This window comes from Rhabdaerophilum sp. SD176, assembly GCF_030143245.1.
Classification (GTDB): Bacteria; Pseudomonadota; Alphaproteobacteria; order Rhizobiales; family Beijerinckiaceae; genus Rhabdaerophilum.
The window spans coordinates 1-112,545 of the sequence record NZ_JARJNS010000004.1 but is presented as its reverse complement, the minus strand read 5'-3'; the positions used below and the strand labels follow the sequence as shown (position 1 = coordinate 112,545).

The following is a 112,545-nucleotide window of genomic DNA, read 5'->3' as shown; positions in this document are numbered from 1 at the left end:
GCCGGCCGAGGGAATGGCGCCGATGGTGCGGATGAGATCGTTGATCCGGATCCCCTCGAGCGCGAGATCGGCCCGCTGGCGGAGGCGGGCATCGACGGGAATGAGCAGGTTCTCGCCATCATCCTGGAAGCCGATACCGGAAACATAGACCGCGATCAGCGCATCCGGGCCTGCCGCCTGAGCCTTCTCGGTGAAGTCCCGGAATGTCGCACGGAATTCGGTCTGGTTGAGGTTGGCGGATTCGGTCAGCTCGAATCCGGCCTGCAGCAGGCTCTGCGCGACCAGCCCGGCATCCTGCAGGGCAGTCGGATGCTTGACCTCGCCGTAATCGGCGAGGCCGATGACGAGGCCGAGCCGCTTGCCCTGCGCCATCGCGCCTGCGGGAAGCACGAAGAGGGCGATGGTCAGGATGATCCTGATCCAGCCGCGATCCCGGGGGGGACGATCATTCATCGCGATCTCCTTTTGCGGTGGCAGAGTCCCAGACGGCGCCTAAACCTGCGCTGAATGCAGCATGGCTAAAGAAAGGCAGGCCTTGCGGTCAGCGACCGATCCGCGCGAGCACCCGCAGCCGATCCGAAGGGCGCGCGGCCAGCAGGTCATCACAGGACCAGCGCCGCCCGCCATCGCCATGATCCTTGGGATTGCCCTTCTCGACCTTCGCCAGGGCGTTGAGCCGGCCGGTATCCGCCACTTTCAGGGCGAGATTGTCGCCATTCCGCTCGACCGTGAAGCAATAGGTCCGCCGGTCCTTGGCCGGACCATAATGGTAGCAGACCTTGTCGCCGTCGGTGTTCCAGCAGGCATCGACATTCAGCGTCAGCCCGTTATCGCCCAGAGCCCGGCCATCCGGCGCATGATATTCGCTGAACGGGCCGCCGGTCACATAATGCCCGGCCACGGTGTTGCCGGTGAAGAGATCGCGGATCTGGGCGCCGGTCAGCATTTCGGCCCGGGCCGGGAGAACCAGCACGAGCACCAGCGCCAGGGCAAGGAAGGGCCGCATCATCAGGCCTGAGCGGAGGGGCGCGCCGAACATTCGGCGTGCCAGCGGGCGAGATGGACCAGATCGGCCGGAACGGCGATGCGGGCAGGTTTGAGGAAATCGATCGTCACGAGTGCTGTGATATCCGCGATGGAGTAATGATCGCCCGCAAAGTAGCGATGACCGGCGAGGTGGTCATTGAGCAGGCGCAAGGTACCGAGCGCCCGGCCCCGGTTCACCTCGGCCCATTGCGCGATCTGCGGCACTTCATGGTTCGCCATGCCTGGGTGGCCGTGCCGGAAGGCAGCCTGTCCCTGGCTGTAGAGTTCCAGCTCGATCCGGCGGTTCCACATCTCGACGCGGGCACGCCCCAGCGCGCCGGTGCCGAAAAGCGGCGGCTCCGGCTGGATTTCCTCGAAATAGCGGCAGATTGCGACCGATTCGGTCAGGATCGTGCCATCATCGAGTTCGAGGACCGGCACACGCTGGAACGGATTGCGTTCGGTGAAATCGGCGGATTTGTGCTCCATTTTCCCAAGATCGACCGGTACGAGCGGCACGGAAATGCCCTTCTCGGCCAGAAATACCCGCACGCGCCGCGCATTCGGCACGCGACCGCCATCGAACAAGCGCATCGATCCCTCCCTCCCGGGCTTCAAACGGAAGGCACCGGACACGAGGATCGCGGCAGGGTCAAGGCCGGGGCGGCATTTCGGCGCGATGCCGGCGCCGCCAGTCCTCCGGGCGCTCGAACTCACCGGCCCAGACGCCGCGCCCATCGCCCCGGGCAAAGGCCTCCTCGCGCGGATAGGCACCGGTATCGACCGCGTGGCCGTTGCGGACGAGATCGGCCCCGACATCCTGCCCGGCCACCCGGCAGGCAACGAGAAGCCGGCCATAGCGGTCCGTTTCGTGACCGATACAGGTGACCGGCCCGCGCTGCAGCCAGCGACGCAGGGCGAAACTCGCCTCGCGGCCACAAGGCATGTCCTTGCCGGCAACGCGGCAGGTCTGCCGCGATTCAGGGGCGTCGAGACCCTTCAGGCGCATCTCGCGGCCGTTCACCACCAGCGAATCCCCGTCGATGACATGGGCCGTGCCGGTGACGCTCTCCTCCCGTACGCGGCCGACCAGAGCCAGCACCACGAGGGCAAGGGCGAGAAACGCGACAGCAGGAACGATACGGCGGGAAGGCATGCCTTTCTCTAGCTGATTCCCGCTCCGTGGGGCGGGCCGGATTGCCGCAAGCGATCGGGCCCGATCGGGCAAGTTCGAGTCACGCTGTCAGCCTTCGCTTAACCAATCGTCAGGCATATTCGGCCGCTGGAAACCAGATCCGAACCCATGACCGCGCATATCCCCACCGCTGCCGAGATCGAGCGGAAACAGGCGAATGCCGAACGCGCATCCCGCAACAAGCAGGGCATGCAGCGGGCGGTCAAGGACGTGCGCGAGAAAATCACCTCCGCATCCGGCCTCAGCCGCGCGTTCGAGCTCGAACTGGCCCGGGAATTCGCGCAGAACCATGTCAGCGCCAGCCTCGCGCTGATGCCCTATGCGCTGGTGATTGCCGGGACCACGCTTTCGTGGTCATCCCCCGCCAAGGGCATGCTCTGGCTCCTGCTGGTCCTCGGCGTCCTGCTCTACCAGACGATGCTGTGCCGGCGGTTCCTGGCGGCCAGCACCCCGGCCATGGACATCAAGCCCTGGATCAAGCGGCTGATCGTCGGCGAGATCGCTTTCGTGACCAGCTGGGCCTTGCTGCCGACCGTGGTCGGCATTCCGGATACCGATGTACTCCGGGTCTTCCTGCTGGTGGCCGTGCTGATGATCGGCGCGGTCAGCACCGTGCTCTCGCATACGCTGCCAACGGCTGTCTATGGCGCGGCGCTGCCGCTCGCCTCGGTCATCGTGCAGCTGGTGCTGGACAGCCAGCCGACCGAGCGCTGGATGATTGCCGGCCTGTGCCTCACGGCCTTGCTGCTCTTCGTGGGGCTCGCCAACCGCCTCTATGCCTCGACGCTGGACAATCTCCATGCCCGCGCGGAGAAGGACGAGCTCTTCACCGAAGTCGAGCAGGCGAATCTGCGCCTGCGCGAGGCGACACGGCAGGCGGAGGAGGCCAGCGCGGCCAAGTCGCGCTTTCTCGCCACGATGAGCCATGAGCTGCGCACGCCGCTCAACGCTATTCTCGGCTTTTCCGAGGTGATGAAGGATGAGCTGTTCGGGCCGCTGGGGAACGAGCAATACAAGAGCTACGTCAAGGATATCCACCAATCCGGCGAGCATCTGCTGCAACTGATCAACGAGGTGCTGGACCTTTCGCGCATCGAGGCCGGCAAGCACGAACTGGTCGAGGAGGCGATCGACCTGGTCGGCGTCGTGCAGGCCTGCTGCCGCATGCTGGAATTGCGGGCGACCGGGCGCGGACTGATGCTGAAAACCGCGTTCACCGAGGGGATGCCGCGCCTCTGGGCCGATGAGCGCGCCCTCCGCCAGATCACGCTCAACCTGCTCTCGAACGCGATCAAGTTCACGCCGCAGGGTGCCGAGATCCTCGTCAAGGTGGGCTGGACTGCCAGCGGCGGGCAATATCTTTCGGTGCGCGACAACGGCACCGGAATTCCGGAGGAGGAGATCGAGATCGTCCTCGCCACGTTCGGGCGGGGCTCGCAGGCGATCAAGAATGCCGATCAGGGCTCGGGCCTCGGCCTGCCGATCGTCAAGAGCCTTGTCGAACTCCATGGCGGCGCCTTCCGGCTCCGCTCGAAGCTGCGCGAGGGCACCGAGGCAACCGCGCTCTTCCCGCCCGACCGCGTGATGGCCGCCATGCCGGCCGTGCACGAAAGGCCGGGCCTGATCATCTCGCGTGTTGTGCGGGACGAACGGGCCGCCTGAGCGGTTCAGGCCCGGTCCGGCACCGCCGCTTCGGCGAAGGTTGCCATGCCGGTATGGCAGGCCAGAGCCACCTTGACGATTCCCGCTGCAAGCGCCGCGCCGGAGCCTTCTCCCAGCCGCAGGCCGAGATCAAGAATGGGTTCCAGCCCCAGCCTGTCGAGTACGGCGCGATGCGCGCCTTCCGCCGAGACATGGCCGGCGAGGCAATGGTCAATCGCATCGGGGCGCAGCGCATGCAGAATGGCGGCCGCAGCCGTCGCGACATAGCCGTCGAGGATCACCGGCACTTTCTCGACGCGGGCAGCAAGGATCGCCCCGGCCATGGCCGCGATCTCGCGGCCGCCGAGCCGGCGGAGGATCTCGAGCGGGTCGTCGAGATGGCCGGCATGGGTGGCGAGCGCGGCCTCGACGGCCGCGACCTTGCGGGCATGGCCGGCTTCGTCAACCCCTGTGCCACGTCCGACCCAGCCCGCGACCGGCCCGCCATAGAGCGCGGCATAGATGGCGGCGGAGGGTGTGGTGTTGCCGATGCCCATCTCGCCAAGGCAGAGCAGGTCTGTTCCGTTGGCGATCGCCTCCATGCCGAAACCGATCGTCGCGGCGCAGGCGGCCTCCTCCATCGCAGCGGTTTCGGTGATGTCGCCGGTCGGCAGGTCGATCGCGAGGTCGAAGACCTTCAGCCCGAGATCCTGCGCCTTGCAGATCTGGTTGATGGCGGCGATCCCGGCGGAGAAGCTGGCCAGCATCGCGCGGTTCACCTCGGAGGGATAGGCCGAGACGCCGCGTGCCGCGACACCATGCGATCCCGCGAAAATGGCAACGACCGGGCGGTTGACCGCCGGCCGCGCCTTGCCCTGCCAGGCCGCGATATGAGCGGAGATTGTTTCCAGCCGGCCGAGCGCACCGCGCGGCTTGATCAGCTCGTTCTCGCGGGTCATCACCGCAGCCCGGGCAGCTTCATCCGGGCCGGGCAGCGTCGCCACCAGCGCGCGGATATCGTCAAAAGGCAGGCCGGTGGCAGACATGGCGGGCTCGCTGGCTGGAATGTCGATGCGGGAAACCGGCCGAGTCAGGGCTGGCCGGACATGGATGCCGGGGCTATCATGGCGACGCTTCCTCTCGCAACCGCGAAAGACTGACCATGCCCGGCCTGAACGTCCTCGCGGGCGACCTGCTCAACGTGATGCGCTTTTATACCCGCCTGCCGCTGCCGGTCTTCCGGTTCGAGCGGGAAGCCCATGCCCTGCCCGATTTCCGGCGTGCGGCCTGGGCGATCCCCGTCACCGGCGCGGTGGTCGGCGCCTGCGGCGCGCTGGCGGGCGGCCTCGCCTACCTGGCCGGCCTCTCGCCCCTGATTGCCGCAGCCCTGGCCCTTGCCATGCAGGTGGCGATCACCGGGGCTTTCCACGAGGACGGCCTCGCCGATTCCTGCGACGGGCTGTTCGGCGGCGCCTCGCGGGAGCGGCGGCTCGAGATCATGAAGGACAGCCGGATCGGCACCTTCGGCGGGGCCGGCCTGTTCTTCGCCCTCCTGCTGCGGGTGCTGGCGCTGGCCGAGTTGTTCCGCCTGATGGGCCCGGCCGCCCTCGTCCTGCTGCCTGGCATCGCCGCCCTGTCCCGCGCGGTGGCGCTGATGCCTGTCCTGCTGCTGCCCCCGGCCGGCAGCCAGGGCCTTGCTGCCAGCGTGCCCCTGCCGGGCCTGCCCGCCTGGCTGCTGGCAACCGGCATTGGCGCCATCATCCATGCCGTTGCCTGCCTATGGCTCGACCTGCCCCTGGGCGGGCTGGTCTCGGGCGGGCTCGCGCTGATGCTGATGCCGGCGCTTGCGGCGCTCGCCCGTCGCAAGATCGGCGGGCATAATGGCGATATTCTCGGCGGCTGCCAGCAGGTGGCCGAGATCGCGCTGCTGCTGGCCCTTTCCTCTGCCGCCAACTGGCGCGGGCCGCTCTGACCGGGGTCTTGAAAAGCCGGCTCCGGCGGGCCACCCTTTCTGCAGTTGCTACCGGAAGGAGCCCCGCATGAATTCGCCTCGCATCGCCATTGCCCTGCTGGTCGGGCTCGCCATCGTGCTGGTCTTTGCCGTGCTCGGCGTGCCGAAACTTGGCGGCAGCGAGATCGCCGGGCTGGCGGCGGGAGGCCTGCTGCTGACCATGTGGGCCTCGTGGTTCATGGCCGAGATGCGCGGCAATATGGGCGAGACGATCCGCAACCTGCTGATCTGGGGCGGCATCGTGACGGTGGTGGCGATCGCCTACAGCTACAAGACGCAATTCGGGTTCTGAGGCCGGCAACGAGGCGATCAGGATTTCAGCCCGGTCTCGCCGTCGATCACCATCATGGTGGCGAGCATCACCGCCACCTGCTTGCGGTTCTCGCCCTGGATGGCCCAGGCCTCGCCCTGCACGACATGGACGCGCCGGCCAGCGCGGAGCACGGTGCCAATCGCCTCGAAATGCGTGCCGAGCGCCGGGGCGAGCAGGTTGATCTTGAATTCGCTCGTCAGCACGGCCTTGTCCTCGGGCATCAGCGTCAGCGCGGCATAGCCGCAGGCGCTGTCGACAATCGTGGCGATCGATCCGGCATGGGCGAAACCATGCTGCTGCGAGATGGCCGGGGAGAACGGCATGCGGATCATCACGTTGCCAGGTGTGACGCGGTCCAGCGTCGCGCCGAGCGTTGTCATCAAGCCCTGCTTGCCGAAGCTCGCTGCGATGCGCTGGAACAGGAGGTCTTCGCTCATGCTGCCCTCACGCTGCTTCACGCCGGGGCTGCCGGATCAGGGCAAGGGCCTCAACGAGGATTCCGGCCCCGGCGCCGGGCTTCACCGCCTCGGTCGAAAGGTGCCGGCGGAAGGCGCGCGCGCCGGGCTGGCTCTGGAACAGGCCGAGCACATGCCGTGTCACGGCATGGGGCGAGGTTCCGGCGGCGACCACCGATTCGAGATAGGGGATCAGCGCCTCGAGCGCCTCGGCCGGCGCGGAAACAGGCGCAGCCTCGCCGAAAAGCAGCGGGTCGACGCCGAGCAGGAGCGACGGGTTCTGGTAGGCCGCGCGGCCGAGCATCACGCCATCGAGGCCGGGTCCCTCATCCGAGGCGGCGAGCAGGGCCTGCGCAAGATCGAGGCTGGCAATACCGCCATTGATCGCGATCGGCACAGAGGGGAATTCGGCCTTGAGCCGGCGGACAATGGCATAGTCGAGCGGAGGAATGTCGCGGTTCTCGCGCGGGGAGAGCCCCTTCAACCAGGCCTTGCGGGCATGGACGATGAGCGCATCGGCCCCGGCCGCAACGACCTGCCGGGCGAGCGCGAAGAGCGCCTCCTCCGGGTCCTGGTCATCCACGCCGATCCGGCATTTCACGGTGACCGGAACCGCGACAGCCGCCTTCATCGCGGCGACGCCTTCGGCTACGAGGGCCGGCTCGCGCATCAGGCAGGCGCCGAAGCGGCCGTTCTGCACTCTGTCCGACGGGCAGCCGCAATTGAGGTTGATCTCGTCATAGCCGAATTCAACGCCGATCCGCGCCGAGGCCGCGAGATCCGCCGGTTCCGAACCGCCGAGCTGGAGCGCGACCGGATGCTCCATGGCCGAGAAGCCGAGCAGACGCTGGCGATCGCCATGCAGCACGGCGCCGGTCGTCACCATCTCTGTGTAGAGCAGCGCGCGACGCGACAACAGGCGATGGAAGACGCGGCAATGCCGGTCGGTCCAGTCCATCATCGGGGCAACGCTGAAGCGCCAGGGTGAAGCAGGGATATCCATCGGGAGGCTCGTCATTTTCGCGGGCATCCATATCCGAACTGCCGCGAAAAAACGACCCCTGCCTAGACCACGAGATCCGGTAGTGGCTTCACGAGGCCGGAACCGGGGAAGATCGTCTCGCCCAGCACCGCCGGCGACAGGCCAAGATGGCCGGCCAGAACGCCCTTCATCACCGCGCGGAGATCGGTGGTCGCCCTGAGGTCGCGGCCTTCATGGAGGTGCGGACCCTTGAGGCCGGGCCAGTCGGCGAGAATGCGCCCACCGCGCACCGCCCCGCCGACAAGGAAAGCCACGGTCGCCGTACCATGGTCGGAGCCTTCGGTACCGTTGATCCGGGCGGTGCGGCCGAATTCGGTGATGACAAGGATGGCCGTTTCCTTCCAGGCCTCCCCAAATTCACGCTCGACAGCAGCAAAGGCGCCGTCAAGCCCGCCGAGCAGGTCAGCCAGCCGGCCGCGCACCCCGCCCTGATTGGCATGGGTATCCCAGCCATCGAAGGAGAGCACGGCGACGCGCGGCCCCTCCTCTTTCATCATCAGCCGGGCGGCTCCGGTGGCGGCGCGTGCCATCATGGCGGGATTCCCGCCGCCGGGGGCCATGGCTGCACCGCCGCGGGCAAGATCATCGGCGGTCAGCCCGGCCTTCAGGGCGCGGGCGAGAGCCGGATCGCGATGGGTGTAGAGATCGAGCACCCGTCGGGCGAGATCGTCATTGGTCTCGGCAAGGCGCTGCGGCGCCCAGCCCATGACGGGCGCGCTCCCGCGAAGCACCAGCGGCGTCGAGATGCCGACGCCGAGCGCACCGAGTTGCGGCAGCCGCTCGCCCTTGGGCAAAGCCAGCAAAGCGCGGTTGAGCCAGCCGGTCTCGACCTTGCCGACACCGGGCAGACCGGTTTCCAGCACGTCCTGCCCGTCGAAATGCGAGCGCTCGCGATAGGGTGTTGCGGCGGCATGGATGACGAGGCCTTTCTTTTCGGCATAGAGCCGCGCGAAAGTCTTCATCGAGGGGTGCAGCACGAAGAAGCCATCGAGCGGCAGGCCGGCGCTCTCGCCCTCGCGGGTCAGGGCCATGCCCTCGCGCAGGGCGGCGTAATCGGGGTCGGCAACCGGCGCGACGGCGGACAGCCCGTCCATCGCGCCGCGCAGGATGATGGTCAGGAATCGCGGATCGCGCCTGCCCGCCGCCGAGGCGATTTTCGGCATATGCGCCCAGGCGAAGAAGGACAGCCCGGCCCCGAGAAGGCCCCGGCGGGAGAGCGGCATGGCTTCGCAATATCGAGCATCCATCGGGAAGCCTCCTCGTCAGCGGCGCTGGAATTCAGGTGCCATGAGCAGCAAAGCGAGGCCCTGCGGCCGGGTCTCGGCCCGGGCAATGGCCTGCCGCGTCTCCGTGGACAGCGCCTCGCCGAAAAGAGCCTCGGCGAGGTCGCGCGGGTCGATCCGCCCGCCCAGCGGCCGGGCAAATTGCAGGGCGAATTCGAGCCGCGTCTTGATCGCCTTCGGCGCGACGAGCGAGGCCTCGTCATCCGGAAAGCCATTCGGCCCGGGCGGGTTCCAGAGCGGCTGGCCCATCAGGTTCAGCGCATTGGCGAGGGCCGGAATCCGGTCCGCCGGCGCTCCGGTGGCGCGCAGGCTGGCGAGTAGGAATTCATACGGTGTGCGGATCTTCGCTGGCGATGGCTGGAGGCTCGCGGGATGCGTCACCAGCACCCGCGCCAAAGCCGCGAGATCGCCGTCGGTCTTGCGGAACTCCGCTTCGAGTGCAGCAACAAGGGCCGGCGGCGGGCTGTCCGCCACGAAATGCCGGGCGATCTTCGTCGCGAGGAAACGGGCGGTGGAGGGGTGACGCGCCAGGTCGCGCAGGATGGCGAGGCCCTTTTCCTTGCCCTCCTGGCCGTAGCTGCGGCCAAGGACCTGCTGCGGGCCCGGCTCGTGGCGGTTGGGCGCGAAAACGAAGGCACCATAGCCGTCGATATTCTCCTCGAAGCCGGTGATCGACCAGCCGGTCAGGGCGCGGGCAAAGGCGGTGACATCGGCCTGATTGTAGCCGCCACCGACGCCAAGCGTGTGAAGCTCCAGAATCTCCCGCGCGAGATTCTCGTTGAGCCCCCGCCGCCGGCGCTGCCCGGCGGGCGAGTTCGGCCCGATCGACTGGCGCTGATCAAGGTAATGCAGCATCGCCGGATGCGTCTCGACTGCCACAAGCAGATCGGCGAACCGGCCGAAGACATGCGGGCGGATGGCCTCGCGCTCGTAGGGGCCGGCGATGCCCTGCATGATTTGCCCGCGGCGCAGGGCGATGCAGAAATGGTTCGACCAGAACAGTACCCAGCGCTCGGCGAAGCCAGCGGGCGCAGCGAGGCCATGGTCGATCCGGGCCTTGACGTCGATATGGAGAATATCCCGCAGGCGGATGGCTTCGGGATCGGGCATGGCGGCTGGCGGATTGGCAGGCATACCTGCAGAAGCCATCGCGCCCGGGGCCACCTCCCCCATGGCGGGTGCGGACGGGGCCTGCTGCGCCACTTGCCGGCGGGCCGCGCGCTCCATCCGGCGCCTGTCCTCGATCTGCGTGACGATCTGGATGCCGCGTGCCGTCGTCGGCAGGCCCTCGCCCTGGATCAGGGCGCGTTCAGCGCGGATCTCGTCCAGCAGGGCGGCGCGGATATCCGGGCCAAGCCTGTCGCGGCTCGCCGGCCCGGCACCAAGGCCGAAACGCTGGATGCCGATCTGGAACGGCCTTTCCGGACGCGCCATCGCCTTGCCCTTCCATGAGAAACCGCAAATGCGGCGCCGCTACTTTAGCAGGCTCTCATGAAATCTGTTGCGGAAGCATGACCAAAACATGACCGATGATTCATCGAGGCTGCGGATTCCGGTGCCGGAGTTCGCTCAATCCGGTTGACCGCGCGGACGGCTTGTCCTACATCTGTCCTATCCGGGGAGTGCCCGCCGCAGCGGGCCGAGATCGGGCTCTGTCGCCCGGAATCCTTTGAACCTGATCCGGATCATGCCGGCGGAGGAACAGGATGAACCATGACCTGACTGATCCCGATTGCCTAAACCTCTTCCCTGTTTTCATTCCTGTTTTTCAATCTGAACCCGGCGGCAGCCGGCCCGCCGCCAGCCTGGGCCCTCCGGATTTCCAGCCACCGGGCCCCGTGCCTTGAGCCACGCGCTTCCCCCAGGCGCCTTATCCTGGAGGCGCTGACCCGAATCTGCGCCCGTCCGGATCCGAACCCGATCTGTTCGGATCCCGGGGTGCGCCCCTCCCCCAGCCCCATGCCCGGCCTGCCGGGTGCAGCCCAAGGGAAAGTCCATGCAGATCTACATCAATGGCCGCCCCTGCCGGCCAGCCGGAGAAACCCTCGCCGAGATTGTCGAGCATTTCCTGATCGACAGGGGCGATCTTGACCCGCGCTCCCGGATGACCATCGGCACGGCCCATAACGGTGTCTTCGTGCCGCGGGAGCAGCGCCGCCGGTGCCGGGTCGCTCCCGGTGACAGGATCGAGATCCTCGCACCGATGCAGGGAGGCTGAGATGCTGACCCTGCTGGGCGAAACCCTCGCGTCACGGCTCTTCCTCGGGACCGCACGCTTTCCCTCGATCGACCTGCTGTCCAAGACCCTGATCACCGCGCGTCCGGGGATGATCACCGTCGCGGTCCGGCGGCCGACCCCAGGCCCCATCCCGGTGCGCGGCTTCGCCGATATGCTGGAGGTGCTGGCGATCCCGCTCCTGCCGAACACCGCCGGCTGCCATACGGTGCAGGAGGCGATCACGACTGCCCGGCTGGCCCGCGAGATGTTCGGCACCTCCCGGATCAAGCTGGAGGTGATCGGCTCGCGCCGCTGGCTGGACCCGGATGGCGTCGGGCTGGTCGAGGCGGCGGAAATCCTCGTCCGGGAAGGGTTCGAGGTGTTTCCCTACATGACCGAGGATCTGGCGATCGCCGAAAGGCTGCTCCGGGCGGGCTGCCGGGTGCTGATGCCCTGGGCCGCACCGATCGGCAGTGGTCGCGGGCTCGAGAACCGGACGGGGCTGGTGCGGCTGCGCGAGGCCTTCCCGGCGGTGCCGATGATCCTCGATGCCGGGCTCGGGCGGCCCTCCCATGCGGCGGAGGCGATGGAACTTGGCTTCGACGCGGTACTGCTCAATACGGCCGTGGCGGAATCCGGTGATCCGCTGCGCATGGCGCTCGCCTTTGCCTCGGCGGTCGAGGCAGGGCGGCTTGCTTTCGAGGCCGGTCTCGTGGCACCCCGGCATGCCGCGCGGGCCTCGACGCCCGAAGAAGGAAAGGCTGCTTTCGGATGATGATCGATCCGCTCTACCCCATCATCGACCATCCGGACTGGATCGGCCGGCTTGGCCGCGCCGGTACCCGCCTGATCCAGCTCCGCATGAAGGACCGACCCGAGGCCGAGCTGCGCGTGGCAATCCGGGCGGCTGTGGCCATGGCAAAGCAGGCGGGAGTCACGCTGGTCATCAATGATCACTGGCAACTGGCACTCGACGAAGACGCCCGCTGGGTGCATCTCGGCCAGGAGGATCTGGATGGCGCGGATCTCGCCGCCCTCCGGGCCCGCGGCATCCGGCTCGGTGTCTCCACCCATGACGGGCAGGAACTGGCCCGGGCGCTTTCCGTACAGCCGGATTACATCGCCCTCGGGCCGATCTTCCCGACCACGGTGAAGGCCTTGCGCTTCGCCCCGCAGGGCGTGGCCCGGATCGGTGAATGGAAAGCAGCCATCGCCGCCGCCCTGCCGGAAGGCCAGAGACCGCCGCCGCTGGTGGCGATCGGCGGCATCACGCTGGAAACGGCACGGGCCTGCCTCGATGCCGGGGCCGACAGCATCGCCATCATCTCGGATATCGTGAAAGCGCGCGATCCGGATGCACGGTGCCGGGCGCTGGTCGCGGTCACACGGCGGAGGGCTCCGGCGGCGACCGCCTGAGCACCCCCGCCGGATGGCGTCGCTACGGTTCCCGCCTCACATCCCCTTGCGGGTCGCGAAGGGATTCTCGGCGATGATCGTGTCGTTCATGTCATGCCGGATGTTGCGGATATCGCGATGGCCGCACAGGGCCATGGTGATATCGAGTTCCTTCCGGATGACCTCGAGCGCCTTGGTTACCCCGGCCTCGCCGCCGGCCCCAAGCCCGTAAAGGAAGGCGCGGCCGATATAGGTGCCCTTCGCGCCGAGCGCGATCGATTTCAGCACATCCTGGCCGGAGCGGATCCCGCCATCGATATGGACCTCGACCTGGTCACCCACCGCATCGACGATCCGCGGCAGCATGGCGATCGAGGAGAGCGCGCCGTCGAGCTGCCGGCCGCCATGGTTCGAAACGATGATCGCATCGGCGCCGGTCTTTGCGGCCATCTTGGCATCCTCGGCATCGAGAATGCCCTTGAGGATCAGCTTGCCGCCCCACCGTTCCTTGATCCACGCCACATCGTCCCAGCTCAGGGCCGGGTCGAACTGTTCGTTCGTCCAGGAGGCGAGCTGGCTCATATCGGAAACGCCCTTGGCATGGCCGACAATATTGCCGAAGGTCCGGCGCTTGGTGCCCAGCATGCCGAGACACCAGCCGGGCTTGGTGGCCATGTTGATAATGTTCGGCAGGGTCAGGCGCGGCGGCGCCGAGAGGCCATTGCGCACATCCTTGTGGCGCTGGCCGAGGATCTGCAGGTCGAGCGTCAGCACGAGGGCCGAGCAGCCCGCCGCCTTGGCCCGGTCGATCAGCCGGCCGGCAAAGTCGCGGTCGCGCATCACATAGAGCTGGAACCAGAACGGCGCCGGCGAATTGGCGGCCACATCCTCGATCGAGCAGATGCTCATCGTGGAAAGCGTGAACGGCACACCGAACTTGGCGGCGGCGCGGGCGGCGAGGATCTCGCCATCGGCATGCTGCATCCCGGTCAGGCCGGTCGGGGCGAGCGCCACCGGCATCGCGACCTTCTGGCCGACCATCTCGGATTCGAGCGTGCGGTTCCGCATGTCGACCGCGACGCGCTGGCGCAGCTTGATCCGGTGGAAATCGCTCTCGTTCGCCCGGTAGGTGCCTTCGGTCCAGGCACCGGAATCCGCGTAATCATAAAACATGCGGGGCACGCGGCGCTGCGCGAGGCGCTTCAAGTCATCGATACAGGTGATCGTGTTTCTCATTGGTCTTTCCCCGGCCGTTCAGGCCTTGTCCTTGCGCCGGGTCAGGACCGGCCAACCCATTCCTGCGGCAGGCTAAGGACTGGCCTTTGTCTAATCAAATGGATTCGCGCGGGAAATCCCCCGGAGCCTGCAATCGGCGTAAGGGGGGCATGCGCGGAAGGGCCATGCTTCTTTCGTCGGGGTCAGCCCTGCGGCGCGATTTTCTCGAGCCGGACCACCACATCGACGCCGACAATCCGATAGCCCTCGGGCGCCTGCGGGCGGACGGCCAGCGACACGGCATCATCCGGCAGGTCCATGATCGTGCCGTCGCTCTCGACGAGATAGTGGTGATGATCGCCGGTATTGGTGTCGTAAACGGCCCGCGTGCCACCGGTCGGCACCTGCCGGATGAGGCCGGAATCCCGGAACTGGTTGAGCGTGTTGTAGACCGTGGCCAGCGACAGATGGCCGCGCACGCGGTTGACCTCGCCGAACAGCGTCTCGGCCGTGATGTGGCGGTCACCGCCTGCAAAAAGCAGCCAACCGAGAATCATCCGCTGGCGCGTGGGGCGGAGGCCAGCTGCCTTCAGCCGTTCCCGGATCGCCGCGACGGGGCAGCCCTTCTGCCCGGCAAGCACCTGCATGGGCTGCGGCATTTGCGTCGCTTCAATCTCACGGGAAAGCGACTTCGGAACGGAAAGGGGCGTCACCATGAGACTCGCGCTCTTTAGAACGTTTCAAAACTGTATTTCTTTCATAGACTTAGGATAATCTGATCGGCGGAGTCAAATTAAATCCTGCCCGATGACGGAGCTACGAGCCTGCCCCTTCTTATTGCAAATAGTTTGCAGAAGCGATTGACAGATGCATTTCATTCGCAATAGCGTCGGATCAGAAGATCTGAAACCTGACAGAGGTTTACCCGATGCCTGATTTCGCTTCCCTTCCCTCGCGCCGCCTGATGCTGGCTGTCGGCCTTGGCCTGGCCCTTCCCATCCCCGCGCTCCGCGCGCAGGCCGCCCGGCCCGCCGGAAAGCCGCTCCGCGTGGTCACGACCTTCACCATCATCCAGGACATGGCGCAGAATGTCGCGGGAACGGCCGCGATCGTCGAATCCGTGACGCGCCCGGGGGCCGAGATCCATGATTACCAGCCGACGCCGCTCGATGTGGTGAAGGCGCAATCGGCCGACCTGGTGCTGTGGAACGGCATGAATCTCGAGCGCTGGTTCGAGAAGTTCTTCGTCAATGTGAAGGAGGTTCCCAGCGCCGTGGTGACGGAGGGGATCACGCCCCTGCCAATCCGCGAGGGCCCCTATTCCGACAGGCCCAATCCGCATGCCTGGATGTCGCCTTCCTCCGGGCTGGCCTATGTCGAGAACATCCGCAAGGCGCTCGCCAAGGCCGATCCGGCCAATGCCGAGACCTATGCCCGCAACGCGGAGGCCTATTCGGCCCAGATCCGCGCGATCGAGGCGCCGTTGCGGGCCCGCCTCGGCAGGGTGCCCGAAGCGCAGCGCTGGCTGGTGACGAGCGAAGGCGCCTTCAGCTATCTCACGCGGGATTTCGGCTTCCGCGAGGCCTATCTCTGGCCGATCAATGCCGACGAGCAGGGCACGCCACAGCAGGTCAGGCGGCTGATCGACCTTGTCCGCAAGAACAAGGTGCCGGTCGTTTTCTCGGAAAGCACGGTGTCCGACAAGCCGGCCCGCCAGGTCGCCCGCGAGACCGGTGCCCGATACGGCGGCGTGCTCTATGTTGATTCGCTCAGCGATGCCCGCGGCCCGGTGCCGACCTATCTGAAGCTGCTCGAGACCACGGTGGAAACCATCGCGAAGGGATTTGGCACATGAGACACCGCGCTGCCCCGCGCCCGGAACGCGCATGAACCCGAGCCGCCTTCCCGGTGACAGGCCGGCCATCATGGTGGATGGCGTTTCGGTGCGCTATGCCAATGGTGTCACCGCCATCGATGATGCCAGTTTCCGGCTTTTTCCGGCCTCGATCTGCGCGCTGGTGGGGGTGAATGGCTCGGGAAAGTCGACCCTGTTCAAGACGCTGATGGGCTTTCTGGCCCCCGCCAAGGGCGCGGTCTCGATTGCCGGACAGAAAGTGGCGGATGCGCTCAAGCAGGGCCTCGTCGCCTATGTGCCGCAGAGCGAGGATGTCGACTGGAACTTCCCCGTCCTTGTCGAGGATGTGGTGATGATGGGGCGCTATGGCCATATGGGCCTGCTGCGCCTCGCCTCGAAGGCCGATCGTGCGGCGGTTGATGCCGCGCTCGAGCGCGTCGGCATGTCGGCGCTGCGGCACCGGCAGATCGGGGAACTCTCGGGCGGGCAGAAAAAGCGCGTCTTCCTCGCCCGGGCGCTGGCGCAAGGCGGGCAGATCATCCTGCTCGACGAGCCGTTTACCGGTGTCGATGCCCGAACCGAGACGGCGATCATCGACCTGCTGCGCGCCATGCGCGACGAGGGCAGGCTCATTCTCGTCTCGACGCATAATCTCGGCTCCATCCCGGATTTCTGCGACCACGTGATCCTGTTCAACCGAACGGTCATCGCTGCCGGGCCGATCGAGACGACCTTCACCGAGGCCAACCTCATCCGGGCCTTCGGCGGCGTGCTGCGGCATGTGCGGATCGACGGCTCGGATCTGCATGACGATGCCGATGCACGCCGCGTCACCGTGCTGACCGATGACGAGCGGCCGCTGGTTCTCTATGGCGAGCGCGACCGCGAGAAGCTGGTGGCGCCGGATCGGCCCAAGGCATGATCGACTGGCTGCTCGAACCGTTCGGCTATCAATACATGGTGCGCGCCATCTGGGTCAGCGCGCTGGTCGGGGCGGTCTGCGCCTTCCTGTCCTGCTACCTGATCCTGAAAGGCTGGGCGCTGATGGGCGATGCGCTGGCCCATGCCGTGGTGCCCGGTGTGGCCGTGGCCTATCTCGCCGGCCTGCCCTATGCGGCCGGGGCCTTCACCTCCGGGCTGCTGGCCGCCCTCGCCATCGCACTGGTGAAGAAGATCACCTTCCTGCGCGAGGATACGGTGATCGGGCTGATCTTCACCAGTTTCTTCGCGGCCGGGCTGCTGATCGTCTCGATCAACCCGACGGCGGTGAATGTGCAATCGATCATTCTCGGCAACATCCTCGCCATTGCCGACGAGGATGTCTGGCAGGTCGTGGCGATTGCAGGCGTCTCGCTCGCGGTGCTCGCGGCGCGCTGGAAGGACCTGCTGCTCGCCTTTTTCGACGAGAGCCATGCCCGGTCGATCGGGCTCAATCCGGAGCGACTCAAGCTGCTCTTCTTCGTGCTGCTCAGCGCCTGCACCGTCGCCGCCCTGCAGACGGTGGGCGCGATCCTCGTCATCGCCATGGTGGTGACGCCGGGCGCAACAGCCTATCTCCTGACAGACCGGTTCGGCCGGATGATCGGCATCGCCATGGTGCTCGGCGCCGGCACCGGCGCGGGCGGCGCCTATCTCAGCTATTTCCTCGACGGGGCCACCGGCGGGCTGATCGTGCTGCTGCAAACCCTGCTTTTCCTGCTGGCCTTCGTCTTCGCGCCTAAGCATGGCCGGCTTGCTGCGCGCCGGGCTGCCCGTGCGCAGGAGGCGGCCCTGTGAACGCCGTGCTGGGTTTCATCACGCAGCCGCTGGCGCATGATTTCATGCAGCGCGGCCTCGTCGTGGCTTTGCTGGTCGGCATGATCTGCGCGATGCTCTCCTGCTATCTCGTGCTGAAGGGCTGGTCGCTCATGGGCGATGCCGTGTCCCATGCCGTGCTGCCGGGCATCGTGCTCGCCTTCGTGGCCGGGCTGCCGCTGGCGCTCGGCGCCTTCGCGGCCGGGCTCGGCTGTGCCCTGGCGACCGGCTATCTGCAGGCGCATAGCCGGGTCCGGGAGGATGCCGTGATGGGCATTGTCTTTTCCGGCCTGTTCGCGCTGGGGCTGGTGCTGTTCGTCAAGGTGGAGACGGACCAGCATCTCAATCATATCCTGTTCGGCAACATGCTCGGCGTGCAGCTCCGCGACGTGGCCGAGACGGCGCTGATCGCGCTGCCGGCCATCGCCTTCCTGCTCGTCCGCCGGCGCGACCTGATGCTCTATTGCTTCGACCCCGCCCATGCCCGGGCGATCGGCCTCCAGGTCGGTTTCCTGCATTACGGGCTGCTGGTGCTGCTGGCGCTGACGATCGTCGCGTCGCTCAAGGCCGTGGGGATCATCCTTGTCATCGCCATGCTGATCGCCCCCGGCGCGATCGGGCTGATCGTCACCCGCCGCTTCGGCCCGATGATGGTGGTGGCTGTGCTGGCGGCGACAGGATCCTCCCTCATCGGCACGCTGCTCTCTTTCCATCTCGATGCGGCGACCGGGCCGATGATCGTGGTGGTACAATCGCTGCTCTTCGCGCTGCTGGTGGTCATCCGTCAGGTCCGGCTCGCCCTCGCCCCGCATTGAGGGCGATGTCCGGCTCCCGAAGCTGCGCGGGCGAGCCGCCAACAGACGCATTTTGCTCTTGCTCGCCCGGATTGGGTCGAGCCCCTGCCGGATCGCCTTCCGCATCGGGCAGAAGCGGCATAGCCGCCATCAGCGCGCGGGTATACTCCGCCTGCGGGGCCGCAAAAAGTCGGGCGGTCGTTGCCTGCTCGACGACACGGCCGCCCTCCATCACGATGACCATGTCGCAGAGATAACGGATGACCGCGAGGTCATGGCTGATCACCACCATGGACAGGCCGAATTCCAGCTTGAGGTCGAAGAGCAGGTTCAGGATCTGCGCCTGCACCGAGACATCGAGCGCGGAAACCGGCTCGTCCGCCACCAGCAGGGCCGGCCTTGTGATGAGGGCCCGTGCGATGGCGATGCGCTGGCGTTGCCCGCCCGAGAACTGGTGCGGATAGCGCGCGACCATATCCGGCTGCAGGCCGACCCTTTCGAGCATGGCGGCCACTCGCCCGGCGCGTTCCCCGGCGTCGAGCCAGGGCTCGGCAACGCCCAGCGGTTCGGCGATGCTCTCGCCGATGCGCATCCGCGGATCGAGCGAGCCGAACGGATCCTGGAAGATCATCTGCATCAGCGGGCGGACCGGGCGGATGCTCCTTTCGGGCAGACCGGAGATCTGCTCGCCACGGAACAGCACTTCGCCGGAGCGCGGCTTTTCAAGTGCCACGAGCAGCCGCGCGAGGGTGGACTTGCCGGAGCCGGATTCCCCGACAATGCCCAATGTCTGCCCCTCCTCCACCCGGAACGAGACATCGCGCACGGCATGGATCCGCTTCCGGCGTTCGAACAGCCCTTGCCGTGGCAGCGGGTAGGCCTGATGGAGATGGACAGCCTCGAGAACCGGGGTCATGCGGGGGCTAGCTCCGCGTGGTGGCAATGGAGCGCGGTCAGCCCCGTGCGCAGCGGCGGCAGCGTTTCGGCGCAGCGCGCATCGCCGAGATCGCATCGCCCGGCAAAGGGGCAGCCCGGTGGCAGGCGGGAAAGATCGGGCACCTGCCCGGGGATCGGCCGGAGGCGCTCGGTATGGGCGCTTCCACGCGGGATCGCGGCGATGAGGCCCTGGGTATAGGGATGGGAGGGTCGGCCGATCACATGGCGGGTCGGGCCGGTTTCCATGGCGAGCCCGCCATAGAGCACAAGGGCGCGGTCAGCCATGGCATGGATGACCGAGAGATCATGGCTGATGAAGATCATCGCCATGCCGGTCTCGTCCCGGATCTCGCGCAGCAGAGCGAGGATCTCGACCTGCAGCGAGACATCGAGCGCCGAGGTCGGCTCATCGGCGATCAGGAGGGCCGGGCGGCAGGCAATTGCCATGGCGATCATTGCCCGCTGGCGCTGCCCGCCGGAGAGTTCATGCGGGTAGGAGCGCGCCCTTCGCGCCGGATCCGGCAGGCCAACCCGCTCCATCAGCCGGATGGCTTCCTCGCGCGCGGCGCGCGGCGCCATCAGGCCATGCAGGACAAGCCCCTCCGCGATCTGCGCCCCGACGCTGAGGACCGGGTTCAGCGCGGTCATCGGCTCCTGGAAGATCATCGCCATCGCGCGGCCGCGCAGGCGGCACAGATCGGCATCGGCAAGGCCGAGCAATTCGTTACCGTCAAGGCGGATGCTGCCCGAAGCGACAAAGCCCGGCGGAAGCAGGCCCATCAGGGCGAGCGCGGTCATGGACTTGCCCGAACCGGATTCCCCGACAAGGCCCAACGTCTCCCCGGGGGCGAGATCGAGCGAGAGGTTCCGGAGAACAGGCCGGCCGCGGAAGCTGACGGAGAGATCGCGCAGGCTCAGCATCTCAGCGTTCCTTCATGCGCGGATCAAGGAGATCGCGCAGCCCATCGCCGAGCAGGTTGAAGGCCAGGACGGTGATGGCGATGGCGATGCCGGGCACGATCGCCAGATGCGGTGCCGTGCCGAGATAGGTCTGGGCGTCGTTGAGCATCCGGCCCCAGGACGGGTTCGGCGGCTGGGTGCCGATCCCGAGATAGGACAGCGAAGCCTCGGCCAGGATGGCGAAGGCGAATTGCGTCGAGCCCTGGACGATCATCAGGCCGGTGATGTTCGGCAGGATATGGCGCAGCATCACGGCCATGCGGCTCAGCCCGGCCAGACGGGCAGCGCGGATGTAATCCTGTGCGAGAACCTGAAGTGTGGCACCGCGTGCCTGCCGCGCGAAGACGGGAATGTTGAAGATGCCGATCGCGATGACGGCATTGACCAGGCCCGGCCCGAACCAGGTCAGGATAAGGATCGCCGTCAACACCGCCGGGAAGGCGAAAACGAAATCGAGGCCCCGCATCACCGCCTCGTCGAGCAGCCGGCCGCGATAAAGCGCGGCCAGCATCCCGAGCGCGACGCCGAAGACAAGCCCGATCCCCACGGCAACGAGCCCGACCAGCAGCGCATTGCGGGCGCCGACCAGCACCATCGAGGCGATGTCGCGGCCGAACTGGTCCGTGCCCAGCCAATGTTCGGCGGAGGGAGGTCTCAGCCGCGCCATGATCCGCATCACCGTCGGGTCATGCGGGGTCCAGACCAGCGAGAGAAGGGCCGCGCCGACGACAAGGGCCATCAGCACCGCGCCGACACCGAAAGAGGGATGCCGCCAGGCCGGGTTCATGCGCGGCCCACCCGCAACCGCGGATCTGCAAGGCCATAAGCAAGATCGACTGCGCCATTCACCAGAATAGCGGTAGCGACATAGAACAGGACGAGGCTCTTGATCAGGATCAGGTCATGCCCGCCGATCGCCTGGATCAGCAGGCGGCCCAGGCCCGGCAGGGCGAACACGTTTTCCACAACGATGGTTCCGGCGAGCAGGAAGGAAAACTGCAGGCCGAGGATCGTCAGCACCGGAATGAGTGCGTTGCGCAGGGCATGGCGGCGGATCGTCTGGCTGCGCGACAGGCCCTTGGCGCGGGCGGTGCGGATATAATCCTCCGACAGCGTTTCCAGCATGGTCGAGCGGGTGATCCGCGCCAGACTCGCCGCCTGTGGCAGGGCCAGCGCGATGGCCGGCAGGAGCAGCGCGCGGGAGGCGAGCATCGGGTCGGCCGCCCAGCCCGGGAAGCCGCCGGCCGGGAGCCAGCCCAACCCGATGGCGAAGACAAGGACGAGCAGGATGCCGAACCAGAAATTCGGAATGGCGAGGCCGAGCTGCGTCATCCCCATGATGATCAGGTCCGCTCGGCGATGGGCATGCGCCGCCGCGAGCGTCCCCAGCGTGACACCGAAGGCGACGGCAAGACCGAGCGCCAGCAGCGAGAGGGGCACGGTGACGGCGAGCCGCTCGGCGATCAGGCCGGCCACCGGCACGCGATAGGTGTAGGACAGGCCGAGTTGGCCGGTGAAGAAGCCACCCAGCCATTCGAGGAAGCGCGCTGCCGCCGGCCGGTCAAGACCGAGCTCAGCCCGCAGCGCAGCGACAGATTCGGGCGTGGCGCTGACGCCCATCATCATGGCGGCCGGATCCCCCGGCAGGATTTCCAGCACGAGGAAGATCACCAGAGCAGCAAAAAGCAGCGTCAGGACAAGCCCGACGAGCCGCTTGATCAGGAACAAAACCATGCCGCCGGGCCCTGTTGCAGAGCTATTCCCAGCGGAGTTCAGCCAGCGGATTGGCGGGAACCGGCCAGTTCGGCCAGAGGCCGGTCAGGCCCTTCCGCGCCACAGTGATCTTCGGCAGCATGAAGAGGAACAGGTTGACCTGATCCTCGGTGATCTGCCGCTGGATCGCCCGGAAAGCCTCGAGCCGCTCCGGCTCGGTGCGCGCGGTCTTGGTGCGGGCATAAGCCTCCTTCACCGCTGGCGACTGGTAGCCAAAGTAATAGGTGTCCCGCGCGTAGATATTCACGTCCAGCGGCTCGACATGCGCGACGATCGTCATGTCGAAATCCTTGTTACGGAAGACACGCTCGAGCCATTGCGGCCATTCCAGCGGCTCGATCGTGGCGCGGATGCCGATCTGCCCCAGCATCGCCGCGATGATCTCGCCGCTCCGCCGGGCATAGGCCGGCGGCGGCAGGCGGAGCGTGGCGGCGAAACCGTTGGGATAGCCGGCAGCGGCCAGCAGGGCCTTCGCCTTGGCGAGATCGACCGGACGCTCGGCCGTGAGGTCGAGATAGGCCGGATGATTGGGCGAGAAATGGCTGCCGATCGGCGTGCCGAGCCCGGATACCGCGCCCTCGTTGACGAGGCGGCGATCCACCGCCATCGCCATGGCCTGCCGGACGCGAACATCCGAGAAGGGCGCCTTGGCATTGTTGATCGCGACGATGGTCTCGCCTTCGGTCCGGCCGATTGTAACGGCGAGGCGCGGATCCGCGCGGAGCTGGGCGACAGCCTCATGTGCGCCGAGATTGGTATGGGCGTCGCAATCGCCGGCGAGCAGGGCCGAAACCTGCGCCTGCGGATCAGAAATAAAGCGGAAGGTCGCGGATTTCAGTGCCGGCTTCGGCCCCCACCAGTTGTCATTGCGCTCCAGCAGCAGCCGGTCGCCGCGCTGCCAGCGCACGAAGCGGTAAGGGCCGGTGCCGACCGGTTCGGTGGCGGCCTTGCCAACCGAGGCTGCCGAAAAGATCGTCGCATCGCCCATGGCGAGACCGTCGAGGAAATCAGCCGTGAAGCTCTTCAATGTGATCTCGACGAGATCGGGCGCCGGCGTCGCGATGGCGGCAATCGGCTCGAAGATCCATTTCTGGGCATTCTTCGAATCCGGCGCAACGGCACGTTCGAAGGAGAATTTCACATCGGCCGCGGTCACGGCGCTGCCATCATGGAACCGTGCCGGGCGCAGGCGGAACTGCCAGACGAGGCCGTCGACGCTGGTGGACCATTCCCGCGCGAGCGCCGGCACCACTTTGCCGTTGCGGTCATAGGCGACGAGCCCCTCGAAGATATTGCCGTAGGTGACCTCGCGGATGGCCGCAGCGGCACCGCCCGAGGGATCAAGGATCGGCGGCTCGAGCGTCTGGCACAGGGTCAGCGCATCGCGCGGCTGGGCTGCGGCCGGAAGGGCCAAATGGGCAAGCCCGAGGGCGAGGATTGCGGGTCCGGCCAGCCGGCGAATGGGTTTCATCATCGTCACTCCCCTGCCCTTTCGGGTGCTCTTTCGGGAATCTAGGCCGGATTCCCCCGGTTGTGCAACAAACACAGGGTGGTCGCCGCCATCACCTTGGCGGAGATGACCATATCGTCGATACCCACCCATTCATCCGGCTGGTGGGCCAGATCGAGAATGCCCGGCCCATAGGCGACGCAATCGCGCACCGAGCCGAAGCGCGTGATATGCTTCTGGTCATAGGTGCCGGGGGAGGCCACATGTTCCGCCGGGCGGCCGAACAGGACCTCGATCCAGTGATCGAGTTCGCGCACCAGCGGCGCATCCGGCTCGGTCATCGTCGGGGCGAAGGTCATGATCTCGCGGATCGAATAATCCAACCCGGCCTCTCGGGCGCGGGCACGGTCGAGCAATCCGACAATCTCGGCACGGACCTGGTCGAGATCCTCCTCGATCAGGTAGCGCCGGTCGATCACGAGGCGGCAGCGATCCGCCACGACCGGCGCCGGCAGGCCGTGGAAGGGTTCGGGCTGGCCGCCATGGATCGAATTGAGGTTCAGCGTTGCCTGCCGCGCCCCTTTCGGCACGCAGGGCATCCGGGTGACGCGGGTGCCAAGGGCGGGCAGCAATTCCTCCTCCAGCAGGCGCAGGAAATGGCCCATGCCGCGAATGGCGGAGACACCGAGAAAGGGCATCGCGCCATGACCGATCTGGCCGCGCATCTCGATCTCGGCCCACCAGACGCCACGATGGCCGAGGCAGACGCGATCCGGGTTCAGCGGTTCGGGGATGATGACATGGTCGACGCGGCTGCGGTCGAACAGGCCACGCCGGGCGAGAATGCCGACGCCGCCGAAGCCACCGGATTCCTCGTCGACCGTGCCGGAAAACTCGATCGCGCCGCAGGTAAGCGCGCCTTCGGCGAGGATCGCCTCGATGGCGATCATGGCCGCCGCGATGCCGCCCTTCATGTCGCAGGCGCCGCGGCCATAGACGCGGCCATCGCGCACCAACCCTTCGAAAGGCGGCACGGTCCAGCCGAGGCCGGGCTCGACCACATCGATATGGCCATTGAAATGGATGCAGGGCCCCGGCTCGGTTGCCTCAAGGCGTCCGATCACGTTGATGCGGGGATGGAGGTCGGTATCGTCGGGCTCGCCCTCGCCGCGGAGATAGGAAACCGCCGCGCCCCGGGCCGAGAGCCAGGCGCCGATATCCCGCGCGCAGGCCTCATAGGCATCGCCGGGCGGGTTAATGGTGGGGAAGCGGATCAACCGCTGCGTGAGGGCGACGAGATCGTCGCGCAGGGCATCGATCCGCTGGAAAATTCGGGCGATCTGTTCCGGCGGCACAGGTCCGCGCGGGCTTTCCGGCATGCGACGACACTCCCTCGCTTCCTGCAGGATACTGCCCGCCGGGCGAAGCTCAACCCCCCATCGGCGGGCAGCGCCTCAGGCGACCAGGCCGTAAAGGAAGCGGAGGCTCACCAGAAGGAGGAACACGCCGAAGGCGATCTCCAGCCGGCGCTTCGGCATGGAATGGGCGAGCCGGGCGCCATAGGGCGCGACGAAGGTGGAGGTCGGCGCAATCAGGGCAAAACCGAGGATCGAGACGAAGCCCAGCGAAAGCGGCGGCAATTCGGCGAGATGCGGCCAGCCCGCCCAGATATAGGCCAGCGCGCCGGGGATGGAGATCAGCACGCCGAGGCCGGATGACGTGGCCACCGCATTGTGGATGGCCTTGCCGTGCAAGGCGAGGATCATGTTGGAAATGGCGCCGCCGCCGATCCCCATCAACGAGGAGGCCAGTCCGATCAGCACACCATAGGCCCGCATGCCGACCGGACCGGGCAGATCCGGCGCGATGCGCCAGTCATCGCGGCCCGACAGCAGCTTGATCGCGTTCGAGCCGGCCACCGCCACGAAGACCAGCTTCAGCACGAGGGCCGGCGCATAGGCCGCGATGACGCCGCCGGCCATGACCGAGAGCACGACCGGCACCGCCCAGAGGCGCAGCACATCCATCAGCACCTTGCCCTTTCCGTAATGCGTCCGGAAGGACTGGATGGAGGTGGGGATGATGATGGCGAGCGAGGTGCCGACGCAGAGATGCATCCGCACCGATTCCGGCACGTTGAGCAGCCCGAAGATCTGGTAAAGCACCGGCACGATGACGGCGCCGCCGCCAACGCCGAACATGCCGGCAAGCAGGCCGGTCAACAGGCCGGCCGCGAGAAGGGCGACGACCAGCGGCAACAGATCCGAGACGGGAATGCCAAACATCGCCCTGCTTTCCTTGAACACCTTCTCTCGGCCTACCGGAACCGGCCCGGTGTGGCAATTCGGATGCGGCTTTATTCATTCCGTTTAGAGCAAAGGACTTTTGCTGCGCTGCAAAATAAAGGAATAGCGCGTCGAGGATCGGAAAACGGCAATTTTGTGGCAAATGATGGCATTGCCACGGCATCGCATTGCGCGGCACATTCTCTGCGAGTTCATCCCTTTCTTCGGGGTCTTGTATAAATCTCAATACGAAAACATTACACAGGATTTTTGCTCTCTTTTCAGGTCTATATGGCCTATTCATTGTTGAATACAAAATTATCTTGGTCATATATTAACGCTTTACATGGCCAACGAAAGTCATTAGCAGCGCATTTGCATCTGGCCCTGCTTGTTGCAAAACTCGCGCAAGAGCCGGACGAATTCGGGGGGAAATCAATGAGTCAGGAAGCTCGCCGCCAGCAGGCGGCCCGCTCGCCACAGGACATACTCGGAGGGATCGCGATGATCCTGATCGGGGTGCTCGCGTTGTATCTGGTCAAGGACCTGCCGGCGGCGGGGCGTGTCGGCTTCGCCTCGGGCACGGCACCGCGGATCTTCGCCTATTGCCTGATCGGCCTCGGCCTTGCCGTGACGATCATCGGCTGGATGAAGGAAGGCCCGCACCTTGAGAAGCTCTCCATCCGGGGGCCGGTTGCCATTCTGGGTTCGGTGCTGTTCTTTGCCTTCTCGATCCGCACCTTCGGCCTCGCGATGACGGGTATCCCGATGGTGCTCATCTCCACGGCAGCGGCTCGGGAGAGCTACCGCTGGAAGGAAGCCCTGATCTTCGCCATCGGCATCACCGGCTTCTGTGCCATGCTGTTCCCGATCGCCCTGGGGCAACCGATCCCGCTCTGGCCGACTTTCCTGAGGTAATGCGTCCATGGATCTTCTCAGCAACCTCGCTTACGGCTTCTCGATTGCCGCGACGCCGACCAACCTGATGCTCTGCCTGATCGGTGCCCTTGTCGGCACCCTGATCGGGGTTCTGCCAGGAATCGGCCCCATCGCCACGATCGCGATGCTGCTGCCGATCACCTACAAGCTCGATCCGACCGGCGCGCTCATCATGCTGGCCGGCATTTATTACGGCGCGCAATATGGCGGTTCGACCACGGCGATCCTCGTCAACCTGCCCGGGGAATCCTCCTCGGTCGTGACCGCGCTCGACGGACACCAGATGGCCAAGAAAGGCCGCGCCGGCGCGGCTTTGGCCATTGCTGCGCTCGGCTCCTTCGTTGCGGGCACGTTCGGCACTCTTCTCGTCGCCGCGCTGGGCAAGCCGCTGACGCAGGTGGCGCAGGCCTTCGGACCGGCAGATTACTGCGCACTGATGGTGCTGGGCCTTGTCTGCGCGGTGGTGCTGGCTTCCGGCTCCGTGCTGAAGGCGATCACGATGATCTTCCTCGGCCTTTTGCTGTCAACGATCGGCACAGACCTGGAAACCGGCGAGCAGCGGATGACATTCGGCCTCCTGCCCCTGGCGGACGGGATCGAGTTCGTCACGCTGGCCATGGGCGTGTTCGGCTTCGCGGAAATCCTGCGCAACCTCGAGCAGAAACAGAGCCGTGATGTCGTCGAACAGAAGATCACCAACCTCATGCCGACACGGGCAGACCTGAAGGAAGCAGCGCCGGCCGTGGCGCGCGGCACCCTCCTCGGTTCGGTCCTTGGCATCCTGCCCGGAGGCGGCGCGGTGCTGGCGGCGTTCGGCGCCTACACGCTCGAAAAGAAGATCTCGAAGAATCCGCAGGAATTCGGCAAGGGCGCGATCTGCGGCGTTGCCGGCCCCGAAAGCGCCAACAATGCTGCGGCCCAGACCTCGTTCATCCCGCTCCTGACGCTCGGCATCCCGCCGAATGCGGTCATGGCCATCATGGTCGGGGCGATGACGATCCACGGCATCGTGCCGGGCCCGCAGATCATGACCAAGCAGCCGGACCTGTTCTGGGGCATGATTGCCTCGATGTGGCTGGGCAACCTGATGCTCGTCATCATCAACCTGCCCATGGTCGGCCTCTGGGTGCGTCTGCTCCGCGTGCCCTACCGGATGCTGTTTCCGGCCATCCTGATCTTCTGCGCCATCGGGGTCTATTCCATCAACAACCAGCCCTTCGATGTGGTGCTGACCGCCTTCTTCGGGCTTGTCGGCTATCTTCTGCTCAAGCTGGGCTTCGAACCGGCGCCGATGCTCGTCGCCTTCGTGCTCGGCAAGATCATGGAAGAGAAGCTCCGGCAGGCGATGCTGCTGTCGCGCGGGGATGCGATGACCTTCTTCGATTTCGACAAGCACCCGATTTCGGCGACTCTGATGATCGTGTCGATCATCCTGCTGATCGTGGCCCTGCTGCCATCGATCCGCCGCAAGCGCGACGAAGTGTTCGTCGAGTGACAGAGACCGGTGCGGCAGCCGGAAATGGTTGCGGCAACGGGCATGCTGGACAAACCGGCCCCCTGCACCAGCTTGAGGGGCCGGATGTCAAGACCAAGACTGGAACCAAGGGAGAGTGACCAGATGACTATGACCAAACGCCAAGGCCTGACCGCAGCAGCGGCTATCGGGGCGATCCTCGCGCTCGGAGCCGGCTCGGCGCAGGCGCAATATCCAACCAAGCCGATCACCATGATCGTTCCGTTCGCGGCCGGCGGCCCGACGGATGTGGTGGCCCGCATTGTCGGCGAGAACATGTCCAAGACGCTCGGCCAGCCGGTGATCATCGAGAATGTCGCCGGTGCCGGCGGCACCACCGGCATCACGCGCGCGGCCAAGTCGGCTCCGGATGGCTACACGATCGCCATGGGCCATATGGGCACGCATGGTGCGGCGCCGGGCCTCTATCCGAATATCGCCTACAATCCTCAGACGGATTTCGCGCCGATCGGCCTCGCTGCCGGCACGCCGATCGTGATCGTCGCGCGCAAGGACCTGCCGTTCAAGACCCTGCAGGAATTCATCGCCTACGCCCAGAAGAACGAGAAGACCATCAACAACGCGAATGCGGGCTCGGGCTCGGTTTCGCATATCACCTGCGTGCTGCTGCACGAGATGATGAAGATCAACCCGAACACGATTCCCTATCGCGGCACCGGCCCGGCTTTGACCGATCTGATCTCGGGCAAGGTTGATTACATGTGCGACCAGATCGTCTCGGTCAGCAGCCAGGTCAAGGGTGGCACCATCAAGGCTCTGGCGATCGCCACGCAGGCGCGCTCGCCCTCGCTGCCGGATGTTCCGACCACCAAGGAAGCCGGGCTGCCGGCCTTCGAGGTTTCGGCCTGGAACGCCGTGTTCGCGCCGAAGGGCACGCCGGCCGATGTCGTCGCCAAGCTCAGCGATGCGCTGACCAAGGCCGTTACCGATCCGGCCACGAAGAAGAAGCTCGAGGATCTCGGCGGCGTGGTGCCGGATGCGAAGGGCGCCTCGCCGGCCGCCCTTGCCGCTTTGGTCAAGTCGGAGAATGACCGCTGGATCCCGCTGCTGAAGGCGAAGGTCAAGCAATAAGAAATATTGATCGATCCATCTCAGGATCAGTCTTGAATGCCGCCGGTTTCCGGCGGCATTCTCTATTCAACGCGACTCATCCTGGGTCGCCCTTTCTTCAGGCCTTCCCGCGTGCCCTCTTCTCCGCCGATGCCGCCGGCCGTGCGGCGGACCATCCTTGGCCTTGGGGTCAGCCAGATCATCGGCTGGGGAACGACCTATTATCTCCTGTCGTTGCTGAGCGGCGAGATCGGCGCCTCGCTCGGCATGTCCACCGCTTGGGTTCTGGGCGGGACATCACTTACCCTGGGCGCTGCGGCCCTGATAGGCCCCCGCATCGGCCGGTGGCAGGACAAGGCCGGCTCGCGGATCGTCATGGCGACCGGCACGGTGATCATGGCGACAGGTCTTGTGGTGCTGGCCTACTCAAAGGGGCTGCTCAGCTATTATCTCGGCTGGGCGATCATCGGGATCGGCTCGCCGATGACGCTCTACTCCGCCGCCTTCACGGCCCTGACACAGATGTCCGGAACGCAGGCGCGGCGCGCCATTTCCTACCTCACCTTCATGGGCGGGCTGGCCTCGACCTTGTTCTGGCCCTTCACGGCCTGGCTGATGTCGTTCCTCGACTGGCGGACGATCATCCTGTTCTTCGCCGGGCTGAACCTCGCGATCTGCCTGCCGATCCACCTCACCCTCCTTCCCGGAAGGGCCGGCAAAACCGCCCATGTGCCAGCCGCCGACCCGGTGGAAGCCGGAATCCCCGCCGCGGCCTTTCCGCTCGCTTTCGTACTTTTCGCCGCGATGCTGGCGATGAATGGCCTGATCTTCAATTCGTGGTCCCTTCTGGTCTTTCCCCTGCTGGAGGGCCTGGGCTTCGCCGCCACGGCGGCGGTGCTCGTTGGCAGCATGGTCGGCGTGTTCCAGGTCGCGGGCCGGATGGGCGAGGCGCTGCTGGCGCCGCGCTTCAGCATCATGTGGACAGCCTTTGTCTCTGCCGCGTTCCTGCCGGTCTCGTTCCTCTTCCTCATCCAGGCCCAGGGGAGCATCCCCATTGGCCTCGCCTTCGCCGTCTTCTACGGCATCTCGAACGGGCTGTTGACAATCGCGCGGGGGGGCCTGACGCTGGCGATCTTCGGGTCACGGGGCTATGGCGAGCGCCTGAACCGGATCACCGTCTCGCAGAACGCGGCCGGGGCCGTGGCGCCAATTCTCGGAGGCTTCCTGCTCGACAGGCTGGGCGCTGCGATGCTCGTCGACCTGATGCTGGCGACGGCCGGGCTGGCCCTCGTGACGATGCTCGCCCTGCGACACCATTGCGCTAGACACGGGCTCAACTGAGCCTAGCCTGCGACACCCTGTCCTGTCGTTCTTCCCGGAATGGCGGGCCGCTTTTTCTTGCAGACGTGCCGGGGGTCCCATGCGTACCGAAACGCCACCCATCATCCGCCTCACCGATTACCGCGTGCCGGATTTCCTGATCGACCATGTCGATCTCGATTTCAGGCTCCAGCCGGAGCGGACGATGGTAACCTCCCGCCTCGCGATGCGCCGGAACCCGGCCGGGCGCCCCGATGCCAGCCTGGTTCTCGACGGCGATGACCTGACATTGACCGGCCTCGCAGTGGATGGCGCGCCGGTGCCCGCACAGGCCTACAATGCCACGCGGGACAGCCTGAGCATCGACGGGCTCGGCGACCGGTTCACCCTGACGGTCGAGACCGAGATCAACCCGGCCGCCAATACCAAACTCATGGGGCTCTACCGCTCCAACGGCGTCTATTGCACGCAATGCGAGGCGGATGGCTTCCGCCGGATCTCGTATTTCCTTGACCGGCCGGACGTGATGTCGACCTGGCGCGTGCGGATGGAGGCCGAAAAGGCCGAGGCGCCGCTGCTGCTCTCGAACGGCAATCCGGTCGAATCCGGTGAGATCACCGGGACCGGCCGGCATTACGCCGTCTGGGACGACCCCCACAAGAAGCCCTGCTACCTTTTCGCGCTGGTCGCGGGTGATCTCGATGCCTTTACGGGGAGCCATCTCACCCCTTCCGGCCGCAAGGTCACGCTCAACGTCTATGTCGAGAAGGGCAAGGCCGAGCGCGCGGCCTATGCGATGGATGCGCTGATCCGCTCCATGCGATGGGACGAGCAGGCCTTCGGTCGGGAATATGATCTCGACCTGTTCAACATTGTCGCCGTGTCCGATTTCAACATGGGCGCGATGGAGAACAAGGGCCTCAACATCTTCAATGACCGCTACATCCTGGCCTCTCCGGAAACGGCGACGGATCAGGATTACCACAATATCGAAGCGATCGTTGCCCATGAGTATTTCCATAACTGGACAGGCAACCGGATCACCTGCCGGGACTGGTTCCAGCTCTGCCTGAAAGAAGGGCTCACCGTTTTCCGGGATCAGGAATTCTCCTCGGATGAACGCTCGCGGCCGGTGGAGCGGATCGCCAATGTCCAGACGCTCCGCGCTGCGCAGTTCGTCGAGGATGCCGGGCCGCTGGCCCACCCTGTCCGCCCGCAGACCTACAAGGAAATCAACAACTTCTACACAGCGACGGTCTATAACAAGGGTTCCGAGCTGATCCAGATGATCCGCCTGCTGATCGGGCCGGAAGCCTTCCGGGCCGGGATGGATCTCTATTTCGAGCGCCATGACGGCGAGGCGGCGGTTGTCGAGCAGTTCATCCAGTGCTTCGCCGATGTCTCCGGCCGGGATTTTGCGCCCTTCATGCGCTGGTATGATCAGGCGGGCACGCCCGTCGTCACCGTGACCAGCAACCACAATCCGGAGACCGGCCGCTACACGCTGCATTTCCGGCAGGAAACGCGGCCGACCCCGGGCCAGCCCGAAAAACATCCGCAGGTCATTCCGATCCGGCTCGGGCTGATCGGCGAGGATGGCACCGAGCTGGCGCCGGACGAATTGTTCGTGCTCGAAGGCGAGACCGGAAGCCGCAGCTTCACCGGACTGACCCAGAGGCCGATTCCCTCGCTGTTCCGGGGCTTTTCGGCGCCGGTCAAGGTCGTCATCGACCGCAAGGAGGGCGATCTTCTCACCCTGGCCCGGCATGATGTCGATCCATTCAACCGCTGGCAGGCCCTGCAGGATGCGGCGACCGATCTCCTCACGCGGTCCGTCCGGGCCATTGGCGAGGGCAAGGCTCCGCTCGACAGCACCCGGCTGGCCGAGGCGGTGGCGAGCCTGATCGCCGGCAGCCAGCAGGATCCGGCCTTCGCCGCCCTTGCCATCGGCCTGCCGACGGAAGGCGACCTGGCGCGCGAGATCGCGACCGAGATCGACCCGGAGGCGATCGGGTTGGCCATCGACCATCTCCGACGCGCCATGGGCCGGCTGGTGCGCGAGCCAGCCTCGCGGGCCTATGACACGCTGTCGCAACCGGTGCCGTTCAGCCCGGACGGGACAAGTGCCGGCCGGCGGGCGCTGCGGGCGCAACTCCTGCGTTATATCGTGGCGGCCGATCCGGAGGGTGGCGCCCGGGTCGCCCTCGGCCAGTACGAGCAGGCCAACAACATGACGGACCGCGTCGCTGCGCTGACAGCCTTGCTGCCTTGCGAGGGGCCGGAACGCGAAGCGGCTCTGGCTGCGTTCGAGAAGGCCTATGGCGCGGATGCCCTTATTCTCGACATGTGGTTCGCCCTGCAGGCCCGCGTGCCAGGGTCGGGCTCCGTGGCGCGCGTCCGCGCGCTGACGGCCCATCCGAAATTCACGCTTGCCAACCCGAACCGGGCACGGTCGCTGATTGCGACCTTTGCCAACGGCAACCTGCGCGGCTTCCATGCGGCCGATGGCAGCGGCTACCAGCTGGTGGCTGAAATCATCGACGCGCTGGATGCGCGGAACCCGCAGATCGCGGCGCGCATGGCGACCGCGTTCCGCACCTGGCGCAATCTCGAGAGCGGCCGGCGGGAAAAGGCCGGCTCGGTGCTGCGGACGCTCGCCGGCAAGGCCAACCTTTCCCGCGATCTGGGTGACATTCTCGAACGCACACTCTCATGACGTGCATTCCTCGTGTCCGACACGTCGAGGCTGCGGACCCCGACGGTCGCGCCTCTGCTTCAGTCAAGTCTGATATAAACAAATAAACAAGAACAGAAGTGAACATAAGAAGAATATTTTAAAAACATCTTCGCATATGCTGCCTTTGATCCGGTCAGCACGGGCCCGCAAGCCCCAAATGGTAAACAAATTCTTAGAATGGCGCTTGCCAGCGCGATTCTCCGCGATTCTACTAGGGGTGATTCGGGGCGATGCGGCACATTCCCCGGCTCATCTGGGGGATGTTTCGAGGGGGCAAGCATGGTGCGATCATTCGCGGCCAGCGCTATTCGTTTGCGCGAAAAACAGGGACAGGTCGCCGGAAAATCCGGTCTGTCACCGGCGATTTCGGGGCCAACCCGGCTCGATCGCGCGGTGCCGATCCTGGTTCTGATCTTTCTCTCCGTTGCCGCAATCAGCATCACGCTTCAGTTCACTTCCAGCCGGAATGCGCAGCTCCGTTCGAGCGAGGATGCGCTGGCGGTAGCGGCCCATTTCCTGGCGGCGGAAATGTCCCGCCAGAGCCGCGAGACCGGCGAGACGACCTTCTCCCTGCCTGTCCTTCCGACCGAGATCCATGAACCCGGCCGCCGCTTCGTCCTGCTCGACATGCTCGGCGTGATCCGCGGCGGCCACGCCGCCCCCGGCGAGATCGCCCTTCCGGTCGATGCACTGTTCCACGAGCCCGGCCTGTTCGCCGGGCAGCTCCGCCATGGCGGCGCCTTCCGCGTGGCGCTGCATACGGGGGATCTCGCCAGCGTCTACCTGCGCCAGCCGGCAGGGTTCGGCGGCTACGTGCTGGCGTTGCAGCCGGTGGATGACGAGCTCCGCACGTGGCGCCACCATGCCGGCGTGCTGGGCGGGATCCTGCTCAGCTTCGGCGCGGTGACGATTGCCTTCACGCTCGTCTTCTACGCCCAGCGCGAGCATACCGACACGGCCCGGGCGCGGGCGCGGCAACTCCGGCTGCAATTCGAGAACGCGCTGGAACATGGCCATTGCGGCCTCTGGGACTGGCGGCTGGGCGACGACACGCCGACGCTGTCGAATTCGATGTACCGGATGCTGGGCCTGACGAACCGTGACCTGCTCGACCGGGCCGGGATCGAGGCGCGGCTCCATCCGGAGGACCATGATCTCTTCCAGCGGATCGAGGACAGCGCGCGGGCCGGCCACAGCGAGTTCGACTATCTCTTCCGGATGCGCCACGAGAGCCAGGGCTGGGTGGCCCTGCGGATGCGGGCGGTGATCGACCCTGCTCCGGCAGGCCAGAGCGCCCGGCTGCTCGGCATCGTCATGGATGTCACGCAGGAGCGCGTCGCCGAGGAGGAGAGCCATCGGGCCGATGCCCGGCTGCGCGATGCGATCGAATCCATCTCCGAGGCCTTCGTGCTCTGGGACGAGAACAACCGTCTCGTCATGTGCAACTCGAAATACCAGTCCTTCCATGGCCTCGCGCCGGAACTGGTCCAGCGCGGTGCCGGGTACAAGACGCTGATGGCCGCCGCATCCGAGCCGAGGGTCCTGATCGAGATCGATCGCGGCACCGAGCCGGAAACTGGCACCCGCGCCTACGAGGCCCAGTTCCAGGATGGCCGCTGGCTGCTGATCAGTGAACGGCACACACGGGATGGCGGCTATGTTTCCGTCGGGACCGACATCACCGCGCGCAAGCTCCAGGAGGAACGGCTGATGGAAAACGAGCGCCAGCTCCGCATCACCGTGACCGATCTTGGCAATTCCCGCGAGGCGTTCCGCAAACAGGCGGCGCAGCTGGCGGAACTGGCCGACCGCTATCTCGAGCAGAAGGCCGAGGCGATCAGCGCCAACCGGATCAAGGCCGAGTTCCTGGCCAACATGAACCACGAGATCCGCACCCCGCTGAACCACATTATCGGCTTTGCCGAGATGATCGAGGGCGAGGTGTTCGGCCCCTGCGGCTCCGACCGCTATCTCGAATATGCCCGCGACATCCGGCTGAGCGGCATCACCCTGCTCTCGCTGATCTCCGATATTCTCGACATGGCCCGGATCGAGGCCGGACGCGTGGCGCTGGACCGGTCTGCCACGCCGCTGGGCGCCCTGCTGGCCCGGGCGGCGGATGATGTCCGCGATGCGGCCGAGGCCAAGAACATCACGATCGAGATCGAACCGGAACTCGAGGACAAGGCCGGCCAGCGGCTGATCCATGTCGATGCGACCGCCATCTCGCAGGCCCTTGCCCATCTGCTGCGGAACGGCATCCGGCTGTCGCCGATCGGCGGCCGCGTATCCGTCCGGGCGCGCATGGCGGGCGACCATATCAACCTGTTCGTCGCCGATTCGGGCGGCGGGCTCTCTGCCGGCGATCTCGGGACGATGGGCGACCCGTTCGGCCATATCGACGGCATGCTCCATGATGGCTGCAAGGGTTCCGGCCTCGGCGTGGCGATTGCCCGCTCGCTGGTGGAACTGCATGGCGGGACGATGCGCCTGCGCTCGGCGCCGCAGATCGGCTCGCTGGTGCTGATCCACCTGCCGGTCTCGCTCGAACCGGTGCAGCTCTCGCTGCCGATGAGTGCCGCCGGCGCCTGAGCCTTTCAACCGCCCGGCTTCACCTTGCCGATGAGGCGCTCGAAGATCTGACGGGTCTGCTTCTGGAGATCGACCAGTTCCGCCACGAGATAGGCGAAATCCGGCTTGTCCAGCAACGCGGCAAGCCGCCGCTTGAAGACCGGGCTGGCCTCGGCCTCGTCGAATGGGCCGGAAATGCAGAGCCGGGTCGCCTGGGTGACGGCCGATTGCAGCCGCCAGGACGCAACCAGCGCCTCGGCATCGGCAGCCGCGAGCAGGCCCGCCTCGGCCGCCGACTGAAGCGCGCCGAGCGTGCCCCCTTCCAGCAGCGCGGGATGCCGCGCGGCATGGACCAGAACCATCGCCTGGGCGATGAATTCGCAATCGACCAGCCCGCCCGGCCAATCCTTCACGTCGAACCGGTTGCGCCCCGGCTTTTCCTGCGCCATCAGCCCACGCATCGCGGCAACCTCGGCCAGCACTGATTTTGCCTCCCGCGGAGTGGCAAGGATGGCCTGCGCCTCCTCGCGCCAGCGCCGGCCCAGGGCGGAATCCCCGGCCATCGGCCGGGCGCGGGAGAGCGCCATGCGCTCCCAGGTCTCGGCTTCGCTCACCTGGTATTCACGGAAGCCGTTGAGCGAGGTTGCAACCGTGCCCTTGCGGCCGGAGGGGCGGAGGCGGAGATCGATCTCGTACAGAGTGCCCGTCCGCATCTGGGCCGACAGCGCCGAGACGAGCCTTTGCGTCAGCCGGGCGAAGTATTCCGACGGCATCAGCGAGCGGGCCCCGTCCGATACAGCATCCGGGGGTGCCTCGTAGATGACCACGAGGTCGAGATCGGAATTGGCGGTCATCTCGCGCGAGCCGGCCTTGCCATAGGCGACGAGGATCATCTCGGCGCCGGGAATCACGCCATGCGTCTTCGCGAATTCCGACCGGACGCGCTTCAGCACGACATCCACGAAGATCTCGGCGATCGCCGTATGGGCCAGGCCGGCCTCGGCCAGCGGCAGCACGCGCGAAAAGACCCGCGTGCCCAGCAGGAAACGCTCGGCGCGGGCCAGTTCGCGCGCCCGCTCGAGGAAAAGCTCCATGTCGGTCTCGCGGTCGAGCCGCGGCGCGATGCGGGCCCGGGTTGCCTCGATGGTCAGACCGTGCAGGAATTCCGGATCAACCAGCACGTCGAGCACATGCGGTGATTGCGCGACGATCTCCGACAGGCGCGGCGCCGAGCCGAGGATCTCGGCGAAGAGCCGGCGCAGATCGGCGTTGTTCTTGAGGATCGAGAACAGTTCCACCACCGCCGGCATGCGCTGGAGTGCGTTGTCGAAGGCGAGCAGCGCGCCATCCGGGTCCGAGGACTTGCCGAAAGCCTCGAGCAGGCCGGGCACCAGTTCCGTCACGATTTCGCGGGCCCTTGGCGTGGTGATGGCCGGGCGACGGCCGAAATGCCAGCCGCGAACGGTCTCGGCCACCATATCCGGCCGCTGGAAGCCGAGGCGGCGCAGGGTGTTCAGCGTTTCCGGGTCATCCTCGACCCCGGTAAAGACGAGACTGCCCGCCTCGGAGGCGAGGCCCGGCACCGCCTCGAAAAGGCGGGCGTAATGGCGTTCGACGATGCGCATCTGGCGGATCAGCGCCTTGTCGAGCTCGCCGCGCGTGAACCCGGCGAGGCGCGCAAGGCTGGCGAGTTCCTCATCGCCGCGCGGCAGTTTCTGCGTCTGCTCGTCATTGACCATCTGCACCCGATGCTCGAGATCGCGCAGGAAGCGATAGGCGGTAGCCAGCTCGCTGGCCGCTTCCGGCGTGACCCAGCCCTCGCGGGCCAGTTCGTCCAGCATGTCGAGCGTGCGGGCTCCGCGCAGGGAGGGCCGCCGGCCGCCATAGACGAGCTGCTGTGTCTGGACGAAAAACTCGATCTCGCGGATGCCGCCGCGCCCGACCTTGAGATCGTGGCCCGGCACGGTGATCTGGTCATGGCCGCGGACGGCGTAAATCTGCCGCTTCATCGCGTGGATATCGGCGATGGCGGCATAGTCGAAATATTTCCGCCAGATGAAGGGCTCGAGCTCCTTCAGGAAAGCACCGCCGGCCTCGATATCGCCGGCAATCGGGCGGGCCTTGATGTTGGCCGCGCGCTCCCAGTTCTGCCCGACGCTCTCGTAATAGCCGAGCGCGGCATGGACCGGCATGGCGATGGGTGTCAGGCCGGGATCGGGCCGGAGCCGGAGATCGACGCGCTGGACATAGCCATCGGCCGTCCGCTCGTTGAGCAGCCGGACGATGCCCTTGACCAGCTGGATGGCCAAGGCCTGCGGATCGGCAGCGGAGGCAATGCCCGGCGCCTCGGGCTCGTAGAAGATCGTGAGATCGATATCCGAGGAATAATTCAGCTCCCGCGCACCATGCTTGCCGAGGGCCAGCACAAACAGGCCGAAACCGCGTTCCGGCGCGGCCGGATCCACCGGCGTGAAGCGGCGCATTGCCATCGCCTCGCGCAGGCCGAAGCGCAGGGCCGCCTGCACGCTGGCATCGGCGAAATCGGACAGGGCCTCCGTTACGCGCACCGTGTCGATCACACTGCCGAGATCGGCCATCGCGATCAGCAGTGCCGCCCGGGCCTTGGCCTGCCGCAGCCGGCGCATCGACGCGGACGCTTCGCCCTCCTCGCCTGCGGCAAGGGTTTCGGCGAGAATGGCGGCCAGCGATTCCGCGAAAGACTTCTCCAGCAGCGGCGGCACCCATTCCGGCCAGCGCCGCACCAGCCGCCAGAGATAGGGCGAGCCCTCGGCGAGGCCGGCCAGAAGGCTCGCGGCAACCGGGTGGGCCTGGGTCAGAGGCACAAGGCCGGCAGCGTCTTCCTCGGCGAGCAGATCGGCCAGCTTCTGTCGGCCGGCCTTGCCGGATTTCGGCACCTGGACAAAGGACTCTGCGAGGGAAGCCGAGGGCGTTGCCGCTTTTTTCATCAGGCCGGATTGTGGGCATCCGGTGCCGCCGGTGCAACCCCGGCCGGCAGCGAGATCACAGCCTTCAACCCCGGCGCGTTATCTTCCAGCCGCAGGACACCGCCATGCAGGCGGGCAATCGCATTGACCAGCGACAGGCCGAGGCCGAAGCCCGGCTTGGCGCGGCTGCGATCGAGCCGGACGAAGCGCTCGGTCACGCGCTCGCGATCGGCCTCGGGAATGCCGGCGCCGCGATCCGCCACGATAATCTCGATCGCCTCGCCAGCCCGGCGGGCCACAAGGCGGATCTCCGGCGGCGGGCCTATCCCCGCCTCGACCGGCTGGCCATATTTCAGCGCATTGTCGAGCAGGTTGGCCACGGCCCGCCCGAGCAATTCACGGTTGGCGCGCAGGGTCAGCCCCGGTTCGATCGAAACCCGGAGCGGCAGGCCCGCTTCCTCGGCCAACGGCTCGTAGAGTTCCGCGAGGCCGGACAGGGCATCATCCAGCCGGAGATCCTGCAGGCTGGTGGCGAGATTGCCGGTCTCGGCGCGGGCAATCATCAGCAGGGCATCAAAGATCCGGATGAGATGGTCGGATTCCTCGATGGCGCGCAGCAGGCCCTCGCGGCTTTCCTCCAGCGTGCCGGCCTTGCGCAAAGCCTCCTCGGCCCCGTTCCGCAGCCGCGTCAGCGGGGTGCGGAGATCATGGGCGACATTGTCCGAAAGCTCGCGCAGACCGGCCATCAACTCGCCAATCCGGTCGAGCATCTGGTTGAGATGCGTGGCCAGCCGGTCGAATTCGTCATCGACATTCGTAACGGGCAGGCGTTCGGACAGGTTGCCATCCATGATGCGGGCGCTGGAAGCGGCGATGGCATCGACGCGCGCGAGAACCCGGCGGGTCACGAACCAGGCGCCGAAACCGCCCAGAACCAGGACCAGCAGGACAGTCCAGCGCCGGGCGCGGCGGATGACTTCCTGCAACCGCGCGCGGTCCTCAAGATCGCGGCCGACAAACAGGCGGAACCCGCTGGGCAACAGGAAGACCCGCAGCTTGGCGAGGCGATTGACCTCGACCGGCTCGTCCGGCGCGCCGAAATTCACCTCGATCCAGCCGGGGCTCTGGTCGAGGGCGGGCACGCGCAGCAGGGCATTGCCGGTCACGGAATCGCCCCGCCGGTCAACCAGCAGGTAGATGAAGCTGCCGCTCTGTCGGCTGCGCCGCTCGATGGCGGTGATGAGCCGCCTCTCGCCACCCTGGCGATATTGCTCGGCCAGCGCGTTGATCTCGGTCTCGATCGTAGCGGTGATCTGGTCATCCAGCAGCCGCCGGCTGGTCCAGGAGAGATAGCCGAGAACGAAGACCGCGAAAATGATGAAGATCAGCAGATACGCTGCGGACAGCTTGAACGCGCTGGTGCGGATGACCTGCCCGAAAGCCTGCCGGAACGCCCCGAACCTACCGGGCATTGTCGCGGATCATGTAGCCCGCGCCCCGGACCGTGTGAAGCAGCGTGCCGCCCTGCCCGCGATCGATCTTGCCGCGGAGGCGGGAAATATGGACGTCGATCACGTTGGTCTGGGGGTCGAAATGGTAGTCCCAGACATTCTCGAGCAGCATGGTCCGTGTCACGACCTGCCCGGCATGGCGCATCAGATATTCGAGCAGGCGGAATTCGCGTGGCTGGAGCAGGATTTCCTCGCCGCCGCGGGTGACGCGATGGGCGAGCCGGTCGAGTTCGAGATCGCCGACGCGATAGGTGAGCTGCGCGCTCTGCGGGTTCTGGCGGCGCGCAAGCGCTTCCACCCGGGCGAGGCATTCGGTGAAGGCATAGGGCTTGGTCAGATAATCGTCACCGCCAGCCCGGAGGCCAAGCACGCGGTCATCGACCTGGCCAAGCGCGGAAAGGATGAGAACGGGCGTCGTACGCTTCTCTGCCCGCAGGGCCATAACGAGCGAGAGCCCGTCGCGCTTCGGGAGCATGCGATCGACGATCAGGACATCGTAGCTGCCAGCCATGGCCATCTCGAGGCCGGCCTCGCCATCCATCGCGAGATCGGCCACATGGCCGGATTCCCCGAGGGCGCGGGTGAGATAGCGGCCGGCTTCAGCATCGTCCTCGACCACCAGGATTTTCATCGGGAGAACTCGATCGGAAGCGGCATTGACGGGGTACACATCGCCATTTCGGGCCGGCCACGTCAAGCCGGGAGAAGGGGCGGTCCCGCGGTGGAATTCCGGAGCGGGGGGCGACGGGGGTTGACCGAAACACCGCACCGCGAGACACGCTTATGGTTTAGCGCCCGCTGATTTAACCAAAGCTGTCGGGCGCATTAAATGACGGTAATGTTCAGGCGGCCGGACCGCTGCGTCCCGGCTTGTCCAGCAGGGCCTGCAATTCCGCCTGCTCCTCCGGGCTGAGCATTTCGGCCGGCCCCTCGCCGGCCTCGCCCGGACGGCGGCGGAACAGGCGCCAGGCAGCCAGCCCGCCCAGCGCAAGGGCAAGGCCGGGCAGGCTCCAGAGCAGGATTGTCTGGGCCGAGACCGGCGGCCTCAGCAAAACGAAGGCGCCATAGCGCGCCACGAGGAAATCGCGGATCGCAGCATCGCTGTCGCCAGCGCTGATCCGCTCGCGCACGATGCGGCGGAGATCGACCGCCAGCGGGGCATCGGAATCATCGATCGACTGGTTCTGGCAGACGAGGCAGCGCAACTCGGCCGAGAGCTTGCGGGCCCGGCTCTCCTGCGCGGCATCGGGCAATTGCTCGCCCGGGCGCACGGCGAGAGCCGGCGTGGCGAACAGGGCTGCAGCGAGGAGGAGGCCGAGCGGGTATCGCATGGGACTCACTCCGCCGGTTCGGGCCGCAGGCGGGCGCGCCGGGCGGGCACGCCGATCCTGAGCCGGCGGTCGAGCAGCGAGAGGATGCCGCCGATCGACATCAGAAGCGGCCCCAGCCAGATCAGCAGCACGAAGGGCTTGTGATAGGCGCGCAGGTCGACATGCTGGCCATCCGAGGTCTCGCCGATGGCGAGGTAGATCTCGCTCAAGCCATGGCGATAGCGGCCGACCTCGGAAGTCGGCATCTGCCGGCCGATATAGACGCGCTTGGCCGGCCGCAGCCGCGCCAGTTCGGTGCCGGCGGGATCACGCAGCGAGAATTCCGCCGCGATGGCGTTGTAATTCGGGCCGGTCACGGGGCCGATGCCCTCGAGGCGGAGCGTGTAGCCATCGAGCGCGAGGGTTTCGCCCGGCTTCATGGCGGCGATCTTCTCGGTCTCGAAGGCGGTGGCGCTGATGCCGATCACCATCAGGCCAGCCCCGGCATGGGCCAGGGCCATGGCGGTGATCGATTGCGGGATGGCCCGAAGCCTGGCGCCGATCATGCCGATGCCGCCCCGCAGGCCCCGGTCGAGCAGGTCATCCAGCGCGCCGAGTACGAGGAAAATGCCAAGCCCGATCCCGGCCAGCGCGAGAACAGGGCCGCCGCCGGCCGCATAGGCGGAGATCGCCGCGCCGACAACACCCAGAGCCATGCAGATCCAGAGCCGCTGGCTGGCGCCGAGCAGGTCGCCGCGTTTCCAGGCGAGCTTCTGGCCAAAGGGAATGGCGAGGAAGAGCGGCACCATCAGCGGGACGGCGGTGAGGTTGAAGAAAGGTGGGCCGACGGAGATCTTCGCGCCGGTCAGGGCTTCGAGCAGCAGCGGGTACAGCGTGCCGACGAAGACCGCCAGCGAGGCCACCGACAGGAAGAGGTTGTTGAAGACCAGCGCCCCCTCGCGGCTGATCGGCGCGAACAGGCCGCCGCCTTGCAGCGCCGAGGCGCGCGCCGCGAAAAGCGCGAAGCTGCCGCCGATGAAGGCGATCAGGATGAGGAGGATGAAGAGGCCGCGCTCCGGATCGACCGCAAAGGCATGGACGGAGGTCAGCACACCGGACCGGACGAGGAAGGTGCCGAGCAGCGAGAGCGAGAAGGTGACGACGGCGAGCAGGATGGTCCACGTCTTCAGCGCTTCGCGTTTTTCCAGCACGATGGCGGAATGCAGCAAGGCTGTGCCCGTCAGCCAGGGCATGAGCGAGGCATTTTCCACCGGATCCCAGAACCAGTAGCCGCCCCAGCCGAGTTCATAATAGGCCCAGTAGGACCCCATCGCGATGCCCAGCGTCAGCGTGATCCAGGCGGCCAACGTCCAGGGGCGGATCATCCGCGCGAAGGCGGCATCGACCCGGCCGAGCACGAGGGCGGCCGCGGCGAAGGAGAAGACGATCGAGAAGCCGACATAGCCGAGATAGAGAAGCGGCGGGTGGATCGCGAGGCCGGGATCCTGCAGGACAGGGTTGAGGTCGCGCCCCTCGATCGGTGGGTTCGGCATGCGCAGGAACGGGTTCGAGGCGAAGATCAGGAAGGCGCAGAAGGCGCTGGCGATCAGGCCCTGAACGCCGAGGGTCGCGCCGAGCATGTCATCGGGCAGGCGCTTCGAAAACACGGCCACGCCCGCGCCGAACAGGGCGAGGATCAGCACCCAGAGCAGCATCGAGCCCTCGTGGTTGCCCCAGACGCCGCTCCATTTGTAGATCAGCGGCTTCAGCGAATGCGAGTTCTGGAAGACGTTGAGCACCGAGAAATCCGAGACGAGATAGGCATGGGTCAGCGCGGCAAAGGCGAGCGCAAGCAGCGCGAAATGGACGAGCGCGGCCTGCGCCCCGAGCCGGGCGAGAACAGCATCGCCACGGATGGCACCCCAGAGCGGAACGGTCGCCTGGAACAGGGCCACGGCGAAACCGAGGATCAGGGCGAAATGCCCGAGTTCGACAATCACGGCTTCGCTCCCTTGCTCTCGCCCTTGCCGTCTTTCCAGACGCCCTGCTGCTTCAGGCTGTCGGCCACCTCGCGCGGCATGTAGTTCTCGTCATGGCGGGCGAGCACGGTGCTGGCATTGAACACGCCGCCCGGTTCAAGCTTGCCCTCGGTCACGACGCCCTGCCCCTCGCGGAAAAGATCCGGCAGGATGCCCTGATGGGTCACGCGGACGGTATTGGCGCCGTCGGTCACCACGAAGCGGACAATCTGGTTCGGCTCCTTGACGAGGCTGCCGGTCTCGACCAGCCCACCGAGGCGGAAGGCCTCGCCCGGCTTGACCTTGCCCTGCACCACTTCGGTCGGCGACCGGAAAAACATGATCTGGTCCTGCAGGGCCACGAGGATCAACCCCGTGGCGACTGCGAGGACGAGGCCGATTGCCCCGATCATGGCCAGCCGTTTCTGCTTGCGCGTCATGCCCCTGCCCCGCCCTTACGGCGCCTTGCCGGGAATCTCCCCGGCGAGTTCGTCCAGAACCTTGAGCGAATCGGGCTCGCCGGCAAGGGCGGCCCGGGCGCGACCGAGGGCCTCGCGCGCCTTGTCCGGCTCGTTCAGCACGAGGCGGGCGCGGATCAGCCGCTGCCATTCGCCGAGTGTGCCGCTGCCGCCGGCGAGACGGGTATCCAGTTGATCGACCATCGAGCGGATGGCAGCCTGGCGTTCAGCCTCCGGCAAAGCGGCGATGCTCTGGCCGGCCTCGCTTGCAGGCCCGCCGGTTTCTGTCCGCATGCGGGCGATCTCGGCCTCGACGCGCATCCGCCCCGGGCCGGTGCCGAGCTCGGCGGCGAGCGCCGTCAGCTTCTCGACAGCGCCGGCGCGGTTGCCATCCTGCTCGAGGAGAACCGCCAGATAGAACCGTGCCTTGGCATAACCGGGCTCAAGCGCCACGGCCTTTTCGAAAGCGTCGCGTGCCTCGGCGGTAATGATGCCGTCCTTCTCCGCCACCAAAGCCTCGCCGAGATCGGCATGGCGGGTTGCGCTGGGCCCGAGCAGGGCGATGACGCGGCGATAGGCAAAGGCCGCATCCGCGAAACGGCCGGCGCGGAGATAGACCGGCGCGACCACCTCGTAGCCGCGCCCGTCATCCGGGTTCCGGGCGAGATGCTGTTCGATCCGCTGCAAAGCGGAGGCAACATCCATGTTTTGCGGCGTAACGGCGCGGCTGGCGAGCGGCAGGTCCGGCAAACCGGGCTGACCGATCCGGAGATAGACGCCCAGCGTGATGCCGGGAACCAGCACCAGCATGGCCAGCGCCGCGATCTTGCGCCGTTGGCGGGCACCGATATCGCCGGAAACCTGGCCGCGCCCGCGGCCGAGCGAGAGCAGATGCCGGCCCTGCTCGGCCATCGCCGCTTCGAAATCGGCATCGCCGATCTGGCCGGCAGCATGCTGACGCTCCAGCTCCACCTTGCGGGCCTGGTAGAAGGCCACAGCCTGATCCATCGGATCAACCGGCCCGCGGCCGCGCAGCAGCGGCCAGAGCGCGAGCAGGATCGCGACAAGGATCAGGACGAGGACGGGTAGCCAGAACATCATCGGGCTCGCATAGCAGGAACATCTTTCCGTTCCAACGGAATCCCGACGACACTAAGGCAGCGGACCGCGACCGGCAGTCGCGTCAGAGGGCCGGCAGGACCAGACGGGCGCGCAGGCCGCCGAGCGGTGAATCCTCCAGCAGGAAGGCGCCGCCATAGAGCACGGCGAGATCGACCACGATCGACAGGCCGAGGCCGGAACCGGGCTTGGTCTCGTCCAGCCGTCGGCCGCGCTTGGTGGCTTCCTTGCGGGCCTCTTCCGGCAGGCCGGGGCCATCATCATCGACGATGATGCTGATCATCGGCATGGCCGCCACCGGCTCGTCGCGGATCACCGAGATCAGCACCTGCGTGCTCGCCCATTTGCCGGCATTGTCGACGAGGTTGCCGATCATCTCCTCGAGATCCTGCTTCTCGCCCCGGAAACGGAGCGAGGTCGAGATCTCGGCGCGGAAGGTCAGGTTGCGCTCGAAATAGATTTTCTCGAAAGCCCGGATGAACGAGGCGATGACCGGCTCGATCTCGGTGATGTTGCCGATCGTGGCGGCGCGGGCAGCCGCGCGGGCACGGTCGAGATAATATTGAACCTGGTCGCGCATGATCGCGCTCTGCTCGCGCACTTTTCCGGCCAGCGGGCCGGGATCGCTGCCCGCCTCGTTGATGAGCACGCTCAGCGGCGTCTTCAGCGCATGGGCGAGGTTGCCAACCTGCCCGCGGGCGCGGGCCACGATCTCGCGGTTGACGTCGAGCACCTGATTCAGTTCCTGCGCAAGCGGTGCCACCTCGACCGGGAACGTGCCCTCGACATGGTCGCGTGCCCCGGCCCGGACCTGCCCGAGCGCCTCGGAGAGGCGGCGCAGAGGCACAAGGCCGTAATGCACCTGGACAAGAGCCGATACCCCGAGTGCGATGGCGAGAATGCCCAGAACCACCACGAGGGTAATGTCGAACCGCCTTGTCTCCTCGGCGATTTCCTTCGCATTGCCGCCGACGGAGATGATGAAGCGGTTCTGCTCGCCGAGATCGATTTCCTGTTCGACCAGCCGCAGGCGCTGGTTCTCCGGCCCGGTCCGGTAGCCGTCGCGGAAATCCCCGCGCGGCGAGGGCAGGCCCGGCTCGACAAGCGCGGGCAGGCGGTTCGAGAAGAGCGAGCGCGAACTGCGCAGCGTGTTGCTGGCCCCGCTCTCGCGGTCCACCCGAACGATCTGCCAGTACCAGCCGGAGAGCGGGATCTGGAATTGCGGTTCGCCGAGATTGCCGGGCTCGACATTGCCACCATCGGTCAGCGAGGCGACGTCGGCAACCAGCACCTTGAGATAGAGCTTGAGCCGCTCGTCGAAAGCGGCCTCGACCGTGCGCCGGTTGAAGGCGGAGAGAATGCCGCCCGCCGTCACGAGAACGAGCACGGAGAGCACGATGGCCGAGGCAACGAGGCGGCCGGCCAGCGAGGCCGGCTGGAACGCGTTGAACGAGAGCCGGCGCCAGATCATCCGCGCCCGATCAGCCGCGCTTGGCCGGCGCCTCGGGCGGCGCGGCGATGTAGCCGAGGCCGCGCACGGTCTGGATGATCTCGACGCCGAGCTTCTTGCGCAGGCGGCCGACGAACACTTCGATCGTGTTGGAATCGCGGTCGAAATCCTGGTCATAGAGATGCTCGACCAGCTCGGTGCGCGAGACAACGCGGCCCTGGTGATGCATCAGATAGGCGAGCAGGCGGTATTCATGCGAGGTCAGCCGGACGGCCGAGCCATCGACCACGACACGGCTCGAGCGCGTATCCAGCAGGACCGGCCCGCAGCTGATTTCGCTTGTGGCATGGCCGGCCGCGCGGCGCAGCAGGGCGCGGAGCCGGGCCAGCACCTCCTCCATATGGAAGGGCTTGGTGACGTAGTCGTCAGCGCCGGCATCAAATCCCTGCACCTTTTCGCTCCAGCGATCCCGTGCGGTGAGAATCAGCACCGGCATGGTGCGGCCCTCGCGGCGCCATTTCTCCAGCACCCGGATGCCATCCATGCGCGGCAGGCCCATATCGAGGATCACGCCGTCATAGGGCTCGGTATCGCCCAGAAAATGGCCTTCCTCGCCATCGAAAGCCTTGTCGACGGCGTAGCCTGCATCTTCCAGCGCCGTGGCGAGCTGGCGGTTGAGATCGCGATCGTCCTCGACGACGAGCAAGCGCATGGGGCACTCCGGGCAGCAAAGCGTCGGCCCCGGGGCCGACGCGGATCGTGCTTGTCATATATCAGGTCGACAGAATTGCGACAGGGCCGAGATCAGGGCATCAACCGCCGCGTTGCGATGAGCCGGAACAGGGTCGAGGCGACGAAGCCGAGCCCCGCCACGGCACGGCCCGGCCCCGGGAGGGCCGCGATCCTTCGCGCTTGCGCGAGGGCGCGGGCGATGCAATGGTCCGCGGCGTGAAAAAGCCGTTCCGCTCCTCCCCGCGCGCTTCTGTCGCCTTCTGCGCTGCCCTTGTTCCGGGATTGGCCTGCTTTGTGCCGGGCGCTGCCCTGGCATTGGGCGGTCAGGCCGCCAGCCCGGATGGCGGGCTGACGACGCATCTCGTCATGGTTCTTTCGAAGCAAGGCAACAAGCACGGCGCCTGCACGGGCACGATCCTCACACCCGACATCATCCTGACCGCCGCGCATTGCGTGGCCGGCAACCGGCAGGTTGCCGTGGCCTACAAGGAAGACGGTTCGCATGTGCTGCAGCGGGTGATGGCCCGGGCGATCAATCCCGGCTTCTCGCCGAAGGCACGGGTCTCGATCGACCTCGCGCTGATCCGGCTGGACAGCCCCCTGCCCGCGCGGTTCCGGCCGATGGTGCTCGAATCGGATGATTCAGGGCATCAGGTCGGTGTGCGCCGCACGATTGCCGGGTTCGGCCTGGCCGCCGACCGGGATGAGGCCAGCGCCGGGGTTTTGCGCAGCGCCACGGTGACGGTGCTGCCGCGGCTCTATCCGCGTTTCCTGCGGCTCGGGTACAGCCTCGATGCCGATCTCGGGGATTTCGCCGTCTGCACGGGCGATTCCGGCGGGCCGGTGCTCAATGGCAGCACCGTGGTCGGCGTCGTCTATGGCCGCGAGAAATTCGGCAACGCCCAGAGCTGCGGCACGACGGCGCAGGCCGTGCGGATCGCGCCGCAGCGCGCCTGGATCAACCAGGTGGTGCGCGGCTGGGGCGGCCGCAACCTGGCCGGCGGGCGCCCCTTGCGTCTCTCGGATTAAGACTTCTGCCTATTCGGCCGCCGGCGCGGCCAACGGCCGGGCCAGGCCCGGATTCGCTCGACCAGTTCGGGCAGCGAGAGTTCATCCTCGCGCGCATGGACCCTGCCGGCCACGCTGGCGCCAGCCTCCCGCGCGCTCTCGGCACGGCCGCTGACCAGCGGGTGCCAGTCCGGCAGGGATTTCCCTTCCGCCAGAAGGCGATAGGCGCAGCTCGGCGGCATCCATCCGAAGCTGCCGGCATTGTCCGGCGTCAGGCGCACGCAATCGGGCACCTCGCGGTCACGGTTGGCGTAATCCCGGCAGCGGCAGCTGGCCTCGTCGAAGAGGCGGCAGGCCACGTCGGTGAAATAATACCGGCCGGTATCCTCATCCTCCATCTTGATGAGGCAGCAGCGGCCACAGCCGTCGCACAGGCTTTCCCACTCGGCCGCATCCATCTCGGCGAGCGTCTTGGATTTCCAGAAAGGCGGCGGCTCGGTCATTCGTTCTTGTGTGCAAGCCGGGCCGGGGCCGTCAAGGGTGCGCCTCGTTTTGGACGCGCTTGCGACGCTGTGTTATGGGAACATTCGAATATTGACGATACCCTGTCCCTACCGGGTGCCGCAGCCCGGATGCCTGGCCCCTGACGTCTGACGCATGACCGAGTTCCGCACTCTCTCCACCTGGGAAAAGCTGGCGCGCCGCCTGCGCGATGCCGATGCCTGGCTGGAAGATGCCCTGCACCGGCTCGGCGAGCGTGTGAAGGAGGGGCTGTGGCGCATCCGGCATGCGTCAGACCGGCTGGAACCCTCACCCGGCGGGCGGGTGGCGGTGACGGTGGCCTGCGAAGCCCTGACCTATTGCCTCATCGGCGGCATCTTCATGACAGCGCTGGCAAAACCCGCATTCAGGGCTGTGAACGAGGATGACTGGCTGAAGCAGCAGGACCTCGCAGTCACCTTCGTCGACCAGACCGGCGCGGTGATCGGCAAGCGCGGCATCCTGCACAGCGAGGCAATCGCGATCGAGGATTTGCCGGAACATCTCGTCAAGGCGGCGCTCGCCACCGAGGATCGCCGCTTCTACGAGCATTGGGGCATTGATCCGCAGGGGCTTTTCCGCGCGGTCGTGGCAAATGCACGGGCCAACGGCGTGGTGCAGGGCGGCTCGACCATCACCCAGCAGCTGGCCAAGAACCTGTTCCTGAACAACGAGCGCTCGCTCGAGCGCAAGATCAAGGAAGCCTTCCTCGCGCTCTGGCTGGAATCACGCCTTTCCAAGCGCGAGATCCTGAAGCTCTATCTGGACCGGGCCTATCTCGGGAATGGCGTGTTCGGCGTGCAATCCGCCGCCGAGCATTATTTCGGCAAAGATGTCCGGGACCTGACCCTCGCCGAGGCGGCGATGATTGCCGGGCTGTTCAAGGCGCCGTCGAAATTCTCGCCGAATGTGAACCTGCCGGCAGCGCGCGCCCGGGCGGCGGATGTGCTCTCGAATATGGTCGAGGCCGGCTTCCTGACGCAGGGCCAGGTTTCCACCGCTTTGCGCAACCCGGCAACGCCGGTGGAAAGGGCGAACCAGAATATCGCGGATTATGCGCTCGATTTCGGCTTCGAGGAAATCAAGCAGCTCGCAGCCGCGGGCAAGCTCGGCAATCACCGGACGCTGATCGTCCGGGCGACGATCGACCCCGGCCTGCAGAAGCATGTCGAGCGGGCGTCGGAATCGATCCTGCGCCAACACGGGCCGAATTACCAGGTCAAGCAGGCGGCGCTCGTCATGCTCGACCATACCGGCGGGCTGCGCGCCATGGTGGGCGGGCGGGATTACGGGCAGAGCCAGTTCAACCGGGCCGTGCAGGCGATGCGGCAGCCGGGCTCGTCCTTCAAGCCCTTTGTCTATGCAGCAGCACTGCATGACGGCGTGATCAAGCCGGACAGCATCGTTGTCGACCGGCCGACCTGCGTGAATATCGGCCGGCCCTGGTGCCCGCAGAATTACGGCCGCTCCTATGCCGGCTCGATGCCGGCCATCGTGGCGCTGGCCAAGTCGATCAACACGATCCCGATCCAGCTGAACGAGAAGCTCGGCAAGGGCAACCACAAGGCCGGGCGCGCGCGTGTCCATGATGTGCTGCGCAAGGTGGGCTTTTCCAACGAGGTGCGCGACATTCCCGGCATGCCGCTGGGCGTCAGCGAGGTGACGGTGGTGGACATGGCGACCGGGTTCAACGCCTTCGCCAATGGTGGCCGGCTGGCAAAACCCTATGTCGCCCGCGAGATCGCCACCCCCGCCGGCGAGGTGATCTACCGCGCCGAGCAGGACCTGGAGAAAAGGCCGCAGGTGATCCCCGCCTATGTCGCGCTCGACATGAACCGCATGCTGCGCCAGGTCGTCACGGCCGGGACGGGAAGGCGCGCGACTTTGCCCGGCGTTCCCACCGCCGGCAAGACCGGCACGACCGATGAATACCGCAATGCCTGGTTCGTCGGGTATTCGGGCAATTTCACCACCGCCGTCTGGTTCGGCAATGACGATTATACCGCCACCAACAACATGACCGGCGGCTCGCTGCCGGCCATGCTGTTCCAGCAGGCCATGGCCTTCGCCCATCTCGATATCGACGCGCAGAACATTGTCGGCCTCGGCGACGAGGACAAGCCGGTGCGCGATCCGAAGCTCGCGGAACTGGCCGGCGCGCTGGAAGCAAACCTGCCGCAGGCCGGGCGGCTCTACCGGCTCTCGCCGCGCGGCAAGTCCGTCCTGCGGGAGATCGAGGCGGCCGGTGAGGACAAGCCGGCCGGGCCGGTTTCCGGCCTCGGCACCATGCCCGCCCCGCGTTCATGAGGGCCGCCCCCGGATCATGCGCCTGCTGCTTCTCCTGATCGTGGCCCTGGCGGGGCTGGCCAGCGGCGGAGCCCTGACCTTCCTCGCCGTGGCCGGACCGACAGCCTTCCCGCATGCGCTGACCGGCGGCTGGCTGTTCCTGCCCCGTCAGGGCGCGCCGGAGATCGACCCCTACGCGCGGGCGCGGATGTTCTACGAGGGCGAATTGCCGCTTGCCGCCGGCGAAGGCTTTGCCCTCCGGGCCCGGGCGGACAGCGACGGCAAGACCCTGTCCTCGCGCTGCGAATACCGGCTCTGGGCGCCTTTCCCGACTGCGCGCTACTGGACTGTGACGCTGGTCGACGGGGCCGGCCGGCTGGTGCCGAACCTGGCTGAACGACATGGCTTCACCTCGGCCGAGATCATCCGGCCTGCCGAAGGTCCGTTCACGATCGAGATCGGGCCGGAGCCGCTGCCGGGCAACTGGCTGCCGACCGGCCGGCCGGAGCAGGATATCCAGATCATCATCCGGCTTTACGAGACGCCCCTCGCCGCGACGGCGACGCAGCTTGATCCGCGCACAATCCCCCGGCTCAGCCGGATCCGGTGCCCGTGATGCCGGTCTCGCTGCTGGCCCTGGTCTTCGTGCTGATGGCGACGCTGGCGCATATCATCAGCCTGTTCATCCTGCCATTCGGCACGAAGGACGATGTGTTCTCGCGGCTCGAGCGCGGCGCCGCCACGAACATGATCGCGCTGATCGAGGCGGAGGATCTGAAGGGCCTGCCCTTTGTCGACCCGGCCGTGGCGATGGCGGTCTGTCATTACGACCTCTCCGCCGGCCCCGTGCGGCTGCGCGTACCACTCTCCGAGACGTTCCTCTCGATCAGCCTCGCCGAGCGGCATCGCGGCATCTACGCTTCCGTCTCCGACCGGGCGGCCACCGGCGGCAGCCTCGACCTTGTGGTGGCGACACAGGCCCAACTCGACCGGATCACTCTGCTCGATGACGAGGAACAGGCGATCGAGGAAATCCGCATGCCCGCCCGCCATCTCACGGGCCTGGCCATCCTGAAGGTCTTCGTCGACCGGCCGAGCAGCCGCGCGCGAGCGCAGGAGGTGCTGCGTGCCGCCCGTTGCGAAAGCGAGAGGCTGCCGGATTAGCCGTCAGCCCTTGCGGACGAGCGGCCTTGGCGTCAGCACCGGCGGCATCTCGACCTCGCGCAGGCAATGGCCTGGGATCTGCATCGCGCTCTTCGTCAGGCGACCGATATCGGCCTCGAAGGCCATCAGCGTGCGTTCGGAGGGGATGGCCTCGCGTTCCGGCCCCTCGACGAGGAGATGTTCGAGCGAATAGCGGTATTGCGCGGCGCGGTCATAGAAGGACCAGTTCACCCGGGCGATGATCAGCGCGTTCTCGCAGATGCGCTCCAGCGCCTCGTTGCGCTGCTCCTCCGTCAGATGGCCGACATGGCCGAGGCTGCGCGCCCGGACATGGTCGGCCTGGATGACCTGCGAGGCGACGAGCCGGAAATGCGGCACCAGCGCGTGATCGGCGGCGATCGTGTCTTTCACACGGTTGTAGCGCGAGACGAGTGATGAGAAGGCATGGCCTGGATTGCTGATGCGGCGCAGGATCGGCGAATCGTTCCGGGCACCGAATTGCGGGCCGCCCATGATCGTCCGGTGGAACAGGGTCACATCATGCTCGCGCGGCGGGATGACGCGGTGGAAGGCGAGGTTGCGTTCCTGCCAGGTGCCGCGCGGGGCATCGGTCTCCGGCATCAGGAAATTCCAGGCGCGGTTGCGGAGTTCCTTCTCGTCCTCGGTATAGGCATAGAAGGACGAGGGCTCGCCCCGCATCCGCGCCGAGACCGTGCCGGTGAAGGGCAGCAGCACGTCATTGGTGAAGCCCTGCTGCGGCCGCCCGAAATCGCCCGTGGTCGGCATGCAGGCAAGAAGCGGCAGCGCGAGCGTCACGGCAAGGCCGGACGTGCGGACAAGGCGGAAGATCGGGGCGGAAACAGGCTGCATCGGGCCTCCTCGCCAGCAGGCCGCGCCGGGCCGGGCGTGCGGCAGCACGCGCGAGGGCGGGCCCACCGCGCGCATGCGGTTGGGCTTTCCCTGTCGCGCCGGCAAGCGGGCTCAGGGCGGGAACGGGGTACGCAGGGTTACGCGCGCTTGCGCCGGCCGGAGCGGGGGCTCTGGTTTTTGGGGGCGTGAGCAGGGGGGTCGTCGTGACGTTCGTAGCGAACGCCGGTAAACAGCAGGATGGTCGCGCCGGTGCCGTCGTTGCGCAGCGGTTCACCCGCCGGCAGCATGCCCGGTTTGGCCCCATGACGAGGCCGGAAGCGGATCAGTTCGCCCATGGCCAGAACTCCTTCGGAAGGGAAGCCGCACGCCGGCTGGCGGCGTCGAATCAACCCTTCCCAGAGGAAATTGCGGGCAATGTCTTAAGAGGTGATTAAGGGGCGTGCCGAAACGGGCCGCTCCAGCGGGGATCAGCCTCCGGGCTCGATCACCGGATCGAGGAAGTGCCGGCCCTGCCGGTCTTCGATCTCGACGATCCAGCAATCCGGATCGAAGCGGATTTCCTTCTCCAGCCTGGCCTCGACGGCCGGCCGCTCCAGGACGGGCGCGGCATGGAGCCGGGTGAAAACCCTGTCCTCGGGCTTGCCGGCATAGCTCGACATCGGGGCCGGGCCGTACAGCGCTGCCGTGCCGTCGAGATGGTCGACCACCACGAAAACCGTACCGGCCTCTGCCCCGCCCCGGCGGCGCAGCGCGCCGAACGCCCCCTCGATCGCGGTGCGGCGGAGATAGGCGGAGACGAAGAATTCGCTCGTCAGCCGCATCTTACGGGCTGATGGGGATGCCGGTGGTCGAGGCAAGCAGCTTGAGAACCGGGCCTTTCGGCTCGCCCCGGGGTGGCAGCTTGCGATCGGCCTCGAATTTGGCCAGGGCGTTGCGGGTGGAAGGGCCCATCTGGCCATCCTCGGTCAGCGGGCCATAGCCGGCCTTGTTCAGCGCGCGCTGGACGTCGAACACAGTCCGGCTGGGCCTGTCCTCGGCGGCGGCGGGGCGCTCGGTGCCGTTGCGCTTCAGAAGGTCGGACAATTCGTCGCGCATGGCTGCGCGCGAGGCGGATTGCAGGTCCTTCAGCAGGGCCTCGCTCGGGCGGCCATCGACCGGAACGCGCTGGGAGAACTGGTAATCGCGGATCGCCTGTGTCGTCGCCGTGCCCGGGCGGCCATGCGCCTCGCCCTTGTAGAATCCACGACGGGCGAGTTCACGCTGGATATCCGCGAGCAGGGGATCGGAGGGGGTGGCGGCGGGCGGCACTTCGGGGGGCTTCGCGGCAACAGGCGCCGCCGGAGCCGGGGCCGGGCGCGCAAGCGGGGCGGCCGGCTGGGTGTGGGCTGCCTGCCGGGGCGCCGGTTCCGGCCGAAGGGGCGGCGCGGGGAAGGATTCGGCCTCGCGGATGGCGTTGCGGAACAAGGGCGTCGGGTGCTTCTCGCTCTGCATCATCACCGCATTCACGATGATTGTACCGCCGAACAGGCAAGCCAGGGCCGCCACGACACGGCCGCCCGTGACAAGGCGACGGCGCGCGCGGCGCGGCCGATCCTCGTCTTCCGGCATCCGGCGTTCCTGGGCCCGGTTCCGTTGCTTCATGGTCACCACCCCCGTCGATCCCGTTCATCCCGCGATGCGGATCGGCTCTTTCCCAATGGTCTCGTGGCCGGTCGCCACCGGCAGTCGCCCGGCATAGGCGCCGGCGAAGCGCAAGGTCAGGTCCCGCCCGCCTGAAGCCGAGAACCCGATGCCGCTTTCGCCGGCCAGGGCCTCACACAGGGCCGCCTCGAACGGATCCACCATCGGGGCTTCATCCGTCGGCGGGGCGTGGCAGGTGACCAGCAGGTCGGCGCCGTCCCGCAGCCATTCGAGGCGCGCGCCTTCACGGCCCATGGCACGGCGCAGCATGATTTCCACCGCGAAGCGCGCAGCCGGCAGCGGCAGCCGCGCGGCAGGCAGGCCCGCCGGCGCCGTCACGGCGAGCAGGCCGCGATCCTGCGCTTCCCGCAGGTTGAGCACCCGGATCGCATCGGAGAGCAGGCGGTGCGGCAGGATATCGGCCTGTTCGTCCGGCCCATCCTGAAGGGCGCGCAGCCAGCGGCCCATCAGATGCGTGTTGCGATGGGCCTCGCCGATCGCCTTGTGGGCCTCGGCGGCGAAATCCCGGGAGGTGGCGGGGTCACGCGGGGCAAGGCGTGGGTCGGCGAGCATCTCGAGGAAACCGAGGCCGGCATTGAACGGGGCCACGCTGTCATGCAGTGCGCGTGACAGCAGGGCCGGATCGCCCCTGCGGGCGGGCGAAGGCTCGGCCGCAACACTCTCCGCCGGCTCGTAAAGGAAGACCGCGAGGCCCGGCTCGCCGGGCAGCGGCGCCACCATGCAGGAATAGCGATCATAACGCGGCGGCAGCGGGAAGCCTGCACCGGCCGGGTCACGGCGGAGTCGCAAGACAAGGCCTTCCGTCGTCCGGTCCTCGTGGATCGCGCGGGACAGGGCCTGAAGCAGCGGCACGCGATCGGCGATCAGCGTCGCTGCGACAACCGAGCGTTCGGGGAATTGCGTTTCCAGCAGATGCCGGCGGAACGGCGCCTCGCCCTCGGCATCCAGCGCGCCCACCTGATCCACCACGAGGATCTGCCGGGCGCCGCCGCGGAGAAGCAGGCCATTGAGGGCCTCGAGGCGGCCAAGCCGGCGGCGCGGGTCCGGCTCGGCGGCGGCAGGCTCTGCAGCCGGCTGCCGGAAGGCTCCCAGAGCAAGCGGTACTGTCATCGCGATGGCCGGGGCCACGGCGGCAAGATCAAGCGGGCCCTGCAGGAAGCAGGCAATGGTCGCGAGCACCGCAATGCCGGCAATGGCGCGCGCCGGCACCGGGCGGTTCCGGAGCGCGAGCCAGTCGGCCAGCCCGAGGGCGGCAGCCAGCAGCGAGAGCAGCGCGAGGATCGGCAGCCCGGCCCCGGCAAAGGCAGCGAAAGGCAGGACGAGCAACCCGCTGAACAGGCCGGCCAGCCGGGCCAATGGACGCTCGCGCGAAAGGAGCACGAATCCGCAAACTGAGGCCGCGAGGACACCGCTGAGGCCGATCCATTCCGGCAGGACGGCGCCGAGGCCGCGGAAGGGCAAGGTGGCGAGCGAGAGACCCATGGCCAGCGATCCGGCGAGAACCCCCAGAAGGCGCCGCCCGGCCAGAGCCGCAGCCATGCCCGACCGGCCATGGCTGGCAAGGGCGGAGGCGCCCATCAAGGTCTGGGTCCAGTCGATCGTCATCGGCCCGTCACGTCCCGTTCTGTTTGGTCCTTTTCCCCAACCCCAACCATGCGTCGGGCGGTCTTAAACGGGTGCTAAGATGCAGCGTGCTGCAGCCCCGGTTTCGGGCCCGGAGACGCCGGGGCTCCGGCCTTTCCGCGACTATGGTGAACAAGCTCTCTCCAGATCCGCGCTGCCAGGCTCAAAAGCGTTGCGGCTCCGCGCAGAACGCCGGATCGATAAAATTCGACGAAAATTGCCAACAGAATTGCGAGGTCCCTGCCTTATGCCAGAAGCGGGATTGGGAGATGCACCATGTTCTGGCGTGCCACCTTGGCGATTGCGGCGCTCTATTATGTGACGGTTCCGGCGGAGGACCGCCGGCAGGCGGGCTCGGAGCTGCGCGCGGCTGCCGGGCAATTGCCTGGCCAGGCCATTGCCCTGTGCCAGGACAAGCCACTGCTCTGCACCGAGCTCGCCCGGCAGGCCGGCACGGCGCTCGCGCCCGCTGCGGCTGTCTCCGTGCCTTCCCTGCCTGCTACGCCCCCCGCCGGCCCCGAGCCCCCGGCGAAAACTGCGCCCGAGCGCCGGATCGTCGAAGGGATTCCGCTGCCGCCGCGCCGGCCGGGGCCGCATCCGGCGCGAAAAGGGGCTTGACCTTCCCGCCACCACGCGACACCTGACCAGCATGGATACCCCGCCCGCGCTCCAGACCATCCGCGACGATCTCGCCTTTCTTGATGATTGGGATGATCGCTACCGCTACCTGATTGATCTCGGCAAATCCCTGCCCGCCCTGCCGGCGGAAGCCTATTCCGACGCCTTCAAGGTGCCCGGCTGCGCGAGCCAGGTCTGGCTGATGATGGACCGTGACGCTGCAACCGGGCGCCTCGCCATCCGGGGCGACAGCGATGCGCTGATCGTGAAGGGGCTGGTCGCGCTTGTGATTGCGATGTTCTCGAACCGGCTGCCGAACGAAATCGCGGCGACCGATGCGCAGGCCTTCTTCGCCGAGATCGGGCTGCGCGAGCACCTGACCTCGCAGCGTGCCAACGGCCTCGCCTCGATGGTGGCGCGGATCAAGGCCGAAGCCGGCCGCGCCACCTGAGCGGCGAGTTACCCGCCGAGGGTCACCGCCTGGATGCGGCCGGCCCGGAGGCCCGTTGCCAGGTTTTCGAGCCCGTAATGCCGGGCGAGAACACGGAGCGCGAAGGCCAGCGCGATCTTGCCGGAGCGGACCGGCAGCGCCTGTTCCCGTTCCAGCGTTTCCATGCCTTTGCCGAAGCCGCAGATCTCGACGAGGATGCCCGAGAAATCCGGCCCCACCGCCCTGAGGGCGCGGTCGACGCGTTGCCGCGCCGCCACCACGCGATCGGCCTCGGCCAGCCCCTCCCCGCCCGAGCCATCGACGGCCGGACGCGTCCAGTCCATCGTGACGGCGGGGATGGTGCCGGCGAGGCGCAGATCCGACCGCAGGCGGAGCCCGGCCTCGATTTCCGCAGGGCCGACGAGATGGGCGACCTGGCGCTGCCGCCGGAGCATCTGCAGCGGATCCTCCCGCAGGTTGACGGCGACGATCTGCCCCGCAAGGGCGGGTTCAGGCCGGAACATGATCTCCCGGTGCTGGGCCGCCACATCACCGGCCGCCTCGCGTTTCAGCCGCGCGCGCCCTTCCGGCGTGATGACATGGCCTCCTCCGGGCAGGGCGCGGATCGCGCCGGCTCCAAGCAGGGGCGCGAGCAGGCTGGCCGGAAAGCGGCTGGCCAGCGAGACGCGACGGCGCTCGTCGCGGAAGACGAGCCGGCCGCGTTGCGCCTCGACGCACATGCCGGGCTCGGCCAGCCGCTCAAGGAGGCGGGCCGTTTCGCGCGGGTCCGGCTCCGGCGCGGGCCGGATCCGGGGCATGGCGGGGCGGCCGGGTTTGTTGCGGGCTGGCGGTTCACCGAGCCGGGTCATGAGGCGTCTCCCGTGCCGAAGGTGCGGAACCAGATGCCGATGGCCGCCTCGAGGGCATCGAGTGCCCGGTCGACCCGGGGATGCTCGCGCCGCTCCTTGATCCTGAGGCATGCATGGCGCGCCGACGTGCGGTCGCGGCCGACCATGGCGCCCGCGCGGGTCAACGAGCAGCCGAAAACGACATGGGCGAGATAGATCGCCGTGTGCCGCGCCTGCACGATGGCGGCCGCGTTGCGCTCCGGCCGCAGGAGCGCCGAAGCGGGAACCCCCCTCCATGCTGCGGCCGAGGCACGGCAGATCTGCTGCTGCATCTGGCGCTGCAGGGCCCCGACACAGCGCCCGGAAGGATCATCCGCGAGGGGAACGGGCCGGCGACGGCTCGGCGGTTCCATTAAGTTAAAGTTTCCGAATATTATGGAAATACTGGATAATTGCTCCATTATGCTTGCTCCGCAACCAATCTCCCCGCGCGAAGGCTAGGGCCCGGCCGGGGCGAAGCTCAATGCTGAAACGGGCCCGGCATCCGGACCGAAAAAAAGAATTCCCCGCTTTCGTTTGCCTTGTGGACAGTGCCTGCCAGGACACAGAACAGGCCGGAACATGCGGAGAAGAAACCGGCAAGCAATCGGGCGCATGACAAGGCACAAAAAAGGCGCCCCGCAGGGCGCCTTTCCGGCTTCTGGACCATGTCCCTCGCAAGCGCGGCAGCCGCGCGAAACCTCAGCGCGCGCGGCGACGCTGCTGGCCGAGGCCCATTTCCTTCGCCAGCCGCGACCGGGCTGCCGCGTAGTTCGGCGCCACCATCGGATAGTCGGCCGGGAGGCCCCACTTCTCGCGATACTGCTCGGGCGACATGTTGTACTGCGTGCGGAGATGGCGCTTCAGCGACTTGAACTTCTTCCCGTCTTCCAGGCAGATGATGTAGTCGTTGTTCACCGACTTCTTGACAGAAACGGCAGGCTTAAGCGGCTCGGCCGCAACCTCGATGATCGGCGTGCCCACCCGCGTCAGCGCAGTGTAAACCTCGTTGATCAGGCTCGGAAGATCCGAAGCGGGCACGGAATTGTTGCTGACATAGGCAGATACGATTTCTGCCGCCAATTCGATCAGATCACCCTGTTCGATTGTATTCGCCATGAGCATATTTCCTTCTCTTATGGCCGGGCAGATCGTACCACCCTATTCCTTGTTTTTCTTCGGGCCAACGGTTGAAAATGGTGATACCTTAGTCGTAAAGCAAGATATCTTGCGAACACTCGATTCGAGGATTCCAGCCGTTCAATTTTCTTTCAGCAATATTTTCGGATAGTTGCAAGCGGTTTGTGATAAATATCACATAATTTTCACCCGGGCATCATGGTTTCCCAGAGAAGGTGAAGCCGGTTCACAGTTCACATTGTCGTTTGTACACTTGCTGTCTCAAGTTGCGTGGCCCATTTTGGCCTTACGTAAGCACGGAGCGGTGGGATGAAAGCAATTCAGAAGGTGATCAAGTCCGAAGCGGAGTGGCGTGCGCTGCTGACACCCGAGCAATACCGCGTCCTGCGCGAGCATGGCACCGAATGCGCGTTCACCGGACCTTTCCTCGAAGAAAAGCGCACCGGAACCTTCCATTGTGCGGGTTGCGACACCGCCCTGTTCCGCACTGACAGCAAGTATGAATCCGGAACCGGCTGGCCGAGCTTCTTCGAGCCGGTCGAGGAGGGTGTGGTGAGCTATCATGAGGACCGGTCCTACGGGATGCGGCGGATCGAGATCCGCTGCGCGGTCTGCGATGGCCATCTCGGCCATGTCTTTCCGGATGGCCCGAAGCCGAGCGGGCGGCGCTATTGCACCAACGGCGCGGCCTTCACCTTCCGCGCCGATCCGGCGGAGTAAGGCCTCCTCACCTGTCCCTCCCCCGTATCGCCCGGTCCGGGAATCCGGCTAGATGCGCGCGGATTGATGAGGATTCGCCGATGTCTCGCCTGCCGCCTTTCGCCCATCTCACCCGCCAGCCGCCGATGGCTGCCCGCAAGCCGGTGAAACGCGTGGTGCATGGCGTGACGCTGGTGGATCACTATGCCTGGCTCCGCGCCCGGAACTGGCAGGCGGTGATCGAGGACCCCAAGCGCGTTCCGCCGGCGATCGGCACCTATCTCCGGCGCGAGAATGCCTTCGCCCGCGAGGCCTTCAAACCGCTGGCCGGGCTGCAGAAGGACCTGATGGCGGAAATGCGCGGCCGGATGCGCGAGGATGAGGCCGAGCCGCCGATGAAGGATGGCGAGTGGCTTTATTACGAGCGCTTCCGGAAGCGTCAGCAATATCCGGTCTTCTGCCGGCGGAAGATCGGGTCCCGCCGCGAGCAGATCCTGCTCGACGGGTCGAAGGAGGCGCGCGATGTCGATTACTTCGATATCGGCGCCACCCAGCCCTCGCCCGATCACGGGCTGATGGTCTGGGCGGCGGACATAACCGGCTCTGAAAGCTACGTCCTTCGCGTGCGGGACCTCGCCACCGGCAACGACCGCGACCGCATCTCGCGGACCAATGGCGAGGTGGTCTGGGGCCGCGACGGCCGTTTCTTCTATTATATCGAGCTGGATTCCTCGCAGCGGCCCTACCGCGTGATGCGGCATCGCCTCGGCGAGAAGCAGCGCGACGATGTCGAGATCTACCGCGAGGCGGATTCGGGCTGGTTCGTCGGTCTCGATGTCACGCAGGATGACCGTTACGGCTTCATCTCGATCCATGACCACGAGACGAGCGAGGTGCTGCTGCTCGATCTTGACGATGCGGGCGAAGTTCCGGTGCCGGTTTTTCCGCGCGTGCAGGGCGTGGAATACGAGATCGACCACCATGCCGGCGATCTGATCATCCGCACCAACCATGGCGGGGCGGCGGATTTCAGGATCGTCGCGCTGCCGGTCGGCGAGACCGATCTCGAGCGGGCGCGCGTGCTGGTGCCCGAAACGCCAGGCCGGATGCTGCTTTCCGTGCATGTGCTGAAGGACTGGCTGATCTGGTCGAGCCTCGGCGAGGAGGGGCCGCGCATCCATATCCGCCACTGGGAGACCGGTGCCGAACGTGTGCTGGCGCCCCGGGCGGCGATCGGCGATATCGCTGCGACGGTGGGCCTCGAATACGAGAGCAACATCCTGCGGCTGGCCTATTCCTCGCCGGTCGACCCGGAAGTGACGCTCGATCTCGATCTCGCCACCGGGGCCGAGACGGTGCTGAAGGTGCAGGATGTGCCCTCCGGCCATGACCCCGCCGTCTATGTGACCGAGCGGGTTTTCGCCCCCGCGCCGGATGGCGAGACCGTGCCCGTCACCATCCTCCGGCGGAAGGACACGCCGGTTGACGGCACGGCCCCGGCCCTGCTCTACGGTTATGGCGCCTATGGCTATGCGATGGATGCCGATTTCGAGACCGAGCGGCTGAGCCTCGTCGATCGCGGCTTCATATATGCGATCGCCCATATCCGGGGCGGCACGGAGAAGGGCTTCCGCTGGTACCGCGAGGGGAAGCGCGAGAAAAAGATCAACAGCTTCACCGATTTCATCGCGGTCGCGGAATTCCTCGTCGCGGAAGGCTATGCCGCGCCGAAGCGGATCGTGGCGCAAGGGGTCTCGGCAGGCGGGATGCTGATGGGTGGCGTCGCCAATCTCGCGGGCGAGAAATTCGCCGGGATCATCGCCGATGTTCCCTTCGTCGACAGCCTCAACACGATCCTCGACCCGAGCCTGCCGCTGACGCCGCCGGAATGGGTGGAATGGGGCAACCCGATCACCGACGAGGCTGCCTTCCACGCGATGCGGGCCTATTCGCCCTATGACAACATCGCCGCGAAGGACTATCCGCCCATGCTGGTGATCGGCGGCCTGACCGATCCACGTGTCACCTATTGGGAACCGGCGAAATTCGTCGCCCGCCTGCGCGCGACGATGACCGGCGGCGGGCCGGTGCTGCTCTACACGCAGATGGGCGCCGGCCATGGCGGCTCATCGGGGCGGTTCGAACAGCTCGACGATATCGCGCGGGTTTTCGCCTTTGCGCTGGAAGTGACGGGGCTGGCAGCGGGGTCGGGCTAAGCCCCCTCACCCGCCGGCGAGAGGTTGGCACCAAGCGCCTCGTGAGGGGCAGCTCAGCCTGCGAGCTGGTCGAGATGGCGGCGCAGATCCTGCAACGTTGGATAGCGGGTCTCGCCCTCGGGGCCCGCCGCCACAACCGAGCCATCCGAATACATCGTGAAGCGCGTGCCGCCCGAATCGTAGGCGCCGACGACTTCCAGCGTCTCAAGCGGCGCGAGGGGAGGCCGGCCGTCCTCGAGGGCGGCGAGATCGGCATCGGCGATAAGGCCGGGGGCCGGCGCGGCTTCCGGTTCAGCCGGCGATTCAGGCATCGGGGCCGGCCCGGGTTCCGGGGTCGGGGCCCGGCCAAGCTGGGCGCGGATCTCCTGCTCGATCGAGAGGACCGGCGGTTCGGGAATGGCCTGCAGCATCAGGTCAGGCGGCGCGGGAATGGGCGCCAGGCCCGGCAGAACCGACGGCGTCACCGGCTCCGGCCCTGCGATGGGCTCGGCCGGCAGCAACTCGGCCAGAGGAATGTCGATGGCCAACGGCATGTCGGCAGGTTGAGGTTCGGGCAAAGGCTCGACAGGCCTGTCTTCCTGCGGCGCGGCCGGGGCGCCGGGATCCTGCCCCTCCGGCAGGGCAACCGGCGGCAGGTCGAATGCGGGATCGACAAGGATTTCACCCGGTGCCGGCGGCAGCGGTTCCGGCCCGGACGGGGCGGCAAAAGCGGCGCCGGCCGCGGCCCCGGTTGCCAGCATGCCGGCGGCGATGGCCGGCTCATGCCCGCCAAGCGGTGGCGGTTCGATCGCAGGCTCCGGCATGCGGGGCCGTTCATCCAGCGACGCGGCGAGGGCATGCGGGGTCGCGACCCGTCGCAGGGCTGCCAGAAGCGCACGGGTGGAGAAGCCGATCGCCAATGTCACCATGCCGGCGACCAGCGCAATTGTCCCCGCCTGGAATTGTACGAGGCCGAGATCGGTCGGGATCAGATTGAGGGCGCTGACGAGGCCCAGGACGCCGCCGAGGACAAGAAGGGCAGCGACCAGGAAAATCGCGAAAATCATCGGCTCGCCTTTATGTACCGGCCTGAATTCCATCCAGAACGACAGGCCAAGGTAAACATTCCGCGAAGAAGGAGCAAATATCAACCGGTTGGACAGCCACTTCGCGGCTATCCACTGTTCGTCTGGCCCGATTTCCCCGCAACGGAGCGATTGCCCTTCTGCTACGGTCGACTTACATGAGGGCAGCGCGGCCGATCGCGGCCGGCTTGACCGGATTCAGATGTTCGAGGAACCCACCCATGTCCTTCACGCTTCCCGACCTCCCCTACGCCTATGACGCGCTGCAGCCGTATATGTCGAAGGAGACGCTGGAATACCATCACGACAAGCATCACCTGGCTTACGTGAACAACGGCAATAACCTGCTGAAGGGCTCGGAATTCGAGGGCAAGAGCCTCGAGGAGATCGTGAAGGGCTCGTTCGGCAAGAATGCCGGCCTCTTCAACAATGCGGGCCAGCATTACAACCACATCCATTTCTGGAACTGGATGAAGCCGAATGGCGGCGGCGCCATTCCGGGTGCACTGGAGAAGAAGATCATCGAGGATCTCGGTTCTGTCGAGAAGATGAAGGAAGACTTCATCCAGGCCGGCATCACCCAGTTCGGCTCGGGCTGGAACTGGCTTGCCGTCAAGGACGGCAAGATCGTCGTCATGAAGACCGCGAATGGCGAGAGCCCGCTGGTGCAGGGCGCCACGCCGATCCTCGGCTGCGACGTGTGGGAGCATTCCTACTATATCGATTACCGCAACCGCCGGCCGGACTACCTCAAGGCCTTCGTCGAGCATCTGGTGAACTGGGAATACGTGGCCGAAATGTACGCCAAGGCGACGGCCTGAGCATTTTCGCTCTTTCCCGTCATGGAAAAGGGGCCGCAAGGCCCCTTTTTGCTGTCCGTCAGGAATTCGCGGCATTGCGCCATGATCAGCACCTGGCGTTCGGCCCGACGGAGCCAGGCCTCAATCGTGGCCGTGCGCGTCCTCGTTGATCGTGATGGTGCGCATCTGCGAGAAATCCACCGCAACCGGGGCTTTCGCCTTCATCATCTGGACCTGATAGGTCTTGATGACATGCTCGAGGCGGCGATAGACCTCCTGGTAGGTCGCGTCTTCCTTCGGCAGGTTCAGCGGCTTAAGGCAATAGTCGATGATTTCCTTGGGCCGGTCGAAAATCTGGCTCATGATGCGTCTCCTCACCGCGTGCCGAACGATTCCGGCGATGGCTTCCCTTAACAGCCCTGAAGGGCGGGCCGCAATCCTCCCCTTGGCGGAGAAGGGTGCGCTGTGCGCTATTTTGCCTGGAATACGAACCAGGCGCCGGCGCAGATCAGCGCGAAGCCGATCCCGTGGTTCAGCGTCAGCTTCTCGCCGAGAAAGAAGACGGAAAATCCAGCGAAGACGATCAGCGTGATCACTTCCTGGATCGTCTTCAGTTCCGCCGCCGAATAGACCGCATGGCCCATCCGGTTGGCTGGCACGGCGAGGCAATATTCGATGAAGGCGATGCCCCAGCTGGCAAGGATCACGACCGGCAGGGCTGTCGTCTTGAATTTCAGATGGCCATACCAGGCGAGGGTCATGAAGACATTCGAGGCCAGCAGCAGAAGGATCGGCCAGAGATAGGCGGGATTGATTGTGACGGGCATGGGGTTTCCGGAGGCGAGGGAATCACCCGGAGAGCGTGGCGGGTTTGCCCCTCCTTGTCATGGGGCGCGGGCGAGGCCCCTACCCTGCCATCCGCGAGGGCTGCATCCCGGCAACGGCGCAGATCTCGCTGAAGCGGTCCGAACGGAAGAAGGCGAGTTCGGTCAGCCGGCTGTCGGTGGCCGGGTCGAGGGCGCGCAGGGCGTCATCCACCTCGCCGGGATGGCACATGACGAGATGCGCCGGGCCGGGCGCGACGAGATAGCTCGCGAAGTCAGCGCCATAATCGGCCGCGGGATCAAAGGCGGAATAGCCGGCGAAGCCCCGGTTGAGGCGGAAGCCCACCTCGGCCATCCGGCGGCCGAATGGACCGGCGAGCAAGGCCAGCAGCCGCGCCTTGCGGGCAAAACGGCCGCGGGCGCGGATGGCGCCCGGGCTGTCGCCGGGATCGCGGATCCACGGTTCGTGGCCTGGATAGCGCCGCGCCAGCACGGCCAGAAGCGCACGGCGGATGCCCGGCAGCGCATGGACATGCTGGTGGCCGTCGATGAAATCCGGGCGCATGCCCATGGCCTGTTCGAAAGCGTCGAGCTGGGCCTCGATCTCGCGCATGATCGCGTCGAGCGGGAGTGTGCCGGAAAGCCCCCGGGCCAGCAGGGCGGGGAGTTTCGGCTGGGCGCGGTTGGCGGCCCAGCCCGCGCCGTCGGTCAGGGTCTCGCCGCAGGTCAGCGAGAGATGGACGCCGAGATCGGCCGTGCCGGCAAGGGCACGAAGATCATGCGCAGCCTCGGGCCAGGAGGGGCGGTTGGTCATGGCGCCGGTGGCGGTGATCCGCCCGGTTTCCAGCAGCGCGAGGATGCCCCGGCTGACGGCGGGCGTCATCGCATAATCATCGGCGCAGAGAACAAGCGGCACCATCAAGCTTCCATTCATGCGGCCCATGCGAGTAACAGGGGAATGCCGGCCGGCATCAGGGGCTTACCCTGCCTGCGCGCCGGCGGAAAGCCGTCCTGTCGTCAACCTGAGTCCGAGCATGCCGCATCGCGTCCATCCCGAATTGTCGGTTGTGGTTCCCGTCTTCAACGAGGGCGAGAATATCGAGGCCCTGGTCGGCGCGCTGGTGCCGGTGCTGGAAGGCTGTGTCGCGAGTTTCGAGATCATCTTCGTCGATGACGGCTCGCAGGATGACACACTGGCCCGGATCCGCCGTGCCGCCGAAACGGACAGCCGCCTGCGGGCTGTCTCCTTCAGCCGGAATTTCGGCAAAGAAATCGCGCTTGCCGCGGGGCTTGACCATGCTCATGGCCGGGCGGTGGTGATGATCGATGCCGATCTCCAGCATCCGCCGGAGACAATCGCGACCTTCGTGGCGAAATGGCGCGAGGGCTATGACATGGTCTATGGCCAGCGCGTCGACCGGTCGACCGACGGGCCGATCCGCCGCTGGATGACCGAGAAATTCTACACGCTCTTCTCGCGATTCGGCGAGACTCCGCTGCCGCCGGGCGCAGGCGATTACCGCCTGATGGACCGCAAGGTGGTGGAGGCCCTGCGCCGGCTCGGCGAGCGGGCGCGGTTCTCGAAGGGACTCTATGCCTGGGTGGGGTTCAAATCCATCGGCGTGCCCTTCGAAGTCCAGGAGCGGCTGCACGGCACCTCGAAATGGGGCTACCGCCAGCTGACGCGCTTTGCCTTTGACGGGCTCTCCTCCTTCTCCACCCTGCCGCTTAAGCTCGCCACCTATATCGGCCTCGGCATCTCGATCTTCGCCTTCACCTACGCGATCACCATGTTGCTGCGCACGATGGTGCTGGGCGTGGATGTGCCCGGCTTCCCCAGCCTGATCGTCTCGGTGATGTTCTTTTCCGGCATTCAACTCGTGTTTCTCGGCGTGATCGGCGAATATGTCGGCCGAATCTTCGCCGAAGTGAAACGGCGGCCACTCTATATCGTGGCGGAGGAGGTCGGAGGGCGGCATGGATCGAGGGAGGCCGGCGCATCGCGGGCACAGGCCACAGGCAGCCAGCCTGAAGCAGGGCCTCCGGCCGGCTAAGCCGCCGGGAGCGCGGCGCCGATGATCCGCGCCTTCCTTTCCGTCGGGGCCTGGACCCTGCTCTCGCGGGTCACCGGCTTCCTCCGGGATATCCTGCTCGCGCGGGTGCTCGGGGCGGGCCTGCTGATGGATGCTTTTGCCGTCGCGTTCCGGCTGCCGAACCATTTCCGGGCGATCTTCGCCGAGGGCGCCTTCTCCACGGCCTTCATCCCCGCCTATACCCGCATCCGCACGCAGGCCGGCGAGGCGGCCGCAGCCCTGTTCCAGGGGCGGATCCTCAGCCTCGTTCTGGTCACGCAGCTCCTGCTGCTCGGTCTGGTCCTTGCCTTCACGCCGGGCTTTGTCGGGCTGCTGGCGCCGGGCTTTGCCGGTCGGCCCGGCGCGATGACGCTGGCGACCGAGTTGACGCAGATCACCTTCCCCTATCTCGCGCTGATCACGCTGGTCGTGCTCTGGACCGGCGTGCTGAATGCCGAGAAGCGTTTCGTTGCCGGAGCGGCGGCGCCGGTCCTGCTGAACCTCGCGATGATCTCGACCCTGCTCGCCGGGGCGGCCTTCACCACCCTCGCCCATGCCGCTGCCTGGGGCGTGCTGCTCGCCGGCATCCTCGAGACGATGCTGCTCGGTTTCGCCGCCTGGCGGGCCGGGCTGATCGCCTGGCCGGCGCGACCGAGACTCGACGCGGATGTGCGCGGTTTCTTCCGCGCCTTCGGCCCGGCGGTGATCGGGGCGGCAGGCGTGCAGATCGCGATGTTCGCCGATACGATCCTCGTTACCTTCCTGCCGCAGGGCGGAGCCTCGGCGCTCTATTACGCCGACCGACTCTACCAGCTGCCGATCGGGGTGATCGGCATCGCCGCCGGCACCGTGCTGCTGCCGGAGATGAGCCGCCTGATTGCTGAAGGGCGGACCGACGAGGCCCATGCCCAACAGAACCGCGCGCTGGTGCTGAGCTGGCTGCTGGCCGCGCCGTTCTTCGCGGGGTTCCTCGCGATCCCCGAGGTGATCGTGGCGGCCCTGTTCGAGCGCGGCGCCTTCGATGCAAGCGCCAGCGCAGCCACGGCGGCGGTGCTGGCGGCCTATGCGGTCGGGCTGCCGGCGATTGTGGGCATCCGCTCGATGGTGGCGAGCTTCCATGCACGCGGCGACACGAAAACGCCGCTCTATGCCTCGCTGACGGCGATTGGCCTCAACCTTCTCATCAAGCTGGTGCTGTGGAACCGGCTCGGTGCGGCCGGCCTCGCTTTGGCCACAGCCATCGGCGCCATCGTCAATTTCGGCATCCTGTTCGTGCTGGCGAAAAGGCAGGGCAAGGCCGCACCGGACCGGAGGGTCGGCCGCGCCGCGCTGGCGCTTGCGGTCTGCGCCGTGTTGCTGGCGGGGATGCTTGTTGCGGCAGACAGGGCCTATGCCAGCTTCACACCGCTGGCACGGCTGCCGGTGATCGCCGTGATCGGGGCGATCTTCTATGCGAGTGCAGTGGCGCTCGCCTTTGTCGTGGCGAAGGTACCGCTCCGGCTCCGGTAGGGCCGATCAGCGCAGGACCACTCAGCGAAGGACAACGCGGGTGCAGGTGGCGAAGCCCGGCTGCAGCGGGAAATGCCGGGCCTTGCCGGCCAGCCAGCGCTCGCAGGCATCGGCGCTCCGGAAGCAGCCCTGGAAGCTCTTGCGATCGACCATGCCGTGGCGGAGCGCCCGCCCGCCGAGATAGTTCCCGGCAATGGCCGCCCGCTCGGGGCCGCCGCCGCGCGTGCCGGAACAGGCGGTGCCGACCGAGGGCGGAGACCAGGCTGCAGCCGGAATGGCAAACCCGGCAAAAGCCAGCGCGAGCGCAATGGAACGAAATGTCGTCATGTCATCCATCCTGTTCGATTGCCGGCATCATAGCCGAACATCACCCGATCCGGGCCGGATTGCTGCTCTCTCCTGCCGGATTCTCGAAACAGGGTGAAGAGGCATGGCGCCCGAAACTTGCAGTCCGCCCGCTCCTCCCCCATCTTTATGGGATGCTGTTGCGCATTCGCCCCCTGATGCTGATCCTGCTGGTGCTGGCGCTCGCGCTGCCGATGCGGCTGCACGGGCTGATGATAGCCGGGCCTGTTCATGCCGCATCCAGCCTCAACGAGCCGGCGCCGCCCTGCCATGACGCGGAGAGCCATGCGCCCGGCCATGCGCTCCCGGCCGCAGAGGGGCCGCATCACCACCCACCGGCTGACCCTGCACCGGACTCCGACCTGCCGGAACCTCCGGCTCCGGCAAGCAAGCCGGGCCATGCCAGCCTGCACTGCGCGACTGCCGGCATGGTGGTTCCCGTCCGGCCTGTAGATGTTCCGGCGCCGCACAGCCTCGCCATCGAGGCGCTCCGCCCGGCGGAAATGCCCCCGGGCGAGGGGCTCGCGCCGCCCCGGCAGGAACGCCCGCCCCGCTTCCGAGCCTGATCCCGCCGCCCTTGCGCGGCTGCTTCCCTTATCGATCAGGAGATTTTCATGAAAACGACACTTCTTGCCGGCTGCGTGCTGGCCCTCTTCACCCTGTCCGCTTCCGCCCAGCCGCATGGCGGCCATCACGGCGGGCATCACGGCCCCGGACCGGGCGCCATGCCCGGCGGCGGGCACGGCCAGCACGGTCAACATGGCCAGCAGGGCCGCCCTGCCGGGAACGAGCCGGCCTCGACCAAGGCCTTCCGTGAAGCCAATGACCGCATGCACAAGGACATGGATATCCGCTTCTCCGGCGATGCGGATATCGACTTCATCAAGGGGATGATCCCGCATCACCAGGGCGCGATCGACATGGCGCGCGTGGTGCTGGCCCATGGCAAGGACCCGGAGACGCGCAAGCTCGCCGAGGAGATCATCGCCGCGCAGGAGAAGGAAATTGCCTTCATGCGCGACTGGCTGAAGAAGAAGGGGCAGTAAGCCCCGCTCCGGAACGAGAAAGGCCGCGACCCGGGAAGGTCGCGGCCAATCGTCAAAGGGTCTCGAACCTTTGGTGGCACCGGGAATTCGTTTGGGGGGCGTGAGCCCCGAAGCCACGAGACCCGTCTTAGCAGGCCCGCTTTAAGGAGCCGTAAGGTGCCGCGCCGGGCCGTGGTTCAGTTTGGCACAATCCCGGCCCGTCATTCCCGGGTTGCGGCGAGGCTGCGCATCCGCTCGCGATAACGCACCCGCTCGCGATGGACGGTATAGACGCCGCTGGCGACGATGAGTGCCGAGCCGGCGGCGATCCATCGATCCGGCAGCGTGCCAAAGACGAGATAGCCAAGAAGGGTGGCCCAGATCAGCTGGATATAGGCGAAGGGCGCGAGGAAGGATGCCGTGGCGCGCTCATAGGCGAAGACCAGCATCGAATGACCGACCACGGAAATCAGGCCGATCAGCACCATGAACAGCCACTCCCTCGGCGTCGGATTGGTCCAGTAGAAGGGGATGATCAGGCAGGCCCCGGCCAGCATGGTCAGGCTGGTCCAGACGAGGGTGGTCTCGGCCCGGTCCTTCGAGGAGACGGAACGGGTAACGACGGCCGCCATCGACCAGGCGATCGCCGCGCCGATCGGCAGCAGGGCGGCTATCTGGAAAGCGCTGGTGCCCGGCCGGATGATCAGCAGCATTCCGGCAAAGCCAACCAGCGTGGCAGACCAGCGGCGCAGGCCGACCTGCTCCTTCAGGATGATCACCGAGAACACGGTGATCAGCACCGGCCAGATGAAGTTGATCGCACTTGTATCCGCCAGCGGCAGGTAGGAGAGGCCGCTGACGAAAAGCAGCGAGGACGCGAGGATCGCCACCCCCCGGAAGATCTGCGCCTTCGGATGGGCGCTGTGGAAAGCCTCGGGTCCGAGCCGCCACCAGACATAGGGAACAGTCAGCCCCGCAACGATCACGCAGCGAACGAAGAGGATCTGCGCCGGCGGCACGGTGGTGACCGCCAGCTTGGCGATCGTATCGCCCACGGCGAAGAGAACCGTCGTGATGACCAGCAGCGCAAGCGCCAGTGGCTTGCTCTGCTGTGGCGGTTCATACGGGTCGGCCATCCTTCAGGCCTCAGCCGCCATGCGCGTAGGCCCAGTAGGCCTCGCGGGCCTTGGCGAAAAAGGGGCCGGGCTGGAGATCGCGGCTGTCGATCCGTGTGATGGGCAGGACCTTGGCGTAATTGCCGGACTGGAAGATCTCGTCCGCTGCCTCGAAATCGGCATAGGTCAGCGATTTCTCGACCACCGTCACGCCGCTGTCGCGCAGGAGCTGGATCACGCGCTGGCGCGTGATGCCGTTGAGGAAGGAGGAATTCGCCTCCGGCGTGTAGACCACGCCATCCTTGGCCATGAAGACATTTGCGGTGGTGAGTTCGGCGACATTGCCGAGGAAATCACGCACCAGCGCATTGTCGAAGCCACGCGATTTGGCCTCACGCAGGGCGCGGGCATTGTTTGGATAGAGGCAGCCGGCCTTCGAATCGGTCGGCATGCATTCGATGGTCGGGCGGCGGAAGGGCGACAGCGTGATCGAGCCGCCCTTCGGCTCCGGCATCGGCGCGGCGAAAAGGCAGAGCAGGAAGCGCGAATCATCCGGATCGGGCAGGATGGCGGAGCCCTTGTCGCCCTCGCCCCAGATCATCGGCTTAACATAAAGCGCGGTGCCCGGCGCGAATTTCTTCACCCCGTCATGGGCGAGGCCGATGATCGTATCCGGATCGACCGGCGCGTTGAGTCCGATGCCGGCGGCAGAGCGGATTACCCGTTTCGCGTGCAGCTCGATATCGGGCATCCGACCCTCGAAGACCCGGCCGCCATCAAAGACCGAGGAAGCCAGCCAGAAGCCGTGGCTGCGCGGGCCGAGGATGGGCGGGTTGCCCTCGTGCCAGTCGCCGTTGAAAAAGGTCCAGGTTTCCGACCAGGCCATGCTGCACTCCGGAAGAGAGGAATTGGATTTAAGCCGGCATTCGATAGTCTCCCCCCGGACCGGTCAATCCGCGCAGGGGGGCTTGGCAGAATTTTTTTCTCCTGCCGTTCAAGCGCGAAACAAAAGATCACGAGGAAACGATGTCCCGCATTTTCATGTTCGATGCCTATGGAACCCTGTTCGATGTCCACAGCGCCGTGGCAAGAGCCGGCAGCACGCTCGGTCCGAAGGCCGAGCCCGTCAGCCAGATGTGGCGGGCGAAGCAGCTCGAATATACCTGGACGCTCAGCCTGATGGGCAAGGCCGGCGGCGCAGCGGCGGATTTCGCCGCCCTGACCGCCGCCGCGCTCGATTTCGCACTGGCCCGGCATGGCATTGCCGATCCGGCGCTGCGTGAAAGCCTGCTGGCGGCCTATCAACGGCTCGATGCCTACCCGGACGTAACCCCGCTGCTGCAGGCGCTGCAAGCGGGCGGGCATCGCGCCTTCATCTTCACCAACGGCACGCGCGGGATGATCGATGCGGCGGTGGCGGCAGCGGGGATCGGGCCTCTGCTCGCAGGGGTCGTGACGGTGGAGCCGGTCGGCTGCTTCAAGCCGCATCCCGATGTTTACGCCCATGCGGCGCGGGAGGCCGGCGCCGGCGCGCCGGGGGAGATCACCTTCGCCTCGTCGAACCGCTGGGATGTGGCCGGCGCCAGCGCCTGCGGCTGGCGCGCCTTCTGGATCAACCGGACCGGGCAGCCGGAGGAATATCCCGCCTTCCCGCCGGTCGCGGTGCGGCAGGGGCTCGCCGGGCTGGAGGCGGCGTAGGCCCTCACGCCCCCAACGCGGCGATGATCCGTGCCCAGCTGCGCTGGCCCTTGTGGAAGCTCGAGAGATCGTATTTCTCGTTCGGCGAATGGATGCGGTCATCATCCAGCCCGAAGCCGATCAGCAGCGCATCGAGGCCGAGCACGCGCTTGAAATCCCCGACAATCGGGATCGAGCCGCCCGCGCCGAGCACCACCGGCTCGGTGCCCCATTCGGCGCGCAGGGCATCGGTGGCCTTTTTCAGCTCGGGGCTTTCCTCGCGCACCTGGGTGGCGCGGCTGCCCTTGTAGCCGATGAATTCCACCGAGCAATCCGGCGGAACCTGGCTCGCCACATAGGCGCGGAAACTGTTCTGGATCGCCACGGGGTCCTGGTCATGGACGAGGCGGAAGGAGATTTTCGCCCGTGCCTCGCTGGCAATGACCGTCTTGGTGCCCTCGCCGGTATAGCCGCCCCAGATGCCGTTGACATCGCAGGTCGGGCGCGACTGCATCTTCTCGATCAGGGTACGGTCCTTCTCGCCGGACGCATATTTCAGCCCGATCTGGCCGAGGAACTCGCTTTCGGTCAGGCCGAGCGCTTCCCATTGCGCCAGCCGGTTGGCGCCGGTGTCATGCACGCCGACATAGAAATCCGGCACCTGGATCCGGCCCTGGGCATCATGCATCGAGGCGATGATGCGCGAGAGGATATGGATCGGGTTCTGCGCCGTGCCGCCGAAATGGCCGGAATGGAGGTCACGGTCGGCCGCCTTGATGATGATCTCCTCATAGAGCATCCCGCGCAGCGAGGAGGTGATCTGCGGCGTGTTGCGGTCCCACTGGCCGGTATCGCAGACGATGCAGATATCGGCCTTGAACTCGTCCTTGTTGGCCGCGAGGAAGGGCGGCAGGTTGACCGAGCCGCTCTCCTCCTCGCCCTCGATCATCACCGAGAGCGAGATCGGCAGGTCGCCGGTTTCCGCGATGATGGCCCGGCAGGCCTCGAGGAAGGTCATGACCTGGCCCTTGTCGTCGCAAGCGCCGCGCCCGGTGATCACCTTGCGGCCCGGCTCGAGCTCCTTGACCTTCGGGGCGAAGGGCGGATCCTCCCAGAGCTCGATCGGATCGACCGGCTGGACATCGTAATGGCCGTAGAACAGTACATGCGGCTTGCCGGGCCGGCGGCGATGGCCGACCACTACCGGATGGCCGGGGGTCGGCCGGGCGGAAGCCTCGAAGCCGAGGGATTGCAGGTCCTTCACCAGATGGTCGGCGCAGGCGCGGGTCTGGGCATCATAGGCCGAATCCGCGCCGACGGATTCGAAGCGCAGCAGCGTGAAGAGGCGCTCGAGGCTGGTGTCGAGGTCGCGGTCCAGCCGAGCCAGGATGGCATCGAGCGGAAGGGCATGGGCATTCATGAGGGGTCTCGTTCTGAGGAGGGGGTGCGCCTCCGGGGCGCGAAGGTTCAGCGCGAGAATAGCCAGAGCGCCAGCTTCCCCGCAATCGAAACCATGACCAAGGCGATCAATGCATCAAGGATGCGCCAGGCGACCGGTTTGCGGAAAACCGGCGTCAGCACGCGGGCCCCATAGCCGAGGCTGAAAAACCAGGCGAAGGATGCCGACATGGCTCCGAGTGCATAGGCGAGGCGCGGCAGGCCGGAATAAGGAGCAGCCAGCGCACCGACGAGAATCACCGTGTCGAGATAGACATGCGGGTTGAGGAAGGTCAGCGCGAGGCAGGTGCGGATGGCCGCGCCGAGCGGGACAGGGCCGCCCTCGCCCACTTCCATCGCCTGCGGCGCGAGGGCCCGGCGGGCCGCCTTCCAGCCATACCAGAGCAGGAAGGCAATGCCGAACACGGTCACGCCGACCAGCAGCGCGGGGACAAGCTGGATCAGCGCACCGAGCCCGGCGACGCCGAGCGCGATCAGCAGCGCATCGGAGAGCGAGCAGATCAGCGCCAGCGGGAAGACATGCTCGCGCCGGATGCCCTGCCGGAGGATGAAGGCGTTCTGTGCGCCGATCGCGATGATCAACCCGCCGCCGATGAGAAAGCCGGAGAGGAAAGGAGAGAGCATGCCGGCCTGCTACACGCCCGGGGCGGAAAAGACCAGACCGGATATGCCCGGCGCCGGCTTTCCCCGATTCGAGGCGGCGGAACGCTTGACTTGCCCCGCGCCCTGCCAAATCCTGAGGTCTCGTCGGGGGGCGGATCACAATGCGCGGCTGGTTTCTGGTTCAAGGGATGCTGTGGCTTGCGGGGATCGGCCTCGCCATGGCGGAGGAGCCGAGGAAGCTCTCGCTCAATGCCGTGGGCGACCAGGAGATCCAGGTCACAAACGGAATCAGCCTCGCCCGGGATTGCCTGCCCCGCTCCGGGCCGCGGGTCGGGATCATCGAAGCACCGCGACATGGCAAGCTGACCGAACGGCCGGTCGATATTTTCACGTCCTACAAGGCGGATAATCCGCGCGCGCCATGCAACGAACGCCGCTCGCGGGGGATCGGCGCCTATTACAAGGCCAAGTCCGGCTTCAAGGGCGTTGACCGGTTCCGGTTCCTGCTCGTCTATTACGACGGCACGGCCGAGACCTACCAGGTCGAGATCAAGGTCTGGTAGGTGCCTCGTGGCGGACAAGGCGGCCGAGATCCTGTCGAACCTGCTGCTCTCTCTGGGCTCGAGCCTGGGCCTGATCGAGGAGAGGACGCTCGCGCTGCATGCCGTGGCCGGGCAGGAGATCCGGGTGCAGAATGTCTGGCATCTCAACGATGACTGCACCCAGACCGCGCCGATCCGCATGGTCGTGACCCTGTCGGCCGCGATGGGCGAGGTCGATGCCATGCCGGTCGAGGATTTCATCGACGCCGACGATGAAGGCATGATGCGGAAATGCGGCAGCCGCCGCGTGCCCTCGCTCGATATTCGTTATGCCAGCCGGGCCGGCCAGAACGGGCAGGACCGGTTCGGCTTCGCCGTGATCTTCAAGGACGGGACGGTGTGGAACCACAAGGTCACGATCCGGATTCTCCGGCCGGCGCCGCAATTGCCGGAGGATGCCCCGTGAGGGCCCGGCGCCTGCTGGCCCTCATACTGCCGGCCCTGCTGCTTGCCCTGCCCGGCCAGTCCGCCGAGCCGGAGAAAGTGGTGCGCTCGGTGCTGCCCGGCGAGACGGTGCGGGTCTATGTCGCCTATCACGTGTTGCGGGATTGCTCGCCGATCGGCGAGATAAGACTGACCGTAATCGAGCCGCCGGCGCAGGGGCAGATCTCCCTGCAGGGCACGACCATCCGGGGCGGGTTCAGCTACAATAATCCGCGATACCATTGCAACCAGAGGCAGATCGCGGCATCGGAAGTGCTCTATGAAGCGCCCGGCAAGGGCGAGGGACTGATGCGCACGCGTTTCGGCATCGTCTTCGCCGATGGCGAGATCAAGCTGATCGATGCCGAGATCACTGTCTGGGCGCCTTCGTCCGCGCCGAAGTCGGAGTGAGCCCGCGGGCGGGGGTGCACCCTCACCCGCCGATGCGACGCATCGTCGGCCTCTTCCCGGGGGAAGAGGCCTATCGCCGCCCGCCCAGCAAACTCCCGAGCACGCCGCGCACGATGGCGGTGCCGATCTGCCGGCCGACCGAGGTGGCGACAGAGCGCGCGGCCGAGGTAACGACCTTTTCCGCCATGGATTGCGGCGGCCGGCCCCTCGACTTGCCGGTGGTGGTGGCGCCGCCTCCCCCCAGAATGCCGCCGAGCATGTTGTCGAGGAAGCCGCCGCTGCCCTTTTCAGCCTCCTCGGCGGCCTTGGCCGAAGCCTCGGCCTTGCTGGCCAGCATCTCGAAGGCGCTCTCGCGATCAACCGTCTCGGTATATTTGTTGCGGAACGGGCTCTCGCGCATCAAGGCCTTGCGTTCTTCCGGCGTGATCGGACCGACGCGGCCGCCGGGCGGGGCGACCAGGGTGCGCTCGACGATGGAGGGCGCGCCCTTGCCCTCGAGCACCGAGACCAGCGCCTCGCCCACGCCGAGATTGGTGATGACATCCGCCGTGCGGAATTTCGGATTGGCACGGAAGGTTTCCGCCGCCGCCTTCACCGCCTTCTGCTCGCGCGGGGTGAAGGCGCGGAGGGCGTGCTGCACGCGGTTGCCGAGCTGCGCGCCGACCTTGTCCGGCACGTCGAGCGGGTTCTGCGTCACGAAATAGACGCCCACGCCTTTCGAGCGGATGAGCCGGACAACCTGCTCGATCGAATCGAGCAAGGCCGGCGGCGCGTTCTCGAAGAGCAGATGGGCCTCGTCGAAGAAGAAGACGAGCTTGGGCTTCTCCGGATCGCCGATTTCCGGCAATTGCTCGAAGAGTTCCGAGAGCATCCAGAGCAGGAAGGTGGCATAAAGCCGCGGCGACTTCATCAGCTTGTCGGCGGCGAGCACGTTGATATGGCCGCGGCCATCCTCATCGACGCGCATGAAGTCGGCGATCTCCAAGGCCGGCTCGCCGAAGAAGTTCTGGCCGCCCTGGTTTTCCAGCACGAGCAACTGGCGCTGGATCGCGCCGACCGAGGCCGGCGACACATTGCCATAGGCCGCCTGGAGCTTGGCCTGCAATTCCTTGTTGCTGCCGAGTTCGGCCAGCATGGCCCTGAGGTCCTTCAGGTCGAGCAGGAGCAGGCCCTGCTCGTCGGCATAGCGGAACAGGATGTTCAGCACGCCTTCCTGGACGTCGTTGAGTTCGAGCAGGCGCGCCAGCAGCAGCGGGCCCATCTCGGCCACGGTGGCGCGGATCGGGTGGCCCTGCTCGCCGAAGAGATCCCAGAAGACCACCGGGAATTGCTCGGCCTTGTATTCGACGCCGATTTCCTTGGCGCGGTTGACGAAAGGCGGCAGGGCATTGCCCATCGCCGCCACGCCGGCCAGATCGCCCTTGATATCGGCGGTGAAGACCGGCACGCCGGCAGCCGAGAAGCCTTCCGCCATCTTCTGGAGCGTCACGGTCTTGCCGGTGCCGGTCGCGCCGGTAACGAGCCCGTGCCGGTTGGAGAGCTTCAGCACGAGTTGCTCGAACTTGGTTTCGCTCTTGCCGATGAGGATGGTGCCAGAAGGTGCCGCCACGGCGCGTTCTCCAAAAAGGATCGTTAACCCTCATCGCTATAACCGGAACTCGCGGCCGGCGAAAAGGCCTCGGGGATGCAATTCCTTTCCGGATTGTCATCTCCTCTCCATCCAGCCGCTCGGATTGCGCAGGCAAGGTTCGTGCGGGGATCAGGGAATGTCCAGCAGCGAGACCGGAATGACACGTAACACCCGCCAAGCCGCCCTTTTCGCGATCTTTCTTGCCACCATCACCGGCGCAGCCCAGGCTGAGCCGCAAAGCGCCTATCTCCGTGCCGATGGCGCCCGGATCGAGGCCCGCGTGCTCGATGCCCCGGGCTGTGCGCCGCTGGCCATCGTCTCACACGGGTTCGGCGGCAATGCCAAGGGCAACCCGCAACTGGCCGAGGCGCTCAACCGCGCCGGGTACCGCGTGATCGTGCCGAGCCATGCCGAATCGGGCCCGAGAGCGCTGGTCAGCTCGATCGGCTCCGGGCGCCCGCGCGAGCGGATCCTCGATCTCGCCGCCAACCCGGCCCTGCTCGGCGCGCGGGAGGCGGATGTGACCGCCATCCTCGCAACGGAGACCCAGCGATGCGCCGTGCCGTTCAAGGTGCTGGCGGGGCATTCGATGGGCGCCCGAACCGTCCTGCTCGAAGCCGGCGCCAACAACCGGAACGGCACCAAGGGGGCTGACCGGTTCGATGCCTATATTGCCGTATCGCCGGCAGGAGAAAACTCGATGCTCTTTCCGAAAGGCGCCATGGCCGGCATCCGCAAGCCCGTGCTGATGATCACCGGCACGCGGGATGATGGCGAAGGCGGCGGCTACGAGAACCGGCTCAGCACCTTCGAAGGCCTGCCGCCCGGCCGCAAGCGGCTCGCCGTGATCACGGATGCCACGCATTTCGATCTCGGCGGGCGACGCAACCCGGCCGTCGGCCGGCTTATCGGCGAGGTGACGGCGGAATTCCTCGCCATGGTCCGCAGCGGCAGACAAGCCAGGGCGACACCGCGGCCGAATGTTTTCTTTTCCGACAAATAGGGGCCAGCCGCCGGAGAATGGTTCACGGCTAAACTAAATCCGCTTGCCAGCCAACCTGCTCTGTCGTAATCCCGCGGGAGCGAATCCGGCAAGGGCCGGTGACAGGGAGAGAGACCATGGACGAGCTCATCAACCGTGTGGCCACCAATGTCGGACTGGAACCGGCGATGGCGCAGCAGGCTGTCGGCATGATCCTGAGCTTCCTGCAGAAGAACGGCCCGGCCGAGGAAATCAGCCAGATGATGGCCGCCATGCCGGGCGCAGCCGAACTGGCTGCCGCGAATTCCGGCGAAAGCGGCGGCCTGATGGGCGGGCTGATGAACATGATGGGCCAGGGCGGCGGCGTGATGGCGCTCGGCCAGCAGCTCATGAGCGCCGGCATCGGCATGGGCCAGATCACCGCCCTCTCGAAGGAAGTGTTCGCCTATGGCCAGGAAAAGGCCGGCGAGGACACGATGGGCGCCATCGTCGGCGCGATCCCGGGGCTCAGCCAGTTCGTCTGACGGCTCGAGGGCGCCGGCACCCATCGCCGTTATGTGACGCGGCTTGCCTCCGGCAACCGCTATGGCGGGCGCCATTGTCGGCGCGATCCCGGGGCTCAGCCAGTTCGTCTGACGGCTCGAGGGCGCCGGCACCCATCGCCGTTATGTGACGCGGCTTGCCTCCGGCAACCGCTATGGCGGGCGCCATTGTCGGCGCGATCCCGGGGCTCAGCCAGTTCGTCTGACGGCTCGAGGGCGCCGGCACCCATCGCCGTTATGTGACGTGGCTTGCCTCCGGCAACCGCTATGGCGGGCGCCATCGTCGGCGCGATCCCGGGGCTCAGCCAGTTCGTCTGACGGCTCGGGGGCGCCCTCGACCGTTCGCCAGCGGACTCCTCAAGACCAGCGGATCGAGTAGCTGACATTGTAGGTGGCGCAATCGGTCTTCTCGTTGATGAGGGCCCGCCAGAAGGCCGTGTAGGGTTCGCGGCAGTCGCGGCGATAGCCGCCCGTTTCACGAATGGTGGGCCAGAACAGGTAATAGCCTGTTCTCGCCGCCGTGAACCGGGTGGATCCGCTCTGCGTGGCCGAAACGGAGAGCGCCGGATCGTCGGGATCCGCCGTCAGCACGTCCAGGAGGTTGCGGCCGAACCGGCTGGTCACAATGATATGCCCGGAGCGGATCGTCGCAGAATATTCGAAACGCAGGGTTTCGCCCGCCTTCAGATAGACCGGCCGGATCAAGGGCAGACGCAGGGGGCCGATCATCGCGGCCGTCCCGAATTCATGACCGATAACCGTTCCCTTGGTCATGCCCGGTGCCAGCGACAACACGAAAAAGAGCAGCAGAAGCGCCGGAACCGACAATCCCAGCGATCGTCCGGCTGTGCTGTTCCGTGTCAGGGCTTCCCGGTCGAGGTAGTACATTGCGCCGATTGCTCAAGTTAGACATGCATTTGTCTAAATTTGTAAGCGAGATAGCTTGTGGGATCGCTAATGTATTGCCGGACAAAGGGTAAAAGTCTGTTAACCCTGTCCGGCGGTCAGGCGCGCTCGATGGCGCGGCGGATCGCCGCCCTGACATCGGCATTGGCCACGAACACATCGTGGCGGATCAACCCCGAGGCGAAATCGGTCGCGTCGATCACCCGGACGCCGGTATCGGCCAGGGCCGCGCGCGGCAGCGCACCGACCCGGTCATTGCCGGCCAGGCGGCGCGAGAGATCCAGCGCACGGTCGTTCGTGGCGGTAATGATGGTCATCCGGTCACGCCAGGGGCCCAGCCGCTGCAACCCCGCCTTGAACACATCGACATCAACATCCGGCGCGGCAAGCACGATCGCGCCGACGCGGTCGAGGCCCTTGTCGCCAAAGCGGTCGCGATAGATGCGCAGCGCTTCAAGCGTGACGAGCGTGCCCATGGAATGCGCGACCAGATGCAGCCGGGCACCGAACTCGTCCTGCAGCAGGGTGGCAAGAATCTCGGCCATCGGGTCGCGCGCGAGCAGGGCCGATTCCCGGTCATAGCCGTAATCGAGCAGGCCCCCGCGTGAGGGCCACGAGAACAGGGCCGTATTGCCACGGAAGCCGATTCCCTGAGAGAGCTGGGCGATATCGCGGCCTGCGGTCTCGAAGGTCTGGTTGTAGCCATGGACGAAAAGCAGCGTGTCGCGGCCGCGCAAGGCCTCGGCGAAGGTGGCCGCGGCCGCTCCGCCCTGCGGCTCCACGCGGCGGACGGCGAATTCATGGCTGACCAGTGCATTGAGCTGGCCGAACACGGAGCCATCGGGCGCCGAGAGGCTGGCACGGGCATAGGAAAGGCCGGCACGGGTGGCATCGAAGAACGGAGATTTCTCGCCGCCCTTCACCAGCCTGCGGGTGGTGACAACATGGAGCACCGGATCCGCCGAGAGGGTTTCCGCACCGGCGCGCGCCTCCATCGGCGTGCCGCGCCCGAAGCAGCCGGCCAAAGGCAGGCCCAGCAGGCCGGCCAGCACAACGCGCCGGCGCGAGGGGCCGGATGAGGCGCGGCTGATGGCGATGGCGGGCGGGCGCATCCTTGGTTCCCTGTGCTTTCGTGCCGGAGCGGGGTCACTCCTGCCGGTTGTGCTGCGGCTTGGCCTCGTGCAGACTGCGCCAGATGATGCCTTTGGCATCAAGCCTATGATTTTACGATCGTTTTCAGAGGCTCGCGATCAGCTGGCCCGAGAAGGAACTAGGAGGGCAAAGGTTGAGGATTGGTAAATACGTGCCGCAGCTTCACCCCCGGTGCCGCTGGTGCCGGCAAAATCCGGCCAAAACAAGGAGAGGCCCGTGAAGAAGGCGAGACCGCTGCGTGCACTGGTTACCGGGTTCGGGCCATTCCCGGGTGTGCCACACAACCCGAGCGGGGTGATTGCCGAGGCGGTCACCCGTTCAGGGCGCTGGGCGCGGCTGGGATGGCAGGTGGAGGGCGTGCCCTTTCCCACGGATTACCGGGTTGTTCTCGGATGGATCAAGGCCTTTGCCTCTGCACCGCCGGCCTTTGTCATCATGCTCGGCGTAGCGGCGCGCTCACAGCGGCTGCGGGTCGAGATGGTGGCGCGCAACCGCGTTTCCGCAACGGCGCGGGATGTATCCGGACGGAAAGTCAACCGGCGGCTCCTGGAGCCGGGCGCGGAGACGATCCGCCCGGGCCGCCATGCCGGGGCCGCCCTGGTGCGGGATCTCCGCCGGGCCGGCGTTCCGGCCCGGACCTCGCTCGATGCCGGGCGCTATGTCTGCAACGCCGCCTATTGGTGGATGCTCGGCGCCATGCCGAGGGAAACGCGCGTGGTCTTTGTGCATATCCCCCTGCCCGGCAAGGCAGGTCAGCGCCGGCACGAGCCTCGGCCAACCCTGCCGGCGATGATCCGCGCGATCACGGCTCTGGTCGGGGCCGAGATCGGGCGGGCGCGACGCTAGGCGACGAGCACCGGCGCCGGGCGCATCCGGCCAACCTCGATGCCGTTCCAGTTCTTCATCACGAGGTCGGTCCGGGGCAGGACGATGCGCACCTCGGCCTCCGAGAGCGGCAGGAACCGGCGCAGCAGGGCGGCCATGACGGTCTCGGCCGCGCGGCCGGCACCGTCATCGATCTTCAGCGCGATGCCGTAGCCGAGCTCGGGGATCGCGGCGCAATAGACGCCTTCCGCCCCGGTTTTCATGAAGACGCGCGCGCCGAGCGCCGACATCACCACCGTGTCGAACCGGTCGGTGCCGGCAACCATGAAGGGCTCCTTCGCGACCGCCGCGCGCAGCCGGGCTGCCGCGCGGGCGCGTTCGGGGCCGAGGCCATGGCCGGTGCCGAAGCGTGCGAAGCCCCGGGCGAGGTTGCGCAGCGGAATGGCATAAGTCGGGATCGAGCAGCCATCGACACCACGTGCCGTGTTGCGCAGGTTATAGCCGGTCATGCTGCCCAAAGCGCCGCTCACCGCCTGCATGACGGGGTGGTCAGGCTGGATGTAGCCCTTCGGGTCCTTGCCTTCGGCCACGGCCACACAGAGGAAGCCGGCATGCTTGCCGGAGCAGTTGTTATGCAGCGCGGAGGGCTGACCGCCGGCGGCCGCCAGCGCGCGGGCCGCCTTTTCGCCCATCGGCCAATGCGCGCCGCATTCGAGACAGGTGACCTCGAGCCCGGCCTTGGCAATGGCGGAAGCCGAGGTTTCGGCATGTCCCGGTTCACCGGAATGCGAGGCGCAGGCCAGAGCCAGTTCGGCCTCGCTGAGGCCGAAGCGGTCGGCGGCGCCGGTCTCGATCAGCGGCAGGGCCTGGAGGCCCTTCACGGCCGAGCGCGGGAAAACTGGCCGGTCGATATCGCCCAGCGCCATGACCACCGCGCCATCCGCATCCAGCACAGCCAGCGCGCCGCGATGCACCGATTCGGGGATGCCGCCGCGCGTGACCTCAACAAGGACCGGATCGTTCATCATCGTCTTCTCCCGGGATTGGCGGGTTCAGGCCGGTCATTCTTGCTGCCGGGCCCTTTCATCGCGTTTCCAATACGCATAAAAGCCTTGGCGTCGTCTTTCCACCCGGTCTGGCGGCTGTTCACGGTTATCCCGCTCCGTTTCTCCCGCACCGGTTGTCCTGTCATGTCCTCGCCCGCCTACCCCGCCATTCTCGCCATTCTCGCCATGGGCGAGCCCATGATCGAGTTCAATCAGGTCAAGGGCGGCGATGGCCGCAATTTCCTGCAGGGTTTCGGCGGCGATACCTCGAATTTCGCCATTGCCGCCGCGCGGCAGGGCGCCTCGGTAGGCTATGTCAGCGCGCTCGGCCGCGATGCGAATGCCGGGATGCTGCGGACGCTCTGGGATGCGGAGGGCGTCGATCACAGCCTCGTCCGCGAGCATCCTTCCGCGCCGACAGGGATGTATTTCGTCACGCATGGGCCGAACGGGCATGAATTCTCCTTCGCCCGCGCCGGCTCCGCCGCGTCGCTCTATGGCCCGGATGACGTGCCGGCCGAGGCGATCGCCCGCGCAAAGGCGCTGCATCTCTCCGGCATCTCGCTCGCCATTTCCAACAGCGCCTGCGATGCCGCCTATGCCGCCATCCATGCCGCCCGGGCGGCGGGCTGCCTTGTCTCGTTCGACACAAACCTCCGGTTGAAGCTTTGGTCGAAGGACCGGGCCCGCGCGATCATGACCGATGTGATCGGGCTGAGCGACCTCGTCCTGCCGAGCTATGACGACATCGTCGCGATTACCGGCCTGACCGATCCGGATGCGCTGGCCGACTGGTGCCTCGCCCGCGGGGCAAAGCTTGTCGCGCTCAAGCTCGGCGCCGAGGGGGCGCTGGTGGCGGATGCCCGGGCGCGCCACCGGGTGCCACCGCATCGCTGCACGCCGATCGACGCGACGGGCGCCGGCGATTGCTTCGGCGGGGCCTTCGTGGCCCGGCTCGTGGCGGGGGATTCGCCCGCTGAGGCCGCACGCTATGCCGGTGTCGCTGCGGCGCTCTCGACCGAGGGTTACGGCGCCGTGGCGCCGATCCCCGATGCCGCCACGGTGCGGCAGGCGATGGGCTGATTACCGGCGGTAGATCAGCGGAAAATCCGAGGGCTTCATCGGTTTCCCGCCGCACTCGATCTTCTCGCGGTATTCCAGCAGCACGAAGGTGCCGTCTTCGGCCAGTTGCTGCCGCTCATACATGCCGCAGGCGCCATTTCCCTCGACATAGGTGGCAGTGACAATCCGCGCCCGCATGTCCCATTTCACATCCAGCAATTCGGCGATGTTGCCCTGGCGCTGCTTGCCCTTCGGGATCGGCGGCTTGAGGATCGTGTATTGCTTGCCCGGATCCGGCGTATAGACCAGCACGAAGATCTTGGAGGGTGTATCGCCCGCATATTCGTTGCAGGTGATCTCCCAGATTGCGGATTCCTCGCTCAGCGAATAGCCGGTGACGGGCAGGCGCGTCAGCTTGTCATTGCAGCCGATGGACTTGATCGCCTCGTTGCGCAGCCGCGCGGGAATACTGGCGGGGCGGGCAGCCTTTCGAGCGGTCGATCTCGGCGCGGTCGAACAGTTTCAGATCCACCTTCGCCGGCGCTGCCGGGGCCTGCGCAAGGGCCGCGCCAGCCGCGAGGCCAAAGGCGCAAGCCAGAATTGGCAGGCGCAGGGCCTGTCCTGTTGTCCGATCCATAGCCCGCTCCCCTGCCTGACTGGCGTCACGTTAGCCGGCGGACCGGAGCGGGGCAACGCATCCGGGCCTTTCCGGCCCGGGGAATTTCACTGCCGGCGATAATTTCGGATCAGCGCACCGACAATGTTGGAGAAGTCATCGGTCCAGACGGCGACGCCGCGATCCTGGATCGGCCGCCAACCCTCGATCGCCTCGAAGGGCTTCAACGGTGCGGCGGATTTCGCCATGACCACGACCATCGAGGGGATGCGCGCCTCCAGCGTCGGGCGGCCCTCGCCGGGATCGGCCTTGTACAGCGCCACGGCGCCGGCATCCCGTGCCAGGGCGGCGACGACGCTTTCCAGCTCGAGATGGCGGTTCGAGATGTGGATCGTCAGCACACCATCCTCCGCCAGCCGGTCGAGATAGAGCGCAAGGGCCTCGCGCGTCAGCAGGTGGGTGGGGATAGAATCGGAGGAGAAGGCATCGATCAGAAGGCTGTCGAAAGCGGCTTTCGGTTCGTTGACCAAAGTCAGCCGGGCATCGCCGAGGACGATGCGGGAAGCGGGCGCGCATTCCGAGAGGAAGCGGAATTCGCGCGGATCCCGGGCGATGCGGACGACGGCAGCATCGATCTCGAAGAAGGTCCAGCGATCAGACGCCTCGCCGTTGCAGGCATGGGCGCCGGCACCGAGGCCGACCACGCCGATGCGGCGGCCTTCCGGCCGGGTCGGGACGGCGCGGAGCCCTTCGGCGATCGGCGCTTCGGGATGATAATAGGTGAGCGGCTGCGGCCGGCCGGTCACCGGGCTGCCATCGGCATTGCGGATGCGCATCGCGCCATGGACGGTCGTGCCATGCGAGAGGATGCGGAGCTGGCCGTTCTCGCGCATTTCCAGTTTGTGGACCCCGAAGAAGGAGCGCTCGTGCTCGCGCTGGTTGACGACCTGCTGCATCACGTTCAGCGCGATGAACAGGATCGGCAGCATGGCTGCGACGATGGCCGGGCGGCGATAGGCGATCAGGCAGAAGAAGCCGGAGACGACGAAGATCGCCGGCATGACCGGGCCGATCTCTGTGCCCCATTGGCTGGCGATGACGAAAAGCGCCGCGAGATAGACCGCGCCGAGCAGGAGGACCGGGATGACCTGCCGCAGCAGGGCCGTGCGGCTGATCTGCCCGAGCGCCGGCAGGGCCAGCACGGCGGCGATGACGAGCAGCGGATATTCGATGATCCGGTCGAAGATGACCGGCGCGATCAGCCCGCAGAACAGGCCGCCCAGCACGCCGCCGAAGCTCATCCAGAGATAGAAGGTGGTGAGATGGCGGGCGGAGGGACGGGCCGCGTAGAGCCGGGCATGGCAGACCAGCGTCGCCGCGAAGAAGAAGGCGATATGGACCGCAAAGACCAGCAGGAAGACCCGGCTGCCGAAATAGGAGAAGAGCACAAGCCCCGCCGCGAGAATGGGCAGGATACGTTCCACCGCCACCATCGGCACCAGCGGCCGGTCGCGGAAGATCAGGACGAAGGTCAGCAGGAACAGCGCCAGTGGCATGACCCACATGAAGGGTGCGGCGGCGACATCGGTCGAGAGATGCGCGGTCACCGCGACCAGCAGGCCCGAGGGGATGAAGGACAGGGTGATCCAGGCGAGAATGGTCCGCAGGCCGGGGCGATCCGCCACGGCGGCCTCGGTCTCGGCGCGGGTATAGGGCGTCACGGTGCCAAGCCGCAACGCGGCCAGGCCGATCAGCCCGGCCAGCAGCACGAAGCCGGCGGACCAGCCCAAAGTCTGCGACCGGAGGTTGAGCAGCGGCTCGATGGCGACGGGATAGAGCAGCAATGCGGCGAAGGAGCCGAGATTCGAGGCACCGTAGAGAAAATACGGGTCATTGGCATGCGGGTGGCCGGTGCGGGCGAACCAGGCCTGCAGCAGCGGGCCATTGCCGGCAATCGCGAAGAAGGGCAGACCCACCGAGGCGAGGAACAGACCGATCAGCCAGAGGGCCTGGCCCTCGCTGGGCGGCGCGCCGAGACGGTCGGAAATGGCAATCGGCAGGGCGAGGAGCGTGACCGCCATCAGGCCGAGATGCACGAAGGCCGCGACACGCGGCGAGAGACGCGTGGTGAGCAGATGGGCATAGAGGTAGCCCGCCAGCAGCAGCGCCTGGAAGAAGACCATCGCCACCGACCAGACCGAGGGCGAACCGCCGAGCAGCGGCAGCACCATCTTGGTGAACATCGGCTGGATGGCGAAAAGCAGGAAGGCCGAGGTGAAGATGGCGAGGGTGAAGACCGCCAGCGTCATCGCCGCGCGTGCCGGCCCGGAACCCGGCCGTGCGGCCGCACCGCTGCCCGTGGTCATCGCTTCATCCGCCATGGTCTTTCCCTTCGATCGCCCACCCGTGGCGGACGTTAGGGAGAAGGTCCTAAGGCAGGTTGAACGGAGAGGGAGAGGTTTCGGCCTTGGCTAACGGGAGGTTGAGGGGATGGCAGCAGGCAATGGGAAGGGAGCAGCGGGAAGGTGCCGGCCTTATCCCTGCTGCCTTGTCGCCCTTGCCGGCTGCCCGATCCCTCAATCCTTGGCGCGTTCGACGTAGGAACCGTCTTCCGTGTTGATGACGACGCGCGTGCCGGCGGTGACATGCGGCGGGATGGCGGTGCGGACGCCGTTCGAGAGAATGGCCGGCTTGTAGGAGGAGGAGGCCGTCTGGCCCTTCGTCACCGGCTCGGTCTCGACGATCTCGAGCACGACGCGCTGCGGCAGGATAACCGTGACCGCGACGCCGTTATAGAGGCCAAGACGAACGACCATGCTCTCCTGGAGATAGGCGGCCTGATCGCCGATCACGTCCTTCGGGACGATGACCTGCTCGAAATTCTCCTGGTCCATGAAGGTGAAACCGTCATCGTCGCCATAGAGATAGGTATAGTCCTTGTCCTCGACGAAGGCCTTCTCGACCTGCTCCGTCGTGCGATAGCGAACCTGCGTCTTCACGCCGTCCGAGAGGCGGCGGCAGTCGATCTGCGTCGTCGGCGTGCCCTTGCCGGGGAAGAAGCTCTCGGCGGAAATGACCGAATAAAGCCCATGCTCGAGCTCGATGATATTGCCCTTGCGGATGGAAGAGGCGATGACCTTGACCACGTTTTTCCTCGGTTTCTTGACGCGCGAAAGGCGCAGGTTCAGGGAAACGGCACAGGAAGCGCAGCGCGCGTTTGACGCCGGGCCGGACCTGTTCCAAATGAATTTCGTGGCGCTGCATAGCCAATTCGCATCGAAAGGCCAAGCCACCGGCCTCATGAAAATCCGGCAAGGGCGCCGTCCTCCCGCATGATGTCACCCGTTCACCCGTTCTGGCGCGCCCCACACCATGCCCGGAGGCGCGATCGCCTCGTCCGGCGCGCGCGGTTGAAATCTGCCATCCGGGCGCATTTCGATGCGCGGGATTTCCTCGAGGTCGAAACCGGGATCGTGCAGGTCTCGCCCGGGAACGAAACGCATCTGCATGCTTTCGAGGCGCATTGGCTGGCGTCGGGCGACGTGCCGCAGCAGGGTTACCTGCACACCTCGCCGGAATTCGCGATGAAGAAGCTGCTCGCGGCTGGTGAGCGGCGGATCTACCAGTTCGCGCCGGTTTTCCGGGCGCGCGAGGCCTCGCGGCTGCATGCGCCGGAATTCACGATGCTCGAATGGTATCGCAGCGGCGAGGATTACACGGCGCTGATGGCGGATTGTGCTGATCTCCTACGCCTCGCGACGGAGATCGGCGGGCAGGATCTGTTTCAGTATCGAGGCCAGTCCTGCAATCCCCGGATCGAGCCGGAACGGCTGAGCGTGAGCGAAGCGTTCGAGCGCCATGCCGGGATCGACCTTGATGCCCATCTCGCGGATCGCGACGGCTTTGCCGAGGCCGCGCGCGGCATCGGTTTGCGGATCGCGCCCGATGATGGCTGGACCGATGTGTTCAGCCGGGTCATCAGCGAGCGGATCGAGCCCCATCTCGGCCTCGGCCGGGCAACGATCCTCGACCGCTACCCGGTTTCGGAAGCCGCCCTCGCCCGCCCCTGCCCGGATGATCCGCGGTTTTCGGAACGGTTCGAGCTTTATGCCTGCGGCGTCGAGCTGGCCAATGCCTTCGGCGAGTTGACCGACCCCGCCGAGCAGCGCCGCCGGTTCGAGGCCGATATGGCGGAGAAGGAGCGCCTTTATGGCGAAAGCTACCCGCTCGACGAGGATTTTCTCGACGCGCTTGCCGATATGCCGCCGGCATCGGGCATCGCGCTCGGCTTCGACCGGCTGGCCATGCTGGCAACGGGCGCTGAGGATGTGGCCGGGGTGATCTTCACGCCCTGGCCCTTTCCGGAGGGCGAGGCATGAGCGCCCGCTCGCTGACGCGGCTCGGGGATCTCGCGGCGGCGGGGCTCATCCCCGCCGATGCCGTGCCGGCTCTGGCGCCGGTGGCGCAGCGCTACGCCGTGGCCGTCACGCCGGATATGGCGCGACTGATCGAGAGCCCGGAGGATCCGATCGGCCGGCAGTTCCTGCCCCGGCCGGAAGAGGCGGTGACGCTTCCAGAAGAGAGCGCCGATCCGATCGGCGATCACCCGCATTCGCCGGTGAAGGGGCTCGTCCACCGTTATCCCGACCGGGTGCTGATCAAGATCACGCATAGCTGCCCGGTCTATTGCCGGTTCTGCTTCCGCCGCGAGATGGTCGGCCCGGCGGGCCATGGCAATCTTAACGCGGGCGAGCTTGACACGATCGGTGCCTATCTCGCCGCCCAGCCTGCCGTGCGGGAAGTGATTGTCACCGGGGGCGATCCGCTGATGCTCTCGGCCCGCCGCATCCGCGCGCTGGGTGAAAGGCTTGCGCCGCTTGCGCATATCCGGCTCGTGCGATGGCACAGCCGGGTACCGGTGGTGGCGCCGGGGCGGATCACTGCGGACCTCGCCTCCGCCCTCGCCTTTTCCGGCAAGGCCAATTACGTCGCCGTGCATGCCAACCATGCGCGGGAATTCACGCCGGAGGCAGCGGCCGCTCTGGCGCGGCTCCATGCCGCCGGAATCGTCCTCCTTGGGCAGAGCGTGCTGCTCAAGGGCGTCAATGCCAGCGAGGAGGCGTTGCTCGACCTGTTCAGCACCATGCTCGCCCATCGCATCGTGCCGCTTTACCTGCATCATCCCGATCTTGCGCCCGGTACGGGCCATTTCCGGATGAGCCTTGCCGAGGGGCAGGCGCTTTACGGGCGGCTGCGCGGCCGGATTTCCGGCCCCGGCCTGCCGGCCTATGTGCTCGACCTGCCGGGCGGGCATGGCAAGGTGGAAATCGGGCCGGATGCCGTGATCGGGCGGGAGGGCGGCATCGCTCTGGTGCGGGATTCGCACGGGCAGGTGCATCGCTATCCGGAGGGGTGAGGCTCCCCTAACCTGTGCCCTCAGTGGTTCCGCCCGCCGCCGGCGAGGAAATCGGCATAGGCGATCCGCAACCCCTCGCGGAGCGGCGTGCGGGCCTGCCAGCCCAACGCCTTGATGCGGGAGACATCAAGCAGCTTGCGGGGCGTGCCATCCGGGCGGGACGTATCGAAGACCAGCTCGCCCGTGAAGCCGACGACGCCGGCAATCTCGCGCGCGAGATCGGCGATTGTCAGGTCCTGGCCGGTGCCGACATTCATGAAGTCCTCAGAAGAATGCCGTTCCAGCGCGAAGAGGGCGGCCTCGGCGAAATCGTCGACATAGAGGAATTCGCGGCGCGGCGTGCCAGTGCCCCAGATCGTGACCGCAGGCGCGTTTCCGGCCTTCGCCTCGTGAAAGCGGCGCAGCAGGGCGGCGATCACATGGCTGTTTTCCGGGTGGTAGTTGTCGCCCTTGCCGTACAGGTTGGTCGGCATCAGCGAAATGTAGTCGGCGCCGCATTGCCGGCGATAGGCCTGGGTCAGCTTCATCCCTGCGATTTTGGCGATCGCATACCATTCATTCGTCGGCTCAAGCGTTCCTGTCAGCAGGGCGGTTTCCGGAATCGGCTGCGGCGCCTCGCGCGGGTAGATGCAAGAAGAGCCGAGATAGAGCAGCTTGTTCACGCCGTTGCGGTAGGCGGCATCGATCACGTTGGCTGCGATCATCATGTTCCGGTAAAGGAAATCCCGCGGGAAGCTGTTGTTGGCATGGATGCCGCCGACCTTGGCCGCCGCGAGGATGATCACCTCGGGCCGGTTGGCCGCAAGCCAGGCTTCCACCTCGGCCTGACGCTCGAGATCCAGCACATCGCGGTCGGCTGTCAGCGGCTCAATGCCCCGCTCGCGCAACGCGCGGACAATCGCGCTGCCAACCATGCCGCGATGGCCGGCAACGAAGATCCGACGATCCTTGAGATCAAAACTGGCACTCATCCTGTCTCGGGCCGAACGGCTGGACCCCGCAATCGGGAAAAGTTCGACCCATCTCCTTGCATCCAGCGTAAAACACCAAAAGCAGCGGAATTGCCACCCCCCCTTGCAGCGGGGGGCGGCGAAGCTGGCTTGCTGCCAGCCGGGGGCTTGGCTAGAGACGGGGGATGAATTCTGGTGCCCCGTCTTCTTCTCCGCTGCCCCGACGCGTACTGGTGACCGGCGTGGCCGGGTTTATCGGCATGCACCAGACGCGGACCCTGCTTGATGCCGGATGCCAGGTGCTGGGCGTGGACAATCTCAATGCCTATTATGATCCTGCCATCAAGGAAGCCCGGCTTGAGACCCTGAAGGGGCGGAACGGCTTTTCCTTCGAGCGGATGGGCATCGAGGATGTGGGCGGCATCCGCCGGATTTTCGAGGAATTCCGGCCCGATTCGGTGGTGCATCTCGCCGCGCAGGCCGGCGTGCGGCATTCGCTTGACGCCCCGTTCGCCTATACGCGCGCCAATATCGACGGGTTCCTCTCGCTGCTGGAAGCGGCGCGGCATGTGCCCGTGCGGCATTTCCTCTATGCCTCGTCCAGCTCGGTCTATGGCGCGAACACCAAGGTGCCGTTCAGCGAGGAGGACCCGGTTCTCCACCCGGTCTCGCTCTATGCCGCCACCAAACGCGCGAACGAACTGATGGCCGAAACCTACGCCCATCTCTTCGGCATTCCCCTCACGGGTTTGCGCTTCTTCACGGTCTATGGCCCGTGGGGCCGGCCGGACATGGCGCTGTGGAAGTTCACCGAGGCGATCCTCGCGGGGCGGCCGATCGATGTCTATGATGAAGCCAGCATGCAGCGGGACTTCACCTATGTTGACGATATCGTCACGCCCATCCGGCTGCTGCTTGACAAACCTCCGGTGCGCGAGGGCGCGGCCAGCCCGCACCGCATCCTGAATATCGGCAACCACCGGCCGGAACGCCTGTCGGATTTTATCGCCGCCATCGAACAGGCCTGCGGCCGGAAGGCGATCCGCCGGGCGCTGCCGCGCCAGCCGGGCGACGTCACGGCCACCTATGCCGATGTCAGCCGGCTCCAGGCGCTGACCGGGTTCGAGCCGGACACGCCGATTGCCACCGGCATCGCCCGCTTCGTCGAATGGTATCGACAATCGCCCTTCGCGCCATCCTGAACTGTGCGATAACGCACAACTCGTTTGCCAGGCGACTTCCCTGTTCTTTGGCGGTCGCCCGGCAATTCTTCCGCCGTCGACCTGCTGCCGGCGCAGTCGAAACCTCGGGCTGGCATGGAATTGTTCAGGAAAGAGCCGGCATACATTCCCTCGGCGCACCGCTTCACCCACAAGAGGCGCCCGCATTCGGTCAAGCGATGGTTGACAAATGCACGGTAATTCCGAATTGGCTGTAGTGAATCTTTATAATCGCCCCCGACCGGAAGTTTCCGGGCGTTTGGCCATGAGTGAATGTGGTTGATGACGTCACAGCGCAAATCCTCCCACTCCGCAATCATCGGTGCTGCCTGCCGTTTGCCCGGCGCATCGTCGGTTGCCGAGTTCTGGTCGATGCTGGTCGAGGGCCGCAATTCCGTGCGGCGCCAGCCCGACCATCGCTGGAGCGTCGAGCGTTTCCTGCGCCCGGGCAATCCCGAACCCGGATTCGCCTATACCTTCGCCGGCGGCTATCTTGATGACCCGCTCGGCTTCGACCCGGCGCCGTTCGGCGTCTCGCCGCGCGAAGCGCAGCAGATGGACCCGCAGCAGCGCCTGCTGCTCGAAGTGGTCTGGGAAGCGCTCGAGGATGCCGGCATTCCCGCATCGAGCGTCGCGGGAACGCAGGTCGGCGTTTATGTCGGCGCGTCGATGGTGGATTACCAGGGCACGGCGTCGCTCGATCCGGCGGTGATGGAAAGCCACTTCATGACCGGCAATTCGCTGGCTGTGCTGTCAAACCGCATTTCCTACATCTACGATTTCAAGGGACCGAGCTTCACGCTGGATTCCGCCTGCTCCTCCTCGTTCGTCGCGCTGAAGCAGGCGACCGACGCGCTCGAGGAAGGCAAGATTGACCTCGCCGTTGTCGCGGGCGTCAACATGCTGCTCTCGCCCGTTCCCTTCATCGGGTTCAGCCAGGCGCGCATGCTTTCGCCAACAGGCCTTTCCCGCCCCTTCTCCGCCAAGGCGGACGGCTATGTCCGGTCCGAAGGCGCTGTCGTCCTCGTGCTGCGGCGCGAAGCCGATGCGATGGCCAAGGGTGAGCGGATCCGCGGGTTCGTGGTCGGGGCCTCCGTCAATTCGGACGGAAGGACGACCGGCATCTCGCTGCCCTCGATCGAGGGCCAGCGCGACCTGATCGACCGTTTCTACGCCGATATCGGCGTTTCGCCGGAAAAACTTGCCTTTGTCGAAGCGCATGGCACCGGCACCAAGGTGGGCGATCCGATCGAGGCGAATGCCATCGGCCAGTCGCTCGGGCAGAAGCGCAAGACGCCGCTACCCGTCGGGTCCGTGAAGTCGAATATCGGCCATCTCGAAGCCGCCTCCGGGCTGGCCGGGCTGCTGAAGTCGATCCTCGCGCTGGAACATCGCCTGCTGCCGCCGTCGCTCTTCCTCGACCAGACCAACGAGATGATCGATTTCGAAGCGCTCAATCTGGAGCCGAATGCGGCTGCGCGGCCGCTGACGCTCGAAAACGGCGCCGATTACGCCGCGATCTGCAATTACGGGTTCGGCGGCACCAATGCGCATGTGCTGGTCAAGGCCGCGCCGCCTGCTGCTGCGGCCGGGGCCAGCCGGGCCACCCATCTCATGCTGACGGCTGCCGACCGGGAAAGCCTCGCCCGGCAAGCAGATCGGCTTGCCGGTGTCCTTGAAGCCGGGCTCGATGCCGGGCTTGCTGCTGCGACGCTAGCCCATGGCCGCGACGCGCTGAAGGCGCGGCTGGTTGTGCCGCTGGTCGACGGCCAGGATGCCGCCGACGCGTTGCGCCAGTTTGCCGATGGACAGGCTGATCCTGCCAGCCATGCATTCGGTCAGGCGGCTTCTGCCAATGCGCCAGTCGTCTTCGTCTTTTCTGGCAACGGCAGCCAACATGCCGAGATGGGCCATGCCGCCTATGCCGGCAATGCGCGTTTCCGGGCCGAGATCGCGACGATCGATGCGCTGTTCCAGCCACTTTCGGGCTGGTCGCTGACCGATAAGCTGACCACCCCGATCCCGGCAGCAGAACTCGAGCAGACCTCGATTGCCCAGCCGCTTATCTATGCGATCCAATCCGCGCTTGCCGGCTGCCTCGGCGAGGCAGGCATCCGCCCGGCCGCGGTGCTCGGGCATTCGGTCGGCGAGGTCGCGGCGGCGGAAGCCAGCGGCGCGCTGACCCGCGCCGAGGCGGTGCGGCTGATCTATCTGCGGTCGAAGCATCAGGAAAAGGTGCGCGGCCTCGGCCGGATGATGGTCGTGGCGGCAGAGGCGCCGCAGGTCGAGCGCCTGCTGCAGGCCTTCGGCGCCGAGGCGATCGAGATCGCCGCCTATAACAGCGGCACCTCCACAACGGTTTCCGGCCCGGCAGACCTGCTGAAGAGCTTCGCCAAGCATTGCCGTGCCGCCCGTGTGGCCACGGTGGCGCTGGATATCGATTATCCGTTCCATTCCTCGGTGCTGGACTCGATCGGGCCGGCCATGGTGGCCGATCTCGCGGGGCTTTCCCCGCGTGCGACCGCGATTCCCTTCTGCTCGACTGTCACCGGCGAGGTGAAGGCCGGCGAAACGCTCGATGCCGAGTATTGGTGGCAGAATATCCGCCGACCGGTCCGCTTCATGCAGGCCTTGCTGGCCGCTGCGCCGCAGGACGGGCAGATCTATCTGGAGATCGGCCCCCGCGCCATCCTGACGGGCCCGATTGCGGAAACCCTGCGCGATGCCGGCCGCGCCGGCGAGACACTGGCCAGCCTGTCGCAGAAAGACCGGCTCGACCCGGTCGCGCTCGTCGTGGCGCGGCTGATCGCCCATGGCGCGCATGTCGACCGCGAGGCGGTGTTCGGGCCGCGTCCGGTGCGCATGGCCGAACTGCCCGGCTATGCTTTTCAGCGGCAGGATTATCAGCTTCCGGGTACGTCGGAACATGTCAACGCGTTTGGCAAGCTCAACCATTCGGACGCGCGGCATCCGCTGCTCGGCGCCCGGATGGCCGACGGCTCTCCGGAATGGCGCGCTCTGCTTGACCCAGCCATCGTGCCCTATCTCGATGATCATCGCGTCGATGGCGGGGTGATCGTCCCTGCGGCAGGGCTGATCGAGATGGCGCTGGCGGCGGGACGTGACCTTTTCGGCGAGCGACCGCTGCAGATGGCCGAATTCGATGTGCTCCGCGCCCTCGCCATCGCGCAGGACGAGACCCGCGAGATCTCGACCCGCTATTCCGAGGCCACGAATACGATCGAGGTCTGGAGCCGCAAGCGCTTTTCCGCGCAGGAATGGGTGCTTCATGCCCGCGGCCGGATCGAGCCGCTCGCCACGCCGGTCGTGGCACCGCTGCCCGGGCCGGAACACGGCGAAGGCTATTTTCGGGATACGCCGGCGGAGGTCTATGCCGAAGCAACGCTGGCGGGCCTCGATTACGGCCCCATGTTCCAGCTTGTCACGGCCTCCGAACGTGACGACATCACCACCCATGCGCAGCTTCGCCTGCCCGACGAGATGGGCCTCGGGGCGTTCGCGGACCGCCAAGTGCTGAACCCGGTTTCGCTGGATGCCTCTTTCCACGGCCTGTTCATCGCGCGGCCGCAGAAGGAAGGCGAAAAAAAAGCGCATCTTCCGGTCCGCTTCCGAGGTATCCGGGTCTGGCGCCATGGCGTGCCGATCCGCCAGTCCATCACGCGGCTGACCCACGAGACCGACCGGTTCAAGACCGTGGCCATCACGCTGATGGATGAAGCCGGCGAGGTTGTCGCCTTCGTCGAGGCGGCGGTACTGCGCGCGCTCTATCTCGGTCAGGCCACGACCGCCGACCGCACCTTCCGGGTCGAAGCGCTGCCGATCACCCTGCCCGCAGGCGCGCTGGCCCGCCTGGCCAAGGCCGAGGCAGCCTCGAACGACAATACGGATGACCGCGAGGTGCCACCGGCCTGGCTCATTGCCCGGGCCTTCGCCGTCTCGCTCGCCCACCGCATCGCGATCGGACTTGCGCCCGACGGCAAGCTTGACCCGGCCGGCCTCGTGGCCGGTGGCCAAGTCGCCGAGGATGCAGTGCCCTTGCTTGAGGCCGCGCGCGTGATCCTCGAAGGGTTCGGGCTCGTCCAGGGCGGCGTTCTGGTGGCGGAAAACCCGCTGCCGCCGGCCGAAGAGGTCCTGACCACGCTGGTCACGAATTTCGCCGATGCCAATCTCGAGATCCGCCTTGCGGCGCAGGCGCTGGCGCATGCCGAACGGCTGATCCGGCAGGGTGGCCGGCTTGCCGTGCCGCCTTCCGCACGGGACCAGATCGAGACATCCGGCCTGCTCGTCCATCCCGCGCTTATTGCCCTTCGCGATGCACTGGAGGCGATGGCTGGCCAGGCCGCCCGGAAGCTGCGCGTGCTCGCGGTCGAGCCCTGGAGCGCCGGCCTCCTGACGGCGGTGATGCCACTGGTCCGGGCCAGCGTGATCGAGGTGACGCTCGTTGCCCAGAACCGCAAGGCGATCGACAATGCCCGCCTGATGGGCAAGGTCGATCCGGAAATCGAATTCCTCAATCTTGAGGATGCGCTGCATTTGACCTCGCCGGTCGGGTTTGACGTGCTGGCCGGCGTGGCCTCGGCCCCGCTCGGCGGCGAGGACGGCATTTCCGCTTCGCTGCGCGGCGTGCTCCGCCCGGATGCAACCGTGCTCGTGGCGCAGCCGGGTGCCGATGCGACGCTGGATTTCCTGCTTGGTCTCTGGGCCGGCTGGTTCACGCCGGCCGGCAAGGGTGAGGCGGGCCTGCCGCGCACACCTTCGCCGGAACGCACGCGCGAGGCGCTGGAGCGATTCGGCGCTGTCACGCTCGCCACGCGGCCGACCAGCGACGGCCTCGGCGGGCTGATCACCGGACAGGTTCCGGCGCCTGCGCGCGACGTTTCGAGCACGGCCTATGCGGTGGTCGTTTCCGGCCTCACCCCGTTCGACAAGGCCCTTGCCCGCGGCGCCGACCTGATGCTCGCGGCGGATAAGAATCTGGGCGAGCGCCTCGCCCAACTGGCGCAGGAAAAACGCCTGCCGCCGCATCTTGTCTACCCGGTCAGCCTTGACGGGGCCGATGCGGTCGAGCGCGTCGCCACGCATCTCGAGGCGCTCAAGCGGATCGCCGAGGCGCTGGAACCGCTCGATACGGGCATCCGCGTCACGATCTGCACGCAGGGCGCGCATGACGATGATGCCGTTCCCGCCGCCACGGCCAGCAGCCTCTGTGGCTTCCTGCGCGTGGCGATCAACGAATTCCCGACGGTCGACCTGCGGCTTGCCGATTTCGATCCGGCGCTGCCGGATGCCGGCGCGCAGATGGAAGCCCTGCTTGGCCTTTCGGGCGGCGAACTGGAGGTTGTGGTGCGCGCGGACGGGCTCAAGGCCATCCGGATGCGGCGGAACCTTTGCCCGCCGGCGCGCCTTGGCGAGAACGAGCGCAGCGTCCTGAAATTCGAGCAGGCCGGCCGCCTCGACAGTTTCACCTGGCTGCGCGAGACGCGGCAGGCACCGGGCGCTGGCGAAATCGAAATCGAAGTTGCGGCCGTCGGGCTGAATTTCCGCGACATTCTTGTCGGCCTCGGCATTCTCGATGATGACCTCCTGGGCGCCGGCCTCACGGCGGCCGCGCTCGGCTTCGAATGCTCCGGCATCGTGACCCGTACCGGCGCGGGCGTCACCGATCTCCGCGTCGGCGATGCGGTGATGGGCTTTGCGGCGAATACCTTTGCCTCGCATCTCGTCTCGCCGGCCTGGCATTTCTTCAAGGTGCCGGAAGGCGTGAGTCTCGAGGCGGCAGCGACGATTCCCGTCGCCTTCGCGACCGCCTGGTTCGCGCTCGTCAAGCGCGCGCAGATCGCCGCCGGGGATGACGTGCTCATCCATGGCGGGGCGGGCGGCGTCGGGCTGGCGGCGATCCAGTTCGCGAAACAGGCCGGCAGCCGCGTGCTTGCGACAGCGAGCAGCGAGGAGCGCCGCGCCATTGCCCGTGCCATGGGGGCGGACCTGACCTTCGATTCCCGGCAGGAGCGGTTCGCGGAGGTTATCCGCAACACGCTCGGCGGCGTCGATGTGGTCCTCAACTCGCTGGCCGGCCCGGCCATGGTGGCGAGCTTCCGGCTGGTCAAGCCGTTCGGGCGGTTCGTCGAGCTCGGCAAGCGCGACTACCTCGACAACACCCAGCTCGGCCTCCGGCCGTTCGTGCGGAACATCGCCTATTACGGCGTCGATCTCGATGAATTGCTGGCGCATGACCGGCCGCTGGTCGAGGCGATGATGAAGACCATCTCGGCGCAGTTCGCCTCCGGCGCGCTGAAGCCCCTGCCCTATCGGGTCTTCGAGGGTGAGGATGTCGGCACCGCGTTCCGGCTGATGCAGGCCTCCGAACATGTCGGCAAGATCGTCGTCCGCCCCTCGAAGCTGGCGAGCCGTTCGATCACCGGGTTGCAGTTCCGGGCAAAGCCCGGCGCCTATCTTGTCGTTGGCGGCACCAGCGGCCTCGGCTTCGCGACTGCCCGCTGGCTGGCCGGCAAGGGTGCCGGCACGCTGGTGCTGGCCTCGCGGCGCGGCCGCGTCGAGGAGGGCCTCGAAAGCGAGGTCGAAACGCTTCGTGCCCGCGGCGTGACGGTGGAGATCGTCGCGCTCGATGTCTCGGACCGCGAGGCTGTGGACGCCCTTGTCCGGCAGATCACCGAGCGCCACGGGCCGCTCCGCGGGGTGATCCATGCCGCCGTGCTGCTGGATGACGGGATGATCAGCGGCCTGACTCCGGAACGCCTCAGGGCGGTGCTCAAGGTGAAAATCGACGGCGCGCGTCATCTCGACGCTGCAACTTCCGGCCAGCCCCTCGACTTCTTCGTGGTCTATTCCTCGGCCACGACGGTGATCGGCAGCCCCGGCCAGGGCGCCTATGTGGCCGCGAATGCGTGGCTCGAAGGCTTTGCCCGCGAGCGGCGCCACCAGGGCAAGCCGGCACTTGCCGTCGGCTGGGGCGCGATTTCCGATGTCGGCATCATCGCGCGGGACAAGCAGCTCGGCCGCCGCCTGCGGCGCACGACGGGCGTGGTCGGCATCTCCTCCGCCGAGAGCCTCGCGCATCTCGGCCGGCTGCTGGTGCTCGGCAACGAGGTTGGGCCGATGCAGTTCTACACCAATATCTCGCCCGGTGCGGCGGCGGAAAAGCTCCGCCTGATCAACAGCCCCGCCTTTGCCGGCCTCGGCCTCGCCCGGCGCGAGGAAGATGGCGAGCAGGAAGGCGATCTCGTCACCGCGATCGAGGGCAAGAGCCGGAGCGAGGCGATCACGATCATCGTCGGTGCGCTCAAGCGCGAGATCTCGCATATCCTGCGGATGCCGGAAGAGCAGATTGATGTCAGCCGTCCGCTCGGCGAGCTGGGCCTCGATTCGCTGATGGCGCTTGAGCTCCAGCTCTCGATCGAGCGGCTCTGCGGCACCGATGTGCCACTGGTCGGCGCGGGCGATCGCCGGCTCGGCGATATCGCGGCAATGATCCATACCAGCCTCGGCGGTGGCGGCGGGGGTGACGAGGAAGCCGCGGATACGGGCGGGAATATCGCGCTGGCCATGTCGGGCCTGCATGGCGGCAACATCACCAGCGAGGAGGCGGAAGCCCTTTCGCAGAAACTGAAAATGGCGGGAGGCCGGCGCGGACCATGAGCGGAGCGGGTGGAAAAGGACCATGAGCGGAGCGGGTGGAAAAGACGTCAACGCGCTCTTGTCGATGATGCGCAAGGCGCCCTCTGCCACCACGGCTCGCCCGGACCTGCCGGAGCGCAACTACGACACGCGTTTCGACTCGCTGCCGCAATACCAGCAGATCACCTTCCAGCGCGAATTCGCCAAATTCGCGCGGCTGGAAGTGCCCTATTACCGCCAGCATGACGTGCGCGCCGGGGCCGAGACCATTCTCGAGGGACGCAAGCTCACCAATTTCGCATCGTATGACTATCTCGGCCTCAACGGCCATCCCGAGATTGTCGCGGCGTCGGAAGAAGCAACACGAGAATTCGGCACCTCCGTTTCCGCCAGCCGGATCAGCGCCGGAGAACGGTCGATCCATCGCCATCTCGAGCGGCTTCTGGCCGAGAATTACGCGGCCGAGGATTGCGTGGCGTTCAATTCCGGCCATGCCGGCGGCGTCTCGACGATTGCCAGCCTGATGGGGCCGAAGGACATCATCTTCCACGATGTGCTGAGCCATAATTGCATCGTCGTCGGCGCGCAGCTTTCCGGCGCGACACGGCGGAACTTCGCCCATAACGATCTCGATGCGCTGGAGACCTTGCTGACCAGCGAGCGGCATCGTTTCGAGCGGGCGATGATCATCACCGAGGGCCTGTTCTCGATGGATGGCGACGGGCCGGATCTGGCCCGCCTCGTCGCCCTCAAGAAGAAATTCGGCTGCTGGCTGATGATGGACGATGCCCATGCGCTCGGCGTGCTCGGCGCGCGTGGCCGGGGCATTTTCGAGCACCAGAATGTCGATCCGGCCGGGGTCGATCTCTGGTTCGGCACGCTGTCGAAAACGCTGGTGGGTTGCGGCGGCTACGTCGCCGGCAATGCCATCGTCATCGACCTGCTGAAATGCCATGCTCCCGGCTTCGTCTATTCCGTGGGCATGCCCGCCTCCAACGCCGCCGCCTCGGCCAAGGCGCTCGAGATCATGAACCGCGAGCCGGAGCGGGTGGCGAAGCTGCAGGCGAACAGCCAGCTCTTCCTGCGCCTCGCCAAGGCCAAAGGCCTCGATACCGGCGGGGCCTGGGGCTATGCCGTGATCCCGGTCATCGTGGGGGAGACGGCGCGGACGCTGGTGCTCTCGGAACGGCTGAAGGGCAAGGGCTACAACGCCTTCCCGATCCTTCCGCCCGGCGTGCCGGAAAAGTCCTCACGGCTGCGTTTCTTCATCAACGCCACCCATAGCGAGGCGCAGATTGCAGGGGCTGTCGAGGCCGTCGCCGCCACGTTGGACGAGATCCGCGATGTCTCGGTGAAGGCCATCCTGTCGGCTCAGGTTTCGCAGCGCAGGTGACGCGCCAGCTAGCCCGCACGAAATCACGGATGGAGGGTAAGACCGACCAAGTCTAATGGTCACGCTCGGGATTTGGCCTTGCCATCGGCAAGGCCCAGCCCCTATTGGCGCGCAGCCCCCAATACGGATATCCTCCGAAGACGGCTGCTATGCCATTTCTGCTGCGCATAGCGCCAATTGAGCCATCGCGACAGATATACCCACATCTTGGCCTGCAAGGCTGTTTCGCCGGGAATGGCGCTCGAACCTGCCTTTTTGCACCCCTTGCTGGGATCTCGAACTGCTTGTCCCCGTGAGCCATTCAAACGCTTTTTGAAATATCGAGCCTCTAGGTGGTGCGAAGGCTGGCCGTCACGCAAAAGCAAGAACCATCGACTGCCGCCTGCCATGTCTTGACACAGGGGCAGCAGGTACTGGATCAAGCCAAAGACGTGGTCAGCAATCCTGCCGACCAAACCGCAATGGTTCATCATGTCATCGAGCTTTGTCCCGATTTCGCGCCAACGCCACGCTCATCTGTTCTGGCAGCGCCCCAGCGATTTGTCCCGGGCGGCCCAATCGGCCCTCATACCCCTTGTCGTCTCCGAGATCGCGCGGGCACAAGCCAACCTTCCTATTGCCTTTGTCGCGGATGGAGAAACGTTCCGACCTGTGGCCGTCGCGGGTCTCCATGTCGGGAAAAGTCTTCTGGTGGCCCCGGATGGGCGCTGGCTAGGGCGCTATGTTCCAGCCCGTCTTCGCAGCTATCCCTTCGCGCTAGGCCATAGCCAGGATCAACAGAAAATCCTGATGATTCTTGAGCCAGAGGGGCTGGCCCAGTCAAAGACAGGGGCAAGTGAAGCCTTTTTTGTTGACGATAAGCCAGCCCCGTTTCTCGGCGAGGTCCTGAACTTTCTGATCGAGCTCGACCATGCTGAGCAGGCGACCCAACGTGCTATGGCGACGTTGCATTCCCATGGGCTGCTCGAACCATGGCCGATCCAGCTCACGATCAGAGATCGTTCAGAGAATATTGTTGGGCTTTATCGGATCAATGAGACGCTGCTCTCCCAATTACCTGGGGAAACCTTTGGCCAATTGCGGGCGGATGGTGCGCTCTTGCTCGCCTTTGCTCAGCTGATGTCGATGCAAAATTTGCCCGATCTCGCTCGACTGGCCGAGCTTCACGCGGCCCACGAGGCCCGCGTTCCTGTCAACCAGAAGGGCGAACTGGACCTCGAATTCCTCAATCAGGGTGGCACACTGAATTTTGGCGGGATGGGTTCCTGAAGGTTTACCGCCCACAATGGCTTGACGCGGCAGGTGAATATCCAGACCATGGTCGATGATTGGAAAATCGGCGCTCATCGGATGGATAGGTCTGGTCACCATGGCGGGTTATGCCGCAGCCCTCGACGTTCGCGCGTTTTCCCCAACGCGCGTCTATAGCCGCCTGCCGGATGATGCTCTGACCGGGCAGGCACTGCCTGGGCCAATCGCCATTCTGCCCGCAGGAACACGGTTCCGCGCGGTGGAGCCTGTGGCGCCTGGCTGGCTCCGGATCTGCGTGACCCTTGGTGGCGAGACCCTGTGCGGTTTCGTCGAGGCCGCAAAAACCAATTTCTCCCCGGGTACCGCTCGAATTCCGGTGCCCCCATCCCCTCCCGCTGGTCAATAGGATCGGGCCATGGCAGTTCGAACCATCGTCAATACTGGCGCTGCCAGCAACCGGATTGACATGATCTTCCTGGGCGATGGCTACACGGCCGGGGAAATCGCTACCACCTATACCAACCATGCGCAATCGCTGGTGAATTACCTCTTCAATGACAGCATCCTTTCACAACCCTTTGGCCGCTACGAGAAATTCTTCAACATCCATCTGGTGGATGTTGTCTCGGCGCAGTCCGGCGCGGATGATCCCGCCTCGGGCACAGTGCGTGACACCGCTTTGGGTGCAACCTACAATTTCGACGGCGCGACCGACCGCCTGCTCTATATCAACGATACAACCGCAGGCTCGGTGATGAATGCCGCGTTGTCGGGCACAGGCATCGCCGCAGATATGCGGTTTGTAACCGTGAACGAAACGAAATATGGCGGCGGTGGCGGCTATTTCGCCACCTATGCCGGCGGCAATCCCGAAGCGCTGGAAATTGCGCTGCATGAAGTCGGCCATTCCTTCGTTGGGCTCGCGGATGAATATGGCGGCATCACCTCGCGCTATACCGGCGCCGAGCCGGCCGAAGTGAACATCACCACGGACCCAACCGGCGCCAAATGGAGCCATTGGATGGGCTATGAGCAAGCCGGCATCAGCCAATATCTCCGTCCCGATCTGGTGGGGCAAATCGGTGTTTACGAGGGCGGCGGCTATTACGAACAGGGCATTTACCGGCCATCTGAATTGTCGAAGATGCGTGTGCTGAACCAACCGTTCGACGCGGTCTCGCGTGAGGCTTTCGTTCTGGAATTCTACAAATATGTCGATCCGCTGGATAGTTACGCTTATCAAGGTCAGGCAGCGGTGACCGATATTCCCCTCCTCTCGGTGACACCGGTCGATAGTGAGATCATCAAGGTCGATTGGTTCGTTAACGGCGTGCTAACGAGAAGCAATGCCACCCAGGCTACCATGTCGGAGCTGGGGCTGGGGGTTGGGACCTTCACTGTCTCGGCCCGGGCTTATGACACGACCGATTGGGTACGACTGGACCGTTTCAGCCTCGAACAGACCGTAAACTGGACTGTCACCCTGACGCGCGCGCCCAACTACACGACGCCGGGCAATGACGTGTTCCGCTCGACCAGCGCATCGGAAACTTTCGACGGGGCCGCGGGCCGTGACACCGTAATCTTTCAAAGCACCCGCGCAGAATATTCGCTCGGAACGATCGGCACCGACTGGCTGGTGACCGACCAGACCATCAGCCGCGACGGGATTGACCGACTGACCGCAATCGAGCGCCTGCAATTCTCCGATGGCACCCTTGCGATTGATACTCCCGGCAATGCCGGGCAGGTTTACCGACTTTATCAGGCTGCCTTTGCCCGCACACCGGACACCCCGGGGCTTAAGCACAATGTTGGCCTAGTCGATGGCGGCCTGACAATCCAGGAGATGGCATCTGCCTTCATTGCCTCGGCAGAATTCGACCAGAAATATGGGGCCGATCCCTCCGATTCGAGCTACATTACTGCTCTCTACCAGAATGTGCTCGGACGCGCTCCCGACCCCTCCGGTTTTTCCGGATGGCAAGGCCGGCTTGATGATGGGTCCTGGACTAGGACGACAATGTTGCTCGGATTTTCCGAAAGTCCGGAAAACATCTCAAACGTCGCCAACGCAATTGCGAACGGAATCTGGCTTGGCTGATCAGCACATGTGCACGCCTATGCCGGCAAGGCGCCTCAGGAAGCCCCAGAAACAACGGGCAGCCCTATTCCCAAAGAGCCGGCTGGGATCTTGAACCTGTCTGATCAGATGAACAATCGGAAAAGATGGGCTAAGCCTCGATAAACGACACTCTGCATCACCGATTGACAGAGGAGGGGTTTGGGCGTCGCATCATCGCTATCGAGCCGAAGCATGCGCACTGGGATCGTCGCTTCCCGGTCGGCTGTTCATCGCGTCTCCACTCGTTCCGAGCCCATTGACCAGAAAAGGTGGCAACATGGCGCAGCCGACCAATGAGGAACAGGAACTGCTTGAATGGATCAATCGGGCCCGGCTCGATCCACAAGGAGAGGCAGCAAGACTGATCACTGATTTTGCGACCGGAACCGGGGCCAATGCCGATATCACCAGTGCAATCCGCTTCTTCTCGGTCGATGTCAACCTCTTCGCTCAGCGGATGGCAGCCTTCAGCGCCGTTGCCCCGCTTGCTTGGAACGATGCCCTGGCGAGCGCAGCTGAAGCCCATTCGGCGCGCATGATCGCCACCGATACCCAATCTCACCAACTCCCCGGCGAAAGCGCCTTATCCCAAAGGGTGGTCGATGCCGGCTATGCGAATTGGCGTGCGGTGGGTGAAAACATCTATGCTTATGGCTCGGATGTCCTCGAGATCCATGCAGCCTACATCATCGATTGGGGCGGACCGGATGGCGGTATGCAAAGCCCGGCCGGGCACCGTCAGACCATTCTCAGCGCGAGCTACACGGAAGTGGGACTTGATATCACCCCGGAGGTCACTGCCGGAACCCAGGTTGGTCCTCTGGTCTCCACCCAAAACTTCGGGAATCGTTTCAACTACAGCACCCAGCTCGTCGGCGTGGTCTTTGGCGATGCGGATGGCGACCGCTTCTACGATTCTGGGGAGGGATTAGGCAATCTCACCGTTTCCGTACAGGGGACAAACGGGAGCTATACAACGACAACCTTCGGATCCGGAGGCTATCAGCTGGCCTTGCCTGCCGGCACCTACACCGTCACGGTCTCGGGTAACGGCCTCAAGCAAAGCATGTCCGCGTCCCTGATTATGGGGACCAGTAACGCCAAGCTCGACTTCGATGCGACACAAATCCAAGGACCAACGGGAACGGCAGGGCGCGATGTCTTCCATGCGACCGCCGGCGACGACCGTTTCGACGGATTGGGTGATCTTGATACCATTGTCTATGCGCTGCCCCGGAGCAGCGTCGTGGTCATGCCCGGCGCCAGCAATACCCTAACAGTGACAGGCCCAGGCACAGAAACCGATCAGCTTACGGCGATTGAACGCCTGCAATTTTCCGATGGGATTCTCGCTTTTGATACGAGCGGTACGGCCGGTCAGGTCTATCGGCTTTACCAGGCGGCCTTTGCACGCACGCCCGATACCCCGGGCCTCAAACACAATATTGGAATGGTCGATGGCGGTTTGACCCTGACGGACATGTCAGCAGCCTTCCTCGCCTCGAACGAATTTCAACAAAAATATGGCGCCAGTCCAACCGACAATGCCTATATCAACGCGCTCTACCGCAATGTGCTGGGCCGCGATGCCGATCCGGCCGGCCTAGAGGGCTGGCAGGGCCGGCTGAACGACGGATCCTGGACCCGGACGACCCTGCTGATTGGCTTTTCCGAAAGTCCGGAGAACATTAGCAATGTCGCTCCCGCGATTTCAATCGGCATATGGCTGGGATGATCCACCGCACCGGACCTTACCGATCCGGGCTTTTCAAGTGGTCCTCGCGAAGGGCGTGCCGCTCTGAGGCAGGAGTGAGCGCCGGGATCGATCGGCGAGCAAAAAGTGAAAATGCCGGACCATAGGGGTGATCGGGTTCATCAAGGCCGATCCGGATATCGTCAAAGCCCATGAGTTCGAGAACCTTAAGAATATCGCGGCGCTCGACCCAACGGTGAAGATCATGCATGCCGCCGCAAAAGGCCTTGTTCTTCCAGGCGCCCAGATAGGATCGCCGATGCATGGTCACCGGGTGATGTTCGAAAAGTTGGACTTCCGGATCCCCGACAAAGGCTCCGCGACGCGGATCACCAGGCGGCATTGCCTCATCATCGGCATAATGGGTCCAGAGGAAAAGATTATTGGACCGCGCGCCCATCGCCTGAAGCAGACGCAAAGGCTCTTGCATATGGTACAGCACACCCGAGGCCAGAATGAGATCATAAGCATGATCGGTCTGTTCAAGCCAGAGCTGTGCATCGCCAAGAAAGAACTCGGCATGCTGCAACTTGAGGATTTCCTTGACCACAAGACAGCGCAGGAAGGAGAGTTTGTTGGCCTCGATCGCGTGAAGCGTAGCCGGATGATGCCGATCAATCAGATAGGTATGCCCGGCTTCCAGCGGGCCGATTTCCAGTACCCGCTTGCCCTCGACAATCCCCATTTGCTCGAGCGCCCAGAGGACCCGCGGATCCGCATAAAGGTGCTGCTGGCCCGCATTCAGACCCAGTTCGGACGGAAAAGCCTGATTCCAGCCTGGAAGACAATTGATGGCATTCTGGTGATTGGGAAAGCTCGTGACATACTCGTCAAGGCTGGCCTTTTTTTCAGCCCTTTCGAGCCCATCCGGCAACCGATCTTGAGACTGCCAGAAAAACAGGCGCTCCAGAAAAGACATACATCACCTCTTGAACCACAACGCCGGGCGCATTGAGCATTCCGGCGCGATGACCATCCCTGACCCTGGCGCCGGCTCATGATCGGGAAACGGGACGTGATGCCAGGTCGCAGGCCCGCCAGCGCGAAAGCAAAGATGAAGCGTTCATCCCCTGGTGCGTTCTTGCCTGAGGGCCGGGTTGCTTTCAAGGCTTTTCGTGCCCTACCGAGCGCGGTGAACGCCTCAGACCATCCAGATCCCTTCGCCGATCATGCTGGCCAGCCGCTGGATGTTTTCCGGGCTTTCGGAGAACCCAATCAGCATTTCGCTGCGTGTCCAGGACCCCTCCTCCAGCCGCTCGAGCCATCCGGCAAGCCCAGCAGCATCAGCCCGACGATCGAGAACATTGAGATACAATTGATCGACAAGGACAGTATCGGAAAGCCAATTTGGGTAAATCCTGCCAAATTCCGGCGACCCCAGAAACGCAGCTGCAAGCTGGTCGAGGCTCACCCCCTGATCCGCAAGCCGGATATTGTGAGAAAGCCCCGGCGTATCGGGCATTCTCCCGAAAGCGGCCTGGTAGAGCCGGAAAACCTGTCCGGCATTGCCTTCGGCATCAAAGGCAAGAATGCCATCTTTGAAGTGCAGCCGCTCGATCGAGGCCAACTGGTCAACGCCTTCACCAGATGCGATGGTGTCCCGCACCTCAATCCCCGTCGGCGTGGAGGCGAGGAGATACCGTTCGCGCGGCCCCGGGAAGACCGCAACATCGAGCCCCCAAGCCCCGTCCAGAATGTCGTCGCCGGGGCCGCCGCTCAGCCGATCGTTTCCGTAGCCTGCATAGATCCAGTCATTCCCGGGGCCGCCGAAAATCTGGTCGTCGCCGCCAAATGTTTCGAAGCGGTCATCAAGCTCGGTCCCCATCAAGGCATCGTTGCCCTCGGTGCCATATTGGGTCAGCACGAGCCTTGTCGGATCCCACAGATAATCGCGATCCGACGCCCCGTAATAGAGGCGAGACGCTTCGATATCGAGAGATCCCAATGCAAGGGTATCGTCGGGACGATTATAGGACATGACAGTATAACGGCCATTGTCCAGAGTAGGGTCGCTCCGCGGCATGCCGTCAAAGGGATGATTGAACCCGATCGCGTGACCGATCTCATGCAAAAGGATCGAAAATCCTCGTTGGCCCGGCGTGAAAGCCGTTGCGTTATTGGCGTAGAAGGCGCTGTTGAGGAAGATATCGCCGCCAAGCGTGTCATAGTCGACCCGTGTGGCGTTGTCGGCATTGATCAGGGAAGGCCTGTAGGCATAGCCGCTCAACGGTTGTCCAACGGCGTTGAACTGACCGGTCAGATCGACGAGTGACACCCGGATCTGACCGATCTCCTCGTCTGGTACTTCGAGGAACACAATCCCGCTGGCCGCAGCCCAGAGATCAAAAGCCTGTCGGACATGACCTTTCTGATCCGGAAGCCAGCTCGCGAAGCTCTGACTGTCGAAAAAATTGCTGTACGATGATCTCGCATTGCTGAAACTGTACGTAACGAAGGTTGGCGTGCCCAGCGGCGCTTCAATGTTCCAGCGCAAGGAAAAGCCGGGCGAGGTCAAAGCGAGGACGCCTACCGAGGGCGGGCCAGCAGGCATATCCAGGCCATAAGCCCCGGCGCCGCCCTGCACGGGTTTCGGCGCATCGGAAAACCCCGCACAGGATAGGCAAGCTGAGCTATCCATAAAAAACTCCATCCAACTCTTCTACAAGGTCTATCATTACGCCTTTCATCTGATCAACTCTTCAGAAATGAAAAATGCAACACCCTCGATGGTGGCATCATTCTTTCTCGACTTTTGAGAGCTTCTCACGATCGCGCAAGGCCTGTCGGCCTGAACATGGGCTATGTTGAAGTTGGACCGGTTCTCTTAGACGTTCTTATTCATAACGGGTTATCTGAGGTTAACGGATCTAGGAAAACGCTCTGATATCGCACCGGATTTGGCTGTTCACACTGGTCCGATGTGCGCCACCTTCGCAAGACGATACCTGCGATAACCAACGAAACAGGTCTTTCCTTTGCTTATCCAGCCGTCGCCGGGCGGAAAATCACCGCCACTTTTGATGGTAACAGACATTCTTCAGATCGGGGCGCCATGCTTCTGGCGGCGGCCGCACGGCAGATGGGCATTGCCGAGCGGCTTGGGGCCGCGATCCCCGCTCGGCGCGATCCGGTCCGTTTCGTGCACCCGCTCCCCCGGATTGCGCTGGCGCGGATCCTCGCCATAGCCTCAGGCTCACTCGCCATAGCCTCAGGCTCACTCGCCATAGCCTCAGGCTCACTCGCCATGGCCTCAGGCTCAGAGGCTGTCGATGATCTTGGATACGTTCCGCACCGACCTCGCCCTGAAGCTCGCCCGCGCCCACCTGCCGGAGAGCGGTGCGGCGCTGGCGATCCAATCTCCCCTCGCCTCGGCTGGAGAACATGCCGGGTGTCGCGCGACAATCAAGCTGAGACACATCTTGCCTCACCGGGTGCCGTCCGCTCGCTTCCGGTCAAGAACAGGGCCCTTTTTCCGGAGATGCCGGATCATTTTGGCTTCGCCAGCCGTTCCTGAAAGACGAGTTGAGGCACGGAATGGGTTCGAGAATACCAGGGATTGAGTGCAGGATCGAGGTAGCGGGAGGTTTGGTGGCGGGCTTCAAGGGCGGCCTTCTCGCGCTCAAATCGAGCGCGGTTCTCAGCGGTTTCGTCACTCCCCCGGCTCGCTGATTCATGATGGATGAGGCAGGCGAAGGGGGTAAAGATCACCCGAAAGCCGGCCTTTCTGGCCCTGAGGCAATAATCGACATCATTATAGGCAATGGGAAAGGCGACCTCGTCAAACCCGCCAATCTGGTCAAGACAGCGCCGGGCAATGAGAAAGCAGGCGCCTGTGACGATCTCGAGGCTCTGACGAACCGAAAACCGGTTCATCGGACCATAAAAGTCTTCCTGCTGCCCCAGATACCAATGGCCGGCATAGGATCCATAGCCAGCGATCACGCCCAGATGCTGCGTCGTTCGATCGGGGTAAAGAAGCTTGGCGCCCACAATACCCGCATCCGGGAAATTCAGACACGCCACCATTTCCTTGAGCCAATCCGGCTCAAGAATTTCAACATCGTTGTTGAGCAGAAGGATATGCTCGCCGCTGGCCCGTTCGATCCCGCGATTGACCGCATAGGAGAAATTGAACGCGCGGGTCTCCTGATCAAGGACGAAGCCGGGCTGATCCGCATATTGGGCATAGAGCGCAAGTGTTTTCGGATCATCGCTGCCATTGTCGACAATGATGACTTCAAAATCCGGATAATCTGTCTGTTCAAAAAGACCGGAGAGAACCTGGCTCACAAGAGCCGGGCTGTTCTTGTTGGGCAGGATGATGGAAATGCGCGGCCAGCTTGTCATGGCGCATTGAAAATTGATCCGGTGGAGATCGGATACCAAGGCTGGCCCTGCCGTAATGCCGGGAAAGCGTGGTGCATAATGCTCGGCGAGCGCGCGGCGCGCGCGTTCGGTTGCCCCGTCGAGAAAGCGGGCCGAATAGCTTTCTCCATCCCGGCGCCAAAGATAGGCCGGGTAGGGAAGATGCCGGATCGCACGCTCGGGGAGCCCATTCGTATAGCGGAGCATCAGATCATAATCCTGCGACCCCTCGAAACCCTCACGCCATCCCCCCAGCGCTTCAAGTCGATCGCGGCGATAAAGCGTCAGGTGATTGGTATAATTGACCCCGCTGAAGAGGACCGGATCCCAGGCCGGCTTGAGCATCAAGCCCCGAGGGCAAAGGCGTGCATCCGCAATGACCTCATCGGTATAAATGAGCGCAGCGTCAGGATCGGCCTCAAGGAGGGCAAGGATCTGGGTTACGGCATAGGGGAAGAGCGCATCGTCGTGATCGATCAATCCAACCCACGTGCCGCGCGCCACCGCAAGCGCACGGTTGCTGGCTTTGGAAATATGGCCATTGGGATGGCGGACAATCCGAATCCAGTCGATGGCTTCAAGCGCCAGAAGGCTCGCCAGTGTATCCGGATCGGTTGAGCCATCGTCGGACAGAACGAGTTCGAACGGCGCTGGCTGCTGGACTGCGAGCGAGTTGACGAGATCAACCAGGTATTCAGGCTTTGTGTTGTAGATTGGTACAAGAAAGCTAATGAGACAATGTTCAGAAGAACCGGTCTGGCGGCTTTGTTGAGAGGCTGGGTGAAGATGCCGCTCCCAGGGAAACGGTTGGCATGGCCCCGGGCTAACCAAACGCGCAAGATTGTATACATGGCGCAGGAAGGCTTCGGTCTCTTCGCGCACTGCCCTGTCTGGCCACAGACGGTTGAGCGGCCAAAAGCGCCAAGGATCACTTTTGGCAAGCATCGCCCGGATACCGCGCGTTATCATGCTCGCTCCCCCTCTCCCGGTCCAGTCAGACGCACAACGAGGCAGACATTGCCCGTTCTGCGGCGCGAGCTTGCTCCTCAACCCTCATCAATAAGAGTCCACATCGGGTTAGCGGGTTCCGGCGACGTTGAGAAGTGGCCCTCGATCCTTGAGAGGCGCCAAAGGAGCTTGTGCGTTGTGACCTGCCACTGAGATTTTCCTCCACATGGAGTTAGAGTCCGGCCCTGCTGAGGACGGACTG

The 112,545-nt window shown here is 65.8% G+C and carries 104 protein-coding genes and 1 riboswitch (1 of these 105 only partly in view); of the genes, 47 read left to right on the top strand and 57 right to left on the bottom strand.

Going from position 1 to position 112,545, the window contains the following annotated elements; genetic code table 11:
* From P0652_RS10115 to P0652_RS10100, 4 genes are all read right to left on the bottom strand, one after another.
* A protein-coding gene (locus P0652_RS10115; RefSeq protein WP_284178697.1) for a caspase family protein crosses the window boundary here: on the bottom strand, positions 1 to 453 show its start. The gene continues 2,172 nt to the left of window position 1, outside the view; only the first 453 of its 2,625 coding nucleotides appear in the window; it begins with the start codon at positions 451 to 453; the stop codon falls past the left edge of the window.
* Positions 454 to 541: 88 nt separating this feature from the next.
* Positions 542 to 1,039, bottom strand: coding sequence for a hypothetical protein (locus tag P0652_RS10110; RefSeq protein WP_284178696.1), 498 nt, complete (start codon positions 1,037 to 1,039; stop codon positions 542 to 544).
* Positions 1,009 to 1,620: a glutathione S-transferase family protein gene (locus P0652_RS10105; RefSeq protein WP_284178695.1), complete on the bottom strand. Its 612-nt coding sequence runs from the start codon at positions 1,618 to 1,620 to the stop codon at positions 1,009 to 1,011. Before P0652_RS10105 ends, P0652_RS10110 begins: the two co-directional genes overlap by 31 nt.
* A 58-nt stretch (positions 1,621 to 1,678) precedes the next feature.
* Positions 1,679 to 2,182: a thermonuclease family protein gene (locus tag P0652_RS10100; protein ID WP_284178694.1), complete on the bottom strand. Its 504-nt coding sequence runs from the start codon at positions 2,180 to 2,182 to the stop codon at positions 1,679 to 1,681.
* Positions 2,183 to 2,329: 147 nt separating this feature from the next.
* On the opposite strand from P0652_RS10100, the gene P0652_RS10095 reads away from it, so the two are divergent.
* On the top strand, positions 2,330 to 3,883 hold the full coding sequence (locus P0652_RS10095; protein WP_284178693.1) for a sensor histidine kinase: 1,554 nt from the start codon (positions 2,330 to 2,332) through the stop codon (positions 3,881 to 3,883).
* A gap of 5 nt (positions 3,884 to 3,888) precedes the next feature.
* Here P0652_RS10095 and cobT read toward each other — a convergent pair whose 3' ends face one another.
* Positions 3,889 to 4,908 carry a nicotinate-nucleotide--dimethylbenzimidazole phosphoribosyltransferase gene (cobT, locus tag P0652_RS10090; protein ID WP_284178692.1) on the bottom strand — a complete coding sequence of 340 codons (1,020 nt, stop codon included), beginning with the start codon at positions 4,906 to 4,908 and terminating at the stop codon, positions 3,889 to 3,891.
* Between the two features lie 116 nt (positions 4,909 to 5,024).
* Between cobT and cobS the strand changes: the two genes are divergently transcribed.
* Together cobS and P0652_RS10080 are read left to right on the top strand one after the other, a co-directional pair.
* The gene (gene cobS / locus P0652_RS10085; RefSeq protein WP_284178691.1) at positions 5,025 to 5,834 is read left to right on the top strand and encodes an adenosylcobinamide-GDP ribazoletransferase; all 810 of its coding nucleotides are present in this window, start codon (positions 5,025 to 5,027) and stop codon (positions 5,832 to 5,834) included.
* Positions 5,835 to 5,901: 67 nt separating this feature from the next.
* Entirely contained in the window at positions 5,902 to 6,165 is a 264-nt protein-coding gene (locus P0652_RS10080; RefSeq protein ID WP_284178690.1) for a hypothetical protein, read from the top strand.
* A 17-nt stretch (positions 6,166 to 6,182) separates the two neighbouring features.
* On the opposite strand, the gene P0652_RS10075 is transcribed toward P0652_RS10080, so the two are convergent.
* Genes P0652_RS10075 through P0652_RS10060 form a run of 4 tightly spaced genes read right to left on the bottom strand, consistent with a single transcriptional unit; the run spans position 6,183 to position 10,400 of the window.
* The gene (locus tag P0652_RS10075; RefSeq protein WP_284178689.1) at positions 6,183 to 6,623 is read right to left on the bottom strand and encodes a PaaI family thioesterase; all 441 of its coding nucleotides are present in this window, start codon (positions 6,621 to 6,623) and stop codon (positions 6,183 to 6,185) included.
* 7 nt (positions 6,624 to 6,630) lie between these two features.
* Complete coding sequence (gene dusA, locus P0652_RS10070) at positions 6,631 to 7,659, bottom strand: tRNA dihydrouridine(20/20a) synthase DusA (RefSeq protein WP_284178688.1); 1,029 nt, start codon at positions 7,657 to 7,659, stop codon at positions 6,631 to 6,633.
* A 47-nt stretch (positions 7,660 to 7,706) separates the two neighbouring features.
* The gene (locus P0652_RS10065) at positions 7,707 to 8,930 is read right to left on the bottom strand and encodes a DUF1501 domain-containing protein (protein ID WP_284178687.1); all 1,224 of its coding nucleotides are present in this window, start codon (positions 8,928 to 8,930) and stop codon (positions 7,707 to 7,709) included.
* Between the two features lie 15 nt (positions 8,931 to 8,945).
* Positions 8,946 to 10,400, bottom strand: coding sequence for a DUF1800 domain-containing protein (locus P0652_RS10060; RefSeq protein ID WP_284178686.1), 1,455 nt, complete (start codon positions 10,398 to 10,400; stop codon positions 8,946 to 8,948).
* Positions 10,401 to 10,574: 174 nt separating this feature from the next.
* Positions 10,575 to 10,686, top strand: a riboswitch (TPP riboswitch).
* A 276-nt stretch (positions 10,687 to 10,962) separates the two neighbouring features.
* Here P0652_RS10060 and thiS point away from each other — a divergent pair.
* The 3 genes from thiS to P0652_RS10045 are packed head-to-tail and all read left to right on the top strand — an operon-like array spanning position 10,963 to position 12,600.
* Complete coding sequence (thiS, locus tag P0652_RS10055; protein WP_284178685.1) at positions 10,963 to 11,184, top strand: sulfur carrier protein ThiS; 222 nt, start codon at positions 10,963 to 10,965, stop codon at positions 11,182 to 11,184.
* A gap of 1 nt (position 11,185) precedes the next feature.
* Positions 11,186 to 11,959: a thiazole synthase gene (locus P0652_RS10050; RefSeq protein ID WP_284178684.1), complete on the top strand. Its 774-nt coding sequence runs from the start codon at positions 11,186 to 11,188 to the stop codon at positions 11,957 to 11,959.
* A complete protein-coding gene (locus P0652_RS10045; protein WP_284178683.1) occupies positions 11,956 to 12,600 on the top strand; it encodes a thiamine phosphate synthase in 645 nt (214 codons plus the stop codon). The genes P0652_RS10050 and P0652_RS10045 overlap by 4 nt, the downstream gene beginning before the upstream one ends.
* A gap of 36 nt (positions 12,601 to 12,636) precedes the next feature.
* Here the strand turns inward: P0652_RS10045 and P0652_RS10040 are convergent, their stop codons facing one another.
* Positions 12,637 to 13,815: an alpha-hydroxy acid oxidase gene (locus P0652_RS10040; protein ID WP_284178682.1), complete on the bottom strand. Its 1,179-nt coding sequence runs from the start codon at positions 13,813 to 13,815 to the stop codon at positions 12,637 to 12,639.
* 182 nt (positions 13,816 to 13,997) lie between these two features.
* Complete coding sequence (irrA, locus tag P0652_RS10035; RefSeq protein WP_284178681.1) at positions 13,998 to 14,510, bottom strand: iron response transcriptional regulator IrrA; 513 nt, start codon at positions 14,508 to 14,510, stop codon at positions 13,998 to 14,000.
* 212 nt (positions 14,511 to 14,722) lie between these two features.
* On the opposite strand from irrA, the gene P0652_RS10030 reads away from it, so the two are divergent.
* The 4 genes from P0652_RS10030 to P0652_RS10015 are packed head-to-tail and all read left to right on the top strand — an operon-like array spanning position 14,723 to position 18,258.
* The gene (locus tag P0652_RS10030; RefSeq protein WP_284178680.1) at positions 14,723 to 15,649 is read left to right on the top strand and encodes a metal ABC transporter substrate-binding protein; all 927 of its coding nucleotides are present in this window, start codon (positions 14,723 to 14,725) and stop codon (positions 15,647 to 15,649) included.
* A 31-nt stretch (positions 15,650 to 15,680) separates the two neighbouring features.
* Positions 15,681 to 16,571, top strand: coding sequence for a manganese/iron ABC transporter ATP-binding protein (locus P0652_RS10025; RefSeq protein ID WP_284178679.1), 891 nt, complete (start codon positions 15,681 to 15,683; stop codon positions 16,569 to 16,571).
* Positions 16,568 to 17,425 carry a metal ABC transporter permease gene (locus P0652_RS10020; protein WP_284178678.1) on the top strand — a complete coding sequence of 286 codons (858 nt, stop codon included), beginning with the start codon at positions 16,568 to 16,570 and terminating at the stop codon, positions 17,423 to 17,425. Before P0652_RS10025 ends, P0652_RS10020 begins: the two co-directional genes overlap by 4 nt.
* Before the next feature lie 44 nt (positions 17,426 to 17,469).
* Positions 17,470 to 18,258, top strand: coding sequence for a metal ABC transporter permease (locus P0652_RS10015; RefSeq protein ID WP_502947517.1), 789 nt, complete (start codon positions 17,470 to 17,472; stop codon positions 18,256 to 18,258).
* On the opposite strand, the gene P0652_RS10010 is transcribed toward P0652_RS10015, so the two are convergent.
* From P0652_RS10010 to P0652_RS09980, 7 genes are all read right to left on the bottom strand, one after another.
* Entirely contained in the window at positions 18,221 to 19,153 is a 933-nt protein-coding gene (locus P0652_RS10010; protein WP_284178676.1) for an ATP-binding cassette domain-containing protein, read from the bottom strand. The genes P0652_RS10015 and P0652_RS10010 overlap by 38 nt on opposite strands.
* Positions 19,150 to 20,094 carry an ABC transporter ATP-binding protein gene (locus P0652_RS10005; protein ID WP_284178675.1) on the bottom strand — a complete coding sequence of 315 codons (945 nt, stop codon included), beginning with the start codon at positions 20,092 to 20,094 and terminating at the stop codon, positions 19,150 to 19,152. Before P0652_RS10005 ends, P0652_RS10010 begins: the two co-directional genes overlap by 4 nt.
* 1 nt (position 20,095) lies before the next feature.
* Positions 20,096 to 20,920, bottom strand: a complete 825-nt coding sequence (locus tag P0652_RS10000; protein ID WP_284178674.1) for an ABC transporter permease — start codon at positions 20,918 to 20,920, stop codon at positions 20,096 to 20,098.
* Positions 20,917 to 21,867: an ABC transporter permease gene (locus tag P0652_RS09995; RefSeq protein WP_284178673.1), complete on the bottom strand. Its 951-nt coding sequence runs from the start codon at positions 21,865 to 21,867 to the stop codon at positions 20,917 to 20,919. Before P0652_RS09995 ends, P0652_RS10000 begins: the two co-directional genes overlap by 4 nt.
* Positions 21,868 to 21,889: 22 nt before the next feature.
* A complete protein-coding gene (locus P0652_RS09990; RefSeq protein WP_284178672.1) occupies positions 21,890 to 23,380 on the bottom strand; it encodes an ABC transporter substrate-binding protein in 1,491 nt (496 codons plus the stop codon).
* A 38-nt stretch (positions 23,381 to 23,418) separates the two neighbouring features.
* Positions 23,419 to 24,735, bottom strand: a complete 1,317-nt coding sequence (locus P0652_RS09985; RefSeq protein WP_284178671.1) for an acetylornithine deacetylase/succinyl-diaminopimelate desuccinylase family protein — start codon at positions 24,733 to 24,735, stop codon at positions 23,419 to 23,421.
* A 75-nt stretch (positions 24,736 to 24,810) separates the two neighbouring features.
* Positions 24,811 to 25,641: a sulfite exporter TauE/SafE family protein gene (locus P0652_RS09980; protein ID WP_284178670.1), complete on the bottom strand. Its 831-nt coding sequence runs from the start codon at positions 25,639 to 25,641 to the stop codon at positions 24,811 to 24,813.
* A gap of 438 nt (positions 25,642 to 26,079) precedes the next feature.
* Between P0652_RS09980 and P0652_RS09975 the strand changes: the two genes are divergently transcribed.
* From P0652_RS09975 to P0652_RS09950, 6 genes are all read left to right on the top strand, one after another.
* Positions 26,080 to 26,559 (top strand): tripartite tricarboxylate transporter TctB family protein, encoded by a 480-nt coding sequence (locus P0652_RS09975; protein ID WP_284178669.1) that lies wholly within the window; start codon positions 26,080 to 26,082, stop codon positions 26,557 to 26,559.
* Between the two features lie 7 nt (positions 26,560 to 26,566).
* The gene (locus P0652_RS09970; protein WP_284178668.1) at positions 26,567 to 28,075 is read left to right on the top strand and encodes a tripartite tricarboxylate transporter permease; all 1,509 of its coding nucleotides are present in this window, start codon (positions 26,567 to 26,569) and stop codon (positions 28,073 to 28,075) included.
* A 123-nt stretch (positions 28,076 to 28,198) separates the two neighbouring features.
* A complete protein-coding gene (locus P0652_RS09965; RefSeq protein WP_284178667.1) occupies positions 28,199 to 29,185 on the top strand; it encodes a tripartite tricarboxylate transporter substrate-binding protein in 987 nt (328 codons plus the stop codon).
* Positions 29,186 to 29,221: 36 nt separating this feature from the next.
* Positions 29,222 to 30,505 carry an MFS transporter gene (locus tag P0652_RS09960; RefSeq protein ID WP_284178666.1) on the top strand — a complete coding sequence of 428 codons (1,284 nt, stop codon included), beginning with the start codon at positions 29,222 to 29,224 and terminating at the stop codon, positions 30,503 to 30,505.
* A gap of 79 nt (positions 30,506 to 30,584) precedes the next feature.
* The gene (pepN, locus tag P0652_RS09955) at positions 30,585 to 33,200 is read left to right on the top strand and encodes an aminopeptidase N (RefSeq protein WP_284178665.1); all 2,616 of its coding nucleotides are present in this window, start codon (positions 30,585 to 30,587) and stop codon (positions 33,198 to 33,200) included.
* 300 nt (positions 33,201 to 33,500) lie between these two features.
* Positions 33,501 to 35,813, top strand: coding sequence for a sensor histidine kinase (locus P0652_RS09950; protein ID WP_284178664.1), 2,313 nt, complete (start codon positions 33,501 to 33,503; stop codon positions 35,811 to 35,813).
* A gap of 5 nt (positions 35,814 to 35,818) precedes the next feature.
* Here the strand turns inward: P0652_RS09950 and P0652_RS09945 are convergent, their stop codons facing one another.
* The 9 genes from P0652_RS09945 to P0652_RS09905 form a co-directional block, all read right to left on the bottom strand.
* Entirely contained in the window at positions 35,819 to 38,758 is a 2,940-nt protein-coding gene (locus P0652_RS09945; protein WP_284178663.1) for a bifunctional [glutamine synthetase] adenylyltransferase/[glutamine synthetase]-adenylyl-L-tyrosine phosphorylase, read from the bottom strand.
* The gene (locus P0652_RS09940; RefSeq protein WP_284178662.1) at positions 38,758 to 40,209 is read right to left on the bottom strand and encodes a HAMP domain-containing sensor histidine kinase; all 1,452 of its coding nucleotides are present in this window, start codon (positions 40,207 to 40,209) and stop codon (positions 38,758 to 38,760) included. The genes P0652_RS09945 and P0652_RS09940 overlap by 1 nt, the downstream gene beginning before the upstream one ends.
* Entirely contained in the window at positions 40,199 to 40,879 is a 681-nt protein-coding gene (locus tag P0652_RS09935; protein WP_284178661.1) for a response regulator transcription factor, read from the bottom strand. The genes P0652_RS09940 and P0652_RS09935 overlap by 11 nt, the downstream gene beginning before the upstream one ends.
* A 211-nt stretch (positions 40,880 to 41,090) precedes the next feature.
* A complete protein-coding gene (locus P0652_RS09930) occupies positions 41,091 to 41,579 on the bottom strand; it encodes a cytochrome c-type biogenesis protein (RefSeq protein ID WP_284178660.1) in 489 nt (162 codons plus the stop codon).
* Positions 41,580 to 41,584: 5 nt separating this feature from the next.
* The gene (locus tag P0652_RS09925; RefSeq protein ID WP_284178659.1) at positions 41,585 to 43,558 is read right to left on the bottom strand and encodes a heme lyase CcmF/NrfE family subunit; all 1,974 of its coding nucleotides are present in this window, start codon (positions 43,556 to 43,558) and stop codon (positions 41,585 to 41,587) included.
* Entirely contained in the window at positions 43,555 to 44,016 is a 462-nt protein-coding gene (gene ccmE, locus P0652_RS09920) for a cytochrome c maturation protein CcmE (RefSeq protein ID WP_284178658.1), read from the bottom strand. The genes P0652_RS09925 and ccmE overlap by 4 nt, the downstream gene beginning before the upstream one ends.
* A gap of 15 nt (positions 44,017 to 44,031) precedes the next feature.
* Positions 44,032 to 45,135, bottom strand: coding sequence for a c-type cytochrome biogenesis protein CcmI (gene ccmI / locus P0652_RS09915; RefSeq protein WP_284178657.1), 1,104 nt, complete (start codon positions 45,133 to 45,135; stop codon positions 44,032 to 44,034).
* 82 nt (positions 45,136 to 45,217) lie between these two features.
* Positions 45,218 to 46,624, bottom strand: coding sequence for a sensor histidine kinase (locus P0652_RS09910; protein ID WP_284178656.1), 1,407 nt, complete (start codon positions 46,622 to 46,624; stop codon positions 45,218 to 45,220).
* A 10-nt stretch (positions 46,625 to 46,634) separates the two neighbouring features.
* Positions 46,635 to 47,315, bottom strand: coding sequence for a response regulator transcription factor (locus tag P0652_RS09905; protein WP_284178655.1), 681 nt, complete (start codon positions 47,313 to 47,315; stop codon positions 46,635 to 46,637).
* 200 nt (positions 47,316 to 47,515) lie between these two features.
* On the opposite strand from P0652_RS09905, the gene P0652_RS09900 reads away from it, so the two are divergent.
* A complete protein-coding gene (locus P0652_RS09900) occupies positions 47,516 to 48,364 on the top strand; it encodes a S1 family peptidase (protein WP_284178654.1) in 849 nt (282 codons plus the stop codon).
* On the opposite strand, the gene P0652_RS09895 is transcribed toward P0652_RS09900, so the two are convergent.
* On the bottom strand, positions 48,361 to 48,846 hold the full coding sequence (locus P0652_RS09895) for a YcgN family cysteine cluster protein (RefSeq protein WP_284178653.1): 486 nt from the start codon (positions 48,844 to 48,846) through the stop codon (positions 48,361 to 48,363). The genes P0652_RS09900 and P0652_RS09895 overlap by 4 nt on opposite strands.
* Positions 48,847 to 49,000: 154 nt before the next feature.
* Here P0652_RS09895 and P0652_RS09890 point away from each other — a divergent pair, with 154 nt between their 5' ends.
* From P0652_RS09890 to P0652_RS09880, 3 genes are read left to right on the top strand one after another with little or no spacing between them, the layout of a single operon-like run.
* Positions 49,001 to 51,190 carry a transglycosylase domain-containing protein gene (locus tag P0652_RS09890; protein ID WP_284178652.1) on the top strand — a complete coding sequence of 730 codons (2,190 nt, stop codon included), beginning with the start codon at positions 49,001 to 49,003 and terminating at the stop codon, positions 51,188 to 51,190.
* A gap of 16 nt (positions 51,191 to 51,206) precedes the next feature.
* Positions 51,207 to 51,785, top strand: a complete 579-nt coding sequence (locus P0652_RS09885; RefSeq protein ID WP_284178651.1) for a DUF1214 domain-containing protein — start codon at positions 51,207 to 51,209, stop codon at positions 51,783 to 51,785.
* Complete coding sequence (locus P0652_RS09880) at positions 51,785 to 52,333, top strand: DUF1254 domain-containing protein (RefSeq protein WP_284178650.1); 549 nt, start codon at positions 51,785 to 51,787, stop codon at positions 52,331 to 52,333. Before P0652_RS09885 ends, P0652_RS09880 begins: the two co-directional genes overlap by 1 nt.
* 3 nt (positions 52,334 to 52,336) lie before the next feature.
* On the opposite strand, the gene P0652_RS09875 is transcribed toward P0652_RS09880, so the two are convergent.
* The 5 genes from P0652_RS09875 to P0652_RS09855 form a co-directional block, all read right to left on the bottom strand.
* Positions 52,337 to 53,203, bottom strand: a complete 867-nt coding sequence (locus P0652_RS09875) for a hypothetical protein (protein WP_284178648.1) — start codon at positions 53,201 to 53,203, stop codon at positions 52,337 to 52,339.
* A gap of 137 nt (positions 53,204 to 53,340) precedes the next feature.
* The gene (locus tag P0652_RS09870; protein WP_284178647.1) at positions 53,341 to 53,538 is read right to left on the bottom strand and encodes a hypothetical protein; all 198 of its coding nucleotides are present in this window, start codon (positions 53,536 to 53,538) and stop codon (positions 53,341 to 53,343) included.
* A 132-nt stretch (positions 53,539 to 53,670) separates the two neighbouring features.
* Complete coding sequence (locus P0652_RS09865; protein ID WP_284178646.1) at positions 53,671 to 54,024, bottom strand: DUF1491 family protein; 354 nt, start codon at positions 54,022 to 54,024, stop codon at positions 53,671 to 53,673.
* A gap of 1 nt (position 54,025) precedes the next feature.
* Positions 54,026 to 54,844 (bottom strand): peptidoglycan-binding domain-containing protein, encoded by an 819-nt coding sequence (locus P0652_RS09860; RefSeq protein WP_284178644.1) that lies wholly within the window; start codon positions 54,842 to 54,844, stop codon positions 54,026 to 54,028.
* A 24-nt stretch (positions 54,845 to 54,868) separates the two neighbouring features.
* Positions 54,869 to 56,509 carry a hypothetical protein gene (locus P0652_RS09855; RefSeq protein WP_284178643.1) on the bottom strand — a complete coding sequence of 547 codons (1,641 nt, stop codon included), beginning with the start codon at positions 56,507 to 56,509 and terminating at the stop codon, positions 54,869 to 54,871.
* A gap of 294 nt (positions 56,510 to 56,803) precedes the next feature.
* On the opposite strand from P0652_RS09855, the gene P0652_RS09850 reads away from it, so the two are divergent.
* Positions 56,804 to 57,145, top strand: a complete 342-nt coding sequence (locus P0652_RS09850; protein WP_284178642.1) for a hypothetical protein — start codon at positions 56,804 to 56,806, stop codon at positions 57,143 to 57,145.
* Positions 57,146 to 57,176: 31 nt separating this feature from the next.
* Positions 57,177 to 57,596 (top strand): SufE family protein, encoded by a 420-nt coding sequence (locus P0652_RS09845; RefSeq protein ID WP_284178641.1) that lies wholly within the window; start codon positions 57,177 to 57,179, stop codon positions 57,594 to 57,596.
* 8 nt (positions 57,597 to 57,604) lie between these two features.
* On the opposite strand, the gene P0652_RS09840 is transcribed toward P0652_RS09845, so the two are convergent.
* From P0652_RS09840 to P0652_RS09830, 3 genes are all read right to left on the bottom strand, one after another.
* On the bottom strand, positions 57,605 to 58,444 hold the full coding sequence (locus P0652_RS09840; protein WP_284178640.1) for a DUF6456 domain-containing protein: 840 nt from the start codon (positions 58,442 to 58,444) through the stop codon (positions 57,605 to 57,607).
* A complete protein-coding gene (locus P0652_RS09835; RefSeq protein ID WP_284178638.1) occupies positions 58,441 to 58,836 on the bottom strand; it encodes a helix-turn-helix domain-containing protein in 396 nt (131 codons plus the stop codon). Before P0652_RS09835 ends, P0652_RS09840 begins: the two co-directional genes overlap by 4 nt.
* Positions 58,837 to 59,164: 328 nt before the next feature.
* Complete coding sequence (locus tag P0652_RS09830) at positions 59,165 to 59,581, bottom strand: Ros/MucR family transcriptional regulator (protein ID WP_284178637.1); 417 nt, start codon at positions 59,579 to 59,581, stop codon at positions 59,165 to 59,167.
* 330 nt (positions 59,582 to 59,911) lie between these two features.
* Here P0652_RS09830 and msrB point away from each other — a divergent pair, with 330 nt between their 5' ends.
* Positions 59,912 to 60,322: a peptide-methionine (R)-S-oxide reductase MsrB gene (gene msrB / locus P0652_RS09825; protein WP_284178635.1), complete on the top strand. Its 411-nt coding sequence runs from the start codon at positions 59,912 to 59,914 to the stop codon at positions 60,320 to 60,322.
* 80 nt (positions 60,323 to 60,402) lie between these two features.
* Entirely contained in the window at positions 60,403 to 62,517 is a 2,115-nt protein-coding gene (locus tag P0652_RS09820) for a S9 family peptidase (protein ID WP_284178634.1), read from the top strand.
* Positions 62,518 to 62,570: 53 nt separating this feature from the next.
* Here the strand turns inward: P0652_RS09820 and P0652_RS09815 are convergent, their stop codons facing one another.
* Positions 62,571 to 63,563, bottom strand: coding sequence for a hypothetical protein (locus P0652_RS09815; RefSeq protein ID WP_284178633.1), 993 nt, complete (start codon positions 63,561 to 63,563; stop codon positions 62,571 to 62,573).
* 239 nt (positions 63,564 to 63,802) lie between these two features.
* On the opposite strand from P0652_RS09815, the gene P0652_RS09810 reads away from it, so the two are divergent.
* Complete coding sequence (locus tag P0652_RS09810) at positions 63,803 to 64,402, top strand: superoxide dismutase (protein ID WP_284178632.1); 600 nt, start codon at positions 63,803 to 63,805, stop codon at positions 64,400 to 64,402.
* Positions 64,403 to 64,522: 120 nt separating this feature from the next.
* Here the strand turns inward: P0652_RS09810 and P0652_RS09805 are convergent, their stop codons facing one another.
* From P0652_RS09805 to P0652_RS09795, 3 genes are all read right to left on the bottom strand, one after another.
* Entirely contained in the window at positions 64,523 to 64,744 is a 222-nt protein-coding gene (locus P0652_RS09805; RefSeq protein ID WP_284178631.1) for a hypothetical protein, read from the bottom strand.
* Positions 64,745 to 64,851: 107 nt separating this feature from the next.
* A complete protein-coding gene (locus P0652_RS09800) occupies positions 64,852 to 65,208 on the bottom strand; it encodes a DMT family protein (RefSeq protein WP_284178630.1) in 357 nt (118 codons plus the stop codon).
* A 79-nt stretch (positions 65,209 to 65,287) separates the two neighbouring features.
* Complete coding sequence (locus P0652_RS09795) at positions 65,288 to 66,124, bottom strand: ChbG/HpnK family deacetylase (protein ID WP_284178629.1); 837 nt, start codon at positions 66,122 to 66,124, stop codon at positions 65,288 to 65,290.
* Between the two features lie 115 nt (positions 66,125 to 66,239).
* On the opposite strand from P0652_RS09795, the gene P0652_RS09790 reads away from it, so the two are divergent.
* Together P0652_RS09790 and murJ are read left to right on the top strand one after the other, a co-directional pair.
* Positions 66,240 to 67,259 carry a glycosyltransferase family 2 protein gene (locus P0652_RS09790; protein ID WP_284178628.1) on the top strand — a complete coding sequence of 340 codons (1,020 nt, stop codon included), beginning with the start codon at positions 66,240 to 66,242 and terminating at the stop codon, positions 67,257 to 67,259.
* A 21-nt stretch (positions 67,260 to 67,280) separates the two neighbouring features.
* Positions 67,281 to 68,786 (top strand): murein biosynthesis integral membrane protein MurJ, encoded by a 1,506-nt coding sequence (gene murJ, locus P0652_RS09785; RefSeq protein WP_284178627.1) that lies wholly within the window; start codon positions 67,281 to 67,283, stop codon positions 68,784 to 68,786.
* 21 nt (positions 68,787 to 68,807) lie between these two features.
* Here murJ and P0652_RS09780 read toward each other — a convergent pair whose 3' ends face one another.
* A complete protein-coding gene (locus P0652_RS09780; RefSeq protein WP_284178626.1) occupies positions 68,808 to 69,113 on the bottom strand; it encodes a hypothetical protein in 306 nt (101 codons plus the stop codon).
* A gap of 158 nt (positions 69,114 to 69,271) precedes the next feature.
* Here P0652_RS09780 and P0652_RS09775 point away from each other — a divergent pair, with 158 nt between their 5' ends.
* Positions 69,272 to 69,697: a hypothetical protein gene (locus P0652_RS09775; protein WP_284178625.1), complete on the top strand. Its 426-nt coding sequence runs from the start codon at positions 69,272 to 69,274 to the stop codon at positions 69,695 to 69,697.
* Between the two features lie 48 nt (positions 69,698 to 69,745).
* Complete coding sequence (gene copM / locus P0652_RS09770) at positions 69,746 to 70,177, top strand: CopM family metallochaperone (RefSeq protein WP_284178624.1); 432 nt, start codon at positions 69,746 to 69,748, stop codon at positions 70,175 to 70,177.
* A gap of 200 nt (positions 70,178 to 70,377) precedes the next feature.
* On the opposite strand, the gene P0652_RS09765 is transcribed toward copM, so the two are convergent.
* Together P0652_RS09765 and P0652_RS09760 are read right to left on the bottom strand one after the other, a co-directional pair.
* Entirely contained in the window at positions 70,378 to 71,292 is a 915-nt protein-coding gene (locus P0652_RS09765; protein WP_284178623.1) for a DMT family transporter, read from the bottom strand.
* Between the two features lie 10 nt (positions 71,293 to 71,302).
* The gene (locus tag P0652_RS09760) at positions 71,303 to 72,157 is read right to left on the bottom strand and encodes a branched-chain amino acid aminotransferase (RefSeq protein WP_284178622.1); all 855 of its coding nucleotides are present in this window, start codon (positions 72,155 to 72,157) and stop codon (positions 71,303 to 71,305) included.
* 140 nt (positions 72,158 to 72,297) lie between these two features.
* Between P0652_RS09760 and P0652_RS09755 the strand changes: the two genes are divergently transcribed.
* Complete coding sequence (locus P0652_RS09755; RefSeq protein ID WP_284178621.1) at positions 72,298 to 72,969, top strand: haloacid dehalogenase type II; 672 nt, start codon at positions 72,298 to 72,300, stop codon at positions 72,967 to 72,969.
* Between the two features lie 4 nt (positions 72,970 to 72,973).
* Here the strand turns inward: P0652_RS09755 and P0652_RS09750 are convergent, their stop codons facing one another.
* Together P0652_RS09750 and P0652_RS09745 are read right to left on the bottom strand one after the other, a co-directional pair.
* A complete protein-coding gene (locus P0652_RS09750; RefSeq protein WP_284178620.1) occupies positions 72,974 to 74,368 on the bottom strand; it encodes a M20/M25/M40 family metallo-hydrolase in 1,395 nt (464 codons plus the stop codon).
* 47 nt (positions 74,369 to 74,415) lie between these two features.
* Positions 74,416 to 75,030, bottom strand: coding sequence for a LysE/ArgO family amino acid transporter (locus P0652_RS09745; protein ID WP_284178619.1), 615 nt, complete (start codon positions 75,028 to 75,030; stop codon positions 74,416 to 74,418).
* Positions 75,031 to 75,197: 167 nt separating this feature from the next.
* On the opposite strand from P0652_RS09745, the gene P0652_RS09740 reads away from it, so the two are divergent.
* Genes P0652_RS09740 through P0652_RS09730 form a run of 3 tightly spaced genes read left to right on the top strand, consistent with a single transcriptional unit; the run spans position 75,198 to position 76,445 of the window.
* On the top strand, positions 75,198 to 75,572 hold the full coding sequence (locus P0652_RS09740) for a hypothetical protein (protein ID WP_284178618.1): 375 nt from the start codon (positions 75,198 to 75,200) through the stop codon (positions 75,570 to 75,572).
* A gap of 7 nt (positions 75,573 to 75,579) precedes the next feature.
* A complete protein-coding gene (locus tag P0652_RS09735) occupies positions 75,580 to 76,017 on the top strand; it encodes a hypothetical protein (RefSeq protein ID WP_284178617.1) in 438 nt (145 codons plus the stop codon).
* Entirely contained in the window at positions 76,014 to 76,445 is a 432-nt protein-coding gene (locus P0652_RS09730; protein ID WP_284178616.1) for a PH domain-containing protein, read from the top strand. The genes P0652_RS09735 and P0652_RS09730 overlap by 4 nt, the downstream gene beginning before the upstream one ends.
* Before the next feature lie 70 nt (positions 76,446 to 76,515).
* Here the strand turns inward: P0652_RS09730 and P0652_RS09725 are convergent, their stop codons facing one another.
* Positions 76,516 to 78,054: a helicase HerA-like domain-containing protein gene (locus tag P0652_RS09725; RefSeq protein WP_284178615.1), complete on the bottom strand. Its 1,539-nt coding sequence runs from the start codon at positions 78,052 to 78,054 to the stop codon at positions 76,516 to 76,518.
* 178 nt (positions 78,055 to 78,232) lie between these two features.
* On the opposite strand from P0652_RS09725, the gene P0652_RS09720 reads away from it, so the two are divergent.
* Together P0652_RS09720 and P0652_RS09715 are read left to right on the top strand one after the other, a co-directional pair.
* Positions 78,233 to 79,078, top strand: a complete 846-nt coding sequence (locus P0652_RS09720; protein WP_284178614.1) for an alpha/beta hydrolase family protein — start codon at positions 78,233 to 78,235, stop codon at positions 79,076 to 79,078.
* A gap of 116 nt (positions 79,079 to 79,194) precedes the next feature.
* Positions 79,195 to 79,581 carry a DUF2780 domain-containing protein gene (locus tag P0652_RS09715; RefSeq protein ID WP_284178613.1) on the top strand — a complete coding sequence of 129 codons (387 nt, stop codon included), beginning with the start codon at positions 79,195 to 79,197 and terminating at the stop codon, positions 79,579 to 79,581.
* A 375-nt stretch (positions 79,582 to 79,956) separates the two neighbouring features.
* Here P0652_RS09715 and P0652_RS09710 read toward each other — a convergent pair whose 3' ends face one another.
* Together P0652_RS09710 and P0652_RS09705 are read right to left on the bottom strand one after the other, a co-directional pair.
* Positions 79,957 to 80,487: a cupredoxin domain-containing protein gene (locus P0652_RS09710; protein WP_284178612.1), complete on the bottom strand. Its 531-nt coding sequence runs from the start codon at positions 80,485 to 80,487 to the stop codon at positions 79,957 to 79,959.
* A 116-nt stretch (positions 80,488 to 80,603) separates the two neighbouring features.
* The gene (locus tag P0652_RS09705) at positions 80,604 to 81,617 is read right to left on the bottom strand and encodes an alpha/beta hydrolase (RefSeq protein WP_284178611.1); all 1,014 of its coding nucleotides are present in this window, start codon (positions 81,615 to 81,617) and stop codon (positions 80,604 to 80,606) included.
* A gap of 256 nt (positions 81,618 to 81,873) precedes the next feature.
* Here P0652_RS09705 and P0652_RS09700 point away from each other — a divergent pair, with 256 nt between their 5' ends.
* Positions 81,874 to 82,503: a pyroglutamyl-peptidase I gene (locus tag P0652_RS09700; RefSeq protein WP_284178610.1), complete on the top strand. Its 630-nt coding sequence runs from the start codon at positions 81,874 to 81,876 to the stop codon at positions 82,501 to 82,503.
* On the opposite strand, the gene P0652_RS09695 is transcribed toward P0652_RS09700, so the two are convergent.
* On the bottom strand, positions 82,500 to 83,510 hold the full coding sequence (locus tag P0652_RS09695) for an asparaginase (RefSeq protein ID WP_349774978.1): 1,011 nt from the start codon (positions 83,508 to 83,510) through the stop codon (positions 82,500 to 82,502). The two genes, P0652_RS09700 and P0652_RS09695, sit on opposite strands and share 4 nt — an antisense overlap.
* Positions 83,511 to 83,672: 162 nt before the next feature.
* Here P0652_RS09695 and P0652_RS09690 point away from each other — a divergent pair, with 162 nt between their 5' ends.
* On the top strand, positions 83,673 to 84,611 hold the full coding sequence (locus P0652_RS09690) for a sugar kinase (protein ID WP_284178609.1): 939 nt from the start codon (positions 83,673 to 83,675) through the stop codon (positions 84,609 to 84,611).
* On the opposite strand, the gene P0652_RS09685 is transcribed toward P0652_RS09690, so the two are convergent.
* From P0652_RS09685 to efp, 4 genes are all read right to left on the bottom strand, one after another.
* Complete coding sequence (locus P0652_RS09685) at positions 84,612 to 84,902, bottom strand: hypothetical protein (protein WP_284178608.1); 291 nt, start codon at positions 84,900 to 84,902, stop codon at positions 84,612 to 84,614. It lies immediately after the preceding gene.
* 106 nt (positions 84,903 to 85,008) lie between these two features.
* Positions 85,009 to 85,227 carry a hypothetical protein gene (locus P0652_RS09680; RefSeq protein WP_284178607.1) on the bottom strand — a complete coding sequence of 73 codons (219 nt, stop codon included), beginning with the start codon at positions 85,225 to 85,227 and terminating at the stop codon, positions 85,009 to 85,011.
* An 86-nt stretch (positions 85,228 to 85,313) separates the two neighbouring features.
* Entirely contained in the window at positions 85,314 to 87,587 is a 2,274-nt protein-coding gene (locus P0652_RS09675; protein ID WP_284178606.1) for a fused MFS/spermidine synthase, read from the bottom strand.
* Between the two features lie 195 nt (positions 87,588 to 87,782).
* A complete protein-coding gene (efp, locus tag P0652_RS09670) occupies positions 87,783 to 88,352 on the bottom strand; it encodes an elongation factor P (RefSeq protein WP_284178605.1) in 570 nt (189 codons plus the stop codon).
* On the opposite strand from efp, the gene P0652_RS09665 reads away from it, so the two are divergent.
* From P0652_RS09665 to P0652_RS09655, 3 genes are read left to right on the top strand one after another with little or no spacing between them, the layout of a single operon-like run.
* Positions 88,339 to 88,542: a hypothetical protein gene (locus P0652_RS09665; RefSeq protein ID WP_284178604.1), complete on the top strand. Its 204-nt coding sequence runs from the start codon at positions 88,339 to 88,341 to the stop codon at positions 88,540 to 88,542. The genes efp and P0652_RS09665 overlap by 14 nt on opposite strands.
* Complete coding sequence (gene epmA, locus P0652_RS09660) at positions 88,542 to 89,585, top strand: EF-P lysine aminoacylase EpmA (RefSeq protein ID WP_284179081.1); 1,044 nt, start codon at positions 88,542 to 88,544, stop codon at positions 89,583 to 89,585. The genes P0652_RS09665 and epmA overlap by 1 nt, the downstream gene beginning before the upstream one ends.
* On the top strand, positions 89,582 to 90,622 hold the full coding sequence (locus P0652_RS09655) for a lysine-2,3-aminomutase-like protein (RefSeq protein ID WP_284178603.1): 1,041 nt from the start codon (positions 89,582 to 89,584) through the stop codon (positions 90,620 to 90,622). The genes epmA and P0652_RS09655 overlap by 4 nt, the downstream gene beginning before the upstream one ends.
* Before the next feature lie 20 nt (positions 90,623 to 90,642).
* On the opposite strand, the gene fcl is transcribed toward P0652_RS09655, so the two are convergent.
* Entirely contained in the window at positions 90,643 to 91,593 is a 951-nt protein-coding gene (gene fcl, locus P0652_RS09650; protein ID WP_284178602.1) for a GDP-L-fucose synthase, read from the bottom strand.
* Positions 91,594 to 91,757: 164 nt separating this feature from the next.
* Between fcl and P0652_RS09645 the strand changes: the two genes are divergently transcribed.
* From P0652_RS09645 to P0652_RS09620, 6 genes are all read left to right on the top strand, one after another.
* Positions 91,758 to 92,774, top strand: coding sequence for an NAD-dependent epimerase/dehydratase family protein (locus P0652_RS09645; protein ID WP_284178601.1), 1,017 nt, complete (start codon positions 91,758 to 91,760; stop codon positions 92,772 to 92,774).
* Positions 92,775 to 93,074: 300 nt separating this feature from the next.
* Positions 93,075 to 100,469 carry a type I polyketide synthase gene (locus P0652_RS09640; RefSeq protein ID WP_284178600.1) on the top strand — a complete coding sequence of 2,465 codons (7,395 nt, stop codon included), beginning with the start codon at positions 93,075 to 93,077 and terminating at the stop codon, positions 100,467 to 100,469.
* 22 nt (positions 100,470 to 100,491) lie between these two features.
* A complete protein-coding gene (locus P0652_RS09635; RefSeq protein WP_284178599.1) occupies positions 100,492 to 101,841 on the top strand; it encodes an aminotransferase class I/II-fold pyridoxal phosphate-dependent enzyme in 1,350 nt (449 codons plus the stop codon).
* A 471-nt stretch (positions 101,842 to 102,312) separates the two neighbouring features.
* Positions 102,313 to 103,110: a SapC family protein gene (locus tag P0652_RS09630; protein WP_284178598.1), complete on the top strand. Its 798-nt coding sequence runs from the start codon at positions 102,313 to 102,315 to the stop codon at positions 103,108 to 103,110.
* 397 nt (positions 103,111 to 103,507) lie between these two features.
* Positions 103,508 to 105,196 carry a M64 family metallopeptidase gene (locus tag P0652_RS09625; protein WP_284178597.1) on the top strand — a complete coding sequence of 563 codons (1,689 nt, stop codon included), beginning with the start codon at positions 103,508 to 103,510 and terminating at the stop codon, positions 105,194 to 105,196.
* A 298-nt stretch (positions 105,197 to 105,494) separates the two neighbouring features.
* Positions 105,495 to 106,952 carry a DUF4214 domain-containing protein gene (locus tag P0652_RS09620; RefSeq protein ID WP_284178596.1) on the top strand — a complete coding sequence of 486 codons (1,458 nt, stop codon included), beginning with the start codon at positions 105,495 to 105,497 and terminating at the stop codon, positions 106,950 to 106,952.
* Between the two features lie 16 nt (positions 106,953 to 106,968).
* Here P0652_RS09620 and P0652_RS09615 read toward each other — a convergent pair whose 3' ends face one another.
* Together P0652_RS09615 and P0652_RS09610 are read right to left on the bottom strand one after the other, a co-directional pair.
* Positions 106,969 to 107,889: a class I SAM-dependent methyltransferase gene (locus P0652_RS09615; RefSeq protein WP_284178595.1), complete on the bottom strand. Its 921-nt coding sequence runs from the start codon at positions 107,887 to 107,889 to the stop codon at positions 106,969 to 106,971.
* Positions 107,890 to 108,111: 222 nt separating this feature from the next.
* A complete protein-coding gene (locus P0652_RS09610) occupies positions 108,112 to 109,620 on the bottom strand; it encodes a DUF4214 domain-containing protein (RefSeq protein WP_284178594.1) in 1,509 nt (502 codons plus the stop codon).
* A 270-nt stretch (positions 109,621 to 109,890) separates the two neighbouring features.
* Between P0652_RS09610 and P0652_RS09605 the strand changes: the two genes are divergently transcribed.
* A complete protein-coding gene (locus P0652_RS09605) occupies positions 109,891 to 110,484 on the top strand; it encodes a transposase (protein ID WP_502947505.1) in 594 nt (197 codons plus the stop codon).
* On the opposite strand, the gene P0652_RS09600 is transcribed toward P0652_RS09605, so the two are convergent.
* Positions 110,457 to 112,304, bottom strand: coding sequence for a glycosyltransferase family 2 protein (locus P0652_RS09600; RefSeq protein WP_284178593.1), 1,848 nt, complete (start codon positions 112,302 to 112,304; stop codon positions 110,457 to 110,459). The two genes, P0652_RS09605 and P0652_RS09600, sit on opposite strands and share 28 nt — an antisense overlap.
* Between the last annotated feature and the right edge of the window lie 241 nt (positions 112,305 to 112,545).

Coding starts and splice junctions, on each gene's coding strand:
- P0652_RS10050 (WP_284178684.1), top strand. CDS start 11,186: ATGCTGACCCTGCTGGGCGAAACCCTCGCGTCACGGCTCTTCCTCGGG.
- P0652_RS09870 (WP_284178647.1), bottom strand. CDS start 53,538: ATGGGCGAACTGATCCGCTTCCGGCCTCGTCATGGGGCCAAACCGGGC.
- P0652_RS10000 (WP_284178674.1), bottom strand. CDS start 20,920: ATGAACCCGGCCTGGCGGCATCCCTCTTTCGGTGTCGGCGCGGTGCTG.
- P0652_RS09790 (WP_284178628.1), top strand. CDS start 66,240: ATGCCGCATCGCGTCCATCCCGAATTGTCGGTTGTGGTTCCCGTCTTC.
- P0652_RS09720 (WP_284178614.1), top strand. CDS start 78,233: ATGACACGTAACACCCGCCAAGCCGCCCTTTTCGCGATCTTTCTTGCC.
- P0652_RS09705 (WP_284178611.1), bottom strand. CDS start 81,617: ATGCGCCCGCCCGCCATCGCCATCAGCCGCGCCTCATCCGGCCCCTCG.
- dusA (WP_284178688.1), bottom strand. CDS start 7,659: ATGACGAGCCTCCCGATGGATATCCCTGCTTCACCCTGGCGCTTCAGC.
- P0652_RS09620 (WP_284178596.1), top strand. CDS start 105,495: ATGGCGCAGCCGACCAATGAGGAACAGGAACTGCTTGAATGGATCAAT.
- P0652_RS09600 (WP_284178593.1), bottom strand. CDS start 112,304: ATGATAACGCGCGGTATCCGGGCGATGCTTGCCAAAAGTGATCCTTGG.
- P0652_RS09840 (WP_284178640.1), bottom strand. CDS start 58,444: ATGACCCGGCTCGGTGAACCGCCAGCCCGCAACAAACCCGGCCGCCCC.
- P0652_RS10065 (WP_284178687.1), bottom strand. CDS start 8,930: ATGGATGCTCGATATTGCGAAGCCATGCCGCTCTCCCGCCGGGGCCTT.
- cobT (WP_284178692.1), bottom strand. CDS start 4,908: ATGTCTGCCACCGGCCTGCCTTTTGACGATATCCGCGCGCTGGTGGCG.
- P0652_RS09940 (WP_284178662.1), bottom strand. CDS start 40,209: ATGCCCGGTAGGTTCGGGGCGTTCCGGCAGGCTTTCGGGCAGGTCATC.
- fcl (WP_284178602.1), bottom strand. CDS start 91,593: ATGAGTGCCAGTTTTGATCTCAAGGATCGTCGGATCTTCGTTGCCGGC.
- P0652_RS09885 (WP_284178651.1), top strand. CDS start 51,207: ATGCGCCTGCTGCTTCTCCTGATCGTGGCCCTGGCGGGGCTGGCCAGC.
- P0652_RS09765 (WP_284178623.1), bottom strand. CDS start 71,292: ATGGCCGACCCGTATGAACCGCCACAGCAGAGCAAGCCACTGGCGCTT.
- P0652_RS09995 (WP_284178673.1), bottom strand. CDS start 21,867: ATGGTTTTGTTCCTGATCAAGCGGCTCGTCGGGCTTGTCCTGACGCTG.
- P0652_RS09675 (WP_284178606.1), bottom strand. CDS start 87,587: ATGGCGGATGAAGCGATGACCACGGGCAGCGGTGCGGCCGCACGGCCG.
- P0652_RS09795 (WP_284178629.1), bottom strand. CDS start 66,124: ATGGTGCCGCTTGTTCTCTGCGCCGATGATTATGCGATGACGCCCGCC.
- copM (WP_284178624.1), top strand. CDS start 69,746: ATGAAAACGACACTTCTTGCCGGCTGCGTGCTGGCCCTCTTCACCCTG.
- P0652_RS09935 (WP_284178661.1), bottom strand. CDS start 40,879: ATGAAAATCCTGGTGGTCGAGGACGATGCTGAAGCCGGCCGCTATCTC.
- P0652_RS10100 (WP_284178694.1), bottom strand. CDS start 2,182: ATGCCTTCCCGCCGTATCGTTCCTGCTGTCGCGTTTCTCGCCCTTGCC.
- P0652_RS09750 (WP_284178620.1), bottom strand. CDS start 74,368: ATGAATGCCCATGCCCTTCCGCTCGATGCCATCCTGGCTCGGCTGGAC.
- P0652_RS09985 (WP_284178671.1), bottom strand. CDS start 24,735: ATGCCGGAAAGCCCGCGCGGACCTGTGCCGCCGGAACAGATCGCCCGA.
- thiS (WP_284178685.1), top strand. CDS start 10,963: ATGCAGATCTACATCAATGGCCGCCCCTGCCGGCCAGCCGGAGAAACC.
- P0652_RS09830 (WP_284178637.1), bottom strand. CDS start 59,581: ATGGCGAATACAATCGAACAGGGTGATCTGATCGAATTGGCGGCAGAA.
- P0652_RS09845 (WP_284178641.1), top strand. CDS start 57,177: ATGGATACCCCGCCCGCGCTCCAGACCATCCGCGACGATCTCGCCTTT.
- P0652_RS09760 (WP_284178622.1), bottom strand. CDS start 72,157: ATGGCCTGGTCGGAAACCTGGACCTTTTTCAACGGCGACTGGCACGAG.
- P0652_RS09630 (WP_284178598.1), top strand. CDS start 102,313: ATGTCATCGAGCTTTGTCCCGATTTCGCGCCAACGCCACGCTCATCTG.
- murJ (WP_284178627.1), top strand. CDS start 67,281: ATGATCCGCGCCTTCCTTTCCGTCGGGGCCTGGACCCTGCTCTCGCGG.
- P0652_RS09690 (WP_284178609.1), top strand. CDS start 83,673: ATGTCCTCGCCCGCCTACCCCGCCATTCTCGCCATTCTCGCCATGGGC.
- P0652_RS09850 (WP_284178642.1), top strand. CDS start 56,804: ATGTTCTGGCGTGCCACCTTGGCGATTGCGGCGCTCTATTATGTGACG.
- P0652_RS09625 (WP_284178597.1), top strand. CDS start 103,508: ATGGCAGTTCGAACCATCGTCAATACTGGCGCTGCCAGCAACCGGATT.
- P0652_RS09910 (WP_284178656.1), bottom strand. CDS start 46,624: ATGATCTGGCGCCGGCTCTCGTTCAACGCGTTCCAGCCGGCCTCGCTG.
- P0652_RS10040 (WP_284178682.1), bottom strand. CDS start 13,815: ATGAGAAACACGATCACCTGTATCGATGACTTGAAGCGCCTCGCGCAG.
- P0652_RS09610 (WP_284178594.1), bottom strand. CDS start 109,620: ATGGAGTTTTTTATGGATAGCTCAGCTTGCCTATCCTGTGCGGGGTTT.
- P0652_RS09860 (WP_284178644.1), bottom strand. CDS start 54,844: ATGAAGCAACGGAACCGGGCCCAGGAACGCCGGATGCCGGAAGACGAG.
- P0652_RS09880 (WP_284178650.1), top strand. CDS start 51,785: ATGCCGGTCTCGCTGCTGGCCCTGGTCTTCGTGCTGATGGCGACGCTG.
- P0652_RS09820 (WP_284178634.1), top strand. CDS start 60,403: ATGTCTCGCCTGCCGCCTTTCGCCCATCTCACCCGCCAGCCGCCGATG.
- epmA (WP_284179081.1), top strand. CDS start 88,542: ATGTCACCCGTTCACCCGTTCTGGCGCGCCCCACACCATGCCCGGAGG.
- P0652_RS09740 (WP_284178618.1), top strand. CDS start 75,198: ATGCTGTGGCTTGCGGGGATCGGCCTCGCCATGGCGGAGGAGCCGAGG.
- P0652_RS09655 (WP_284178603.1), top strand. CDS start 89,582: ATGAGCGCCCGCTCGCTGACGCGGCTCGGGGATCTCGCGGCGGCGGGG.
- P0652_RS09710 (WP_284178612.1), bottom strand. CDS start 80,487: ATGTACTACCTCGACCGGGAAGCCCTGACACGGAACAGCACAGCCGGA.
- P0652_RS10030 (WP_284178680.1), top strand. CDS start 14,723: ATGCCTGATTTCGCTTCCCTTCCCTCGCGCCGCCTGATGCTGGCTGTC.
- P0652_RS09965 (WP_284178667.1), top strand. CDS start 28,199: ATGACTATGACCAAACGCCAAGGCCTGACCGCAGCAGCGGCTATCGGG.
- P0652_RS09745 (WP_284178619.1), bottom strand. CDS start 75,030: ATGCTCTCTCCTTTCCTCTCCGGCTTTCTCATCGGCGGCGGGTTGATC.
- P0652_RS10025 (WP_284178679.1), top strand. CDS start 15,681: ATGAACCCGAGCCGCCTTCCCGGTGACAGGCCGGCCATCATGGTGGAT.
- P0652_RS10095 (WP_284178693.1), top strand. CDS start 2,330: ATGACCGCGCATATCCCCACCGCTGCCGAGATCGAGCGGAAACAGGCG.
- P0652_RS09975 (WP_284178669.1), top strand. CDS start 26,080: ATGAGTCAGGAAGCTCGCCGCCAGCAGGCGGCCCGCTCGCCACAGGAC.
- ccmE (WP_284178658.1), bottom strand. CDS start 44,016: ATGACGCGCAAGCAGAAACGGCTGGCCATGATCGGGGCAATCGGCCTC.
- P0652_RS09945 (WP_284178663.1), bottom strand. CDS start 38,758: ATGAAAAAAGCGGCAACGCCCTCGGCTTCCCTCGCAGAGTCCTTTGTC.
- P0652_RS10005 (WP_284178675.1), bottom strand. CDS start 20,094: ATGCTGAGCCTGCGCGATCTCTCCGTCAGCTTCCGCGGCCGGCCTGTT.
- P0652_RS09800 (WP_284178630.1), bottom strand. CDS start 65,208: ATGCCCGTCACAATCAATCCCGCCTATCTCTGGCCGATCCTTCTGCTG.
- P0652_RS09960 (WP_284178666.1), top strand. CDS start 29,222: ATGCCGCCGGTTTCCGGCGGCATTCTCTATTCAACGCGACTCATCCTG.
- P0652_RS10075 (WP_284178689.1), bottom strand. CDS start 6,623: ATGAGCGAAGACCTCCTGTTCCAGCGCATCGCAGCGAGCTTCGGCAAG.
- P0652_RS10110 (WP_284178696.1), bottom strand. CDS start 1,039: ATGTTCGGCGCGCCCCTCCGCTCAGGCCTGATGATGCGGCCCTTCCTT.
- msrB (WP_284178635.1), top strand. CDS start 59,912: ATGAAAGCAATTCAGAAGGTGATCAAGTCCGAAGCGGAGTGGCGTGCG.
- P0652_RS09755 (WP_284178621.1), top strand. CDS start 72,298: ATGTCCCGCATTTTCATGTTCGATGCCTATGGAACCCTGTTCGATGTC.
- P0652_RS10080 (WP_284178690.1), top strand. CDS start 5,902: ATGAATTCGCCTCGCATCGCCATTGCCCTGCTGGTCGGGCTCGCCATC.
- P0652_RS09980 (WP_284178670.1), bottom strand. CDS start 25,641: ATGTTTGGCATTCCCGTCTCGGATCTGTTGCCGCTGGTCGTCGCCCTT.
- P0652_RS09695 (WP_349774978.1), bottom strand. CDS start 83,510: ATGATGAACGATCCGGTCCTTGTTGAGGTCACGCGCGGCGGCATCCCC.
- P0652_RS09930 (WP_284178660.1), bottom strand. CDS start 41,579: ATGCGATACCCGCTCGGCCTCCTCCTCGCTGCAGCCCTGTTCGCCACG.
- P0652_RS10015 (WP_502947517.1), top strand. CDS start 17,470: ATGCAGCGCGGCCTCGTCGTGGCTTTGCTGGTCGGCATGATCTGCGCG.
- P0652_RS10105 (WP_284178695.1), bottom strand. CDS start 1,620: ATGCGCTTGTTCGATGGCGGTCGCGTGCCGAATGCGCGGCGCGTGCGG.
- P0652_RS09665 (WP_284178604.1), top strand. CDS start 88,339: ATGACCTTGACCACGTTTTTCCTCGGTTTCTTGACGCGCGAAAGGCGC.
- irrA (WP_284178681.1), bottom strand. CDS start 14,510: ATGGTGACGCCCCTTTCCGTTCCGAAGTCGCTTTCCCGTGAGATTGAA.
- P0652_RS09645 (WP_284178601.1), top strand. CDS start 91,758: ATGAATTCTGGTGCCCCGTCTTCTTCTCCGCTGCCCCGACGCGTACTG.
- P0652_RS09875 (WP_284178648.1), bottom strand. CDS start 53,203: ATGCAGCCTGTTTCCGCCCCGATCTTCCGCCTTGTCCGCACGTCCGGC.
- pepN (WP_284178665.1), top strand. CDS start 30,585: ATGCGTACCGAAACGCCACCCATCATCCGCCTCACCGATTACCGCGTG.
- P0652_RS10045 (WP_284178683.1), top strand. CDS start 11,956: ATGATGATCGATCCGCTCTACCCCATCATCGACCATCCGGACTGGATC.
- P0652_RS09835 (WP_284178638.1), bottom strand. CDS start 58,836: ATGGAACCGCCGAGCCGTCGCCGGCCCGTTCCCCTCGCGGATGATCCT.
- P0652_RS09990 (WP_284178672.1), bottom strand. CDS start 23,380: ATGATGAAACCCATTCGCCGGCTGGCCGGACCCGCAATCCTCGCCCTC.
- P0652_RS09715 (WP_284178613.1), top strand. CDS start 79,195: ATGGACGAGCTCATCAACCGTGTGGCCACCAATGTCGGACTGGAACCG.
- cobS (WP_284178691.1), top strand. CDS start 5,025: ATGCCCGGCCTGAACGTCCTCGCGGGCGACCTGCTCAACGTGATGCGC.
- P0652_RS09780 (WP_284178626.1), bottom strand. CDS start 69,113: ATGACGACATTTCGTTCCATTGCGCTCGCGCTGGCTTTTGCCGGGTTT.
- ccmI (WP_284178657.1), bottom strand. CDS start 45,135: ATGATGTTCTGGCTACCCGTCCTCGTCCTGATCCTTGTCGCGATCCTG.
- P0652_RS10060 (WP_284178686.1), bottom strand. CDS start 10,400: ATGGCGCGTCCGGAAAGGCCGTTCCAGATCGGCATCCAGCGTTTCGGC.
- P0652_RS09970 (WP_284178668.1), top strand. CDS start 26,567: ATGGATCTTCTCAGCAACCTCGCTTACGGCTTCTCGATTGCCGCGACG.
- P0652_RS09810 (WP_284178632.1), top strand. CDS start 63,803: ATGTCCTTCACGCTTCCCGACCTCCCCTACGCCTATGACGCGCTGCAG.
- P0652_RS09905 (WP_284178655.1), bottom strand. CDS start 47,315: ATGCGCTTGCTCGTCGTCGAGGACGATCGCGATCTCAACCGCCAGCTC.
- P0652_RS09890 (WP_284178652.1), top strand. CDS start 49,001: ATGACCGAGTTCCGCACTCTCTCCACCTGGGAAAAGCTGGCGCGCCGC.
- P0652_RS09815 (WP_284178633.1), bottom strand. CDS start 63,563: ATGATTTTCGCGATTTTCCTGGTCGCTGCCCTTCTTGTCCTCGGCGGC.
- P0652_RS09805 (WP_284178631.1), bottom strand. CDS start 64,744: ATGAGCCAGATTTTCGACCGGCCCAAGGAAATCATCGACTATTGCCTT.
- P0652_RS09865 (WP_284178646.1), bottom strand. CDS start 54,024: ATGCGGCTGACGAGCGAATTCTTCGTCTCCGCCTATCTCCGCCGCACC.
- P0652_RS09895 (WP_284178653.1), bottom strand. CDS start 48,846: ATGACCGAGCCGCCGCCTTTCTGGAAATCCAAGACGCTCGCCGAGATG.
- P0652_RS09640 (WP_284178600.1), top strand. CDS start 93,075: ATGACGTCACAGCGCAAATCCTCCCACTCCGCAATCATCGGTGCTGCC.
- P0652_RS09615 (WP_284178595.1), bottom strand. CDS start 107,889: ATGTCTTTTCTGGAGCGCCTGTTTTTCTGGCAGTCTCAAGATCGGTTG.
- P0652_RS09855 (WP_284178643.1), bottom strand. CDS start 56,509: ATGACGATCGACTGGACCCAGACCTTGATGGGCGCCTCCGCCCTTGCC.
- P0652_RS10010 (WP_284178676.1), bottom strand. CDS start 19,153: ATGACCCCGGTTCTCGAGGCTGTCCATCTCCATCAGGCCTACCCGCTG.
- P0652_RS09635 (WP_284178599.1), top strand. CDS start 100,492: ATGAGCGGAGCGGGTGGAAAAGACGTCAACGCGCTCTTGTCGATGATG.
- P0652_RS09950 (WP_284178664.1), top strand. CDS start 33,501: ATGGTGCGATCATTCGCGGCCAGCGCTATTCGTTTGCGCGAAAAACAG.
- P0652_RS10020 (WP_284178678.1), top strand. CDS start 16,568: ATGATCGACTGGCTGCTCGAACCGTTCGGCTATCAATACATGGTGCGC.
- P0652_RS09680 (WP_284178607.1), bottom strand. CDS start 85,227: ATGGATCGGACAACAGGACAGGCCCTGCGCCTGCCAATTCTGGCTTGC.